This is a genomic window from Pseudomonas sp. KH_040 (assembly GCF_057839305.1).
In genome coordinates this window covers 3097161-3212503 of record NZ_CM174487.1, presented here as the reverse complement: position 1 = coordinate 3212503, position 115343 = coordinate 3097161, and the positions used below count along the sequence as shown (strand labels likewise).

Here is a 115343-nt window from a genome sequence, read left to right as displayed (position 1 = left end):
GCGCCGCCGCAGCCAGGTTTCCAGCCAGCCTCGATGGTCGCGATACAGTTCGTGCAGGTGCTGCGGCGATGGCGTCGCTGCTTCAGTCATCTCAAGAGTCCTGCGCGAAGTCAGTTTCAAATGAGAGTGATTCTATTTAACTTGCGCGCCGAGACAAAGCCTTTTTATCCAAGACGGCTTTCATGAGCGCTTCAAGGTCTCGCTCGGCAACTCCTTGAACAACGCCCGGTAACTGCTGGAAAACCTTCCCAAATGCCAGAACGACCACTGCATCGCCACCTCGGCAACCGTAGTTTCCGTGGGCCGACGCTTGAGCAATTCGCGGTGTGCACTGTTCAATCGGCGCAGGCGCAGCCAGTGACTTGGCGTCATGCCGGTGTAGGCCTTGAAGGCTTGTTGCAACTGGCGCAGTGGCACGCCCGCAACGTGCGACAGTTCGAGCAGATTGACGGTGTCTTCCGGCGAATCCGCCGCCCACTCTCCCACCCGTTTCATGATCATTCGCTCTTCGGTGCGCCGCTGTAACCCACCGCGATCAAGACTTGTATGAGCGTTGTCGAGGATGAACAGACAGTCTTCCAGCAGCTGCTGTGTCAGCGCGTCTTTATCAAGCGGATCAATAGCTTGCGACAACTTTGTGAGAATCGAGCTTAACCAGCGACTGAACAAGGCGTTCTGCCCGCAATTGAGTTGCGTCATGAACAAGCCTTCGAGTTTCGCCACATTCAGACCGTGCTGACGGACAAACTCCGGGCCGAACACGACGGCGATTTCCTGATAGTTCTCCGGGGTGATCCAGATGTTGCGGCTGTCTTCATTGAGCAGGTACAGCGCGTTGTCACTTCGATCAAAACAGAACGCCAAAGCACCCGATGGCGCACTGAAATTCTGCTCGACCCGGGTGTTCATCTGCTCTTCGTAGACCTCGACACCCTGCAGATCCAGATAGCGGATCTGCCCGGCGAAATGACCCGGCGACATCTGTTGGTAATGCTGGACCCAGCCCGGTGTGGCGCGGACTTGCTCAGCCACATCGGCGGTGTTGAATGCTTGAACCTGGAGCGGATTGCACGTTGTCATGGGGTGACCTTGCGCACTCTTTTGGTGCGCTTTGGTGCTGCTTAAAGTGGATAGATGGAACTGCAAGGCTCGCCCAAGATAGTCGTCAACGCGCCACAGGGGAAGGGGCGGAAGATGAAACCCGCCCTCCCCGGCGTCTATAAAACCAATAACGAGGTCTTTATGAATGCCCCTTTCGATCAGCTGTTCACGTGGCTGAAAGATCACAAGATTACCGAAGTCGAATGTGTGGTCAGCGACTTGACCGGCATTGCCCGCGGCAAGATCGCACCGACCAACAAGTTCCTGCATGAGCGAGGCATGCGTCTGCCGGAAAGTGTGCTGCTGCAAACGGTAACCGGGGATTTTGTCGACGACGACATCTACTACGACCTGCTCGATCCTGCCGATATCGATATGGTCTGCAAGCCCGTGGCTGACGCGGTCTACGTGATTCCATGGGCGATCGAGCCGACCGCCATCGTCATTCACGATACCTTCGACAAGTTCGGCAACCCGATCGAACTGTCGCCGCGCAACGTGCTGAAAAAAGTCCTGCAGCTGTACACCGATAAAGGCTGGAAGCCCATTGTTGCGCCGGAAATGGAGTTCTACCTGACCCAACGCTGCGAAGACCCGGACTTGCCGCTCAAGGCACCATTGGGCCGCTCGGGCCGTGCAGAAAGCGGTCGGCAGTCGTTCTCCATTGATGCTGCCAACGAATTCGATCCGTTGTTCGAAGACGTCTATGATTGGTGCGAACTGCAAGGACTGGATCTGGACACGCTGATCCACGAAGACGGCCCGGCGCAGATGGAAATCAACTTCCGTCACGGCGACGCCCTCGATCTGGCCGACCAGATCACCGTGTTCAAACGCACCATGCGAGAGGCCGCGCTCAAGCACAACGTCGCCGCGACCTTCATGGCCAAGCCGATCGGCGATGAGCCGGGCAGCGCCATGCACATCCACCAGAGCGTGGTGGACATCGCCACTGGCAAACCGATTTTCGCCAATGAAGACGGGCAGATGAGCGAGCTGTTCCTGCATTACATCGGCGGTTTGCAGAAATACATCCCGAAAGTGCTGCCGATGTTCGCGCCGAACGTCAACTCGTTCCGCCGCTTCCTGCCGGACACTTCTGCACCGGTCAACGTCGAATGGGGCGAAGAAAACCGCACCGTCGGTTTGCGTGTGCCGACCTCCAGTCCGGAAGCCATGCGCGTGGAAAACCGTCTGCCGGGCGCCGATGCCAACCCGTACCTGGCGATTGCCGCGAGCCTGCTCTGCGGTTACATCGGCATGGTCGAAGGCATCGCGCCGAGCGCTGCGGTCCAGGGCCGCGCTTACGAACGCCGTAATCTGCGCCTGCCGATCACCATCGAAGAAGCGCTGACGCAGATGGAAGAATGCGAAGCCGTAGCGCAATACCTTGGCGACAAGTTCGTCCGTGGCTATGTCGCGGTGAAACGTGCCGAGCATGAAAACTTCAAGCGCGTGATCAGCTCGTGGGAGCGTGAGTTCCTGATGCTCAGCGTTTAACCCAAACCAAAATATCCCCTGTGTCGATCGTTCCCACGCTCTGCGTGGGAATGCAGCCCGGGACGCTCCGCGTCCCATCCAAAGCCGAACGCGGAGCGTCCGTTGAGGCATTCCCACGCAGAGCGTGGGAACGATCATTATAAGAAGAGGTGTCGATATGCGTCTGTTGAAATCCGTACTCCCGGTCGCCCTGAGCGTGCTGTTCAGCGCTGTAGCTCACGCCCAACCGACGGTCAGCGTCTACAACTGGACCGACTACATCGGCGAAACCACCCTCGCCGACTTCCAGAGCCAAACCGGGATCAAGGTGATCTACGACGTTTTCGATTCCAACGAAACCCTCGAAGGCAAACTGCTCGCCGGTCGTACCGGTTACGACGTGGTCGTACCCTCCAACCACTTCCTCGCGCGTCAGGTAAAGGCCGGCGCATTTCTCAAACTTGATCGCTCGCAGTTGCCGAACTTCAAGAACCTCGACCCGAAACTGCTCGAACTGCTACAGAAAAACGACCCGGGCAACGAGCACTCGGTGCCGTACCTGTGGGGTACGAACGGCATCGGCTACAACGTCGACAAGGTCAAACAGGTGCTGGGCATCGACCACATCGATTCCTGGGCGGTGCTGTTCGAACCCGAGAACCTGAAGAAACTCACCCAGTGCGGCGTGTCGATGATGGATTCCGCAGACGAAGTCTTCCCTGCCGTGCTTAATTACATGGGCATGGACCCGCGCAGCGAAAACCCCGAAGACTATAAAAAGGCTGAAGCGAAACTGCTGAGCATCCGTCCGTACATCACCTATTTCCATTCCTCGAAATACGTATCGGATCTGGCCAACGGCGATATCTGCGTAGCCTTCGGTTATTCCGGCGACGTGTTTCAGGCCGCCAACCGCGCCAAGGAAGCCAAGAACGGCGTGAACATCGCCTATGCGATTCCAAAGGAAGGCGCCAACCTCTGGTTCGATCTGTTGGCGATTCCGGCCGATGCGAGCAACACCAAAGAAGCCCACGCCTTCATTAATTACCTGCTCGATCCGCAGGTGATTGCCAAGGTCAGTGCGTCCGTCGGTTACGCCAACCCGAACCCGTCGGCCAAGCAATACATGGATCCGGAGCTGGTCAACAATCCTGAGGTGTATCCACCTCAAGAAGTCCTCGACAAACTCTACATCTCTACCACCCCGCCTCAAGCGATCATGCGTCTGATGACCCGCTCCTGGAGCAAAGTGAAGTCGAACAAATGAATCAGTACACCCAAGAACACGCCCGTTCCTATTACGCAGCCTCCGCTCGGGCGACTACACCTTATCCGCAACTGGAAGGTGATCTGAGCGCCGATGTCTGCGTGATCGGCGGCGGGTTCACCGGGGTCAACACCGCGATCGAACTGGCCCAGCGCGGGCTGTCGGTGATCTTGATCGAAGCCCGGCGCATCGGCTGGGGCGCCAGCGGACGCAATGGCGGTCAGTTGATTCGCGGGATCGGTCATGAGGTCGAAGGCTTCGCCAAGTATGTCGGTCAGGAAGGCGTGCGTTATTTGCAACGCGCCGGCATCGATTCGGTGGAACTGGTGCGCCAGCGCATCGGCGACAACGGCATCGAATGTGATCTGCGCTGGGGCTTCTGCGACCTGGCCAACACCCCGGCGCAATTCGCTGCGTTCAAGGATGAGCTAGTCGATCTCACCGAACTCGGTTACGCCCACGAAACCCGACTGATCGGCCCGGAGCAGATCCGCCAGCAGGTGGTCAACTCCGACATTTATGCCGGTGGGCTGGTCGACATGGGTTCCGGGCACCTGCACCCGCTGGATCTGGTGCAAGGCGAAGCGCGGCTGGCAGCGTCGCTTGGCGTGCGGATTTTCGAGCAGAGTGAAGTGCTGGAAATCATCCACGGCCCAACCGTGCAGGTGCGTTGCGCAAACGGCACGGTGCGGGCTGGCAGTCTGGTGCTCGGCTGCAATGCGCATCTGGACGAACTCGAACAACAACTCAGTGGCAAGGTGCTGCCGGCCGGCAGTTACATCATCGCCACCGAACCATTGTCCGAGGCCCGCGCCGCGCAGCTGATTCCGCACAATCTGGCGGTGTGCGACCAGAAAGTCGGCCTCGATTACTACCGGCTCTCGGCTGATCGGCGCTTGCTGTTCGGCGGTGCCTGTCACTATTCCGGGCGCGATCCGGCGGACATCGCCGCTTATATGCGGCCGAAGATGCTCAAGGTCTTCCCGCAACTGGCCGACGTGCGCATCGATTACCAGTGGGGCGGCAAGATCGGCATCACCGCCAATCGTTTCCCACAGGTCGGCCGGCTCAAACAGCACCCGAACGTTTTCTATGCGCAGGGCTATTCCGGCCATGGTCTGAACGTCACCCACTGGTGCGCGAAACTGCTTGGCGAAGCCATTCATGCCGGCCACAGCCAAGGCATGGATGTGTTCAGCGGCGTGCCGCACATGACCTTCCCCGGCGGCCCGGCCCTGCGTTCGCCACTGCTGGCACTGGGGATGTTCTGGTATCGCCTGCGGGAAATGCTCGGCTGACAGCACAAGCAGCGCTGTCGCGATCTGATCGTTCCCACGCTCTGCGTGGGAACGCAGCCCGTGACGCTCCGCGTCACTGGACGCAGAGCGTCCCTTGAGGCATTCCCACGCAGAGCGTGGGAACGATCATCAAGCACAGGTGAGCTATACACATTTGCTCTATCGCCAAGCACTTCTATATTGATGAGGTGCTTTTGCGTTCCTGACGCTCAGTGCCCATTCAATCGAGGAGACATGGATGAAGTCGTCAGCCACCGACGAGCCGCGAGCGCCAGGCCAAGCCCCCGTCAAAACCCGCCGTTTCGGCATTTCACTCGTCTGGATTGTGCCGATTGTGGCGGTGCTCGTGGGCATTTCGCTGGTGGTGCACAACATCATGCAGGAAGGGCCGACCATCGTGGTCACCTTCAAGACCGGCAGTGGTCTGACGGCCAATAAGACCGAAGTCAAATACCGTAATGTGGTGATTGGCCAGGTCACTGATGTCGAGTTGAGCGACGACCAGAAAAGCGTCAACGCCACGATCAAACTGGCCAAACAGGCCGAAACCTTCACCCGTGAAGACTCACAGTTCTGGGTGGTACGCCCGCGAATCGGTGCCGGAGGCGTGTCGGGTATCGACACTCTGCTCTCCGGCGACTACATCGGTGCCGACATCGGCCAGTCCAACTCCCGAGCGAAAAACTTCAAAGGCCTTGAAAACCCGCCGCCGATCACCTACGGCGAACCGGGCAAGCGTTTCATGCTGCACACCCAGGATCTCGGTTCGCTGGACATCGGGTCGCCGGTGTATTACCGCAAGATCCCTGTCGGCCAGGTCGTCACCTACGCGCTGGCGCCTGACGGTAAAGGCGTGAACATCGAAGTATTCATTCACGCGCCCAACGATGCGTTCGTCACCGAAAACACCCGATTCTGGAACGCCAGTGGCATCGACGTCAGCGTCGGCGCCAACGGTTTTCAGGTGAAAACCGAATCCCTGTCCTCCATGCTGGTGGGCGGCATCGCTTTTCGCGCCCCGGATTACAGCCCCAACGACGTCGCCGCCGCCGATGACAAAGACTTCGAACTGTTCGCCGACCAGACCACCGCCCTCGCCCCGCCCAATGGCAAGGCGCAATACCTGAGTCTGCGTTTCGACCAATCCCTGCGCGGTTTGAAGGTCGGCGCACCGGTGGAATTCCTCGGCATGGAAATCGGTCGAGTGGTGGCGATCAATCTGGATTTCGACGCGAAAAAACGCAGCTTCCCGCTTAACGTCGGCATCGTTATTTACCCGCAACGTTTGGGCATGGCTTACGGAAAAATGCTCACCGCGTTCAAGCATGATCCCAACGATGAGGCCGCCGGTATTCGTCTGATGGGCACCTTCATCGACAATGGCCTGCGCGCCCAGGCCCGCAGTGGCAACCTGCTGACGGGGCAACTGTACGTGGCGCTGGACTTCTTCCCGAAAGCCGAAAAAGTTGCCTTTGACCCCACGGCGCGCCCGGTGGTGATTCCAACCGTGCCCGGCAGCCTCGAACAGTTGCAGGAAAAACTCGAAGCCGTGGTCGACAAGCTCAACAAGCTGCCGGTTGATCGCATCGCCAACAACCTCGACAGCAATCTGATCGAGTTGCGCAAAGGCCTGACCCAGTTCAACGCCAAGACCCTGCCGGGCGTGCAGAGCACTCTGGCCGACGTCAGCAAGACCTTGCAGTCCGCCAGCTCGACCCTGGCCGAAGATTCGCCGCAACGCGAGAAACTCACGGAAACCCTCGACGAACTCGGGCGTATGTCGCGCTCGCTGCGTGAGCTGTCGGATTACCTCGGCCGGCATCCGGAATCGTTGATCCGCGGTCGCCCCGATAACGCCGCGCCGCTGGATCTGAAAGGACCGCCGCGCAATTGAGCACAGGAGCTAACCCAATGGCTTTACCGCTGAAGATCACCGTGCTCGCTGCCTTCATGCTGCTGGGCGCGTGCCGCAGCGACCCGATCAGCTTTCACACCCTGACGCCGGTGCAGATCGCCAACACCCGGACCGGCGCGCAGATTCCGATTGAAGCGCTGAGCGTGCCGCCGCAGGTCGACCGTGCACAAATCGTTATCCGCCAGGGCAACAGCGGCCTGGCGATTCTGGAAACCGATTGGTGGGGGGCGACACTGGCGGATGAGTTGCGCGGGGCGTTGGCCGATCAATTGAGCAATAGCAGTGGCCAAGGCAATGTTTCGGTGCGCATCGAAGTGCAACGCTTCGACTCGATCCCCGGTCAGTACGGCCTGATCGACGCCAAATGGCGCTTGCGTCCCGTCGGCGCCACTGACAATGGCTCGCTGACATGCCGTTCGACCCTGCAAACACCGTCCGGCCCGACCATCGATGATCTGGTGGGTGCCCAGCAGCACAACGTCAAACGGCTGGCCGAGCAGATCAGTCGGGCGGCCACCGGCAACGCGCGCACCTGCCCTTCGCCGTCCTGACGGGGCCTACAGATCGAAACGATCGACCGCACGCCGCCGCTCGTTGTCATCACGCACATCGTAGTTGGCGGTGGTCTGGATGTTGCTGTGGTGCGCGAGCTTCTGCGCAATCGACAAATCATGCTCCTCGATCACCCGCGTGATAAACGAACGGCGGAAATCGTGCGGCATGATCTTCACCCCGACCTGCGTGCCACGCTGACGGGCGATGTAATAGATCGCGTGTTTGGTGATGCGCTCGCGGGTGATATGGCTGCCGCGACGGATGCGATTGAACAGAAAGGCGTCGTCAGTCTCGCCTTCCTTGAGTTCTGAACGGCGCAGTTCCAGCCATGCATCGAGTTTGGCGAACGCCCACGCCGGTGCGTACTTGATCAGTTGTTTGTTGCCCTTGCCGGTGACGGTCAGGCTGCGCTCGGTGAAGTCGACCTGATTCAAGTCCAGATCCACCGACTCCGATTTACGCATGCCGGTGCCGTACAACAACGCAATCACCGCCGCATCGCGCAGCCCTTGCGGGCGTGGATCGGCGGCGCACACTTCCATCAGTTCGTGGATCAAAGTGCGCTTCAAGTTGCGCCCCTGCGACAAGCGCGTGCCGGCAATGGCTTTGACCGAACGCATCTTCAACAAGTGATCCTGACTGATCAGGCTCATGCGCCAGGCTTCATTCATCACCCCGCGCACGGCATTCACATACAGCGACGAGGTATTCGGTGCATAGCCGTCGGCGCGCAACGCGGCGACCAGCGCCACGACGTCTTCCGGTTGCAGCCGGTGCCAGGGGATTTCTTCGATATCCACGTCTTCGAAACCGAGACGGTCAGCGGCGTCCTGCAAGACATAACGCATGGTCAGTTGGCTGGACGGCGCCAGGCGGGCCAGATAAAGCGTCAGCGGATTAGTGGTGGACGGGGTGGATTCAGTACTCGACAAGTCAATCAAACGAAACGGCCTTGAATAGAAAACAGTTCAACAAAACAACTTAAAAGTGCAAACAAACTTATATAAAGAGCGACTCTTCCGTAGGACTTTTCGATTAAAAGAGCCGATGAACGGAAGAAGTCTGAACGGTGGCTGTATGGCTTACAGATAGACGAATCGCCGACCGTTTTTTCATGTTCCTTTGACAAAAACGCGCATAACCTTAGTTACAACAGGTTGCCCCGAAAGGCCTGCAACCCTGCCGTCCGTGGACTTAAAAGTCAATCAGGCATTCCCCGGCCGGTATCTCAACCCTTTGAAATTCCGTGTTTTTCAGACAATCGGCTGAAGGATGGCTGTCGCCCCGAGGTTCTTATGAGTCAAGCGTTTCTGCCGTTTTCCCGGCCGAGTATCGGCGATGAAGAAATAGCCGCAGTTGAACAAGTACTGCGTTCGGGCTGGATTACTACAGGCCCTAAAAGCCAGGCACTGGAAGAACAGTTTGCCGACTATGTCGGCTGCAAGCATGCACTGGCACTTTCCTCGGCCACCGGCGGCATGCACATCACCTTGCTGGCCTTGGGCATTGGCCCGGGTGACGAAGTCATCACCCCGTCGCAGACCTGGGTGTCGACCGCCAACGTGATCTCGCTGCTCGGCGCCACACCGGTGTTCGTTGACGTTGATCGCGACACCTTGATGACCGACGCCGCGCGCATCGAAGCCGCCATTACCCCACGCACCAAAGCAATCATTCCCGTGCATTACGCCGGCGCCGCGTTTGATCTCGATCCGCTGTATGCGCTGGCCGACAAGCACGGCATCGCGGTGATCGAAGACGCCGCGCACGCTGCCGGCACCCGCTACAAGGGGCGTCACGTCGGCGCGCAGGGCACGGCGATTTTCTCCTTCCATGCGATCAAGAACATGACCTGTGCCGAAGGCGCGATGTTCGTCACCGACGACGAAGCCTTGGCCAGCCGCGTGCGCATGCTCAAATTCCACGGTCTGGGCGTCGACGCCTACGATCGCCTGACCGGTGGCCGCAAGCCGCAGGCGCAAGTGATGGAGCCGGGGTTCAAATACAACCTCGCCGACATCAACGCCGCGATTGCGCTGGTGCAACTGGAGCGTCTGGACGCAATCAACGCCCGCCGCACGGAACTGGCCGCCGCCTACCGGCAAAAACTCGAAGGCCTGCCGGTGCAACCGCTGGCCCTGCCCGCTTACGCACAAACCCACGCCTGGCACCTGTTCATCCTGCGCATCGACAGCGAGCGCTGCGGCATCGACCGCGAAGCCTTTATGAAAGGCTTGCAGGACCAGGGCATCGGCACCGGTATCCATTTCATCGCCACCCACCTGCACACCTGGTATCGCCAGCGTGATCCCGATCTGTATCTGCCCGACACCGAGTGGAACTCGGCGCGGCTGTGCTCGATTCCGTTGTTTCCCGACATGAGCGATCAAGACCTTGATCGCGTGGTCGGCGCCATCGCCACTCTTATGGACAAACGCCCGTGAAACCCTATCCGATCCGCTGTGTGTCGATCGTTATCCCGGTCTACAACGAACAGGACAGCCTGCCGGAACTGCTGCGCCGCACCGAGGCGGCCTGCCGGATGCTGCGTCACGATTACGAAATCGTCCTCGTTGACGATGGCAGCCGTGACGAGTCCGCCAACCTTCTGGAAGAAGCTGCGAGCCGTGAGGACAGCCCGTTCGTGGCGGTCATCCTCAACCGCAACTACGGCCAGCACGCAGCAATCATGGCCGGTTTCGAGCAGTGCAAAGGCGATGTGGTCATCACCCTCGACGCCGACTTGCAGAACCCGCCGGAAGAAATCCCCCGGCTGGTTGCCGAAGCGGAAAAGGGTTACGACGTGGTCGGCACAGTGCGCGGCAACCGTCAGGATTCGGCCCTGCGCCGCTATCCGTCGAAGCTGATCAACCTCGCCGTGCAGCGCTCTACGGGCGTCGCCATGAGCGACTACGGCTGCATGCTCCGCGCGTACCGGCGGACGATCATCGACGCGATGCTCGCCTGCCGTGAACGGAGCACCTTCATTCCGATTCTGGCCAACAGTTTCGCCCGCCACACCACCGAAATCGTCGTCGCCCACGCCGAGCGTGAGCACGGCGATTCGAAGTACAGCCCGATGCGTTTGATCAATCTGATGTTCGACTTGATCACCTGCATGACCACCACGCCTTTGCGCCTGCTGAGCATCGTCGGTTTCACCATGGCCGGGCTTGGATTGCTGTTTGCCTTCGCGTTGATCGTCATGCGCCTGGCGTTCGGTGCCGGCTGGGCCGGTGACGGCATGTTCGTACTGTTCGCCGTGCTGTTTGTGTTCACCGGTGGCCAGTTCATCGGCATGGGCCTGCTCGGTGAATACCTCGGGCGCATGTACAGCGACGTGCGCGCCCGCCCGCGTTTCTTCGTTGAAAAAGTCTTGCGCGGCCAACCCGCCATGCCGCCGCGCGCCATCACCGTCGACGGTCTCTCCTCCTCCAATGATCAGGTTCTCTCATGAGCGCAAAAACTGTTGTCTTCGCTTATCACGATATTGGCTGCGCCGGCATTCAAACGCTGCTCGACAGCGGCTATGACATTGCGGCGGTGTTCACTCACGCCGATGACCCGAAAGAGAACGCCTTCTACGGATCGGTTGCGCAACTTTGTGCCAACAAAGGCATCCCGGTGCACGCGCCGGAAGACGTCAACCATCCGTTGTGGATCGAACGGATTGCCAAACTCGCCCCTGAGTACATCTTCTCCTTCTACTACCGCAACCTGCTGAGCGAGTCGTTGCTGGCCGTGGCCAAAAAAGGCGCGTTCAACCTGCACGGCTCGCTGTTGCCGAGCTACCGCGGCCGCGCCCCGGCGAACTGGGTGCTGGTCAATGGCGAAAGCGAAACCGGCGCCACCTTGCACCGCATGGTCAAACGTGCCGATGCCGGCGCCATTGTTGCCCAACAGCGCGTGGCCATCGAACGCAGCGACACCGCTTTGAGCCTGCACGGCAAGTTGCGCATCGCCGCCACCGATCTGCTGCGCGACACGCTGCCGGCGATGCTGCAAGGCAAGACCAGCGAAACCGCGCAGGACGAATCCAAAGCCACGGTGTTTGGTCGTCGCACCGCAGCGGACGGCAAACTGGTCTGGGCGAAACCTGCCGAGCAATTGTTCAACCTGGTTCGCGCGGTGACCCAACCGTATCCGGGCGCGTTCTGCGCGGTCGGTGAGCACAAACTCATCGTCTGGAGCGCCGAAGTCGTCAAGGGCAACGACGGCCAGGCCCCCGGCCGCGTAATCAGCGTTGATCCGCTGCGCATTGCTTGTGGTGAAGATTCGCTGGTGATCCTCTCCGGCCAACGCAACGACAACGGCCTGTTCCTCAGTGGCCCGCAACTGGCCAACGAACTCGGTCTGGTCGACGGCTCGCTGTTGCGCGGAGCTGAATCCGGCCGCGCACCGCGTCGCACTCGCGTGCTGATCCTTGGCGTCAACGGCTTTATCGGCAATCACTTGTCCGAGCGCCTGCTGCGCGATGACCGCTATGAAGTCTACGGCCTGGACATCGGTTCCGACGCCATCGACCGTCTGCGCAGCCATCCGCACTTCCACTACGTCGAAGGCGACATCAGCATTCACTCCGAGTGGATCGAGTACCACATCAAGAAGTGCGACGTGGTCCTGCCGCTGGTGGCCATCGCCACGCCGATCGAATACACCCGCAACCCGCTGCGCGTGTTCGAACTCGACTTCGAAGAAAACCTGAAACTGGTGCGCTACTGCGTCAAGTACAACAAGCGCGTGATCTTCCCGTCGACCTCGGAAGTCTATGGCATGTGCCAGGACATGCACTTCGACGAAGACACCTCCAACCTGGTGGTCGGCCCGATCAACAAGCAGCGCTGGATCTATTCGGTGTCCAAACAACTGCTGGATCGGGTGATCTGGGCCTACGGCGCCAAGGGTCTGAATTTCACCCTGTTCCGCCCGTTCAACTGGATGGGCCCGCGTCTCGACCGCCTGGATTCGGCACGCATCGGCAGCTCCCGCGCCATCACTCAGTTGATCCTCAATCTGGTGGAAGGCACGCCAATTCGCCTGTTCGACGGCGGTGAGCAGAAACGCTGCTTCACCGACATCGCTGACGGCGTCGAAGCACTGGCGCGGATCATCGATAACGACAACGACGTCTGCAACGGCCAGATCATCAACATCGGTAACCCGGACAACGAAGCCAGCATCCGTCAGTTGGGCGAAGAGTTGCTGCGTCAGTTCGAAGCGCATCCGCTGCGCGACAACTTCCCGCCGTTCGCCGGTTTCCGCGACGTCGAGAGCAAGGCGTTCTACGGCGCCGGTTATCAGGACGTCGAACACCGCAAGCCCAGCATCGCCAACGCCAAGCGTCTGCTCGACTGGACGCCGACCGTGGAAATGCGCGAGACCATCGGCAATACGCTGGATTTCTTCTTGCGTGAAGCCATGCTCGAACAAGCGGACAAGCGTTGATGCAGGCCGGTCTACGCATCGACGTCGACACTTTTCGCGGCACCCGTGAAGGGGTGCCGCGCTTGCTGGAAATGCTCGACGAGGCGCAGATCAAGGCGACGTTTTTCTTCAGTGTCGGCCCCGACAACATGGGCCGGCATCTGTGGCGTCTGATCCGCCCGCAGTTCCTCTGGAAAATGCTCCGCTCCAATGCCGCCGGCCTGTACGGCTGGGACATTCTACTGGCCGGCACCGCGTGGCCGGGCAAACCGATTGGCCGTGACCTCGGGCACCTGATGCGTCAGGCCCGCGATGCCGGTCATGAAGTCGGTCTGCATGCCTGGGATCACCACGGCTGGCAGGCTAACGCCGGGCGCTGGAGCAATGCGCAACTGATCGAGCAGATCCGTCAGGGCGTCGACACCTTGAGCGACATTCTCGGCGAAAAAGTCGAGTGTTCGGCCGCCGCCGGTTGGCGTGCGGATGAACGCGTGATCGAAGCCAAGCAAGCCTTCGGCTTTCGCTACAACAGCGATTGCCGTGGGCAACGCCTGTTTCGCCCGTTGCTCGCCGACGGTACGCCGGGTACTCCACAGATTCCCGTGGACCTGCCGACCTTCGACGAAATCGTTGGCCCCATCGTCGCAGCGCGCGACTTCAACAGTTTCATTCTCGATCACTTCCGCCCGCAACAGCTCAACGTCTACACCATTCATGCCGAAGTGGAAGGGATTCTGATGGCTGAGGATTTTCGTCAATTGCTGGCCGCTGCACGTCAGCGCAACATCGAGTTCAAACCGCTGGGCGATTTGTTGCCCGAGTTCTTCAACACCTTGCCCGTGGGCCGTGTGCAACGCGGCGCCCTCGACGGCCGTGAAGGCTGGCTGGGAGTGCAAGGCGCATGACTAAACGCTGGACGCTGCCACTGTTGTTGCTGGTCATTTGCTTGCTGGCCTATCTGCTGCCGCTGAGCACGCATGGTTTGTGGATTCCCGACGAAACCCGTTACGCGCAGATCAGTCAGGACATGCTGCTGAGCGGCAACTGGGTGTCGCCGCACTTCATGAGCCTGCGCTATTTCGAGAAGCCGATTGCCGGTTACTGGATGATCGCGCTGGGGCAGGAATTGTTTGGGCAGAACCTGTTCGGCGTGCGCTTTGTGTCGGCGCTGAGCACCGGCCTGAGCGTGCTGCTGTGCTATCTGCTCGCCCGGCGTTTGTGGAACGAACCGCGCAAAAGCTTCGTCTGCGCCCTGCTCTACATGAGTTTCACCATCGTCGCCGGTCAGGCCGGTTACGCCAACCTCGATCCGCAGTTCACTTTTTGGGTCAACCTGAGTCTGCTGGCGCTGTGGTTTGCCCTCGACAGCCACACCAGCGGCAAGCGCATGGCGGCCTGGGCACTATTGGGCCTGGCCTGCGGCATGGGTTTCATGACCAAGGGATTCCTCGCCTGGCTACTGCCGGTGTTGATCGCCCTGCCATGGATGCTCTGGCAAAAACGCTGGCGTGAACTGCTGATGTTCGGCCCGGTGGCGATTGCCGTGGCGATCCTCGTCAGCCTGCCGTGGGTGCTTTCGGTGCATGCACAGGAGCCGGACTACTGGCGGTTCTTCTTCTGGCACGAACATATTCGTCGCTTTGCCGGTGATGACGCGCAACACGATGCGCCGTGGTGGTTCTATCTGCCGCTGCTGGTGGCGTTCAGTTTGCCGTGGGCGGGATTGCTACCGACGGCGTTCAAGCAAGCCTGGCAAAGCCGCGCTCAGCCCAACGTCGTGTTTTTGCTGCTGTGGCTGCTGATGCCGCTGCTGTTTTTCAGCCTGAGCAACGGCAAATTGCCGACCTACATCCTGCCGTGCCTGCTGCCGATGGCGTTGTTGCTGGGCAATGCGCTGGCCGACCGTTTGCGTCTGGAGCAAGGTCGCGCGCTGAGCATCAACGGTGTGCTGAATCTGTTGCTGGGCGTCGTCACGCTGATCGCGCTGGTCTATCTGCAACTGACCAAACCGGTCTACGACCACGAACTGCACAGCATGGTGCTGGTGTTTATCGCGCTGATCGGCTGGATCATCGCCAACCTGCTGCAAGCCTTTCTGCCGCTGCAATGCTGGGCAGCACCGGCGCTGGGCAGCCTGTTGCTGATCGCAGTGTTGCCGGCAGCGCTGCCGAAGTCGGTGGTCGCCAACAAGATGCCCGATCAGTTCATCAAGCACCACGTCAGCGAACTGGCGCAGACCGATCACCTGCTGAGTAACGACCTCGGCGCTGCGTCGGCGCTGGCCTGGCGCCTGAAAACCCCGCAAGTGGCGTTGTACAACACGATAGGCGAATTGAAATATGGCCTTGCCTATCCTGACGGCATCCAACAGCGGGTCGATCCCGAACACGTACAACAGTGGATGCGCGAGGCGCGCCGCAGCGGTTCAGTCGGCGTGGTGATGCGCGTCAAGGGGCAGGACGAACTGGACGAAATCGATAGATTGCCAAAGGACGGCGTCCGTTATGAGCAGGGCAACCTGGTGATCATGATCCTGCCCCGGGAGGCGTCATGAGCCTGTTGCTGCTGCTGGCTGCGTGCCTGCTGACTTGTCTGGGGCAGATTGCGCAGAAGTACGCCGTGGAGAGTTGGCGCGGGGGCGATTCTTCGCTGACCGCCAAACTGCGCTCGCCGTGGTTATGGCTGGCCCTGCTCGCCCTCGGCTCGGGCCTGTTGGTCTGGCTGCTGGTGTTGCAGCGGCTGGAAGTCGGCATTGCCTATCCGATGCTCAGCCTCAACTTCGTGCTGATCACTCTGATCGCGCGCTTCGTCTTTCGTGAGCCCATCGACCGCCAGCATTGGCTTGGCGTGGCGTTGGTGATCGGCGGCGTGGTTTTACTGGGGCAGCAGTCATGAACCCGCGCCGTGGCATCACCTTCGCGTTGGGCAGCGTGTTTCTCGTCAGCGCTGCGCAACTGGGCATGCGCTGGAGCATGACCCGCCTGCCCGTGCCGGAACAATGGCTGCACATCGACAGCCTTGATTGGCGGGCCTTGGCCGTAGTCATTACGGCGATTTTCGCCTACGCCCTGTCGATGCTCTGCTGGCTCGCCGCCCTGCGCGATCTGCCGCTGGGCCGCGCTTACTCGCTGCTGAGCATCAGCTATGCGCTGGTGTACCTGCTGGCGGCCAGTCTGCCGCTGTTCAACGAATCCTTCAGTTTCACTAAATCACTGGGCGTGGCGTTGGTCATGCTCGGGGTCATCACCATCAACACTCGTCCGGCTCGTGCGCCCGAATTCAGGAGTGCTCCATGAAAATCACAGTATTTGGCAGCGGTTACGTCGGTCTGGTGCAAGCGGCTGTGTTGGCCGAAGTCGGCCATGATGTCGTGTGCATGGATGTCGACCAGAAGAAGGTCGACCTGTTGCGCCAGGGTCACGTGAGCATTTTCGAACCGGGGCTGGCCAGCCTCGTTCGGGAAGGTCTGGATTCGAAACGCCTGCAATTCACCACCGATGAACAACTTGCCGTGCAGCACGCTCGGGTGGCGTTCATTGCCGTCGGTACGCCGTCGCGTGAGGACGGCTCGGCCGATCTGCGTTATGTGCTGTCGGTAGGTGATGCGATTGCCCGCCATCGTGAGCAGCCGTTGATCATCGTCGAGAAATCCACGGTGCCGGTGGGCACCGGCGATACGCTGCGCACGCACATCGAAAAGGCTTTGATCAAGGTCGGCCGCCTGCTGCAGTTCGATATCGTCTCCAACCCGGAATTTCTCAAGGAAGGCTCGGCGGTTGCCGACTGCCGACGCCCGGACCGTATCGTCATCGGCTGCGAAGGCGATGAAGTGCGCGACGTGATGCGCGATCTGTACTCGCCGTTCAACCGCAACCATGACCGCATCATGTTTATGGACCTGCGCAGCGCCGAGCTGACCAAGTACGCCGCCAACTGCATGCTGGCGACCAAGATCAGCTTCATCAACCAGATCGCCGAACTGGCCGAGCACTTGGGCGCCGACATCGAATCGGTACGCCAGGGCATCGGTGCCGACACGCGCATCGGTTACCACTTTATCTACCCGGGCTGCGGCTATGGCGGTTCGTGCTTTCCCAAAGACATGCGCGCGCTGATCCACAGTGCCGAAGAAGCGCATTGCTCCAGCGACTTGCTGCAAGCGGTCGAGGCGATCAATCAGCGCCAGAAACACAAACTGTTCGAGCGTATCAACGCGTTCTACCGCGGCGATCTGCGTGGCAAGACCTTTGCCCTGTGGGGGCTGGCATTCAAACCCAACACCGATGACATGCGCGACGCGCCGAGCCGGGTCCTGCTGGAAGAACTGTGGGCCGCCGGTGCCAGCGTGCGCGCCTTCGACCCGGAAGCCATGCAGGAAACCCAGAACCTTTACCCGGACGAGTCGAAATTGATGCTGATGGGCACGCCCGAATCGGTATTGCCCGGCGCCGATGCGTTGATCATCTGCACCGAGTGGCAGCAATTCAAGGCACCGGATTTCGACCTGATCAAACAGCGCCTTAACACCCCGGTGATTTTCGACGGGCGCAACCTGTACGACGCCGAGCGCCTGGCGCGCAATGGCTTCCAGTACTTCCCGATGGGCCGTGGCGAATCGCGTAAGTTGCCGATCCCGCTGCAACAGTGGCCGCACGCGTCCGACGTCGCTTGATTACGCTGTCGCCTGAGATTCGCCGGCAGTCGCTGATCGCAGGGCTGCTGGCGTTTTTATTGTTCATCGCCGGGGTCTTCGGGCAGGCCCCGATTGGTTTCGATTCGCGGTTTGTGTTGTTCGCGCAGGAAATGCTGCGCCATGGGCCGACGGTGTTTCCGACGACTTATGGTCAGCCGTACGCGGATTATTCAGCAGTTTCGACGCTGTTTATCTGGCTGCTGTCGTTGCCGTTCGGTGCGGTGAATGCGTTGACCGCGTGGGCGCCGAGTGCGATCGCCGGCGCACTGATCGTGACGCTGATGTACCGACTGTTGGCACCGTACTCGCGGCGCTGGGCGTTGATCAGTATTGCGTGGCTGATGCTCACCAGTGGCTTTGTCACCGAAGTGCGCGCGGTGTCGCAGGATTTGATGCTCGCGGCGGTGGCGTTCGCGGTGTTCTATCTGGGGTATGCCCATGATCATTTTGGCGGCAGGCGTCACTGGCCGCTGATCTTCGTTTTGCTGTTGCTCGGTTTCGGCATTCGCGGGCCGATTGGTCTGGTGGTGCCGACCGGCATGCTCTGCAGTTATTACCTGTTCAACCGGCAATGGTCGCGACTCTTGGTGTTCGGTGTGTTGGCTTCGCTGTTGCTGGCCGCGTGTGTCGGGTTGTTGTTATGGCTGGCGCAGGTCAGCGGTGGCCCGGTGTTCCTGCAGGACGTGATCCGCATGCAGTTTCTGGGGCGCATGGACGGCAGCGAAGGCGTCAGCGGTTCGCTGTATTACTTCACTAGCTCCTTTGGTAACTATGCCCTCGCCTACCCGTTGGCATTGCTGGTGTTGGCGGCGGCCTGGCTGAGCAAACCACAGCAGCGTGGCCCTGCGTTACGCCTGGTGCAGTATTGCGCAGCGGCGGGACTGATTGTGATGGTCGGCCTGTCGATTCCCCAGGCGAAGAAGGCGCGGTATTTGCTGCCGATGTTGCCCATGGCCGCGATCATTGCGGCGTATCCGTTTCAGGTCGCGCATGGTTGGGTATTTCGTTGGTTGCGCGGGTTGATGCTGGGTGTGTGGCTGGTCACGCCGGGCTTGTTGATGGTGGTGTTGCTGGTCGCGCGGCGGCGGTTTCCCGAGCAGTTGAGTGACGTGTCTGTTGTCTTGATCGTGCTGGGCGTGCTGCAACTGCTCGGGCTGTCACGCTTGTTGATCCGGCGTTGGCGCCCGGAAGTGCTCGCGCTGGGTGCGGTGTTGGCACTGTGGTCGGTTTATGCGGCCGTGTTCGAACCGGTGGAGCAGCGTCTGTACGACACGCAAACGTTCAGCCGCGAGGTCTTCGCTCAGATCCAGCATAACCCCGCACCGCTGGTGCTGCACGGCATGGGCAAGGACGCGAAGGCGATCAAGTTCATGGTCAATCTCCCGCAGGATCTGCAACCGCAGTTCAGTGACTCGATCCAGCAACTGGAGGCGATCAAAGGCCCAGCGTGGCTGATGATGGACCGCAGTGATCTGGCATCCCTCAAGGGCACGCCGCTGGAAAGCGCGCAGCCAGTGTTGAGTGGGCGTTTCGACAAAAACGACTATGTATTGCTGTGGCTGAAACCGTAACCTGTCCAGCTCTCGACCGGCAGGATGCGCCTCAACATGACCTTCGACGTACGCCGCGCCAGCCTTGCTGACGCGCAAGCCCTCCCCGCGATCGAGCATTCGGCAGCGCAATTGTTTCGTCTTGATCCGCCATTGGCGTGGCTGGCTGATGCCGAGGTGCCCGATGCTGGCCAACATCTGCTGGCCATCGAACAGGCGTACGTGTGGGTTGCTGAACATAGCGGTGGGCAACTGACTGGATTTGTTCGTGCTGTCGACATTGATCAGCACCTGCACATTGAGGAGCTATCCGTCAGTCAGGCTTTTCAAGGACAAGGCATCGGTCGCGCACTGGTTGCGGCAGTCATTGAACAAGCGCGCGCGATGCAGTTGAACTCAGTGACATTGACCACCTTTCGCGATCTGCCATGGAATGCACCGTTTTATCAGAGGATGGGGTTTGTCGAGTTGGCGAATGTAAAAGCCGAACGCCATTTACGCGATGCGCTGCAAGCCGAAATCGTCTGCGGATTTCCCCCAGAGCGGCGCTGCGCCATGCGCCTGCGCCTGATTTGAAAGCAATGAAGATCCTTGTGGGAGCGAGCCTGCTCGCGAAGGCGGAGTGTCAGTCAACATTGATGTATCTGGTACAACGGCTCCCACAGGAATTGTGGTGTGGCGGCTTGACCGGTGGTGACTGCCCGGTAAGGATGGCGTACGCCCGCCCAGCATTTGAAATAAGGACATTGACCCTTCGTGGCCACCTACTCGCGCCTCATCCGCCGGTTGATGATCAGTTCGCTGACCGTCGTTATCAGCCGCGCCCTGATCAGCCCGCTGCTGACCCTGTTCCTCAGCAACAAGCTCAAACTCAACCCGCAGGATGTCGGTCTGCTGTTGGGCATTGCGGTGTTCAGCGCCACGTTGCTGTCGCTGTATGGCGGCTACATCATCGATCGGCTGGACAAGCGCCGGTTGCTGATCCTGACCATGCTCTCCAGCGGCATCGGCCTTATCCTGCTGACCTTCGCGCAGAACCTGTATCTGGTCACCCTGGTGCTGATCATCAGCGAAACGGCGTCGGCGCTGTTCCTCATCTGCGCCAAAGCCATCCTCAGTGAAAACCTGCCGGTGGGCCAGCGGGTCAAGGCGTTTTCCCTCAACTACACATTGACCAATATCGGCTATGCGGTCGGCCCGATGATCGGCGTGGTGATTGCCGGGGTGCAGCCTTCGGCGCCCTTCATCGTTGCCGGTGCGATTGCCATCGGCAGCATATTTTTGCTGCTCGGCGCCGCCCGGGAAGCCAGCCCGATCGCTCCAGTCGCTGCGCCACCCAGCTTTCTGAAAACCCTGATCATCCTGAAAAACGACCGCACGATGATCCTGTTTACCCTGGGCTGCCTGCTCAGCACGCTGGTGCACGGGCGTTTCACCCTGTACCTGTCGCAATACCTGCTGGTCACCCACACCCAGCAACAGACGCTGGAGACCATGGCCGCCCTGCTCGCCTGCAATGCAATCACGGTGATCCTGTTGCAGTACCAGATCGGCCGCCTGCTCAGCCGAGAACACCTGCGTCACTGGATTGCCGGCGGCACTGCGTTGTTCATCGTCGGGCTGATCGGTTTCAGTCTGGCCGACAGTCTGCTCGGCTGGTGCGTGGCGATGTTTATCTTCACCTTGGGCGAGATGATCATTTACCCGGCCGACTTTTTGTTCGTCGACACCCTCGCCCCGGAAGAACTGCGCGGCAGCTACTACGGCGCGCAGAATCTGGCGGCGTTGGGTGGTGCGGCCAGTCCAGTCATGTGCGGATTTCTGCTGATGCACACACCGGCGCCGAGCATGTTTTATGCCTTGAGCGCACTGGCGGCTGTGGGCGGCTACTTGTGCTTCGTCAGTGGCCGTCGCGTCGCTTCAATTCAAAATTAATGCACTAAATCTTCATTAATATGAATTTGTCAGCATCGAGTTTGCCCGGCACACTGTGCACGTTCCTCCCCCAATGTTGGAACACTTCGAGGGCTTTCCGGATATGCCGGACAAGTCCTTTTTTTTGCCTCGAATCTGCTGCAAGGATCGGATTTACATGCTCGCTCGCTGGTTGCCCGCCACCATCAATACCCGTCCCACCGAATGGAGCCGCGCGGCCATCGGCATGGCGCTGGGCACATTGTTCAGTGTGTGGTTGTGCGCGCAGGTGTTTGGCCATGAAGTCGCCTATCACTTGATCGGCCCCCTGGGGGCATCGGCTGTGTTGTTGTTTGCCGTGTCCTCCGGTGCTCTCGCTCAGCCGTGGTCAATTCTCGGCGGGTATTTGTGTGCTGGTGTCGTCGCGTTGCTGGTGGCCCATGTGCTCGGGCGCACGCTCAGCAGCGCGTGCCTGGCGGCGGGCATGGCGCTGATTCTGATGTGTTGGCTGCGTTGCCTGCATCCACCGGCCGGGGCGTTGGCACTGACGCTGGTGCTGGCGGACCCCGCGACCATCGCCCTGGACTGGAAAGCCATGGAACCGGTGATGCTCGGCGCGGCGTGCATGCTGCTCAGTGCCTTGGCCTACAACAACCTGACCCGTATCCGTTACCCGAAACGCCCCGCTGAACCAGCGCCGATGGTTGCCCCGGTCGACAGTCAGGCAATCACCGCAGAAGACCTCAAACTCGCATTGGCCGATATGGAAGCCTTCATCGACATCACCCCCGAGGATCTCGAACAACTGATCCACGCCAGCGAACTGCACGCCAAGCGCCGCAGCATTACCCAAACCTTCCGCTGACTCCGTGTAGGAGCTGCCGCAGGCTGCGATCTTTTGATCTTGCTTTTTAACGGTCAACAGATCGCAGCCTGCGGCAGCTCCTACATGAGCGCGCACATTTTCGACCAAGGTAAAAACGCAAACTCCCCCTGCGAATATCCCGGTTGTACACGGCAAATTTGCACTGTTACGATCCGGTAATGCTCGCGCGCGAGCTTCTCGAATAAAGACAATAAAAGCAGGGAGTTACTGATGACAGCTCAGGCTTCATCCCAGCGGACACCGTCCATGGATGCCACGCAAAACGAAGTGCTGGCCGACGTTCGCAATCATATCGGTCACCTGACCCTCAATCGCCCCGCCGGCCTCAACGCCATTACCCTCGACATGGTGCGTTTGCTGCAACAGCAACTCGATGCCTGGGCGACTGACGCCGATGTTCACGCCGTGGTCCTGCGCGGTGCCGGTGAAAAAGCTTTCTGCGCCGGCGGCGACATTCGTTCCCTGTACGACAGTTTCAAAAGCGGCGACACGCTGCACGAAGATTTCTTCGTCGAGGAATACGCCCTCGACCTGACCATTCATCACTACCGCAAACCGGTGCTGGCGCTGATGGACGGATTTGTCCTCGGCGGCGGCATGGGCCTGGTGCAAGGCGCCGATCTGCGCGTGGTCACCGAGAAGAGTCGTCTGGCGATGCCGGAAGTGGCCATCGGTTATTTTCCCGATGTCGGTGGCAGCTATTTCCTGCCGCGCATTCCCGGTGAGCTGGGCATTTATCTGGGTGTCAGCGGCGTGCAGATCCGTGCGGCGGATGCGCTGTATTGCGGCCTCGCCGACTGGTACCTGGACAGCAGCAAACTGGCGCTGCTCGACGAAAAACTCGATCAGATGGAATGGCAGGACACGCCGCTCAAGGCGCTGCAAAATCTGCTGGCCAAACACGCCGTACAAACCCTGCCCGATGCGCCGCTTGAGTCTTTGCGCCCGGCGATCGACCATTTCTTCGCCCTGCCGGACGTACCGAGCATGGTCGAGCAGTTACGCGCGGTGACCGTCGCCGACAGCCACGAATGGGCGACCACTACGGCTGATCTACTGGAAACCCGTTCGCCGCTGGCCATGGCCGTGACCCTGGAAATGCTTCGTCGCGGCCGCCACTTGAGCCTGGAACAGTGCTTCGCACTGGAGTTGCATCTGGATCGCCAGTGGTTCGCCCGCGGCGACCTGATCGAAGGCGTCCGCGCCCTGCTGATCGATAAAGACAAGACACCTCGCTGGAACCCGCCGACCCTCGCTGCGCTGGACGCTGCGCATGTCGCGAGTTTCTTCCACGGTTTTCCTGAGAGCGGGAGCTGAACCATGCACGATCTCGAACTGACTGAAGAACAAGTGATGATCCGCGACATGGCCCGGGACTTCGCCCGTGGTGAAATCGCGCCGCACGCGCAGGCCTGGGAAAAGGCTGGCTGGATCGACGACGCGCTCGTTGCGAAGATGGGTGAGCTCGGTTTGCTTGGCATGGTGGTGCCTGAAGAATGGGGCGGCACTTACGTCGATTACGTCGCTTATGCATTGGCCGTGGAAGAGATTTCTGCCGGTGACGGCGCGACCGGCGCCTTCATGAGCATCCACAACTCGGTGGGCTGCGGCCCGGTACTCAATTACGGCAGCGAAGCACAGAAACAGACCTGGCTGGCGGATCTGGCCAGTGGGCAAACCATCGGCTGCTTCTGCCTGACCGAACCGCAGGCCGGTTCCGAAGCCCACAACCTGCGCACCCGCGCCGAACTGCGTGACGGTCAATGGGTGATCAACGGCGCCAAGCAATTTGTCAGCAACGGCAAACGGGCGAAGCTGGCGATCGTCTTTGCCGTGACCGATCCGGATCTGGGCAAGAAAGGCATTTCGGCGTTTCTGGTGCCGACCGATACTGCGGGTTTTATCGTTGATCGCACTGAACACAAGATGGGCATCCGCGCTTCTGATACCTGCGCGGTGACGCTGAACAACTGCTGCATTCCCGAGGCCAATCTGCTCGGCGAGCGCGGCAAAGGCCTGGCGATTGCCCTGTCCAATCTTGAAGGCGGACGCATCGGCATCGCCGCGCAGGCTCTGGGTATTGCTCGGGCGGCGTTTGAGGCGGCGTTGGTGTATTCGCGCGATCGCATCCAGTTCGGCAAACCGATCAACGAACATCAGAGCATCGCCAACCTGCTGGCCGACATGCACATGCAAATCAACGCTGCGCGCCTGATGATCCTGCATGCGGCACGTCTGCGTACGGCGGGTAAACCGTGTTTGTCAGAAGCGTCGCAGGCCAAGCTGTTTGCGTCGGAAATGGCCGAGAAGGTGTGTTCGTCGGCGATTCAGATTCATGGCGGGTATGGGTATCTGGAGGATTACCCGGTCGAGAAGTACTACCGTGATGCGCGGATTACCCAGATATATGAAGGCTCGAGCGAGATTCAGCGGATGGTGATTGCGCGGGAGTTGAAGAACTATCAGTTGTAACGGTGTTGGCCCCTTTCCCTCACCCCAGCCCTCTCCCAATGGGAGAGGGAGCCGACCGAGGTGTCTGGCGTCATACGTCGACCTGAAAGACCGAGTCGATTATAGATTCGGTAAGCCAGGTCAATCAGGGATTCGGTAAGACTCTTTCAGGTCGGCGTACCTTCCAAGCATCCCCCAATCAGTCCCTCTCCCTCTGGGAGAGGGAGCCGACCGAGGTGTCTGGCGTATACGTCGACCTGAAAGACTGAGTCGATTATCGATTCGGTAAGCCAGGTCAATCAGGGATTCGGTAAAACTCTTTCAGGTCGGCGTACCTTCCAAGCATGCCCCAATCAGTCCCTCTCCCTCTGGGAGAGGGAGCCGACCGAGGTGTCTGGCGTATACGTCGACCTGAAAGACTGAGTCGATTATCGATTCGGTAAGCCAGGTCAATCAGGGATTCGGTAAAACTCTTTCAGGTCGGCGTACCTTCCAAGCATGCCCCAATCAGTCCCTCTCACTCTGGGAGAGGGAGCCGACCGAGGTGTCTGGCGTCATACGTCGACCTGAAAGACCGAGTCGATTACGGATTCGGTGATGAGCACCCAGGTCGGCGTAAATCTGAAATATCCCCCAATCAGTCCCCTCTCCCTCCGGGAGAGGGTTAGGGTGAGGGGCTTTTCGCTTTAGTCGCGTTACTTGCCCTTGAAGTCGGCCTCACGCTTGGCAATAAACGCCGCCATCCCTTCCTTCTGATCCTGCGTGGCAAACGCTGCATGGAACACCCGACGTTCAAAGCGCACGCCCTCGGTCAGGTTCACTTCAAAGGCACGATTCACGCTCTCTTTGATCATCATCGCAATCGGCAGCGACTTGCTGGCAATCACCGCCGCCACTTTCAGCGCTTCGTCGAGCAACTCATCGCTCGGCACAATCCGCGCAACGATGCCGCAACGCTCAGCCTCCACTGCATCGATCAAACGTCCGCTCAGGCACATTTCCATGGCTTTCGCCTTGCCGACCGCGCGGGTCAGGCGCTGAGTGCCGCCCATGCCCGGCAACACGCCGAGGTTGATTTCCGGTTGACCGAATTTGGCGTTGTCGCCTGCCAGAATGAAATCGCACATCAGCGCCAGCTCACAGCCACCGCCGAGGGCGAAACCGTTGACCGCCGCGATGATCGGCTTACGGCGGTTGGCCACGCGATCGCTGTCGCTGAACAGGTCGTCCATGTAGATCTGCGGGTAGGTCAGCTCGGCCATTTCCTTGATATCGGCACCGGCGGCAAAGGCCTTTTTCGAGCCAGTGAGGACAATGCAACCGATGTTCGCATCGGCTTCCAGCGCATCAAGGGCTTGATTCACTTCGCTGACCAGTTGCGCATTCAGCGCGTTCAGCGCCTGCGGGCGGTTCAGGGTGATCAGGCCAACGCGGCCATGGGTTTCGAGCAGAATGGTTTCGTAAGTCATGATTAAAATTCCTTGTCAAAGATTGCGCGAAATGACCATGCGCTGAATATCGCTGGTGCCTTCGTAGATCTGGCAGACACGCACGTCGCGGTAGATGCGTTCCAGTGGGAAGTCGTTGAGGTAACCGTAACCACCGAGGGTTTGCAACGCCATCGAACAGACCTTCTCGGCCATTTCCGAAGCGAACAGTTTGGCCATCGACGCCTCGACCAGTGCCGGTTGACCGCTGTCGCGCAGGGCGGCGGCGTAATGCACCATTTGTCGGGCGACGGCGATCTGCGTGGCCATGTCGGCCAAGCGGAATGCCACGGCTTGATGCTCAATAATTGGTTTGCCGAAGGTGTCGCGCTCACGGGCGTAATCACGCGCCGCTTCAAACGCGGCGCGGGCCATGCCCACCGATTGCGAGGCGATGCCGACGCGGCCGCCTTCAAGGTTGGCCAGGGCGATTTTGTAGCCCTCGCCCTCCTCGCCCAAACGGTTGGCCACCGGCACTTTGACGTCTTCGAAGAGAATCTGGCAGGTGTCGGACGCGTGTTGACCGAGCTTGTCTTCGACGCGAGCGACTTTGTAGCCCGGCGAATCGGTCGGCACTATAAACGCAGTGATGCCGCGTTTGCCGGCACTCGGATCGGTCACCGCAAACACAATCACGATCCCGGCGTTCTGCCCGGAGGTGATGAACTGTTTGCAGCCGTTCAGCACGTAGTGATCGCCTTCCAGCCGTGCACGGGTTTTCAGGCTGCTGGCATCGGAACCGGCCTGCGGTTCGGTCAATGCAAAAGCGCCGAGCATGGCGCCGCTGGCCAACGGTTTGAGGAAGCGTTCACGCTGATCGTCGTTACCGAACTTGAGAATCGGCACGCAACCGACCGAGTTGTGTACGCTCATGATCGTCGAGCAGGCACCGTCGCCGGCGGCGATTTCTTCCAGGGCCATGGCGTAGGCCAGGTAGCCGGTGTCGCAACCGCCCCACTGCTCCGGCACGAGCATGCCGAAGAAGCCCAGCTCAGCCATTTGGCCGATGGCTTCCTTGGGGAAACGGTGCTCGCGATCCCACTCGGCGGCGAACGGTTTGAGGCGTTCCTCGGCAAACTGCCGGGCCATGTCGCGGATCTGGGTTTGGTCTTCGTTGGGAATCATGGTGAATCCTTAAATCCGGGTTACACACGTTCCCCTGTAGGAGCTGCCGTAGGCTGCGATCTTTTGCTCTTGATCTAAAAACAAGATCAAAAGATCGCAGCCTCGTTGCACTCGTCAGCTCCTACAGGATTAGTGCGTTTAGTAGACGCATTCCACGGCCATGGCCGTGGCTTCGCCGCCGCCGATGCAGATCGCCGCGATACCGCGTTTCTGCTTTCTCTGGCGCAGGGCCGACAGCAACGTCACCAGAATCCGCGCACCCGACGCGCCAATCGGATGGCCCAGCGCACAGGCACCGCCATGCACATTCAACTTGTCATGGGGGATTTCCAGGTGTGTCATCGCCGCCATGCCAACCACGGCAAACGCTTCGTTCACTTCGAACAGATCGACATCACCCAGCGACCAACCGGTTTTCTTGATCAGCTTCTTGATCGCACCAATCGGCGCCACCGGGAACAGGCCCGGGGTATCGGCGAACGCGGCGTGGCCATGGATCACCGCCAACGTTTTCAGTCCGAGTTTCTGCGCCTGCGACTGACGCATCAGCACCAGTGCCGCCGCACCGTCAGAAATCGAGCTGGAGTTCGCCGCCGTCACCGTGCCGCCTTCGCGGAACGCCGGTTTCAGCGAGGCAATCTTGTCCAGTTTGGCTTTTGGCGGTTGTTCGTCGTTGCTGATCAGCACCTGTTCTTTGCCGACGGTCACGGTCAGCGGGACGATTTCGTCCTTGAAGCTGCCGTCCTTGATCGCCTGCTGCGCGCGGGTGGTCGAGGCGATGGCAAAAGCGTCCTGCGCCTCACGGCTGAAACTATTGGTTTCGGCGCAATCCTCGGCGAAGGTGCCCATCAGGCGCCCTTTGTCGTAAGCGTCTTCAAGGCCATCGAGGAACATCGAATCGAGCACACGGCCATGGCCCATGCGATAACCGGCGCGCGCGCGATCCAGCAGATACGGCGAGTTGGACATGCTTTCCATGCCACCGGCAATCACCACATCGGCACTGCCAGCGACCAGCATGTCGTGGGCGAGAATGGTGGTTTCCATGCCCGAGCCGCACATCTTGTTGACGGTGGTGCAACGGGTCGATTTATCCAGGCCGGCGCCCAAAGCGGCCTGACGCGCAGGCGCCTGACCGAGGCCCGCAGGCAATACGCAACCAAACAGCACTTCATCGACTGCATCGCTGGCGACACCGGCGCGTTCAACCGCAGCCTTGATCGCCGCAGCACCGAGTTGCGGCGCGGTGAGGCTCTTCAGTTCGCCCTGAAACCCGCCCATTGGCGTGCGCACAGCGCTGACGATAACAATCGGATCGTTGGAAATAGTCATGACAAATCCTCCTTACTTGGCGGCCATGCGCAAGGCACCGTCGAGACGGATCACCTCGCCGTTGAGCATGCTGTTTTCGATGATATGCCGAACCAGCGCGGCGTACTCGGCAGGCTTGCCCAGACGCGGCGGGAACGGCACGCCGGCGGCCAGCGAATCGCGGACTTCCGGGGTCATGCCGGCCATCATCGGTGTTTCGAAAATGCCCGGGGCGATGGTCATCACGCGAATGCCGAAACGCGCCAGTTCGCGGGCGGCTGGCAGCGTCAGGCTGGCGATCGCGCCTTTGGAGGCCGAGTACGCCGCTTGGCCGATCTGACCGTCGAACGCCGCGACCGAGGCGGTGTTGATGATCACGCCGCGCTCGCCGTCTGCGTTTGCCTCGGATTCGGCAATTGCCGCAGCGGCCAGACGCAGCATATTGAAGCTGCCGATCAGGTTGACGTTGATCACTTGGGCGAAACTGCTCAACGCATGCGGGCCGTTCTTGCCGAGGATCTTCTCGCCACGGACGATGCCGGCGCAGTTGACCAGACCGTTGAGGCTGCCAAAGGCTTTTACCGTCGCCTGCACGGCAGCTTCAGCGGCGGCTTCGTTGCTGATGTCGGCGACAACGCTTTGTGCGCCCAGACGCTGAGCCTGAGCGGCCACGGCTTCGGCGTTCATGTCCACCAGCATCACTTTGGCGCCGGCACTGACCAACAATTCAGCAGTGGCCGCACCGAGGCCCGATGCGCCGCCGGTGACGATAAAAACCTTGTTCTCGATCTGCATGACTGTATTTCCTGATTCAAGCTGAAACGTTATGCGCCGCAGCCTCTTGAGCTTTGGCGATTTCCTGGTTGCGCAAGATAAAGCGCTGCAATTTGCCACTTGGGGTCTTGGGCAATTCGCTGACAAATTCGATTTCACGCGGGTACGAATGCGCGGCCAGACGCTTGCGCACATGTTGACGCAGCTCTTCGGCCAACTCCGGAGCCGCACGGTATTGCGCACTCAGCACCACGAAAGCTTTGACCAGTTCGGTGCGCTCCGGATCGGGTTTGCCGACCACCGCCGCCTCGACCACGGCCGGGTGTTCAATCAGTGCACTTTCCACGTCGAACGGGCCTACGCGGTAGCCGGAGGTGGTGATCACGTCGTCACTGCGGCCGACGAAGCTGATGCTGCCGTCCGGGTTCCATTCCACGGTGTCGCCGCTGAGGTAGTAATCGCCGACGAAGGCTTTGGTCGGCGCGCCTTCGTAGCCACCGAACCAGCACATCGGTGATTGCGGTCGGTCGATGGCAAGAATGCCCGGCTGGCCGACGCCGAGTTCGTTGTATTGGTCGTCGAGCACGACGATGCGGTGGCCCGGCGAAGCGAAACCGGCGGCGCCGACATGAACCGCGTGGTCGAGACCGTGGTGATTGCACAGGACCATGCCCAGTTCGGTCTGGCCGTAATGGTCGTGGATGATCACGTCGAGGTTGTCGGCGAACCAGCGGATCACTTCCGGGTTCAGCGGCTCACCGGCGCTGCTGACGATGCGTAATTTGCCTTTGATCGACTTGGCGAACTCGTCACCGCCGGCAATCAGCAAGCGATAAGCGGTTGGCGATCCGGTGAGGTTGGTGATGCCGTACTTGTTGATCACCCGGCAGGTGCTTTCAAGGGTGAACGGGCCATCGTAGAAGGTGATCGGGTGGCCCATCGACAACGGGCCGGTCACACCGAAGTAGATGCCGTAGGCCCAGCCCGGATCGGCGACGTTCCAGAACGAGTCTTCCGGACGCAGATCGACGGCATCGCGGGTGTAACTCTGGAAGGCGACGATGGCTTTGAGTGGCACCGACAGCGCTTTTGAAGGGCCGGTGGTGCCCGAGGTGAACATCAGCAGAAACGGGTCTTCGCCGCTCAGCAGCACCGGTTCGCAGACGCTGGAATAGTTGGCCAGTTCGGCCCAGAAACTGAAATCGCCACGAACGATGCCCTGGCCTTTCGCGCCGCCAACGGTGACGAGCGTCGGGCAATCGGCGACTTCAGCGAGTTTCGGCCGGTTGACCGCGTCAGTAACAACGACTTTGGCGCCGGAGCTGTTCAGGCGATGTTCGAGGGCTTTGGGGCCGAACGCGGTAAACAGCGGCTGATACACCGCGCCGATGCGCCAGGTGGCCAACACGGTGATGAGCAATTCGACGTTGCGCGGCAGCAGGCCGGCGACCTTGTCGCCCTTCTGCACGCCTTGGGCGAGAAGGAAATTGGCGAAACGCGCGGCTTTGTCCTGCAGATCGTTGAACGTGTACGTCGCACTGGCACCGTCGCGGCCTTCCCAGAACAAGGCAATGCGCCCAGGCAAGGCGTGGCGGTCGCAACATTCGACGCAGGCGTTGAGCGCCTCAAGCGTACCGCTGAGCGCGGCATCCACGGTGTGCTGATAGTTGAACTGTGCGGTGGCAGACAAGTAATCGCGCATTGCCAGAATCCCTCTGTTTTTTATTAGGCTGGGAAGCGTAAACAACAGGGAGATAGTCGCGCTGTGGGGCAGCGGCGGCAATGGTCAAAGCCATCAATGTGGCTGACTGGTTTGGCCAAGACTGCTAGCACACTGATCGTTCCCACGCTCTGCGTGGGAATGCAGCCTTGGACGCTCTGCGTCCGCTCCAGAGCTGGAACGCGGAGCGTCCCTTGAGGCATTCCCACGCAGCGCGTGGGGACGATCAAGCGGCGGGATGTGTTGGATCAGACAACCTCGTTCAGGATCAACGTGCGGTAATGGCCCGGATTCGAACCCGACCACTTGCGAAACGCCTTGTAAAACGAACTCGCATCAGCAAAGCCCAAGCGGCTGGCAATTTCGACAAAACTGATCGAAGGCTCCGCCAGCCAAATGATCGCCAACTCTTTGCGCACACTGTCCTTGAGGCCCTGATAGGTCTGCCCTTCTTCAGCCAGTCGCCGGCGCAACGTCGAGGCTGACATGCACAACTGTTGCGCCAGCGCCTCAGTCTCCGGCCATTGTTCAGCCGCCAGTTGCCGCAAATCCTGCTTGATCCTACTGGCAAGGCTTTCCGGGTCGCGGTACTTCACCAGAATATTGGCCGGAGCGTGGGCGAGAAAACGCTTCAACTCCTCGGCCGTGCGTTTGATCGGCAGGTCGAGGCAATCGGCAGAGAAAATCATCCGGGTTCGCGGCCGATCAAAACGCAGGTTTTCCGAAAACATCACCCGATAGTCATCGGTGAAATTCGGTTCGGGGCAGCGCAGTTCAATCGCCAGAATCGGAATCCGCCGCCCGGCCAGCCAGCAGGCCACACCGTGGACGATCATCCAATAAGTGAAATAGGTGAAGGCGCGGCGCGGTTCGGGCTCATCCTCCAGCAGAACGATTTCCGCGAGACTTTGCTGGTGCACCAGTTGCGCCGGCATGCGCTCAAGCATCAGCGACAGAAAGCTCAAACCCGTGCTCAAACCCGCTGCCAGCGTCGGTTGCGCCATCGCGCTGCGGCACAGGAACTCAAGACTGCCGGACTTGAGCTTGCGCGGGTCCATGCCAAAGAACTCGTCATCGCCACGGCGCGCCAATAACCGCCAGAGTTTCGCGTACTGCGAGGCCGGCACCCGGCCGTGCTCGGTTTGCAGCAGCAGCGGATCAATCCCGACCTTGTTCAAGACTTCTTCCATGGCCACGCCCGGGGCACAACTTTGCAGCAGCGCTTCACGCACCAGTTGAACGGCGATGGTGTCTTTTTCCGACATGGAGCGCGCTGAACCTTGTTGTTTTTGAATGGCAGGCATATTACCGCAGGACACGAATTCAACACGAATCCCCTGTAGGAGTGAGCCTGCTCGCGATGGCGTCGTGTCATTTAGCGCTGAATGTTCTGACACACCGCTATCGCGAGCAGGCTCACTCCTACAGGGATCAATGCGAGGCAAAAATTGAGGTCGTTCAGCAACTGTTCAGGTTTATGTCAATCAATGTCATGTGAGAATGACTTTCATTATGTTACAACTTGTAACCTCTAGAAATGACCTCTTGGATGCCGAATGCTCGTTCCCTTTCTGATCATGCTGCGCGAAGGCATTGAAGCCGCGCTGATCGTTGGCATTATCGCCAGCTACCTGCAACAGACTGGCCGTGGTCAATGGATGCCTGCCGTGTGGATCGGCGTGTTTCTCGCTGCCGCCCTCGCCCTGCTGGTCGGTGGTGGCCTGGAACTGGTCAGCGCTGAATTCCCGCAAAAACAGCAGGAACTGTTCGAAGGCATCGTCGGGCTGGTGGCCGTGGGCATTCTCAGTTCCATGGTGTTCTGGATGCGCAAGGTCGCGCGTTCAATCAAACATTCGCTGCAAGCCTCGCTCGATCACGCGCTGACATCTTCCAGACATCAAGTGATCGCGCTGATCGCCATGGTGTTTTTCGCGGTCGCCCGTGAAGGTCTGGAAACGGTGTTCTTCCTGCTCGCGGTTTTCCAGCAGAGCGAAGGCCCGGGCGCGCCGATCGGTGCCCTGCTCGGGCTGATTCTGGCGATCATCGTCGGGTTCCTGATCTACAGCGGCAGCATGCGCCTCAATCTTTCGGCGTTCTTCAAGTGGACCGGCCTGTTCATTCTGGTGGTCGCCGCCGGGATTCTCGCCAACTCGGTGCAGGCCCTGCATGAAGCCGGGCTGTGGAATCACCTGCAGACCGTGCTCTTCGACTTCAGCGCGACGCTGCCGATGGATGGCCCGTTGGGCTCGGTGCTGGCCGGCATGTTCGGTTATCAGGATGCGCCGACCGTCAGCACCCTCGGTGCCTATCTGCTTTATCTGCTGGTGGCGCTGGTGATGTTCTTCCTTCCCGCGCCCAAGCCCTCCACGCAATCGTCTTCCGTTTCCAGCCAATAAGGGCATCCATGTCAAAGCCTAATACTCCTCAGGCCTCCCCTCCTCGCGCCTTGCGTTGGGCGGTGGCCGGTTCAGTGGTGGTGATGATCGCCGCCGGTGGTCTGTTTTATTACGCCTCGAAAATGGCTGCGGCCAAGCGTCAGCACAACCACGATGAAGTGGTGGTGAACATTCATCCGGGCAGCTGCGAGCCGAATGCGCTGACGGTGCCGGCTGGCCGCGCCAGTTTCCGCATCGTCAACCGCTCCGACCGGGCGGTGGAATGGGAAATCCTTGACGGCGTACTCGTCGTTGAAGAACGCGAAAACATCGCGCCGGGCCTGAGCCAGGTGATCAACGCCAATCTGCAACCGGGCGATTACGCAATCACCTGCGGGTTGCTGAGTAATCCTCGCGGCACACTGCATGTGACGCCGACGGCTGCCTCCGATGCTGCGGCCAAAGCCAAACCGTCGATGGTCGCCTTCGTCGGGCCGCTGTCGGAATTCCGTGTGTACCTGGCCAGCCAGAGCAGCGCGCTGATCAAAGCCGTCACGGCGCTCAATGGAGCGATTGAAAGCGGTGATCTCAGCCAGGCCCAGGCGCTGTACCTGCCCGCGCGTGCGGCTTATCAACGTCTGGCCCCGGCCGCGCAACGCCTGGCCGAACTGGACAACAGCATCAACGCCCGCGCCGATTACTTCGAGAAACGCGAGCAGGATCCGGCCTTCGTTGGTTTCCACCGCCTCGAATACGCGCTGTTCCAGCAACGCAAACTCGACGAGCTGACACCCGTGGCCCAGCGCCTGCTCAGCGACGTCACCGCGCTCAAACAGCAATTGCTCGCGCAGTCGCTGCCACCGGAGCAACTGGTCAACATCATCGTGCGCAACCTCAACACCTTGGCCGACGTACGCGCCGCCAGTGGCGAAGAAGAACGCTACAGCCACAGCGACCTCAACGGTTTCGCCGCCAACGCACAGACCGCGCGCAAAGTCGTCGATCTGCTGCGGCCGATGCTGACCAAGTCTGCCGCCGACCTGCTGCCGAAAATCGACAAGGCACTGGCGGACTTCGACAGCGAACTCAACAGCTACAAGATCAAGGACGGCTACGCCAGCTACGACTCCGTCAGCGGCGCACAACGCAAGCAGATCGCCGACAAGGCCCAGGCTCTGGCCGACGCACTGGATGGCATCGATCCCGCCCTCGGCCTCTCCGGCCAGTAAGCAGAAGAAGAATTCCCGATGAAAGATTTAGAAACGCTCAACCTGCAACGCCGCCGTGTCTTGATGGGCATGGGCGCCGCCGGTGTCGCCCTCGCCGGGTCCGCCCTGAGCTGCCCGGCCATGGCCGCCGCGCCGGCGCAGGTCACCGAAGCACCGAGCAGCGACAAGACCGAAGACCGCCACGATTTCCACGGCGTGCACCAGACCGGCATCGTCACTCCGCGTCCGGCGTCGGGCATGCTGGTGTCATTCGATGTGTTGGCCAGTGATCGCGAAGATCTGGAGCGGCTGTTCCGCACGCTCAACGAGCGCATTGCCTTTCTGATGAAGGGCGGCCCGGTCGCACAGATCGATCCGAAACTGCCGCCGCCGGATTCTGGCATCCTCGGCCCGAACGTCACGCCGGACAACCTGACCATCACCGTGTCCGTCGGTGAATCGCTGTTCGACGAGCGCTTCGGTCTGGCCGACGCAAAACCCAAACGCCTGATGCGCATGGTCGGGTTTCCCAACGATGCGCTGGACGCCGATTGCTGCCATGGCGATCTGAGTTTGCAGTTCTGCTCGAACACCGCCGACACCAACATTCACGCCCTGCGCGACATCGTCAAAAACCTCCCCGACCTGCTGCTGGTGCGCTGGAAACAGGAAGGCAGCGTGCCGCCGCAAGCCCCGGCGAAACCGGGGTTGCCAGCGCAATCGGCGCGCAATTTCCTCGGTTTCCGTGATGGCTCGGCCAACCCCGACTCCAACGACAGCAAAGCCATGGATCGTCTGGTCTGGGTGCAACCGGGCAGCGATGAACCGGCCTGGGCTGCCCATGGCAGTTACCAAGCGGTGCGGATCATCCGCAACTTTGTCGAGCGCTGGGACCGTACGCCGTTGCAGGAACAGGAAAGCATCATCGGCCGGGTCAAGACCACCGGCGCGCCGATGGGTGCGCAGCATGAGACCGAAGTCCCGGATTACAGCAAAGACCCGGCCGGCAAGCTGACCAAGCTCGACGCGCACATTCGCCTGGCTAATCCGCGTACGGCTGAAACCCAGGCCAACCTGATCCTGCGCCGGCCGTTCAACTATTCGAATGGCGTGAACAAGAACGGCCAGCTCGACATGGGCCTGCTGTTCATCTGTTACCAGGCCGACCTGGAAAAAGGCTTCATCACCGTGCAGACCCGCCTCAACGGCGAGCCGCTGGAGGAATACCTCAAACCGGTCGGCGGCGGGTACTTTTTCACCCTGCCGGGTGTCACGGGCGACAAGGACTTCATCGGCCGCTCGCTGCTCAACGCCACACAACCGAAAACCGCTGCCTGAAACAACATCTCAACACTGGAGCCGCCCCCATGAAAAAGACGCCACTCGCGTTATTGCTGACCCTAGGTTTGCTCAACACCCCGCTGTCGGCGTTCGCCGCCACGGCACCGCTGGATCTGGTCGGGCCGGTTTCGGACTACAAGATTTACGTCACCGAGCAATTGGATGAACTGGGTAGCCACACCCAACAATTCACCGACGCCGTGAAGAAAGGCGACCTGGCCACCGCGCAAAAGCTCTACGCACCGACCCGCGTTTACTACGAGTCGATCGAGCCGATTGCCGAACTGTTCAGTGACCTCGATGCGTCCATCGACTCCCGCGTCGACGACCACGAGAAAGGCGTGAAAGCCGATGATTTCACCGGTTTTCACCGCATCGAATACACGCTGTTCTCGGAGAAAAGCACTCAGGGCCTGAACGAACTGGCGGACAAGCTCAACAGCGACGTCAAAGACCTGCAAACCCGCGTCGACGGCCTGACCTTCCCACCTGAGAAAGTCGTCGGCGGTGCCGCCGCGTTGCTGGAGGAAGTGGCCGCGACCAAGATCTCCGGCGAAGAAGACCGCTACAGCCACACGGACCTCTACGACTTCCAGGGCAACATCGACGGCGCGAAGAAAATCGTTGATCTGTTCCGTCCGCAGATCGAAAAGCAGGACAAGGCTTTCGTAGCGAAGGTCGACAAGAACTTTGCCACGGTCGACAAGATTCTGGCCAAGTACAAGACCAAGGACGGTGGTTTCGAGACTTATGACAAGGTAAAGGATAACGACCGTAAGGCGCTGGTCGGGCCGGTGAATACACTGGCGGAAGACCTGTCCACGTTGCGTGGCAAGTTGGGTCTGAATTGATTTTCTGTAGCGTCTAAGCGGGCCCCATCGCTGGCAATCCAGCTCCCACAGTGTTCTCGGTCATTCACAAATATTGTGTACACCATAGAACCTGTGGGAGCTGGCTTGCCAGCGATGGCATTTTCAGCAGCCTTACAAAATCCGGTAGAGCAACCGCTCAATCCGCACCCGACTCACGCGCTTGAGAAACTTGGCCACCCCGGCCGGGTATTCCGGCAGCGTCTCCAGACTCTGAAAGCTGTCGATCCGCGTGGTATGGCGGAAAATCTCCTCCAGTTCCTTCGCTCGCGGCTCCAGCCACTCGCCCTTCGGGTCATCAATCAACAACGCGTTCTCAAGATCCAGGCGGAACGCCCGTGGATTCAGGTTGTTACCGGTGAGCAGCGTATAACGCTGATCGATCCACATGCCCTTGAGGTGATAGGTGTTATCGCCGTCGCGCCACAGGTGCAGGTTCAACTGACCGCTGTCGATGTTGCGCTGATGGCGCTTGGCAAAGCGCCGCAGGCTGATCTCGTACAGATACGGCAACGCTGCGATCACCTTGAACGGCTCGCTCGGCGGGATGTAGAAGTCGTTGGCGGTTTTGTCGCCGACGACGATGTCGATTTTCACGCCGCGGGCCAATGCGCGGTTGATCTCGCGAATCACCCCCAGCGGCAGATTGAAGTATGGCGTGCAGATGGTCAGCTGTTTTTGCGCGCTGGCGATCAGTTCGAGAATCGCCCGGTTCAGCGGGTTGTTCTTGCCGACGCCGAGCAACGGGGTAACGGACAGACTGTCTCTGGCGGTGCTGCCGGTGGCCGTGTCGTACGTTGCATATTTGAGGCGGCTACGCAGATCACCGATGTCATTGCGCAAGCTACGCGTGGTCGGCAGGTTCGGCAGATCGAGGCGATGCACCGCTTTCGATTCGATCAGGCCGTGCTTGACCAAGTGATGCATCGAGTCCGCCAGCTCGTGGCTTTGCAGTACGTGGTAGCGGTCGAAACGGTATTTGTCGAACTTGTGCAGGTAAACGTTGTTCAGGCTCGCGCCGCTGTAGACCACGCAGTCGTCGATCACGAAGCCTTTCAAATGCAGTACACCAAACAACTCGCGGGTCTGCACCGGAACGCCATACACCGGCACTTCGCTCTGGTGCGTGCGGGTCATTTCCTGATACCACGCCGAATTGCCCGGCTGCTTGCCGGCGCCGATCAGCCCGCGCTGAGCGCGCAACCAGTCGACCACCACGGCGATTTCCAGCTCGGGACGCTTGAGCTTGGCGGCGTGGAGTGCATCGAGAATTTCCTGACCGGCTTCGTCTTGCTGCAGATACAGCGCAACGATGTAGATGCGCTGGGTCGCTGCAGCGATTTTCTCGAGCAGGCAACGACGAAATTCAGCGGCGCCGGACAGAATGGTCACGGCCTCGGCGGTCAGCGGGAAGCTGCGCAATTTGGGCAGCAAGGAGCGTTTGAAAAGCAACGGCATAGGGCTCGCAATGGGTCGAATCCGAAGAACCCGAGAGCTTACACCATCGCATCCTTCGGGTCTTGTTAGTGCCCGTAATGAGATCAAAAGATCGCAGCCTTCGGCAGCTCCTACACGGGCCAATGTAGGAACTGCCGAAGGCTGCGATCTTTTGATTTTAAAAAACCATTGCCAAAGGAGAACAATCGTTCTACTGTTCGCCACATGAACGAAATCACTAGCAACGACACACGCGACATCATCCTGGATGTCACCGAAAAGTTGATCTATAAAAGTGGCATCGCTGCCACCAGCATGGACCTTCTGGTGAAAACCGCCGGCGTCTCCAGAAAAAGCATCTACCGCTACTTTGCCGACAAAGACGCGCTGACCGTCGCCGCCTTGCAGCGTCGCGACGTGCGCTGGATGCACTGGTACCGCAGCGCTGTCGATCAGGCCGAAACCCCGGCCGATCGCCTGCTTAACCTGTTCACGGTGCTCAAGAGCTGGTTCGACTCGGAAGGTTTCCGTGGCTGCGCCTTCATCAACACCAGCGGCGAGACCGGCGATCCACAGGACCCGGTGCGCCTGGTCGCCAAAGAACACAAACAGAAGCTGCTCGACTACGTGTGCGAGCTGTGTACCGAACATGGCGCCGAGGACCCGCAACTGCTGGCCAAACAGTTGCTGATCCTGATTGACGGTGCCATTACCGTAGCGCTTGTGATGGGTGATCACAGTGCCGCCGATAATGCGCAATGCATGGCGCGAAAGTTATTGGACCTGTAACGCCTTAATAAGCCGGACTTGTTGTTCAATTATTAATTAGATTGGGAGACTGAACATGTCTACTGCAGCTCAGGTACGTCCGCCATTGCCGCCCTTCAACCGTGAATCGGCGATCGAGAAAGTTCGTCTGGCCGAGGATGGCTGGAACTCCCGCGACCCGGAACGGGTATCGCTGGCCTATACCCTCGACACCAAGTGGCGTAACCGCGCCGAGTTCGCCAACAACCGCGAAGAAGCCAAGGCTTTCCTCACCCGTAAATGGGCGAAAGAGCTGGATTACCGTTTGATCAAGGAACTCTGGGCTTACTCGGATACTCGCATCGCCGTGCGTTATGCCTACGAATGGCACGACGATTCGGGTAACTGGTTCCGCTCTTACGGCAATGAAAACTGGGAATTCGACGAGCAAGGCCTGATGTTCCAGCGCTACGCGTGCATCAACGACATGCCGATCAAGGAGAGCGAACGCAAGTTCCACTGGCCACTGGGCCGGCGCCCGGATGATCACCCGGGCCTGTCTGACCTCGACCTGTAAATCCGGGACCTGTGAGTCTGTTGAATCTGCCGACCGCAGGACAACTGTAGGAGCAGCCTTCACTGCCCCTACAGTTGTTGCCTCACCATCTTAAACACGAAAACCGTCCGGCCACTTGAGCGGCCACGCCAGAGGATAGAATCAAAACCTTCCCCTCTTTGGCGGAACATAATCAGGGTCCGGCTCGAGTTCGTATGTAACAGTTGCGGAATGCTTGGACGGGTTTAGCACCACGTCTGAGATCTTCACTAACGACCCCGGTTTTTTTAGCAACTTCACAGCCTTTGCTTTAGCGTCTTCTTTGGTTTCAGAAGTTCCGTGCAAATCAACGATGAATTCCATTGCTCATGCTCCTGCGTGACCTCCACCAAGTCGGAATAACCGGGCGTAGTGAAGTCTGCCATCGGATTCAAAATGGAAAACCTGTCAAACTTGACAGGTATCGAGCTTGATTTGGAATAGCTTTCAACAGTTTGATATCCAAATGTGTTGAATGCTCAGTCGGCTTTGCCGGTAGGCTGATTCCCACAGGTTCACATAGGGTTCAGGCAACAGCGGCAGTCTTTTCTGCCTCCAGTTCGCGAACCAGCGGCAACACCCGCCGGCCGAAATATTCGACTTCTTCCTGAAAGTGCAGAAACCCCGCCAGCACCAGATCCACCCCCACCGCTTTCAGCGCGACAATCCGCTCGGCAATCTGCAGCGGCGTACCAATCAGATTGGTTTTGAAGCCATCGTTGTACTGCACCAGATCCTCGAACGTCGATTTCGCCCAGTTGCCCTCACCTTCCGGCGACGCCCTGCCCGCCTGCTTCGCCGCGTCGCCAAAAGCATTCACTGCCTCTGGATCGGCCTGATCGATGATCTGCGCCAGTACGGCTCTGGCCTCTTCTTCGGTGTCACGGGCGATGACAAAGGCATTCACACCAACCTTCACCGAATGATTGTTCGCCGCTGCTTTGGCACGAATATCGTCAACCTGCGCCTTGATCCCCTCAACGCTGTTGCCGTTGGTGAAATACCAGTCCGAAACCCGCGCGGCCATGTCGCGCGCCGCACGGGAACTGCCGCCCTGGAAGATCTCCGGACGGCCCAGCGGTTTCGGCTTCAGGCTGTAATTGTCGAAGCGGTAGAAGTCGCCGCGAAAGCTGAAGTTGTCCTGACTCCACACGCCGCGCAATGAGCGAATGAACTCCTCGGAACGGCGATAACGCTCGTCATGCTCCAGCCAATGCTCGCCGATGGCCTGGAACTCGCCTTTGAACCAGCCACTGACGATATTCACCGCGATACGGCCATTGGTGAGTTGGTCGATGGTTGCCAGTTGCTTGGCCGCCAGCGCGGGTTGCCATGGGCCGGGCAGAATCGCGGCGATCACCTTGAGTTTGCTGGTGGCCGCGAGTAACGCGTGGCTGAACGCCACGGATTCATGCTGGAACTCCGCACCATACCCGGCGGTGAAACGGATCTGCGTCAGCGCGTATTCGAACCCGGCCGTCTCGGCGAGCTGCGCCAGTTTGCGGTTGTAGTCGATGCCCCAATCGGTGCGCTGTTCGATCTTGCTGACCACCAGCCCACCGCTGACGTTCGGCACCCAGTAGGCAAATTTTACGGCTTGCTGACTCATCGGCGTGTCCTCGGGACATTTGCGGAGATGGGAGTCATAGAGCAGCAAGCGTGCCAGCCTTGGAATGTCCGGTTTTGTTGGGTTTCGGGATGGAGTTGATGTTTTGTGGAAGGGGGATTTGTTGGCAGGTTGTTGTGTGGGCAACAGTTGGTTTATTTGTTGGCTCGACTGCCCTCATCGCTGGCAAGCCAGCTCCCACAAGGATCGGGGTGAACAATGATCTTCAGTGCAACGCAAAAACCTGTGGGAGCTGGCTTGCCAGCGATGGCGTCAGATGGGTCGCCGCAAAAGGTGGATACAGGTAACATGACCGCCCTCCCCGCAGCCCAATCTGCGCCCTGCCGAATAAGCCGATTCCATGCCTTTCGAACTCAGCGTTGACCTCACCACCCTCGCCATCCTGGCCCTTGTCGCTTTCATTGCCGGTTTCATCGACGCCATCGCCGGCGGTGGCGGTCTGCTGACCACGCCTGCGCTGTTGACCGCTGGCCTGCCGCCGCACTTGGTGCTGGGCACCAACAAGTTGAGTTCGACGTTCGGCTCGGCCACCGCCAGTTTCACCTTCTACAAACGCAAATTGTTCCACCCGCGACAGTGGACCCACGCCATCGTCGGCACACTGGTCGGCGCACTGACCGGAGCCGTCGTCGCCCATTACCTTCCGGCCGAATGGCTGAACAAGATGCTTCCGGTAATCGTCTTCGCTTGCGGTCTGTATCTGTTGTTCGGCGGCACGCCAAAAGCGCCACTGGACAGCGACGCCCCGATCAAAAAGAAATGGCAATCGACCCAAGGCTTCAGCCTCGGTTTCTACGACGGTGTGGCCGGCCCCGGTACCGGCGCATTCTGGACAGTAAGCAGCCTGCTGCTCTACCCAATCGATCTGGTCAAGGCCAGCGGCGTGGCGCGCAGCATGAACTTCGTCAGCAACATTGCGGCGCTGTCGGTGTTCGTGTTTTCCGGGCAGGTGGACTGGATCATCGGCCTGAGCATGGGCCTGTCGGTGATGGTCGGCGCGTTCTTTGGCGCGCGCACCGCAATCAGCGGCGGCGCCAAATTCATTCGCCCGGTGTTCATCACCGTGGTGCTGGGTTTGACCGTACGCCTAGCCTGGCAGCACTGGTTCAGCGTGGCCTAAACGCCGCGCCACGTAGACGTCGATCAGGTAACGGGCAATCGACTTGGACGCTGGCAACGGCGGCAAGTCGTGCACGTTGAACCACTGGGCGTCTTCGATCTCGTCTTCCTGACAGACAATTTCGCCAGCGGCGTATTCGGCATGGAAGCCGAGCATCATCGAATGCGGGAACGGCCAGCACTGACTGCCCATGTACTGAATGTTCTTCACCTCGATCTGCACTTCTTCGCGCACTTCCCGAATCAGGCAATCCTCGGCGGACTCGCCCGGCTCGGCGAACCCGGCCAGCGTGCTGTAAACCCCGGTGACGAAACGCGGTGAGCGCGCCAACAGGATTTCGTCGCCACGGGTGATCAGCACGATCATGCTCGGCGAAATCCGCGGATAACTGCGCAGGTCGCACGGCTGGCAATACATCGCCCGCTCGCGCGGCACCTGCGTCATGGCCTGCCCGCAGTTGCCGCAGAAACGGTGCTCACGGGCCCAGGTGCCGATCTGCGCGGCATACCCAAGCACCTTGTAGATGGTGTGATCGCCGTCGAGCATGAACGCCCGCAGGCCTTTCCAGTTGCAACCCGACACTTCGCTGGCACTGCGCAGTTCCAGCAAATACACCGGCTCGCCATCGAGATGGCCGATGCCATGCTCGGCGAGAACCGACAAGTCCTGACGCTTGAGCCATTCCCGAGGGAACAACGCGCCGTTGTCGTCGAACAAAAAGCCTTCCGGGCTGCGCGCCACGGCCCAGCCGCCCGGTTGATCGGTGTCCAGTACTGCAGTGGTCCAGCGAGATGTCATGGTTTCTCAGTCCAGGAATTCGGGTTTCTGTTTGCTCATATGGGCGGCCATGGCCACGCGCAAGTCGGTGGATTGCAGCATGGCGGCATTCCAGGTGGCAACGTATTCGAGGCCGTCGTCGATGCGATGGTCGCGCATGTAGCTGATCATTTCCTTGGTGCCGGTGACCGCGATCGGCGATTTCGAAGCGATCTCGCGGGCGATGTCCAGCACACCTTCGAGCAGCGCGTCCTTGTCGCTGTAGACGCGATTGACCAGACCGATGCTGCGCGCCTCTTCGGCGCCAAAAGTGCGACCGGTGTAAGCCAGTTCACGCAGCATGCCGTCACCGATGATCCGTGGCAACCGTTGCAAAGTGCCAACATCGGCGGCCATGCCGATATCGATTTCCTTGATCGAGAATTGTGCGTCTTCGGCGGCATAGCGCATGTCGCACGCGGCGATCAGATCGATGGCGCCGCCCAGGCAATAACCTTGAATGGCCGCAAGCACCGGTTTACGGCAGTTGTCGACGGCGTTGAACGAGGCTTGCAGGGTCAGAATTTTTTTACGCAGCAGGCGCGCGTTGCGGCCGACGTCCTTGCCCAGTTCATTGGCGACGCCGGCGAGCATCATCAGGTCGATGCCGGAGGAGAAATGTTTACCGTTGCCGCTGAGCACCACCACGCGCACTTCGTCGGTGTCGTCGACCCACTGGAAGATCTCGACGATCTCGCTCCAGAACGCCGCGTTCATCGAATTGATCTTTTCCGGGCGATTGATCTGCACATGGGCGATGTTGTCGGCCAGTTCGACGTTGAAGGCGGAGTATTGAGTCATGGCAGTGATCCTTTACCGGGCAGAAAATGAGGCCCGAACTATAACAAGGCATCACGGCGGCGGTTCGGCCAAATGCGGGACTGTCCTGAGTTTTACTTTGCCTGTGCCGGCCCCTTCGCGAGCAGGCTCGCTCCCACCCTGTTGAAATTCATTTTTCCCTGTGGGAGCGAGCCTGCTCGCGAAAGCGTCCGATCAGTCACTACAATTCATCTGGCCAAACGCCGCAACCCAAACATCATCCCCCCCGCCCCCAGCAACATCACCGCCAGAAACAGCGGATAAGAAATCCACCACGGCGTCCCCGCCGTCATCATGCTGAACTCCGACATGCCACCAATGCTCGCAATCAGGTTCAACGGCAGAAACACCACGTTGATCAACGTCAGCTTGCGCAGCAGGTTGTTCATGCTGTTGTTCATCAGATTGCCGCGGGCATCGATCAGTCCGGAAAACACCGTGGAGTAGATTTCCGCCTGCTTGTAGCACTGATTGTTCTCAATGATCAGATCGTCAATCAGGCCGAGCGCTTCACTGCCGAAATGCTGTTTCTCGGCATGATTGCGCAGGCGCGTGAGGACCGCGCCGTTGCTGTGCAGCGCGTTGATGTAATAGATCAGGCTTTCGCTGAGATTGAACATCTGCACCAGATGCTGGTTCTGCATCGAGTGGTTGAATTTCTGCTGCAGTTCGCGGGCGACCAGTTTGATCACCTTCAGGTGCCCGAGGTAGTGATGGATATTGCTGAACAGCAAATCAAGCAACACATCCAGCGGCGTGTTCAACGGCTGGCGAGTGCCGAGGCCGTGCAGCGGCGTGTCGTCGGTGGCGATCACCAGCAGTTGTCCGGGGGCAAACAGCAATCCGCAGGACGACACTTCAAATGCCAGGCTGCCGCCACCGGAGTAGTTTTCCGGGCGTTTCCAGATCAGAAACAAATGGTCGGGATGAAACTCGATGCGCGACACCTCATCCGGGTCCAGCGCTGACGCCAATGCGTGTTCATCGACCTTGAAATGACTGTGCAGCAAGTCGCGCTCGGCGGCATCGGGGTTGCTGAACAGCATCACCTCGGCGTCCAGTCGCTCGACCCGCTGCAGGGCGCCGTGGCTCAGTGCGAAGCTGTTGATCATCGGCGCCTCACCAGGCCTGGCCGCGACGCTTGAGTTCCAGGCGGCGCACGAACTCTTCCAGCACCAGTGAGTACAGATCGTCGTGCAAATAGGCGTCTTCGATGCCGGCGTCGAGGTTGGGGTTGTCGTTGACTTCGATCACCACCACTTTGTCGCCGGCCTGCTTCAGATCGACACCGTAGAGGCCGTCGCCAATCAGATTGGCGGTCTTCACTGCCAGCTCCACCACCGCACGCGGCGCCTCGTGGATCGCCATCGTGCGGCATTCGCCGTTGACGTCCTGACCTTTGGCCTTGTGGTTGTAGATTTGCCAGTGGCCCTTGGACATGAAGTATTGGCAGGCGAAGATCGGTTTGCGATTGAGCACGCCGATGCGCCAGTCGTACTCGGTGTAGAAAAACTCCTGAGCCAGCAGCAACACCGAGTGCTCAAACAATTCGGCGGTCGCCTCAAGCAGCGCTTGCTGACTTTCGACCTTGATCACGCCGCGGGAAAAACAGCCGTCGGGAATCTTCAGCACCAGCGGAAAGCCGAGGCGCTCGCCTACCCGCTCGAAGTCTTCGGGTCGCTCCTTGTAGAGGATTTCGGTGGCGGGCATGCCCAGTTGATGGCTGTTGAGCAGATCGGTCAGGTAAACCTTGTTGGTGCAGCGCAATATCGACGTTGGGTCATCCATGACCACCAGCCCTTCACTTTCGGCCTTCTTGGCGAAGCGATAAGTGTGGTTGTCGACGCTGGTGGTTTCACGGATCAGCAAACCGTCGTACTCGGCGAGACGTGCGTAATCCTTGCGTTCAATCAGTTCGACGTCGATGCCCATGGTTTTGCCGACCCGGACGAAGTTCGCCAGTGCCTTGGCGTTGGACGGCGGTAAAGCCTCCTGCGGATCGTGCAATATTGCCAGGTCGTAGCGCGCCACTTGCGGCGAGCGCGGCACACGCCAGACTTTACGACTGAAACCGTCCAGCGCATTGGCAAACTGATCTTCCTGATCGTCGCGCAACTTGTGCAAGGCACCGGACTTGATGCCTTCAATATGCCATCCGTTAGTTCGGCGAAACTCAACTAACAGAATCGGACAGGGAAACACTTCAAACAACTGCCGGGCCAGATCCTGTAATGGCTCGATATGGGTCCGGCCAAAATACAGGGTCAGAGTAAAGCCTTCGGTATCACTGTAGAGATGATGACTGAGGGCTTTCTCAAGGGTTTTATCGAGATCGTCCAATGCCAGACCGTACAGTGATTTTTTTGTCAGTTCGCTGATGGTTCGCACCGACGGAATCACCTTGTGCCCCCGCGCCTCGGCGAGCAACGAGCAGTAGTAACCGTGGCCAAGGTACTTGTAGCTGCGGCACAGATTGATCACCTGCACGCGCTTGCCCGGCTCGCTGTCACAGCTGTGCTCGAGGTATTCCTGCGCCGTCAGGATGTCTTCGCTGGGGAAATATGAGGCCCAGTCTTCCTTGCGCTCGACAATAATCAAAACCTGACTGGATGTTTTAATCGCTGATTTTAAATAAGTTGCCGCCGGCAAACTTTGCTCGGATACTTCGCGCCAATGACCCTGTACCGCTGACATAGAGATTGATCCGTTGGAGAACAAGACCTTTTCTATTAAGCACGAAGTTTTTTGAAAGTCTCGTTTCGTTACGCAACTTTTACGGTGGTCATATGAAGGCTGTTTTTCGTTTGGCGGTAGTTGAAGACTTGCCGGCGTTGCTGGCACTGGAAATGCAATGTTTCACCACGGACCGGCTCACCAGTCGCAGCTTTCAGTGGATGATCACCCGTGCTCACGGGCAGTTGCTGGTGGCGGAGTACGACGGTCAATTGTTGGGTTATGCGTTGGTGTTGTTTCATCGCGGCACTTCGCTCGCGCGGCTGTATTCCATCGCCATCGCCGTCGAGGCGCGCGGCACGGGCCTGGGCAAGGCATTGCTGCAGCGCATTGAAGCGATGGCCCTGGAACATGACTGCGCGTACCTGCGCCTGGAAGTGCGCCTCGACAACCCTGCGGCCATCGCGCTGTACGAGCGCAATGGCTACCGGCGTTTTGCCCTGATTCACGATTACTACGAAGACCACGCCGATGCGCTGCGTCTGGAGAAACGCATTCTCCAGCACCGTGATTCGCGCAGCATCAAGGTGCCTTACTACCCGCAAACCACCGATTTCACCTGTGGCCCGGCGTGTCTGTTGATGGCCATGGGCGCATTGCAATCGGAGCTTTTGCTGGAGCGTCGGGAAGAGTTGCAGGTCTGGCGGGAAGCAACGACGGTGTTCATGACCTCCGGCCATGGCGGTTGCAGCCCGCAGGGATTGGCACTGGCGGCGTGGCGTCGGGGGTTTCGCGTGCGTATGGCGCTGAGCATGAGTGGGCCGCTGTTCCTCGACGGTGTGCGTGACGCGCATAAAAAAGACGTCATGCGCCTGGTCCACGAAGAGTTTACGGCGCAATTGCAAGAGACCGATGTCGAGTGCGTGATCGGTGCATTGCTGGATCTGCCGCGACTGCTGGATGCCGGTGGACAGCCGTTGGTGTTGATCAGCAGCTATCGACTGACCCGCTCCAAATCGCCGCACTGGGTGATCGTGACCGATTGCGACGAAGACTTCGTTTACCTGCATGACCCGGATGTTGACCACAGCCAGCATCGACAGCCCATGGATTGCCAGCATGTGCCGGTGAGTCATGGGGAGTTCGAGAAAATGTGCCGGTTTGGCCGGGGTAAATTGCGTGCTGCAGTAGTGCTGTATTCCCGCGAAACGTAAACCTCCACATGCAGGAGCTGCCGCAGGCTGCGATCTTTTGATCTTGATCTTGAAAACAAGATCAAAAGATCGCAGCCTCGTTGCACTCGACAGCTCCTACAGGGGGAATCTTCTTTAAAGTTCGGGCTTCAGGCCGATTTTGTACAAAGAGCCCTTCTCTTCATCCGTCAGCACGTACAAGTAACCATCCGGCCCTTGCCGCACATCACGAATCCGCTGCTTGAGTTCGCCCAGTAAGCGCTCCTCGTGCACCACCTTGTCACCATCGAACTGCAAGCGGATCAGCTCCTGAGTCACCAGCGCGCCGATAAACGCATTGTGTTGCCACGGCTTGAAACGATCGGCATCGTAAAACGCCATACCGGTAACGCCCGGCGACTTCTCCCACACGTGGTGCGGTGCGACAGTGCCTTCGGCCGTTTTGCCCTGAGCTTCCGGGATCGGCTGCATCGAGTAATTGATGCCGTGGGTCGCCAGCGGCCAGCCGTAGTTTTTGCCGCGCTCGATGATGTTCACCTCATCGCCACCGCGCGGGCCGTGCTCGTTCTCCCACACCGTGCCGGTCCAGGGATTGAGCGCCGCCCCCTGCGGATTGCGTACGCCGTAGGCCCAGATCTCGGGGCGTACGCCGGACTGACCAACAAACGGGTTGTCATCCGGCACCTTGCCGTCCGGGTAGATGCGCACGACCTTGCCTTGCAGCTTGTCGAGATCCTGCGCGGTCGGCCGGTCGTTGTTCTCACCCAAGGTAATGAACAAATAACCGTCGCGATCAAACACCAGCCGTGAGCCGAAGTGATTGCCGACCGAAAGCTTCGGTTCCTGGCGGAAGATCACTTTGAAATCCTTCAGCGTCTTCAAGTCATCCGAGAGCCGTCCTCGCCCCACAGCGGTGCCGGCCTTGTCGCCGGCACCGCCACCTTCGGCATAGGACAGATAGACCAGACGATCCTGTTTGAAGTCCGGTGACAGCGCGACATCGAGTAACCCGCCCTGCCTCTTGGCCCAGACCTGCGGCACACCGGAGATCGGCGCCGACAGTTTGCCGTCGGCGGCCACCACGCGCAGATTACCCGGACGCTCGGTGACCAGCATGCCTTGGCGATCCGGTAAAAACGCCAGTGCCCAAGGATGCTCAAGGCCTGCGGTGATGGTCGTGACTTCGAGGGTGCCCTGCTCGCTTTGCAGCTCTTTGGGGGCGGCGGCAAAGGCCGCCGCGCTGATCAGCGCGCCGGCACACAGTGTGGCTAGAACGGTTTTACGCAACATGCACGATTCCTTTTGTTCGTTTGCAGGGCCGGCAGAACCTCAGTCCTGCCGCTCAACGGTTGCTGTCTCCGCTGCGCGAAGGTGGGTTGGGAATGAACGTGGGCGGCGTGCTCGGCACCGAGCGGATCGGCTGGCCATTACCAATGCCTCGGTTCTCGACCGTAGGCTGGCGCGGCGTCGGTACAGTGTTCGGTCCCCGAATGGGTGGAGCGCTGGGCTGAGTGCCCTGCATGCTGTTCGGATTGGCCCGGCGGATCGGACTGTTGTAGGGGTTATTGCTATTGCCGGTGGGGCTTTGCGCCAACAGGACGTCGGCATGAACCAGACCACCACTGAGGGTCAGGACGACGATGCCAAGCAGAATTCGGTTCATGACGCTGCCTCTCGATGGGCCGGGGATAGAGCCTTCGAGTCCACGCTACGCTCAGGGTTCGGATTTGTTAACCCGCAAGCCTTAAACAACATGTAACACGGCTTGACCGAGTCCCAGTAAACCCGCGCATTTCGGGGAAACTTTCAGTCACAGCCGCAGGTCATCCGATCATCACTCGGAGAACTCACCATGGCTCGGGCAATCTGGAAAGGCGCAATCAGTTTCGGACTGGTGCACATCCCTGTCGCATTGGTCTCGGCGACCTCGTCGCAGGGCGTCGATTTCGATTGGCTCGACAGCCGCAGCATGGATCCTGTCGGTTATAAACGGGTCAACAAGGTCACCGGCAAAGAAGTCACCAAGGAGCACATCGTCAAAGGTGTGGCCTATGAAAAGGGCCGCTATGTGGTGCTGAGCGAGGAAGAGATTCGCTCGGCGCATCCCGTATCGACGCAGACCATCGACATCTTTTCCTTTGTCGATGCCGAACAGATTCCCCTGCAGAACATCGACACGCCCTACTACCTGGCACCCGACAAACGCGGCGGCAAGGTTTACGCATTGCTGCGTGAAACCCTGAGCAAAACCAACAAGGTCGCCCTCGCCCGCGTGGTGCTGCATACGCGCCAGTACCTCGCGGCGTTGATGCCGCTGGATTCTGCCTTGGTGCTGGTGAAGTTACGCTGGCCGCAAGAGGTGCGCAGCCTCGATGAGCTGGAGCTGGGCAGCGAAGTGACCAAGCCGCAACTGGCCAAGGGTGAACTGGACATGGCCAAACGGTTGGTGCAGGACATGAGCGCGGACTGGAAGCCCGAGGATTACAAGGATGAGTTCGAAGACAAGATCATGGCTCTGGTCGAGAAAAAGGCCCATGAAGGCAAGATCGAGGATGTCGAAACGGTGGGCGGCGAGGAAGAGCGCAAGACAGCTGATGTTATCGATTTGACCGAGCTGCTTAAACGCAGTCTGGGTGGGAAAGCGGTGGCGAAGCCAAAAGCGAAAGCAGAGAAAACGGCGAAATCTGCGCCGGCGAAGAAGACCAAGAAGGCTTCCTGATAGTGATTGGTTGCCCTTGAGACCGTCATCGATAGCAGGCTCACTCCTACAGGGGAACGCATTTCAAATGTAGGAGTGAGCCTGCTCGCGATGGCGTCAGCAGCGTCTGCGTGGAACTCAGATCAGAATGAAGATCGCCAACAAACCACCGAAGATCGCCCACTTTTCCATGTAGTAACGCTTGCGATTGCGCTTTTTCAGTTCTTTGCCACGCAGACGAATCTTGTAGATCCGCGTAAACAAGCGGTTGATCCCGCCAGTACGGTCGCCTGCATCGTTCGGCGCGCCGGCAGCCGACATCACCGTACGGCTGAACCAAGCGTTGAACGCGGCGGCCCAGCGGTACTTCATCGGGCGCTCAATATCGCAGAACAGGATGATGCGGTTCTTGTCGGTGGTGTTTTCGGCGTAATGAATAAACGTCTCGTCGAACATCACCGCTTCGCCGTCACGCCAGTGGTAGCTCTCACCGTCGACGTTGATGTAGCAACCGGCGTCGTTCGGCGTGTCCAGGCCCAGGTGATAACGATACGAGCCGGCATACGGGTCACGGTGACGCACCAGTTTCGAGCCCGGTGGCAGCTCGGCGAACATCGCGGCCTTGATCGAACCAATGCTTTGCACCAGTTCGGTGGTGCGCGGACACAGCTTCATCGCCGACGGATGGCTTTCGCCGTACCACTTCAGGTAGAAACGCTTCCAGCCGCTTTTGAAGAACGAGTTGAACCCGACATCGTCGTACTGGTTAGAGCGCTTGATCTCGCCGGCACGCAGCAAATTCTGCCCTTCTTCGCGGATTTCCTCCCAGTGTGCCTGCAACGGGCTCAAGTCAGGAAACTCGCTCGGGTCCAGGTACGGCTGGTTCGGCTTCTTCGAAAACAGATAAAGAAAGCAGTTGATCGGCGCCAGAAACGTCGAGTGGTCGCTTAGTTGTCGACCGAGCTTGTGGCGCACACGCCCACGCAAATGAACGTATGCAATGGAAATGACATAAATAGCAGCAATGATGAGTTTCACGGAAATCGTCACACGTCAGAAGTGAACAAACTGCGCGCCTGGCGGCCTGAGGCTCAGCGTCTTATGCAGTGGTCTGATTACAAATGGCACGTCCTTGGCCCGCGCCGTTACCGGACGCTCGGTGAAAGGTGGCATTTTAGCCACAGTTTGTAACCGATAGTGAATCTTCAACTGTGAAAAACTGTCCCGCGATGACGCCAATCGGCAATCGTGGCGTGATCGCCCTATCGTTTAGAGAGCCAGACCAGTACAATCGCCGCCAAACTTTACGCGCCCCCCTTGGTTGATGACGGGACTCTCCCGCTTCAGCGCACTTCGACTCGGGCCAAGCGCTGCAGCCGCACCCTCGCTACTCAGAATGCTTCGCAGGAATAACTCTTGATCTCTACAGCTAACATCACGATGCAGTTCGGCGCCAAGCCGCTCTTCGAAAACGTTTCGGTCAAATTCGGCGCGGGCAACCGCTATGGCCTGATCGGCGCCAACGGTTGCGGCAAGTCGACCTTCATGAAAATCCTCGGCGGCGACCTCGACCCGTCCGGCGGTCAGGTCATGCTCGAGCCGAACGTGCGTCTGGGTAAATTGCGCCAGGACCAGTTCGCTTACGAAGAATTCACCGTGATCGACACTGTGATCATGGGTCACGAAGAGCTGTGGAAGGTCAAAGCCGAGCGCGATCGTATCTACTCGCTGCCGGAAATGAGCGAAGAAGACGGCATGGCCGTGGCCGAGCTGGAAACCGAATTCGCCGAGATGGACGGCTACACCGCCGAATCCCGCGCCGGTGAGCTGTTGCTGGGCCTGGGTATCGGCATCGAGCAGCACTTCGGCCCGATGAGCGAAGTCTCGCCAGGCTGGAAACTGCGCGTATTGCTGGCGCAGGCGTTGTTCTCCGATCCGGAAGTGCTGTTGCTCGACGAACCAACCAACCACCTGGACATCAACACCATTCGCTGGCTGGAAAACGTTCTGACCCAGCGTAACAGCCTGATGATCATCATCTCTCACGACCGTCACTTCCTGAATAGCGTGTGCACGCACATGGCTGACCTGGATTACGGCGAGCTGCGTCTGTTCCCGGGCAACTACGACGAGTACATGACCGTGGCGACCCAGTCCCGCGAGCAACTGCTGTCGGACAACGCCAAGAAGAAAGCTCAGATTTCCGAGCTGCAATCGTTCGTCAGCCGCTTCTCGGCCAACGCCTCGAAAGCCAAACAGGCTACTTCCCGCGCCAAGGCGATCGACAAGATCCAGCTGGCCGAGGTCAAGCCTTCGAGCCGCGTGAGCCCGTTCATCCGCTTCGATCAGAACAAGAAGCTGCACCGCCAGGCGGTCATCGTCGAAAAAATGGCCAAAGGCTTCGACGGCAAACCACTGTTCAAAGACTTCAGCTTCCAGGTTGAAGCCGGCGAGCGAGTAGCGATCATTGGCCCGAACGGTATCGGCAAAACCACCCTGCTGCGCACCCTGGTCAACGAACTGACCCCGGACGCCGGCAGCATCAAGTGGACCGACGCCGCCGAACTGGGCTACTACGCCCAGGATCACGCGCACGACTTCGAAGACGACGTCACCCTGTTCGACTGGATGGGTCAGTGGACTCAGGGCGAGCAGATGATTCGCGGTACTTTGGGCCGCATGCTGTTCTCCAACGACGAAATCCTCAAGTCGGTCAAAGTGATTTCCGGTGGTGAGCAAGGTCGCATGCTGTTCGGCAAGCTGATTCTGCAAAAGCCGAACGTGCTGATCATGGACGAACCCACCAACCACTTGGACATGGAATCGATCGAGGCGCTGAACCTGGCGCTGGAAAACTATCCGGGCACGCTGATCTTCGTCAGCCACGACCGTGAGTTCGTATCGTCCCTGGCCACGCGCATCATCGAGCTGAGCCCGGATGGCGTGACTGACTTCAGCGGCACTTACGATGACTACCTGCGTAGTCAGGGCGTCGTGTTCTAAACAGCTGCTGCAATCTAAAAAGCCCTGTCCATGTGACAGGGCTTTTTGCATTCAAGGCGCTGATCGCTCCCACGCTCTGCGTGGGAATGCATCTCGAGACGCTCCGCGTCACACGAGCGGGACGCGGAGCGTCCGTGGCGGCGTTACCACGCAGAGCGTGGGAACGATCAGTCTGGAAAGATAGTTAGCCTGCTTTCTTTTATCTGACACCCAAGCCATGATGCGAACTCTCCCACCGCCGCCCGCGAACGAGTCCTCATGTCTGCGCAGCAACTGCCACCGCAAAGCTCCATGGCGATCACCCTGCAGATCGTCTCCATCGTGTTCTATACCTTTATTGCGTTCCTCTGCATCGGTCTGCCGATTGCGGTGTTGCCGGGTTATGTGCATGAACAATTGGGTTTCAGCGCGGTGATTGCCGGTCTGGTGATTGGCTCGCAATACCTGGCCACCCTGCTCAGCCGGCCGATGGCCGGGCGCATGTCGGATACGCTCGGCACCAAACGGGCGATCATTTATGGCTTGTGGGGGATTGTCCTCAGCGGCTTGCTGACGTTGCTTTCCACACTGCTGCAGGACTTTGCGCTGGCGAGCCTGATCATCCTGATCATCGGCCGTTTGCTCCTCGGTATCGCGCAGGGCTTGATCGGCGTCGGCACGATCAGTTGGTGCATGGGCCAGGTGGGTGTCGAACACACGGCGAAATCCATTGGCTGGAACGGTATCGCGTCCTATGGCGCGATTGCCATTGGCGCGCCGCTGGGTGTGGTGATGGTCGCCGATTACGGCTTTACCAGCCTCGGCATCGCGCTGGCGGTACTGGCGGCAGGCGCGCTGCTACTGATCCGCAACAAACCCTCGGTGCCGGTGATTCGCGGCGAACGGCTGCCGTTCTGGGCGGTATTCGGACGGATTGCCCCGTATGGCGCCAGCCTGACCCTGGCCTCGATCGGCTACGGCACGCTGACCACCTTCATCACTTTGTATTACCTGAACCGTGGCTGGACCGGCGCAGCGTACTGCCTGACGGTGTTCGGCGTGTGCTTCATCCTGTCGCGCCTGATGTTTATCTCGGCGATCAGTCGCTTCGGCGGGTTCAGGTCCGCCATTGCTTGTATGACTATAGAAACCGTCGGGCTGGTGCTGTTGTGGCTGGCGCCGTCCAGCGCTTTTGCCTTGATCGGCGCGGGATTGGCCGGGTTTGGCTTGTCGCTGGTGTACCCGGCGTTGGGTGTAGAGGCGATAAAGCAAGTGCCCAGCTCCAGCCGTGGTTCCGGGCTGGGCGCTTACGCGGTGTTCTTCGATCTGGCGCTGGCGATTGCCGGGCCGTTGATGGGCGCGGTGGCGTTGAATCTGGGGTATTCGTGGATTTTCTTTAGTGCGGCGCTGTTATCTGTGATCGGGTTGGGGCTGACTTTGCTGCTCCAGCGCCGGGCAACGACCTGAAGTCCGACGCAGCCCCCTGTAGGAGTGAGCCTGCTCGCGATAGCGGTGTGTCAGTCGACATAATCTTTTCTGATGAACCGCTATCGCGAACAGGCTCACTCCTACAGGGGATTTGCGGGGTTATTGATCTGCGGTTTGCATGCCGGCCCGGGTTGGTCTGCCCAGCGTGTGCGAGAAGAACCGTCCAGCCTCGGAGATCAGGTTGCGATGGATATCCTCGCGATCCACGCCATCAGCATCGGTACACAACGCCGGCATCGCGCGAATCTGCTCTTCATTGCACGGCGCCATAAAGACGAAGTGCCCTGCCCCGGCGAGTAATTTGAAATCCGGCGCCGTCGGCAGTTTGCGCGCCAGCGCCGCCGCGTTCTTGTCGAAAGCCACCAGTTTGTCGCCATCACCGCTGTAGAGCAGCACCGGCACATGCACATCGGCCAAGGTGTGACGGCCGAACTTCAAGCTCAGCGGCGCCATCAGCAGCAAGGCATGAACGCGCGGATCCGCGACCGGTTGCAGGTCATCTCGATCAACGATCAATTCACCCTGCGTGTTGCAGGCATCACGATCATCTGGACGCTCCTGGCAATAACGACGCAGGCGATCAAGATCCGGTTGCGCCCCCGACAAGATCAACGCCGTTTCGCCGCCCGCCGAATAGCCAATCACCCCGACCTGATCGGCATTGACGTACGGCGCGAGCATGCGGTCGCCAAGCGTGGCGGTAATCGCTTCGGAAATCTGGATTGGCCGACCATAGAGATTGCTCAGGGTGCCCAATCGGCTGTGGTCTTTGGAGTTGTCGCCGGGGTGAATCACCGCGACCACGACAAAGCCTTTGCGTGCCAGTGAGGTCGCGAGGTCATGCAGCGCCAGCGGCGTGCCGGTGTTGCCATGGGAGAGCATCAGCATCGGGAAGCGGCCGATGGCGACTTTGGTGTCTTCGCCAGCCTCGACCGAATAACCCTCGAGCAGGCTCATGTGTTCGCGGTCGCTGGAGGGATAAAAGGCGATCGCGCGCATCGGTTGCAGATCCAGCGGATCCAGAAAGGTCATTTCGTGGTAGCCGACGCTCCACACCGGGTGTCGCCCAGGCGCAGCCTGCACTGAATTCAGGCCGCCGAGCAGGCAAATCAGTAACGCTGCACAAAGACGCATCATGGGATGCCCCACCCTGTTGTTACTCAATCGAAAGTTCCGTTGCGTTGCGGGCCAGAACCCCCGGGGATTAGGTGTTCCGGTACGACAATGCATTCAGACACTGATTGTGTGACTGCATAACCCGGGCCAGATTATGTAACAGTCAGAAACAAAAAACTCCGTATTCGCCCCTTGCGGAACCAGAATACAGAGTTTTTTGGAGGTTACCTGAACATCAGCTGTTCTTTACGCAAGCCTTACGCGGCGGCGAACAGTTGCTCGCTGATCTTCGCCTGAGCAGCGGTCATGGCGTTGTTGCGCACTTCTTCGCCATACGCCAGGCCTTCGGCACGGACGATTTCGATATCGGTGATGCCAAGGAAGCCCAGTACCAGCTTCAGATATTCTTCGTGAGCGATGCCGCTGGCTTGGCCGGCGTGGATGCCGCCGGCAGTGGAGACGATCACGACTTTCTTGCCGCCGCACAGGCCTTCAGGGCCGGCTTCGGTGTAACGGAAGGTCTGACCGGCGACTGCTACGCGATCGATCCACGCCTTGAGTTGGGTCGGTACGGTGAAGTTGTACATCGGAGCCGCGATAACAACGGCGTCGGCGGCGATGAACTCGGCCAGGGTCGAAGCGCTCAGTTCGGCTTCGTGCTGTTGTGCGGCGTTACGCAGCTCAGCAGTAGTGCCAGCGGCGACCAGGGTGGTCGACGAGAAGTGGCTGATAGCGTCGGCGGCCAGATCGCGGTAAGTCACGACTGCGCTTGGCTCGGCGGCCTGCCAGGCTTTGACGACTTCGCTGCTCAACTGACGGGAAGCCGAGTTGTCGCCCAGAATGCTCGAATCGATATGCAGCAGTTTCATGTGGAATCTCCTGGAAGGAATCGCCGGTGGCGACGGAATGGAGACAATCCTACGCAAGAAACCAATGGATGATTAGCCGCCTGAAATGCGATAGTTTGTCCCACTGATAGAACAGCTGGATTTCCCTATGCAAGACCTCAACGATCTCTACTATTTCGCCAAAGTCGTCGAGGCTGGCGGTTTTGCTGCGGCCGGGCGATTGCTCGGGATTCCAAAGTCACGGCTGTCGCGGCGTATTGCCGAACTGGAAGAACGCCTCGGTGCGCGTTTGCTGCAACGCACGACCCGGCAACTCAATCTCACCGCCGTTGGCGAACGTTATCTGCGTCACTGCCAGGCGATGTTGCTGGAAGCGGAAATGGCCGATGAGGCGGTGGCGAGCATGTCCAGTGAGCCGCGCGGTCGCCTGCGCGTTTCCTGCCCCACCGGTCTGGCCCGGGAAATGTTGCCGTGGGTCATCAGCGAATTCCTCGGCAAATTTCCTCAGGTGCAACTGGAAGTCGTCCTGCTCAATCGTCGGGTCGATCTGGTCGGCGAAGGTTTTGATGTCGCATTGCGCGTGCGTGAACACGGTGATGAGGATCCGCTGCTGGTGACCCGGCGTTTGCGTCAGGCACAAATGGTCGTGGTCGCCAGCCCGGCGTTTTTACAAGGCCAGACGATCAATCATCCGCAAGATCTGAAAAATCTGCCGGTGTTGGGGGCGCTGGAGGCCGATCGCATGGTGCATGTGCGTCTGCTCGATCAGCAGGGCCACAGTTTTGAACTGAACATGGAAGCGCGCCTGGGCATCGATGACTTTGTCGTACGCAAGACCTGCGTTCTGGCCGGTCAGGGGTTTACGCTGTTGCCGATGATGTATTGCGAGGCGGAGCTGGAAAACGGCACGCTGGTGCAGATGCTGCCAGAGTGGTCACTGCCCGGCGGCTGGCTGCAAGCGGTGTATCCGCATCGACGCGGCGTAATGCCGGCGGTGCGCGCATGGATCGATCATCTGGTCGAGTCGTTCAATGCCTGTGGGGAGCGGTTGTTATGAGCAAGGGAAAAATGAGCGAAGCCGACGTCGCGGCGTTCTGCCTGGCATTGCCGGGCGCTCGGGAAGATTACAAATGGGGTGGCGTGCGGGTGTTTTCGATTGCCGGCAACAAGATGTTTGCCTTGCAGGGGCTACGTGGCGATTCGTTGGCATTCAAGGTCGACAAGGATCTGTTTCTCGGTCATTGCGACCGCCCGGGGATTCATCCGGCGCCGTATCTGGCGCGGGCGCAGTGGATCATCATGCAACCGCCCTATCCGTTGGGTGTCGAGGAGTTGCAGGGGTTGTTACAGCGTTCGCACCAGTTGGTGGTGAGCAAATTGCCGAAAAAAACCAGAATCGGTTTGATTATTTGAGGGGCAACCAATTTTGAGTGGCGACGCGGCTCTATTGCATCGTTCTATAACACCAGAATGAGCCCGTTTTTTTTGGCGTGTGTCACTTTCACCCAAGGAAAATTCGATGCCAATAACGTTTCAATTGGCCCTACGGTCGCAGGATCACTGCAAACCCCGAAGATCACCTCATGAAGGTCGTCAGGTAGAAAAGCGACGGTATCGATATCCGAACGCCGAATAACTTCCTGACTATTTGCAGGCAAAATTACACGATATTCTCGTTCATACTCCCACTCCCTACGCTTCAGCAACAAATACTTAAAGAGCAGATTAAGTGTACGTCCCGAAAACATCGACGAAAGCTCATCTGAATCAATGCGGGCATCGCCTCGGACCAATGTTTGTACCAAGGAAGAAATTTCGGCATTCAGAAACACTGACAGGAGCTTGTCGCCATCTTCGTAGCGAACTTTTCTAGCCTCTTTGAAAATTGATGAATTAGCGTCAAACTTAAGAGCCACCCCTTTATGATAATCCGCATAGTGCGACCACATCAGTATATTATCGGGCGTTGTTGTCAATGAAAGCACTCTCAATTGAGGAAGCAGTTCATCCCATTCCGTAGAAAGCTCTGCGGTCATGTGAAGAACCTCTTCCGTCAACCGCTCCAAGGCGGGACGAAGCGACCGTACCAAGGCATTGAATTGAACATTATTAGCCAAACCGAACGGCTTACCAATCTCACGCTTGATGATGCCGAGCATATCGACTGAAGCTAAATCGAACAGCGGTACATTGCAATCAAACGGATCATTAAACGTTTGGGGATCGGTAATCTTTAGGCTCAACGCGCTGAGAATTTTATCGACCGACAGGATCGACGTATATTTGTATAGAAATTTAGGCCGCTCTCGACTTCCTTGACCTTTATCATCCCTGTTCCCTGGCATGACTCCCTCCAAAAAAACCTAGTAATCTTTGTAATGCGCACCTGGCAAACGCAATAACAACAACTTCAGAAAGGCAACGAATCATCAACCGTTGCCCCCTTGGACGCCACCGTCGCCTTGAATGCTTCGATTCCTGCCTGATAAACACATTTTTCTTTGATTTCCTTGCAGCTTTCTGCGAGCCAAGGCCGTGACCCGCAAATATCTGGCTGGCCGGAATCTTGTTCAACTTTACAGGCACCTCTGAAAGGGCAGGAAGTAGGCTTCAATGACTCCCGCGTTTCAAGTCTGTTTATCTTAAAATGTTGCTGCACATAATGAATACATGCTTGAAGCACGGCAAAAGCTTCATGCATATCTGAAGAATAACTCGCTACGCTACCGGGACGACCTATCCACTTTATTTCACTGGCAAAACCAGGCTTACCCTGAAAGATGACCCGTTCGAGTAAATTCAACGCTATTTTTTCAAAGCCTTCCTTATCCATTGTTTCGCGTAAAAAAGAGAGCTCAAGCAAAGGATGCTTAAGCCTCGAATTCAGCGCGGTGAGTATTAACTTCTCGTACACTTCCATCCCTTTAACCAATATGGGGGAGCCAGAAAAGATACTGTAAAACATTGGAATAATCGCCACGCGCACATATTCCGCATACTGGGCAAATCCTGAAATAATATTGCCAACCATTTGCTCAAGAATCTTGCCTTGTTTCGTGCCCTCACCAAACTTGTGCAGTTCACAGATATTAGTCATCGACGCAGATGGATTGGAAGTCAGCAGCGCCACGCTGCCTATGAAAACTCGTTCGTCAGAAGGAAGCTTCCGACCTGCAAGCTGGTCAACCAAGGGTGCAAAAGCCAAGTAAGGGTAGCTCGGCGTCATCAGATCAACTTCATATTCGGACGTGCCCGCACGCTTCCTTATGTCGCGCTCTATCTCATAGGCTATTCCCTCGGTAATAAAATCAAGACCGGGAACCAAACGAAATTTCAATATTCGCCCGTCAGTGAATGTCGCCGTCGTCTTGAATGCGATTGGTTGGTCGGGATCTTCTTCAGCACCGTTAGCAATATCAGTAAAGCTAATGCCTTCCTTGACAAAATCCCAACATTTTACTTTTCCCCACTTATAGTCTTCAGGTATGTCTTCCTCATATCCTTTTAACGACCTTATCTCGGTGAATGCCCGCAAGAGATGTTGTTCCAATTCCTCTTCTATTCGATTATCGGCCATCTGAGTGAGAAGCGGGTGCACTAATAAAAACGAACTGGTGAGACTGCTCAGCCCTACGATCGTCGTAAGGTTGTGAAGATAATGAATGTACTCATGAACATGCAGTGCGACGACTTGTGGAGGCGCCGACTCTCCCTCTGGGGACAAATCGGCCATGGACTCGATTTTTGTGATCAGCGAATGGGGTTTGAAGAACCCCAAGGTCCCTGAGCGAAGTACTTCTTCTTCATGAAATGTAGGCATTCGCACTCCTTTGCCACTATTGCCCGAACACTTTTGGTTCAGATGATTACGCCTTACCCGAGTAAAACTGGCGTTTTTTTCAAAGCCAATGAAAGTCGAAGGGCTTGAATCACAAAATGATAGCTCATCGCCACTAATACTCGCGAAGATTTTGCAGCAAAGATCCCGAATGTCTTTTCGCGTTCGCATTGCTCCAGAAACGCAAAGCCGTCCTCCTGCCTGCGTAAATTCGTTCTTTAGAACAGCGTCAACAAGTTCGAGCCAAGAAACAGCTGGTCGATCCAGAACACTTGATGCAGCAGCACAATCACCCAGAACAAAATCTGAAACGACACCTTCCGCGTCTTGTGCCGGAAAACCTGCTGAGCAATCAACGCGCCCGGCCAGCCGCCCGCCAGCTCTACCGCATGCAGGATGTTCTCCGGTGTGCGCCAGGCATCAGCGCGCGCCTTGCGCTTGTCCGCCCAATACATGAAGAACGCCAGCACGCTGACGATCCCGTAAGCGGCCAGCGGGATCAGCGAAATCCCGCGCAGCCACATCGACAACGAGCCGTACAGCGGCAACGCGCAGACGATCAGCAGAACGACCAGTTTCAGCTTCAGGTTCTGGATGTTGTTGCCGCCCGAAGGTCGTCCTTCGGGGCGGCGTGCGCGGGAGTCACTCATGGCTTGGCCGCCGCCCAATCGATCCAGCCAAACTGCCACGTCGCCAGAATCACCAGACCAAACACGATCCGATACCAGGCGAATGCCGCATAGCTGTGGCTGGCGATGAACTTGAGCAAACCGCGCACGGCGATCATGGCGAAGATGAATGCGGTGACAAAACCGATGGCGAACACCGGAAAATCAGCCGGGACAAACAGGTCGCGATACTTGTAGCCCGAGTAAACCGCCGCACCGACCATGGTCGGCATCGCAAGGAAGAACGAGAACTCGGTGGCAGTCTTGCGCGACAGGCCGAACAGCAAGCCGCCAATGATCGTCGAGCCGGAACGCGAGGTACCAGGGATCATGGCCAGGCACTGCGCAAAGCCGACCTTGAGGGCGTCTTTCCAGGTGATCTCGTCGACCGTTTCCGCATGCACTTCATGCTGACGCTTTTCCGCCCACAACATGATGATACCGCCCACCACCAGTGCGGTCGCGACGGTGATCGGATTGAACAGATATTCGTGGATCAGGTCGGCAAAGATCACGCCCAGCACCACGGCGGGCAGAAATGCGATCAGCAGGTTAGCGGTGAAACGACGGGCACTGGGCTGGGTCGGCAAACCGATGACCACATCGAAAATCTTGCGTCGAAACTCCCAGACCACCGCGAGGATCGCGCCGAGCTGGATGATGACATTGAACGCCATGGCCCGTTCGCCGCCGAACTCGAGCAAGTCGGCCACAATGATCTGGTGTCCGGTACTGGAAATGGGCAAAAACTCCGTCAGCCCCTCTACAACTCCTAGTATCAGTGCCTGCAAGGCCGTCCAAAGATCCATCAATCCCCCAAAGAGCGATGCGCGCTGGCATGCCCCGATAGTATTTTTTTACGTTCACTGCGATCAGCGTAGCTGGTTGTGGCTGTACCGATTCCGCACGCACAGGATCCACACGAAACGGTCAAAATTCCGTGAAATATCAATTTGGATTCAGGTTTTCACGCGCGGGGCCGAAATCCTAACAGACAAGCCTTAATAGCGCTGCCGCGTTATACGACTTGGGTCGCGTATGCCCGCTCACAAAATCGTGGTTGGATGCTGGCGGTCGTTTATTACAAGAAAAAGAATCCGGAGTGACAGCGTTATGAACAGCTTGCGCAGTGTGTCGATCAGCCGACGCTTGTGGCTCATCTTGATTGTGGCGGTGGTCATGTTGCTGACCTTGGGCGTATTGATGCTCAAGCAGATCCACGACGATCTCTATCACGCCAAGGCCCAGAAAACCCAGCACGTGGTGCAGACCGCCAGCGGCCTGCTGACCTATTACCACGACCTCGAAACTGCCGGCACCCTGAGCAAGGACGCCGCGCAGAAACAGGCGCTGACGGCAATTCGTGGTTTGCGCTATGACCAGAGCGATTACTTCTGGATCAACGACCTCACGCCCGTGATGGTCATGCACCCGACCAACCCGAAACTCGAAGGCCAGAACCTTTCGGCGATCCGCGATCCGGACGGCTTCGCGGTGTTCAACGAAATGGTCGCCATCGCCCGATCCAAAGGCGCCGGCATGGTCGACTACCGTTGGCCAAAACCGGGCGCCAGTGAGCCGGTGGCCAAGACTTCCTACGTCAAACTGTTCGAACCGTGGGGCTGGGTGCTTGGCTCCGGGGTTTACGTCGATGACGTACAGGCGGAGTTCCAGGGTCAGGTGATCAAAGCCACGGTCATCGGCCTGGCGATTGCGCTGATCATGGCGTTGCTGGTGATCCTGATCGCGCGCAGCATCGTCCGTCCGCTACAGGAAACCGTGAACGCCATGGCCAACATTGCCAGCGGTGAAAGCGACCTGACCCGCAGCCTCGATACCCATGGCAAGGATGAAGTCACCGAGCTTGCGCATCACTTCAATGCCTTTACCGCCAAACTGCGTCGCGTGATCGGTGATTTGCAGGTGTCGGCCAGCGCCTTGGGCCAGTCGTCCAGCGAACTGGGCAACGACGCTTCGCAGGCGCAACAGCGTAGCCAGCAGCAGTCGCAGCAGATGGAACTGGTGGCGACGGCGATCAACGAAGTGACCTACGGTGTGCAGGATGTGGCGAAGAACGCCGAGCACGCCGCCGCCGAAATGCGCGATGCCGAAGCACAGGCGCAACAGGGCCAGATCAACATCGATGGCAGCTTGCAGCAGATTGACAAGCTGTCCGGCACCATCGATCAAGCGGTTGAAGTGATTCGCACCCTCGCCGCCGAAAGCACACAGATCGGCAGTGTACTGGAGGTGATTCGCTCAATTGCCGAGCAAACCAACCTGCTCGCGCTCAACGCTGCAATCGAAGCGGCACGGGCCGGTGAGCAGGGTCGCGGGTTTGCCGTGGTCGCCGATGAAGTGCGCTTGTTGGCGCAGCGCACGCAGAAGTCGACAGCGGAAATCCAGTCGATGATCGAACGCTTGCAGAACCATTCCGAGGCGGCCGTGAAGGTGATCGGTGACAGCAGCAAGGCGTCGCAATTGACCATCGAGCAAGCCGGGCTGGCCGGCGCCAGTCTGAATGCCATTGGCCAGGCATTGCGCAATCTCAATGGTCTGAATGCGTCGATTGCCAGCGCCACGCTGCAACAGGCGCATGTGGTCGAGGACATCAATCAGAACGTCACGCAAGCGGCCGGCCTCTCGCACAGCACAGCGATCGCGGCTGAGCAGTCGAGTGCGGCCAGCCTGCGCCTCGGCCAATTGAGCGAACAACTCAACGCCCTGCTGCGCCAGTTCCGCGTCTGACCCGTGTAACTCTGGTGAGCCCCCCTCACCCCGGCCCTCTCCCCGAGGAGAGGGGGCCGACCGAGGTGTCTCAAGCTATACGTCGACCTGAAAAATCGAGTCGATTATGGATTCAACGCAGAAAGATCAGGTCCGCGTATCTCGGAACATCCAACTCGGTCAGTCCCCTCTCCTCTGGGAGAGGGTTAGGGTGAGGGGTTTGGCCCAATGCAGTACAATCCGCCCCCTCCTCAATTTCCCCCAAGGAACCGCCATGTCTGGGCTTGAACTGTTTGCCGCCGCCCTTGGCGTGATCGCCGTGTGGCTGACGGTCAAACAGAATCCGTGGTGCTGGCCGATCGGCCTGGTCATGGTCTTGCTCTACAGCTGGATCTTCTTTGAAGTGAAGCTGTACTCGGACATGTTGCTGCAAGTGATCTACGCCGCGTTGCAAGTCTATGGCTGGTGGCAATGGACCCGCGCCGGGACGATGCATGACGGTCGTGAGGTCACGCGCCTTGATCAACGTTCGATCCTGGTCGGCTTAGGCGTTGGCGCGATCGGCAGCCTGTTGCTCGGCGCGGCCATGGCCCATTGGACCGACGCCGCGCAACCGTGGCTCGATGCCGCGCTGACCGGTTTCAGCCTGGTGGCACAACTGTGGATGGCGCAGAAACGCCTGCAATGCTGGGCGCTGTGGTTTGTGCTCGATGTGATCTTTGTCGGCTTGTTCATCTATAAGGGGCTGTACCTGACCGCTGCGCTGTACGGGCTGTTCACCTTGCTGGCGATTCAAGGCTTTCGCGAATGGCGCGCCGACCCGGCGTTGCGCACATGAAGGTCGTGGTCCTGACCGGGCCCGAATCCACCGGCAAGAGCTGGCTGGCGGCGGGCCTGCAACAACGCTTTGGCGGCGTGCGGGTGGATGAGTACGTGCGCCGCTTTATCGAGCTCAATCCCCGTGATACCTGTCTGGCTGACATCCCGGAAATCGCTCAGGGCCAAATGCAATGGGAGGATCAGGCGCGAGCGCAGCAGCCTTCGTTGCTGATTCTGGACACTCACTTGTTGAGCAATATCCTTTGGAGCCAGACGCTGTTCGGTGACTGCCCGGACTGGCTGGAATCCGAGTTGCTGACACGGCATTACGATCTACACCTTCTTTTGTCCCCGGAACAGGTCGACTGGACTGATGACGGTCAGCGCTGCCAACCGGGTCTGCACGAGCGAATGGCGTTTTACCGTTCCACGCGAAACTGGCTGGAAAACCACCGCCAGCGTTTTCAGGTCATCCAGGGCAATTGGGCCGAACGCCAGACTCAGGCATTTGCCGCCGTCGAGCAATTGCTGAGGCAGTGACCCGGTCAAAGGGTCAACTGCCCCACGACTCCCCCCTGTTTTGGGGGCAAAGTGTCCGTTCCTGAAACACTCCGTGAGTTGCAAAGTGCCCGTTTCAGCACTGTTCACTGCTTTGTCATCCGAGTTGTTACGCAACTGATACACACCGCGGCAAACCCTTGTTCCAGAGCTTTGTTCAGCCAATGGACAGGTCGGCGCACCAGTGCGTGTATCAAGTCTGAAACAGCCTGTGTATCAGACGTGCGCGTTTATTTCCCAACCCTTTGAAATTACGACGCTTTTAAAAAGCGGCACAGCTTTCGCTCTCTCCTTCACAACGCTGACTAGGGCCAGCCCACTGAAGAAGGAATTGCAGCCGTGGGGAATATCCAAAAAGGTTTGACCTGCCTTCTGCTGATCGGATCAGCAGCCAGTACGTTGATCAGCTTCAACGTGCAGGCAGAAGGTAACGGCGTGATTGTTCTCGATCGCGATGTTCAGCCTATCCCGATCGGTCGCAACGGTGGCAAAGACCCCTACCCGACCACCGTCAATGCCAACCCGTCCGCACGCATCAATTCCACCATGAACAGCACCGAATTGAGCGATGGCGACTTCGCCGGCGTCGCCAGCGGCAGCGCGTTCCGCACCACCAACAATGTCCAGGCCGGCGCCAACATGCCAGGCCTCAATACCCTCACCAATCCCAACGGCATGCCCGGCATGAGTGCTGGCCACGGTGGCGGTTCCGGTGGCGCGATTTCCGGCACGATCAACCGCGCCATGAGTTCCGGCCTTGCGCCATTGACCCGCATGGCCGGAGGCCAATGAAATGAATCGTTCACTCCTTCTGCTCGCCTTGCTCGGTTGCACCACTGTCATGGCTGCCGATCCCGCTTCAGTGAACAACGCCAACATTCAGGATTCCGGGGTTCAGTACCGCGGCAACTTCAACGTCAATCAGGCGGCTGGCGATCAAATGCAACAGGCCAACGTCAAGGCTGTGGCGATCGGCACCGGATCCCATGCCAGCACCAGCGTCACGCAGAAAATCGATACGCCTGCCTCTCGCTCGATGGACGCCAGCGCAACCATCGGCGGCACCTCTTTCAGCAATGGCAACGGCATCCTTGGTGTGAACCAGGGTGCCGGGGCCAACAACCAGATGGCCAACGTCACGCGCGTCAGCATCAGTGCTGCCCCGCAGAGCGTTGACGACAGTGCCCTTTCACAACAGAACGTGGCGCTTTTACCGAGCTCAGGAGCAACTGGTACCTCATCCGGCAGTCGCCAGGTCACGACAAGTGATCAGGCCTTCACCGGCAGCCGCGGGGTAATCCAGGTGAACCAGAGTGCCGGGGTGGGGAACCGAATGGCTAACACCCTGAGCATCCGGGTCGCTGACTGACCCAAACAACAAAAAGCAGTGCAATTAGAAAGTACCAACACTTAACCAACTAATAAGCACGATGGAGAAACACCATGAAACCTACAATGGCTCTCAAACCACTGGTTTTCGCACTTGCAGCAGTGATGGCAATCGCAGCACAGGCAGGCGGTCGTGATGACAACAACGGTCATGGTAACGGGCATGGCAATGGACACGGCAACGGTCACGGCCAGCCACAAGGTCCAAATCTTGAACAACTGCTGCAGATCACCGCAGGCGCCGGCGCCGCTGTACTCGACGCGCAAAACAGCGACGGCAACGTGGTGAAAAACCAGGGCACTCTGAACAACGCCAATGCCAGCGACTCGCTCAATGGCTCTAACGGCAACATGGGCGCCAACGTTGCAGCCGGCGACGGCAACCAGCAGGACAACGCCGCCGCGCTGGCTACTGCCGATGAAAGCTTCATCTTCGGCAACGCTGTTGCTGCCTCGAGTGCAACTCAAGTCAACAACAACAACTATGTGAAAAACTCGTCCACCTTCAATAACGCTACGCTCAACAATGCAGGCAACAATGGTTCCGGCAACATCGGCATCAACGTGTCTGCAGGCAACTTCAACCAACAGAAAAACAACCTCGCAATCGCCGTATCCGGTGGCCGTGTAGCCACTGCCGCTGCTGCCGCCAACCAGTCTTCCACTGGCCTGGTTGTCGACAACAAAGGCGTGCAGACCTACAAAACCGATACCCTCACTGGCACCTACGCGGCCGCTGGCGTGTTTAAAGCCAAAGGCACTGCAACCATCGAAGATGATGACCACGGCGGTTATGGCAATCGTGGCGGCGGCCACGGTGGCAACGATGACCAGAAAGCCAAGTTCGAAGCCGTCGGTACTTTTGGCCTGGCTGGCGTAACCACCCAACAGGTGATGACCAAAGATGGCTGGAAAGCCCCTGTGGTCAACAATGCCAACATGACCAACTCGATGAACAACTTCTCCGGCAACGGCGGAGCCAACGTCTCGGCGGGTGTGGGCAACCAACAAAGCAACTCGCTGTCCATCGCTGCTGGCTGCAGAGCCTGCCTGTAATCGCGATCGAAACGAAAGCCCCGGCAACGGGGCTTTTCCTCAGTCCGCAAAGGCGTATCGATCATGCGTAAGACTGCCCTCCTCACTCTGCTTTTCGTCTGTGGCCTGACTCAGGCCGGTCAGATGCCCGTGGCTGCCCTGCCGGGTGGCACGCTCGTCTACAAAAACGTGCAGAGCATCCGCGAGCGCAAGTTTGCCGACATCGTCGAACAAAAAACCGATTTCAGCTGCGGCGCTGCTGCACTGGCCACGGTATTACGCCAGGCCTATTGGCTCGACGTCGATGAGGAGCACATCATCAAAGGCATGCTGGTCAACGCTGACCAGGACCTTGTTCGTACGCAAGGGTTCTCCATGCTGGACATGAAGCGCTACATAGAAAGCATCGGCATGCGCGCCAGGGGTTACAAGATTCCACCGGAAAAGCTCGAAGCGGTAACGATCCCGGTGGTGGTACTGATGGAAATTCGCGGCTACAAGCATTTCGTTGTGTTGCAGCGTTCGGACAAGGATTGGGTTTACATCGGAGACCCGGTTCTCGGCCATAAGCGTTACAAACATGACGACTTTGTCAAAGGTTGGAACGGCATTGTCTTTGCCATCGTCGGTCCCGGATATGACAAGGTCAACGCCTTGCGCAGCCCTCCGGTGCCCTTGACAGCCAAGAACAAGCTCGACGGTTTCAACCCTGTCAAAGATGCTGAATTGATGGATTTCGGGTTCATTCAGAGCGACTTCTTTTAATCGCCGATTATAGAAAATGGGACTGGATGTCCCGGGAGCAGCAGATGAAAACCTCATACTGGCTGGCCGCCGCCTGCCTGGCAGCGAGCGCATCGGGCTACGCCAATGCAGGATTCAAACCCATAGAAATCAAGGACCAGGAGCTCGCCGAGCTGCGTGGTCGGTATGTGATGCCGGGGCGGATTATCAGCTTCGGCATTGTCATGAGCAGTACCTGGCGCAACGCCAGTGGCGATCTGATCGGGGCGTCTGCATCCATGCAGGTGCAACAAACCACCATCAAACCGGAATTTTACGTGTCGACCATCAAGGAGATGGGCAACGGCAATACGCCGGAACTGGGCACGGGATCGATTATCGGTGGTGCCGGCCTTAACTCATCGTCGGGCGTGACGCAGAGCGTACGCGCGGCGGGTGACGGCAACACGGCGAACAACAACGTCGCCATTAACGTCAAGGAAGCCAATCAGGCGCCAGCACTCGCCCCCGTACAGGGCCAGGCCCTGATGGCCGGCCAGACTATTTCCGGCAGTAATGCCGCCGGCAATGTCGCAGTGTCGGCAACCGGTACGGGTGGCGTGCAAATGGCGATACAAGCCAGCGGCAATCAAGGCACGGCGCTGCAACAGGTCGCTTCGAGCGGTCTCTTGCAAAACACCCGTCTGCTCGGGAGTGCCAATGTGGTCAACAACCTGACTCAACTTAACGTCGTACTCAATAATAACGGCAGAAGTGCCGGCGCACTGGATTGCAACCTGACTCAACTCGGGGCCCTACGCAGTATTGGATATTGAACTACGCTGAGTCTCGATCATTGGGCTTAAAGGGACGGCTTATTCATGTATCGATCAGTATCACTGCGTGCCGCAGTGTGTTTGAGCACTCTTCTCCCTGCGGCGATGCTTCAAGCAGCACCGGACGCAGATGTAGAGGCCCTGAAACAGGAACTTCTGGAGCTGAAACAACGATACGAAGTACAACAAAAAGCCCTTGCGGTACTTGAACAACGAGTCCGCCAGGTTGAAGAGCAACCCGCCGCCCCACCGCCAAAACGGCTGGCCAAATCGCCATCGGACATGAAAGGCAATCGCGTCGCCACCGGCACCGGTGCGGCAGCAGCATCAGGAGGCGCCGCCGGGGGCAGTGGCGCTTCTTACGGGCAGTCGCTGGCGGACGATTCGCAACCGGCGCAGAGCGTTTCCAACCTGTACGACGAGGCCAGCGGCTTCTTCGGCGGCGGCAAGTTCAGCGTCGAAACCGGCATCACCTACTCGCGCTATGACACCCGTCAGCTGATTCTCAATGGCTTCCTCGCACTCGATTCGATCTTTCTCGGCAACATCAACCTCGACCGGATCAAGGCTGACACATGGACCCTCGACCTGACGGGCCGCTACAACTTCGATAACCGCTGGCAGTTCGACTTGAACGTGCCCGTGGTGTATCGCGAATCGACTTATCAGTCGGGCGGCGGCAATGAGGGCGCGGCGGGTGTCACCACAGAAGAAACCGTCACCAAGGATCCAACCATTGGCGACGTCAACTTCGGCATCGCTTACAAATTCCTCGACGAGTCGGTCAATACACCGGACGCGGTCGTCACCTTGCGGGTCAAGGCGCCAACCGGCAAGGATCCGTTCGGGATCAAACTGCGCCAGACCAATGCCAACTCCAATCTGTTTGTACCTGACACCCTGCCCACCGGCAACGGCGTCTGGTCGATCACGCCGGGCATCTCGCTGGTCAAGACGTTCGACCCGGCGGTGCTGTTCGGCAGCTTGTCCTACACCCACAACCTGGAGGAGTCGTTTGACGACATCAGTTCGACGGTCAACCAGAAAAACCCGGGCAAGGTAAAGATCGGCGACAGCTTCCAGATCGGCGCCGGTATTGCGTTTGCGCTGAACGAGAAGATGAGTATGTCGTTCTCGGTGTCTGATCTGGTGCAACGCAAGAGCAAGCTGAAACAGGATGGCGGGGATTGGGAATCGGTGGTGTCCAGCGACGCCAACGCCGGCTACTTCAACGTCGGCATGACCATTGCGGCCACCGACAACCTGACCATCGTACCCAACTTGTCCATCGGCATGACGGATGATGCCCCGGACTTTTCCTTCAGCCTGAAATTCCCGTACTACTTCTAAGCAAAAGTAAAAGATCGCAGCCTTCGCCAGCTCCTACAGGGATTACACAAATCCGAAGTAGGAACTGCCGAAGGCTGCGATCTTTTGGTCTTCAGCCAGCTAGCGGATCTGGTGCTTGTGAAGCAAACGATAAAACGTCGGCCGTGATACGCCGAGGACTTTAGCCGCCACACTGAGATTATCGCTGTGCCGATTCAACACATCGCACAGCGCCTGGCGCTCGGCGCGAGTCTTGTAGTCTTCCAGCGTGCCCATGGGCGTAGCGATCGAATGCTGGCTGATCAACCCCAGATCACGGGCCTCGATCTGCCGGCCTTCGGCCAATACCAGCCCACGCCGTACACGGTTGGCCAATTCACGGACATTGCCCGGCCAGTCATGCTTGCCCATGGCAATCAGCGCATCTTCGCTGAAACTGCGTGGGCGTCGGCCGGTTTCATGGCTGTAGAAGTGCGAAAAATGGTTGGCCAGCATTGAGAGGTCGCCGTGGCGTTCGCGCAAAGGCGCGGTGACCACTTGCAACACGTTGAGCCGGTAATACAGATCTTCGCGAAATCGCTTTTTCTCGATGGCCGCCTCTAGGTCGACGTGGGTCGCCGCCAGAACGCGCACATCCACCGGGATCGGCTGACTGCCTCCGACACGTTCGATGTGCCGTTCCTGCAGGAAGCGCAACAGATTGGCTTGCAGTTCCAGCGGCAGATCACCGATCTCATCCAAAAACAATGTGCCGCCATTGGCCGCTTCAATACGCCCGATCTTGCGCTGATGGGCGCCGGTAAACGCACCTTTCTCGTGGCCGAACAGCTCGGACTGAATCAGGTGCTCGGGAATTGCCCCGCAATTGATTGCCACAAACGGTTTGTTGTGACGCTGGGATTGCCGATGCAGCGTGCGTGCAACCAGTTCTTTACCCGTGCCGCTTTCACCGCGGATCAATACCGGCGATTCGGTCGGCGCCAGTTTGCTGAGCAATTTGCGCAGTTCGCGGATCGGTTTGCTGTCGCCAAGCAATTCGTGCTCGGGCTGATCCACATGAATCGTGCCCTGCCCGCGCAAACGCGCCATGCCGAATGCCCGGCCGAGGGTAACCTGCACCCGCGACACGTCGAACGGCAAGGTGTGAAAATCGAAAAACCATTCACAGACGAAGTCACCGACGTTTTGTAAACGCAGGACTTCCTGATTGAGCACGGCGATCCATTCGGTGCCGCTGCGACTGATCAGTTCCTTGACGGCTTCAGGTCGTTCGAGGTGAAACGGCTGCAATCGCAACAAGCCGACATCACAACTTCGATCGGCGGCATTTTCCAGAGTGCAGCTATCAACATCCCAACCTACGGCGCGTAATCCGGGCAATAAGCGGTGGCAATCGTCGCAGGGATCGACCACCAATAAACGTCGTAACGCTGGCGCTTCGCTCATGACTGTTCCTTGGCGCCAAATTATTAGAAATGATTGTAAAAACAGTCATTTGGCAGACCCGACTGTAACATTAGCAAGATTTTGACAGGGCCTTGTATCGATTGCTTATAGGTGTACAAGCAAACACGTTATAAGAACAGAAGTTGTTAGTCAGCTATCTACTAATTTCTGCCTTAACCTTTCAGTGAGCTTTCAAAAACCTGTCTGTAAAGCAACGCCATGAAAGAAAGTTGAAATTTCTTTGTTTCATGTGTGACCCGCCTGCGGGTTCGGTGCATCAGTACAAGTACCAGCCGAACGGTAAGCCCAACCGACGGCACATCACTTGATTGGGCACGACAGAGAGAAAAACCCATGACCGCCCCGCTCCGTATCAACGAAGCTCTTCTGATTGCCAACCACGCGTTCAAACCTTTCCAGTGCGTGGCCTGGGCGCCACAAGACGGCAATGGCGAACTGAGCCTGACCGTGATTGACCGGACCAATAACAGTATCGGTCGCAAACAGATCCCAAGCAGCGCCTACTCTGATCCGGCGCAACTCGAGCAACTGCTGCAGCAGGCGCGCGCTGAACTCAGCAAAGAAGGTCACTTGCTGCAATCCTGGTCGATGCCACACTAACAACCGGGTAATGCGGATGACGTTCAGGTCATCCGCCCTCTTCCCTTAGTTGCAGTCTTTTTAACCCTCCGTACTTTTGTACAACTATTTGCAACGTGTTCAGGCTTAACTGCTTGGGCGGCTTGCTATTGGTTCAAAAAGACACTGTTCTGGCACAGTGCGACCCTCCACCTGTTAGTTCTTACAGTTGTACTTCTCCCGGTTCAGGGATTGAATGTTTCGCTCATGCAGTTACCCATCCGGTTTCCGGTCCAGGTCAACTCGCAAGGAGATGCGTGCATGTCCACCCTGAACACTTTTGCGCTGCCGGCGGTATCGACGTCTTTATTGAGCCGAGCCGGTCAACTCGACAGAACATTTGCCGCCACCGGCGTCGCTCAAGTGTATTTCACTGGCAGCGTCTCCAGCCTGACCGAGGACATTGCCCTCGATGCGCAGGGGCGCGTTCTGGTCGCAGCAAAGGTCGGCGTCGCTACCGGCAGCCGATTCGGCCTGGCGCGGATGCTGGCCGATGGCTCGGCCGATCTGACCTTCGGTGATAACGGCAGCGTGATCGACACCTTTGCCCCGGGTTTTGAAGCCACGGCCGGCAAAGTTCAGACGCTACCCGACGGGCGCATCCTGCTGGCCGGGCTGCATTATGAAAACGCTTATCGCACCCTGCCCGCCCTCGCTATGTTCGATGCCCAGGGCAAACCGGATGTGCGCTTCGGTGACAACGGTCGCCAGGTGGTGCGCCTGCCGGGCGATTTGTCCATGGGCAGCCGTGACAGCTGGTTGCCGCCAGGTGTGCCGGGGGCCGAAGCCAGCGATTTCGTCGTTCAGGACGATGGCCATATCCTGCTCATCGCCAATCACCACTTCGAACTCGCCGACCATGCCGGCATGCTGATTCGCCTCAAACCCGACGGCCGCCTGGATGAAACCTTTAATGGCCGTGGCTTCGTGATGGTTCGCCACTTGCTGCTCAATACCTGGCTCAGCAGCCTGCTACTGCAAAGGGACGGGCGGATTGTGGTGGCAGGTTCCATCGATTTTCCGCAGGAAGGTCTGTTGGCGCGCTACCTGCCCGACGGCCGCCTCGACGAGCGTTTCGCCGTGGACGGCTTCATGGCCTTCAAGGCGCACGGTAAAAGTGCTCAGGTCAGTCAGGTGATCGAAACCTCAGAGGCACTGCACTGTTTCGGCAGCAGTCGCGACCCGATTCGCTGCCTGGCATTCAGCCCGCACACAAACGGTCGCCCTAACCTGCACAACCATGGCGGCCAGCCACAATTATTGGAGATCGGCCCCAGCGGCTGCCAATGGAGCGCCGCCCAACGCATGGCGGACGGCCGCATCATCGCGGTCGGCGCAACCATTGGTGGAATCGAAGCGGACTTTATCGTCGCCCGTTACTCGAGTGATGGCGGCCTGGATCACAGTTTTGGCGACGGCAAAGGCTGGCTGCGCACGCGCTTGGGGCGCAGCCTGGACACAGCCAATTCGCTGGCTGTGCAAGCGGATGACGCGATCCTTGTCGGCGGTTATTCGCTGGATGGCAACTATCGGGCGATGGTGGCGCGGTATCTAAATTCATAGGCGAGCCGTATTAACCGTTCGTCGGGAATGGCCTTGTACCTGTAATTTCTGACAGTAGACGTCAACTTTGATCGGGCATCAGATAGCAGGGCGCGCAGAACATTGCGTGCTCTACCCGAAAAAGGAATTTTGATATGAACGATCTAGTGACACCGTCCAAACATCGCACATCGGTTGAACTGTCCTCAGGAAGCACCGAGCTTGTAGCGCCGAGGATTCTCTCAATCACCAATGGTGACGATATCTCCATCCCACCTGACGGCACTACCACGAACGGCAATCTGTCTTTTTTCGGTTCGGCGGAGCCGAATCAGTTAGCAGTGATGCTGGACAATGGGATTCCCGCACACCACCTCGTGACTGTTGACGAACGTGGTGATTTCAGCGCCCTGCTGCTTGATCAGGCACGGGGTATTCACGCATACAGCGTGGCAACCTCCGATGGTCAAGTGTCAGCGACGTGGACTGTTGAAGTGGATGTCAGCGAAAAGGTCTCAATCGACTCGGTTTACGATGCTGCCGGTACGCCCGTCGGAAACGGTGAGACTACATTTCAAAATGAACTGAATTTTATTGGCAAGGCCGCGCCTGGCAAAGTAGTGGAGTTGGTGAATAACGGCACAGTGCTAAGCCTCCTGAATGTCGGAACAGACGGGCATTGGAGCGCCAACATCAAGGATCTCAAGACAGGCACCCAAAACTTCATCGCTCGGGAAACCAATGGGCAGCATTCCTCGTCATGGCGGGTCCTGATAAAGCAACCTGCACCGATCAGCATCCAATTTGTCTTGGGCAATGAAAGTTTCCAATTGATCGGCAATCAAGAAACCACAACCGATCGATCAGTGACATTGGTGGGTACGGCAACCCCCGGTGAAACAGGCTGGATTGTCGACTATCATCGTGACTTGGTGCCCTTCGCTGCAAATGAACACGGTGTTTACTCCGCAAAAATCAAAGACCTGAAAGAAAACTTGGTTCACACCTTCAGACTCCGATCCGACCTAGGGCGGCTCTCGGCGCCGTGGGCAATCAAGGTGATTTCGTCGAAATTGCGATAAACGCTTTCCTGCGACAGACAAGGGCCCGTCGAGTCGTGACTCGGTGGGCCTTTGTCATTCCAGGGTGAAACATGCCAGGCTTGCAAAAAAGACATCGGTCAAATCCGGTAACACCTTGAACTTGCCCGCCACATCCGGCAACTTGCGCGCTTCTAAAAGACAAGGAGCAACCGATGTCCGGTTCAATGGCCCAGGCGTTCGCGCACAATTTTCTCGGGCAATCGCCACGCTGGTACAAGGCGACCATCGTCGGTTTTCTGATCCTCAATGCGCTGGTGCTGTTCACGGTTGGCCCGGTAGCGGCCGGCTGGTTGCTGGTGATTGAATTCATCTTCACCCTGGCGATGGCGCTCAAGTGCTATCCGCTGATGCCCGGTGGCTTGCTGTTGATCGAAGCGTTGCTGCTGAAGATGACCACGCCGCAGGCGCTTTACGATGAGCTGGTGCACAACTTCCCGGTGATCCTGCTGCTGATGTTTATGGTGGCCGGCATCTATTTCATGAAGGATCTATTGCTGTTTCTGTTCTCGCGGCTGCTGTTGGGCGTGCGGTCAAAAGCGGCACTGGCCTTGATGTTCTGCTTTCTTTCGGCGTTTCTCTCGGCGTTTCTCGATGCTCTGACGGTGACCGCGGTAATCATCAGTGCGGCGGTCGGTTTCTATTCCGTCTATCACCGCGTCGCCTCCGGCAACGATCCGCGTCAGGACAGTGCGTTTGCTGACGACCAGAACCTGCCGAAATTGCACCACGACGATCTGGAGCAATTCCGCGCCTTCCTGCGCAGCCTGCTGATGCACGGTGCGGTCGGTACGGCATTGGGCGGCGTCTGCACGCTGGTGGGCGAACCGCAGAACCTGCTGATCGGCCACGAAATGGGTTGGCACTTCGGTGAGTTCTTCCAGAAGGTCGCACCGGTTTCGCTGCCAGTGCTGGCGGCGGGTCTGGTCACCTGCGTGCTGCTGGAGAAACTGCGCTGGTTCGGTTACGGCACACTGCTGCCAGACAACGTTCGCACGGTGCTGGCCAACTACGCCGCCGAAGACAATGCCGAACGCACAGCTCGCCAACGCGCTGCGCTGCTGGTGCAAGGTGCAGCCGCACTGATCCTGATCGGTTGCCTGGCCTTTCACATCGCAGAAGTCGGCTTGATCGGGTTGATGGTGATTGTGTTGATCACCGCGTTTACCGGTATCACCGACGAGCATCGTCTGGGCAGCGCATTCAAGGACGCCATGCCATTCACGGCGTTGCTGGTGGTGTTTTTTGCGGTGGTGGCGGTCATTCACGATCAACAGTTGTTTGCGCCGCTGATTCAGTGGGTGCTGGCGCTGCCGGTCGAACAACAACCGGGCATGTTGTTTATCGCCAACGGCCTGTTGTCGGCGATCAGTGACAACGTGTTTGTCGCGACGATCTACATCACCGAAGTGAAACAGGCGTTCCTCGCCGGGCACATGAGCCGCGAGCATTTCGAGACATTGGCGATCGCGATCAATACCGGTACCAATCTGCCGAGCGTGGCGACGCCAAATGGTCAGGCTGCATTCCTGTTTCTGCTGACCTCGGCGATTGCGCCGCTGGTGCGTTTGTCGTACGGGCGGATGGTGTGGATGGCGTTGCCGTACACGTTCGTCATGGGCCTGTTGGGCTGGTACGCGGTGAGCTACTGGCTCTGATCAACACCGCGTAAAAACTGTAGGAGTGAGCCTGCTCGCGATAGCGGTGTGTCAGCCCAGGAAATGGTGACTGATGCATTGCTATCGCGAGCAGGCTCACTCCTACATTTGGTTTTGCGTGCTTTCAGTGAGGGAGGATGTATTTCTCGATGGCCTGGGCGACGCCGTCTTCGGTGTTCGGCGCGGTGACCACGTCAGCCTGACGCTTTACCGCCTCCTCCGCCTGCCCCATGGCAATCGACAATCCCGCGCAATGAAACATCGCCGGGTCGTTGCCGCCATCACCGATGGCCGCTGTCTGTTCCAGTGGAATCCCGAGATGCGCGGCCAGGGTCGCCAGTGCGGTGCCTTTGTTGGCCTCCAGTGCCGTGACATCGAGATACACCGGTTGCGAGCGTGACACTTGTGCCACGCCATTGACTTTGGGCAACAGGCGCGCCTCCAGTTCAATCAACAGTTCAGTGTTGTTACTGGTCGCGACAATCTTGTCGATACGCTCCAGATAGGGCTCGAAACTCTCCACCACCACCGGCGGATAACCGAGGCCATGCTGTTCGCGCGGCACCATCGGCCCGTGCGGATCCTTGAGCAGCCAGTCACCGCCGCTGAACACCCAAATTTCCACATCAGGCTGATCGGCGAACGTTGCCAGGGCAATCAGCGCCGTCGTCGCCGGCAGGTAATGCGCAACCAGCAAACTGCCATCCGGATTGACGATGGTTCCACCGTTGAACGCCGCTGTCGGCAGATCAACGCCCAGGGCTTCGATCTGCTGCAACATGGCCTTCGGTGGTCTGCCCGTGGCGAGGCTGAACAACACGCCGGACTCGCGCAGCGAGCGCACCGCGTCAATGGTGCGCTGACTCAAACTGTGATCGGGCAGCAACAGTGTGCCGTCCATGTCGCTGAGCAGAAAACGGACAGGTTGTTTCGGCAATTCACTCATCCCAGGCCATGCCAGACGCGACCATCGCGAGTCAGCAGATCTTCGGCAGCCTGCGGGCCGTCTTCACCGGCGGCGTAGGTCTGCACACTTGCATCCTGCTGCCAGGCATCAAGGAACGGTTGCACCGCACGCCAGCCATTCTCGATGTTGTCAGCACGCTGGAACAGCGTCTGATCGCCGGTCAGGCAGTCGTAGATCAGCGTTTCGTAACCGGTCGACGGCTGCATCTCGAAAAAGTCCTTGTAGGCAAAACCCAGTTCGATGTTGGCCATGTTCAACGCCGGCCCCGGCCGTTTGGCCAGCAGGTCGAACCACATGCCTTCGTTCGGCTGGATCTGAATACGCAGGTAGGTCGGCTGTAATTCGTCGACTTCGGTGTCACGGAATTGCGCATACGGGGCCGGTTTGAAGCAGATGACGATCTCGGTGTCGCGCACGCTCATGCGTTTGCCGGTGCGCAGGTAGAACGGCACGCCGACCCAGCGCCAGTTGTCGATCATCACCTTGAGTGCGACGTAGGTTTCTGTGTTGCTGTCAGGCGAAACGTTGGCCTCCTGGCGATAGCCGTTCAGCGACTTGCCATCGACTTCGCCGGCGCTGTACTGGCCACGAACCGAGTTGGCCCGTGCCTCTTCAGTTGTCCAGGGACGAATCGCGCCAACCACTTTGGCCTTCTCACCGCGAACCGCGTCGGCGCCGAATGCCGCCGGCGGCTCCATGGCTACCATGGCGAGCAACTGGAACAGGTGATTGGGCACCATGTCACGCAGGGCGCCGGTGTGCTCGTAAAAGCTGCCACGGGTTTCGACACCGACGGTTTCAGCTGCAGTGATCTGCACGTGGTCGATGTAGTGATTGTTCCAGAACGCTTCGAAGAGGCTGTTGGAGAACCGGCTGACCAGAATGTTCTGCACGGTTTCCTTGCCCAGATAATGGTCGATCCGATAGATCTGCTTCTCGGACATCACCTTGAGCAAACAGGCGTTCAACGCTTCGGCAGTTTGCAGATCGGAGCCGAAGGGCTTCTCGATTACCACTCTTCTGAACGCTTCGGGGGTTTCTTCGAGCAGTTTCGCGGCGCCCAGTCGGCGCACTACTTCACTGAAGAAACGCGGCGCGGTGGCCAGGTAGAACACCGCATTGCCGGTGCCACTGTCGGCGATTTTCGCCGCCAGCGCGGAATAAGTGCTGTCGTCCAGGAAATCGCCCTGGACGTAGCTGATACCTTTGGCGAGCTTGGCCCACAAGGCCGGATCCAGCATCTGATCGCCCTTGCCGACTTTTGCCGCCACTTCGGTACGGATGAAGTCTTCGAGCTTCTGCGCGAAGGCCTCATCGGTAATGGCGTTGTGGTCAACGCCAACGATCCGCAGATTTTCGTCAAGCAAGCCGTCGCGACTGAGGTTGTACAGCGCCGGCATCAGCAAGCGCTTGACCAGGTCGCCGTGGGCACCGAACAGAAACAGCGTGGTCGGTGGTGCGGGTTCTGCCTTGGATTTTCTGCGGATCGTATGGGTCATTTCTTCGGTGTCTCCACGTGGCCGCCGAAGCCGAAGCGCTGGGCCGAAAGAATCTTGTCGCCAAAGGTGCCCTGGCCGCGCGAGCGGTAGCGCGAGAACAGCGAGTTCGACAGCACCGGTACCGGCACCGCTTGTTCCATGGCCGCTTCGATGGTCCATTGACCTTCGCCGCTGTCGGCAACAGAGCCGGAGAAGCCGTCGAGTTTCGGATCGCTGGCCAGTGCATCAGCGGTCAGGTCGAGCAACCATGAGGACACCACGCTGCCACGACGCCAGACCTCGGCGATGTCAGCCACGTTCAGATCAAAACGCTGATCTTCCGGCAGGCGCTCGCTGGACTTGGTCTTGAGGATGTCGAAGCCCTCGGCGAACGCGGCCATCATGCCGTACTCGATACCGTTGTGAATCATCTTCACAAAGTGCCCGGCACCGGCGGGACCGGCGTGAATGTAGCCATGTTCGGCGCGGTGGTCGTCGGACTTGCGATCCTTGGTGCGCGGGATGTCACCCATGCCCGGCGCCAGTGCGGCGAACAACGGGTCGAGGCGCTGCACGGTTTCAGCGTCGCCGCCGATCATCATGCAATAGCCGCGCTCCAGACCCCAGACGCCGCCGGAAGTACCGACGTCGATGTAGTGCAGGCCCTTCTCGGCCAGGGTCTTGGCCCGGCGAATGTCATCCTTATAGTTGGTGTTGCCACCGTCGATGATGGTATCGCCGGCTTCGAGCAAAGTGCTCAGGGTGTTGATGGTGTCTTCGGTTGGCGCGCCGGCCGGCAGCATGACCCAGACCGCACGCGGTTTGGCCAGGCCGGCAACCAGTGCCGGCAAGTCGGCGACGCCGGTGGAGCCCTCGGCGACCAGGTTATCGATGAAAGCGGTATTGCGGTCGTAAACAACGGTGGTGTGACCGTTGAGCATCAGACGTCGCGCAATATTGCCGCCCATGCGGCCCAGTCCAATAATCCCGAGTTGCATGTGCTGATGCTCCTTACTACAAATAAATGTGTGTCATTGGTTATAGCCCAACGCGACTGATGGAGGTTAGTCCAGAGCGTTGCGATGAAGTTTCCGGGCATTGTGCCCGAATCAGACTGATAACGCCCCGAAACGTGGTGAAGACACACCGACCATGAAAAATAAAAAAGTTCCATTCACGGGCAAAAGAAATCAAAATCGGCGCCGATAGTAGATCAGTACCCCAAATGGGGACGACCTACAGTTGATGCACGCCATTTGCGAGGTGAGCAATGGGCACAGTACACACAGCAATGCCGCCACAAACCCTGTACGTGACAATCCGTCGCGATGAATTGCGTCAGTTGAAAGACGAACGCGACCAGTTGAAGCAGGAGCTGGCGCAGCTGCGCCTGTTGACCCAAGGTGTGCAACCGCAACCTTTGCCGGTCGTTCAGCGTCATCCCCACGCTTGATTCCCCGCCTGATTCGGGAACGGCCGCCGCTGTTCCCGACATGATGCATCGCTGCCCGCTTCTCTATAGATCAAAGGCAGCAACTCACAAACTTTTCACATTCTCTTCGTAATACTCCGCCCCATTCTGGCCGTACCTGCGCGTACGGCTTCCGTTCGTCGGCTTCATGGATGTTCCGGCGGTGGTTGTAACGAGTGAGCTGGAGCGCCGAATGGCATTGTTCAAACGCAGCAAAACGACTGCGACAGGTTTCGACTGGGCCGGTTTTCTCTGGCTGTTTGTATTCTTCTGGTACTTCTCGGGTATCACCCAACTGCTGATTCAACTGACTGGCACTTCGGGCTTTACCGGGTTCCGTCAGGCGTTCGTCATGAGCGCGATCTGGCTGGCACCGATGTTGCTGTTCCCCAAACGCACCAAACTGCTCGCCGCGATCATTGGCGTGGTGCTGTGGGCCTGCTCGATGGCCAGCCTGGGCTACTTCTTCATCTATGAGCAGGAATTCTCCCAGAGCGTCATCTTCATCATGTTCGAGTCGAACATCTCTGAAGCTGGCGAGTACATGACCCAGTACTTTGCCTGGTGGATGGTGCCGGCGTTCCTCGCCCATACCGCGTTCGCCTATTTCCTGTGGACACGCCTGCGCCCGGTGTACATGCCCCGAGGTCGTGCGCTGGTGGCGGCAACCGCGATCGTGATCGCTGTAGTCGGTTACCCGCTGGTCAAACAGACCCTGCGCATGGGCACCTTCGCCCAAGGCTTCGAAAAATTCGAAACCCGCATCGAGCCTGCAGTGCCTTGGCAAATGGTTGTCGCTTATCACCGTTATCAGGAAACCCTCGCCGACATGCAGGGCATGCTGCACAACGTGAGCAAGATCCCGCCACTGAAAAACCTTCAGGACGCCTCGGCCGATCAGCCGAAGACTCTGGTACTGGTCATCGGTGAATCGACCAACCGTCAGCGCATGAGCCTCTACGGCTATCAGCGCAACACCACGCCGGAACTGGACAAGCTCAAGGATCAACTGGCGGTGTTCGACAACGTCGTCACCCCGCGCCCGTACACCATCGAAGCGTTGCAGCAGGTGCTGACCTTCGCTGACGAAGAGCATCCGGATCTGTACCTGTCGACGCCGTCGCTGGTCAGCATGATGAAACAGGCCGGTTACAAGACCTTCTGGATCACCAATCAGCAGACCATGACCAAGCGCAACACCATGCTCACGACCTTCTCCGAGCAGGCCGACGAGCAGGTGTACCTGAACAACAACCGCAACCAGAACGCCGCGCAATACGATGGCGACGTGATCGAGCCGTTCAACAAGGCGCTGGCTGACGCGGCACCGCGCAAGCTGATCGTCGTGCATTTGCTCGGCACACACATGAGCTACCAGTACCGCTATCCGCCAACGTTCGACAAGTTTCAGGATCGCAACGGCGTGCCACCGGGTGTGCGTGACGACCAGGTACCGACCTACAACAGCTACGACAACGCCGTGCTGTACAACGACTTTGTCGTTTCGAGTCTGATCAAGGATTACGCCAAATCCGATCCGAACGGTTTCCTGTTGTACCTCTCCGACCACGGTGAAGACGTGTTCGACTCGGTGGGCCACAAGACCTTGGGCCGCAACGAAAACAAACCGACCGCGCCGATGTACACCATCCCGTTCATGGCCTGGGCTTCGCCGAAGTGGAAAGCCAGCCACGACTGGAACTTTGCCGGTGATCTGGATCGCCCGTACAGCAGCTCGCACCTCATCCATACCTGGGCCGACCTGGCCGGTTTGAGCTTCGATGAACTCGACCGCAGCAAGAGCCTGGTCAGCGACAGCTTCAAGGCGCGGCCATTGCTGATCGGCGACCCGTACCAGACCGAGCAGCGCGCGCTGATCGACTTCAGCCTGATGAAGCCGAAGAAACCCGATAACGCCGTCGTCGACGCGGCGGAGCAGTAACACCGAAGGGGCCTTGAACGGCCCCTTTTTCATGTCCACTGCTAGCGAAGGACTGATCGCCATAAACCAAAGGTGCCGATGTGCAGCAACTGGCCCACACGGCGGTGATGTGGTTGAGCGATGGCTGGATGTAGTTGCCATTTAAACTCCGGTGTTTAAAAGACACCTCCAGACACGCCTTCGAGGCTACACATCCTTGCGCCATTGCCTACAGCTACGCCAGAATCCGCCGGCTTGTGCGCTTTGGGGGCGGGTTCTATCGTGGTGCGGTCGCTGACGAATCAGCGATCGGGTTTAGCAGCTCGGCAATTTTCAAGGCACGCGAGTTTCGCCAGTACGTTATGGCGGCTATGCGTGGGGCACTTCGGTGCGCCGGGATCCTTGAGCCTGGTCTGCTAACCCGCGTACAGCCGCCACCCTATCCGTTTAGCAGCGATGGATGACGGCTCCATATCTCAAGGAGCTTTACCGATGATCAAACCAACACCAAACCCACCCGAAACCGACCCCACCTCCCCCTACGAATCCCTCGACTCCAAAAAACTCAACGACGCCGCCGAACGTGCGCTTGATCACTATCTCTGTCCACCCGGCTCGACCCCACCGCCACGCAAAACCCGCCGGATGTACGCCGTCACTGCGGACTTCAAAAACGAGGAACTGCTGGCCGATGCCAGCGAAACACTCGCCTCAGCCAGAACCATCGCTCATGACTTCGCCCACCTCATACCCGCGTCACAGCGCAGGACGCTGCTGGGTATCGCGCAACTGATCATGCTCGGTGAACTGGCGGTGAATCGAGTGATGGATAATCTGCAGTTGCCGCAGTAGCGGCCCTCGATGATCGTTCCCACGCTCTGCGTGGGAATGCAGCCCGGGACGCTCCGCGTCCCTTCCGAAGCCGAACGCGGAGCGTCCGTTGAGGCATTCCCACGCGGAGCGTGGGAACGATCACGCTTTCGCGAGCAGGCTCGCTCCCACACTGGATCGGGGAGGTTTGGAGGAAAAAGTGGCGGAAGGCAGCCGGAGTCGAACCTGCCCGGGAACGGATGCCGTCCCCAACCGGGTTTGAAGCCCGGCCGCGCCACCGGGCGCGATTGCCTTCCTTGAACTCATTGTGCGTTGGCGTGGGCCAGCGCGTTGTCGGGGCGGATCTGGCGGGATTCGCCTATGCGTCGGGTCAGGCCGACGCGGTCGAAATATTCCAGATACTGAATGCAGCGTTTGCGACCCAAGCCTAGCGCATCACGGAAGGTTGTCACCTGGATCTGCGGATTTTCCCTGGCCAGTTGGAGCAGCACGTTGGCCATTTGGCGCAGTTGCACGTCACTCAAGAACAGGTCGCGTACCACTTGATGCATCAGACCGAGCCGCGCCAGTTTGCGCAGCAGCAGGCGCACGACGGCGTCGTCCTGACCGAGCATTTTCGCGATGTCGCGCAGCCATGGCGGGTCGAAACCGGCCTGTTCGAACAACGGCTGCATTCCTAGCCAGAGGTTTTCGTCCTCGGCATTCAGGCGCACCTGATGATCCGGCAAATGCAGCCACGGTCCGCTTGCCTGAATCGATCCGGCGGTGAGCAATTCATCCAGCAAACTGACAAACGTCGAGCGTTCCAATGCCAAGCCGCTGAAGCGGCGCAGGCGATCGCGATCCGGGCCCATCTGGTCGGGCTCCAGTTCATGGAACTGCGCGAGTTGTTCCAGCAGAGTGAACTTCAACTGTGCCCAGCGCTGCACGTTAAACAGCACCTGGCCTTGGCGCGTGTCGATCAGGCGTACGTTTTCCGCTAACGCCCACGTTGAGCGCGGACGATTGAACTGACGTTCGAGCCTCAGCGGGTCGAGACCGCCCGCACTGTAGTTGAGCAACACGGGCAGGACCTGTTCGAACTCGTCGCCCGAGACCAAGGAGCGCAATTGCGCTTGACGTTCCGGGCTACGACGCTGTCGCGCCGGGGCGAACGGGTCGAGGACCTGGCCGCCGCCCAAGGTGCGTTGTGCGCTCTGGTCGCGCAGGATCAGCCGATCACCTTTCACCGCGTGCACCGGCGCATTGATCAGCAGTTGCGCGAACATGTGTTCGCCGGGACTGAGGCGCGGGCCTTCGAGCAACGCCACCCGTGCAATCACATCCTGCGTGCCGAGGTGCACGTGCACCGGGTGGAAGTGTTCGAAGGTGCGTTCACCGGGTAACAGTTGAAAGTCGATGTCGACCCGCTGCGTCGGCGCGTGCAGCCACTCGCTGAGTAACCACTGGCCGCGATGGATCTGCGCCAGTTCAAGGCGTTCGCCGCTGAGGTTCAACGCCACTCGCTGGCCGGCAAAGGCCTGTTCGGCGGGTTGATTTTGGGCGTGCAAACCTCGCACCCGCACCGATTTCCCCGAAGGCCCGAGGATGAGCTTGTCGCCGATGGCAACCGTGCCCGACAACGCCGTCCCGGTCACCACAATGCCGGCACCGGTAACGCTGAACGCGCGGTCGATGGCCAAGCGAAAAGCGCCTTCACGACTGCGTTCGTGCACTTCGTTTTGCGTCTGCACCAGCAGCTCGCGCAAGGCCTCAACGCCCTGTCCGCTCAGGCTCGACACTGTCAGGATCGGCGCCTCGGCAAACGGCCCCGGAGCGAGCAGGTCCAGCACCTGCCGCTGCACCTCTTCCACCCTGCCCGCCTCGGCCCGGTCGCATTTGGTGATCGCCACCAAAGCGCGCGGGATGCCGAGCAATTCGACAATCGCCAGATGCTCGCGGGTCTGCGGCATCACGCCGTCATCGGCGGCAACTACCAGCAACACCAAGTCGATGCCTTGCGCGCCGGCGAGCATGTTGTGGGTGAATTTCTCGTGGCCGGGGACGTCGATAAACCCGGTCAGGCCGGCGCCGGGTGCGAGTTCGGCATAGAGATAGCCAAGGTCGATGGTCATCCCCCGCTCGCGCTCCTGCGGGCGGCGATCGCCGGTTTGTCCGGTCAGGGCTTGCAGCAACGAGGTCTTGCCGTGGTCGATGTGCCCCGCCGTGCCGACAATCACGAATCGACCTGCAACTGCGGCAATTGCCCGAGCCACGCCGGCTCATCGTCGAGTTGGCGCAGATCCAGCCACAGTGCATCGTCGTCGATACGCCCGAGCACCGGGATCGGCAAGGCGCGCAACGCCGCTTCCAGATTCAACAGGCAACGCCCGCGCAAGCGCTTGGAGACTTGCGGGCGACAACACAACGCTGCACTCGGCAGACGCGCCACCGGTTGGCTGCCGCTGCCGATCATGCCCAAGGCCTCGACTGCACTGACCTGCCAGATCTCACCCAACCGTTCAGCCATCAAGGGCTGCAAGCGCAAAGCCTGGGCGAAGATCTCAGCCTGCGGGCGAGTCAACAGACGCAAACTCGGCAGACGTTCAGCGAGGCGATCGGGATCACGATACAACCCGAGCACCGCTTCCAGCGCCGCCAAAGTCAACTTGTCCACCCGCAGCGCGCGTTTCAACGGGTTCTTCTTGATCTTCGCGATCAGCTCTTTACGCCCGACGATCAACCCGGCCTGCGGGCCACCGAGCAATTTGTCGCCGCTGAAGGTGACGATATCCGCGCCATCCAGCAGCGCCTGACGCACTGTCGGTTCGGCCGGTAACCCCCAACGGGTCAGATCCAGCAGGCTGCCGCTGCCCAGGTCTTCCAGCAACGGCAAACCGTGTCGATGGGCCAGCTCGGCCAGTTCAGCAGTCGGCACCCGCGCGGTAAAACCTTCGATGCTGTAGTTGCTCGCATGCACACGCATGATCAAACCGCTGCGTGGGCTGATCGCCGCTTCGTAGTCGCGAGCGTGGGTGCGATTGGTCGTGCCGACTTCGTGCAGACGCACACCGGCACGGGCCATGATGTCGGGGATGCGGAAGGCGCCGCCGATTTCGATCAGCTCGCCACGGGAAATGATGCCTTCCTTGCGCGCGCCCAGACTGTTGAGCGTCAGCAGCACGGCGGCGGCATTGTTGTTGACCACGGTAACGGCTTCGGCGCCGGTCAGTTCGCGGATCAGGCCTTCGATCAGGTCATCGCGATCGCCGCGTTTGCCGCTGGCCAGATCGAATTCCAGATTGAGCGGATAACGTGCGGCCATTTGCACGGCGTCGATGGCTTCGTCCGGCAACAAGGCGCGGCCCAGATTGGTGTGCAGGACGGTGCCGGTGAGGTTGAACACGCGGCGTACGTTGCTGCGCTGTTGCTGGGTCAGGCGTTCACCGACGCGGCCGGCAAGTACTTCGGGGCTGATTTCGACGGCTGACAATTGCCCGTTCAACACGCCGGAACGTAGCTCATCGAGCAACTGACGCAAACTCGCCAGCAGCGACTCACGGCCGTGACGCTCAAGTAAAGGCCCACACGCAGGATGACGCAACAGACCATCAATGGAAGGTAACCGCAGGGACATCAGCCACTCCTGGAGACAGATCACTGCGCCAGAGTGTAGACGCTCAGCTCATTCGTCTCCCGGTGCCAGCAACAGATTCGGTGCCAGCCGCTGATAACCGTCCTGCGCCAGGCGCATGTCCAGCAACAAACTGGTGAGATCCGCCGACAACGCCTCGGCATCTGCATCGTTTTCCAGATACACCAGTTTCAAATAGCTGTTACAACCCGGACAGACCTCCGCCCGCAGCGGTGCCTGATTTGCAGCGTGGCGATCGTCCTCGAGGCTCAGATAATCAAGCCCTTTGCTCGACTCGCAATACACGCACTTGACCCGCACCACATGCCATTCGCAGGCACACAGCGAACACACCAGATAACGCAAACCATTGTGCTTGCCGCGATGGCGAATGACCCCGGCCATCGCCGGTGAACCGCACGCCGGGCATTGACTGAGGCTGTCACCGGGTTTGAGTTGCAGATTCGGCGCGCTTAGCAGCCAGTGACTCCAGGCCACTTGCAGCGCCGCACCGAGAAACGGCACCAGTTGCGCGGGCACCATTGTGTATTGGCCACTGACCAGCGCCACCGCCCACGCGCGTAACTGGCCCGAACTGGCGACCCGCAACGTCGTCACCGCATCAATGACGGCAGGTTGCTCAGCAGGTTCATAACGCTGCAGCAAAGCTTCAAGGTAAGCCTGCCAGCCCTCTTCGCGCACCAACGTATCGGCGGCAAACGGCGGCAAACCATGCTGCTGACAGGCTTCAATCCGTTGTTGATCGAACGGCGCCGTCAACGGCGGATCGTCGAAGACCTGCTGCTGCACCCGGCACAATCCGGCAATCAGTCGCAGGTATTCAGCCAGCGCATGCCCCTCGGCCAGTTGCTCCAGTCGATCAGCCCGCAGCGCAAACAGGTTCGAAGGCGGCAGATGCAGAAACGGCGGCGAACTCGCCGCCGCTTCAATTTCCCCAGGTTCCAGAATGGTTGGCAAGAGTCAGCCCTTTTTGGTGATCGGTCGTTCCGGCACATCCGGTTGGCGTTCGTCGCGGGTGATGTCGCGATACCAGAGTTCATGGTGTTTCCTGGCCCAGGCGCGGCTGACCCAGCCGTGCATCATTGCGTCCACCGAACCCTTGATCCACAGCCCGGCGTAGATGTGAATGATGATGCTCAGCACCAGAATAAACCCGGCCAGCGCATGCAGGAGCATCGCCCAGCGAATCACGGTGATGCCGAAATACGCACTGAACCAGGCGCGCCAGATCACCAGCCCGGTAAACAGCAAACCGAGCATGCACAGCAGTAAAGTCCAGAACAGCAGCTTCTGCCCGGCGTTGTATTTGCCCACCGGCGGCACGCTTTCTTCATCGTTGACCAGCACCCGGTCAATGCGGCGCATCCACTTGCCGTCGTTGCTGATGAAGAAGTTGGCACGCCAGAAACTCAGTACCAGACCGAGGAAAAACACGAACATGGCGATGCCCATGTACGGATGCAGAATCCGCGTCCACGGCCCGCCGCCGAACAGGTTGCTCAGCCAGAACAGCGACGGGTGAAACAACGCCAGCCCGGACAGCCCGGCCATGAAAAACAGGATTGCCACCAGCCAGTGATTGGTGCGCTGGTTGGCGGTGTAACGCAGGATCGTCTTGTTGCTCATGGCCGGTCCTCCCCGCGTGGATCGAAGGTGTGCACTGCCGGATCGACAACGTGCACCGAGGTGTCGGGTGGTGTCGGGTGTTCATCCTCTTCCACCCGATTCGGGCCGATACGCACGTAATGGAAGAACCCGGCCAGCACCGCGGCGCCCATGGCCAACAGGCCCAAGGGTTTGCTGATGCCTTTCCACAGGCCCACCAACGGGCTGATCGCCGGATCCTGCGGCAGATTGGCGTAGATCGTTGGTGTGTCAGCGTGGTGCAACACGTACATAACATGCGTGCCGCCGACACCTGCCGGGTCATACAGACCGGCATTCTCAAAGCCACGGCTTTTCAGGTCGACGATGCGTTCGGCAGCGTGTTCCTTCATGTCTTCCTTGGTGCCGAACACAATGGCCCCGGTCGGGCAGGTTTTCACGCAGGCCGGTTCCAGCCCTACCGCCACGCGATCGGAACACAAGGTGCACTTGTAGGCTTTGTGATCCTTTTGCGAAATGCGCGGAATGTTGAACGGGCAACCGGTGATGCAATAACCGCAACCGATGCAGTGATCCTGATCGAAATCGACGATGCCGTTGGCGTGTTTGATGATCGCGCCGGGGCTTGGGCACGCCGCCAGACAACCGGGCTCGGCGCAGTGCATGCAGCCGTCCTTGCGGATCAGCCACTCGAGGTTGCCGGCGTCGGTTTCGTGCTCGGTGAAGCGCATCAACGTCCAGGTTTCTGCGCTCAAGTCTTGCGGGTTGTCGTAGGTGCCGTGGTTGTGGCCGACCTCGTCGCGCAGCTCGTTCCATTCCGAGCAGGCGACCTGACAGGCCTTGCAGCCGATGCATTTGGTGGTGTCGATCAGCTTGGCCACCGCCTCCTGATTCCTCACCGATGGCGGCACGGTGGTAGTGGCCGAGCGGGCAATGATGTCTTGGCTGGCCATTTAAAGATTCTCCATTAGAGCTTCTCCACGTTGACCAGGAATGACTTGGATTCCGGGGTCTGTGTGTTGCCATCGCCGAGGAACGGCACCAAGGTGTTGGTCAGATAACCGTGACGCGTCAAACCGGTGAACCCCCAGTGCAGCGGGATGCCGATCTGATGCACGACCTGGCCGTTGACCTGCAACGGCCGGATCCTTTTCGTCACCACCGCCACCGCTTCGATAAAGCCGCGCTTGCAACTGACGCGTACGCGATCACCGGCAGCAATGCCCTTCTCTTTCGCCAGCACTTCGCCGATTTCGACGAACTGCTCCGGTTGAGCAATTGCGTTCAACTTGCAGTGCTTGCTCCAGAAGTGGAAATGCTCGGTCAACCGGTAACTGGTGCCGGCGTACGGGAAGTCCTTGGCCTCGCCGAGGGTTTCCCAGACCGAATCGAAGATCCGCGCCGCCGGGTTGCTGGTGGCTTTCTTGTTTTGCGGGTGCAGCGGGTTGATGCCGATCGGCGTTTCGAACGGCTCGTAGTGCTCGGGGAATGGTCCTTCGTTCATCTTGTCGACGGCGAAGAATCGCGCCACGCCTTCGGGGTTCATGATGAACGGGTTCATCCCGGCTTCCGGTGGTACGTCGGCCTTATAGTCCGGCACGTCGGTGCCGCCCCAGGCTTTGCCGTTCCACCACACCAGACGTTTTTTCGGATCCCACGGTTTGCCGGCGACATCTGCCGAAGCGCGGTTATAGAGAATCCGCCGATTGGCCGGCCAGGCCCATGCCCAGCCCAAATGCTGATGCATGCCGAACGGATCGGCGTTGTCGCGGCGGGCCATCTGGTTGCCGGCCTCGGTCCAACTGCCGGCGAAGATCCAGCAGCCAGACGCGGTGCTGCCGTCATCTTTGAGCAAGCCGAATCCGGCCAGTTGCGAGCCGGCCTTGACCGCCACACCCGTGGCGTCGGTGAAATCAGCCACGGCGCTACCGTTGATTTCCTTGGCCAGCTCTTCCGGCGAAGGTTCGTCGGGGATCTTGTACGGCCACGTCAGTTTCAACAGCGGATCGGGGAATTTGCCGCCCTCGGCCTGATAACGCTTGCGCAGGCGCAGAAACAATTCGCTCATGATGCGGATGTCGGTCTGCGCCTCGCCCGGGCCATCGGCACCTTTCCAGTGCCATTGCAGCCAGCGACTGCTGTTGACCAGCGAGCCGTCCTCTTCGGCAAAACAAGTGGTCGGCAGGCGAATGACTTCGGTCTGGATCTCGGCGCTTTTCACGTCGTTGTACGGCCCGACGTTGTGCCAGAACTCCGAAGTTTCGGTAGCCAGCGGGTCCATCACCACCAGCCATTTCAGCTTGGCCAGTGCGCCCATCACGCGGTTCTTGTCCGGTAGTGCCGCGATCGGATTGAAGCCTTGGCAGAAGTAGCCGTTGACCTTGCCCTGGCTCATCAGGTCGAACATCTTCAGGACGTCGTAGTTGGGGATGTCGAGTTTCGGCAAATGGTCGTAGCACCAATTGTTCTCGACGGTGGCGTTGGCGCCGTACCACGACTTCATCAGGCTGACGTGGAACTTGCTGTAGTTCTGCCAGTAGGAAAGCTGTCCGGGTCTAAGCGGAACCTGCGTGCGTTTGTGGATGAACTGGGCGTAATCCTGCTCCATGTCGCTGCCCAGGGTCAGGTAGCCCGGCAGTGCGTTGGAGAGTAAGCCAAGGTCGGTCAGTCCCTGAATGTTCGAGTGACCGCGCAAGGCATTGACGCCACCGCCTGGCATGCCGACGTTGCCCAGCAGCAGTTGTACCATTGCCGCGCTGCGGATGATCTGCGCGCCGATCGAGTGCTGCGTCCAGCCGAGGGCGTAGAGAATCGTCATGGTCTTGCCCGGGATCGAGCAGGTGGCGATCTCTTCCCAGATTTTCTGCATGGCGTCGACCGGCATGCCACAGATCTGGCTGGCGAGGTCGATGTTGTAGCGGCTGTAATGCTGCTTCATCAATTGATAGACGCAACGCGGATCCTGCAGAGTCGGGTCGACTCTGACGAAACCGTCCTCGCCCAGTTCGTAACCCCAGCCGGACTTGTCGGTGTAGCTGCGTTTGGCCACGTCGTACCCGCTGAAGATGCCGTCTTCGAAGCCATAGCCTGCTTTGACGATGAACGACACGTCGGTGTAGTTGCGCACGTATTCGTGCTGAATCTTGTCCTCGGTCAGCAGGTAATTGATCAAACCGCCCATGAAGGCGATGTCGGTGCCAGTGCGGATCGGCGCGTAATAGTCGGCCACCGAAGCGGTCCGGGTAAAACGCGGATCAACCACGATCAGCCGCGCAGCGTTGTGCGCCTTGGCCTCGGTTACCCATTTGAAGCCGCACGGATGCGCTTCTGCGGCGTTGCCCCCCATCACCAGGATCAGATTCGCGTTGGCGATATCGGTCCAGGTATTGGTCATGGCACCACGGCCGTACGTCGGGGCAAGACTTGCCACCGTCGGGCCGTGTCAGACACGCGCCTGGTTATCGAACCCCAGCATGCCGAGACTGCGAATCACCTTCTGGGTGATGTAACCGGCTTCGTTGGACGCCGCCGACGCGGCGAGGAACCCGGTGCTCAGCCAGCGATTCACCGTTTGCCCGTTGGCATTTTTTTCGATGAAGTTGGCGTCGCGATCGGTCTTCATCAGGTCGGCGATGCGGTCAAGCGCTTCGTCCCAACTGATCCGCGTCCATTCACTGCTGCCCGGCTTGCGGGTTTGCGGGTAGAGCAAACGGCCGGGGCTGTGAATGAAGTCGAGCAGGCCTGCGCCTTTCGGGCAGAGGGTGCCGCGGTTGACCGGGTGGTCGGCGTCGCCCTCGATGTGAATGATGCTTTGCGCTACGTTCTTCGCGGTGTCGCCCTGGCTGTACATGATCAAACCGCAGCCGACCGAGCAATACGGGCAGGTGTTGCGGGTTTCATGGGTGTGGGCAAGCTTGAAGTGGCGCACCTGCTCGGCGAAGGCTGGCGTCGGGGCCATGCCCAACGCGCCCAGGCTCGAGCCTGCAAGGCCGATACCGGCGACCTTGAAGAACTGACGACGGCTGAGATCCATCGTGCACTCCTGATCAGGTGGAACCCGGTACTGCTGCCGGGTTTTATCTGGACAATCACGGTTGCGGCAACCGTCTGCCGACCTTTTCACTGTAGACAATGACCACACGATCTGTGTGAAAACCGACCGTCGGCCGTTTGTCGGCACTCCTGCTAACAACCGCAAACCCTGTGGGAGCTGGCTTGCCAGCGATGACGTCGGCTCCTCCAACAATGATGGTGACTGACCCACCGCTATCGCTGGCAAGCCAGCTCCCACAGGGTTTGAGTGTGTTTCCAAAGAGACATGGGTTTATCATGCCCGCAGGACCAATCCCGCCTTCACGAGACCGCGCATGACTTTCGATTTTGATCAGGTATTCGACCGCCACAACACCGGCAGCACCAAGTGGAGCCGCTATTCGGCCGATGTGTTGCCGATGTGGGTCGCTGATATGGATTTCGCCGCGCCACCGGTGGTGATCGAGGCATTGCAGCAACGTTTGCTGCACCCGCTGGTGGGTTACAGCGTGGCGCAGGACAACTTGCGTGAAGCCATCGTCGCCGACCTCTGGGCAAAGTTCGCCTGGAAGGTCAAACCGCAAGAGCTGATCTTCCTGCCGGGAGTCGAGTCGGGCTTCAACATGGCTTTGAAGGCGCTGGTGCAGCCGCAGCAGAACGTTGTGGTGCAAGTGCCAAACTACCCGCCGCTGCGCCACGCGCCGGGGCATTGGGGGTTGAACAAGGTTGAGCTGGAGTTCGTCGCACAGGCTGACGGTACTTACTCAACGCCGCTGGACGTACTGCGTGAATCGCTGAACGGTGGCGGCGCGCTGCTTCTGAGCAATCCGCACAACCCGATCGGCAAGGTGTTTGGCCGTGAAGAGCTGCAAGCGGTGGCGGATATCTGCGCGGCGCAGGACGCCTGGATCATCTCCGACGAAATCCACGCCGAACTGTGCTTCGACGGTCGCGTGCACATTCCGACCGCGTCGCTGAGCACGGAGATCGCCGAGCGCACCATCACCCTGATGTCGGCGAGCAAGGCGTACAACATTGCCGGCCTGAAGACCTCGTTCATGATCATCCAGAACACCGCCCTGCGCGAACGCGTCAACCACGCCCGTTGCGGCATGGTCGACAGCGTCAATCCGCTGGGCATGGAAGCCACGCGCGTGGCTTACAGCGAAGGTGGACCGTGGCTGGCCGAGCTGAAAACCTACCTGCAAGCCAATCGCGACTGGCTGGTTGAAGCGGTGCGCAGCCGCTTGCCTGGCGTGACCATCAATGTACCGCAGGGCACCTATCTGGCCTGGCTGGATTGCTCGGCGCTGGACCTGGACAACCCGCAGCAGTTCTTCCTCGAGCAGGGCAAAGTGGGGCTGAGCCCGGGTCTGGACTTCGGCGATCAACACCAGCAGTTCGTACGCCTGAACTTCGGCTGCCCGCGCTCGCTGCTGGAAGAAGGCATCGCCCGCATGGAGCGCGCCCTGACTCAGCGCAACACCTGGGAACACCACTAAACCCTGTGGGAGCTGGCTTGCCAGCGATAGCGGTCTGACATTCAACATTAATGTCGACTGATACATTGCTATCGCTGGCAAGCCAGCTCCCACAGGTTCTTTATTCAGTCTGAAGACCTGCGTAAATCCGATCGAACTCACGGCAAACACACCGGGTCAACCGCCCATACCTGCCCTGAGACCTCGGAGACCCGCGATGACCGACTATCCAAAACCACCCTTCCCCGCACAAGCCCAAGCCGTGCCCGGCGCGCAAGGCAAAATGCAGCCCTACCCCGACTGCGGCGAGCAAAGCTACGTCGGCTCCGGGCGGCTGGCCGGCAAGATCGCCCTGATCACCGGCGCCGACAGCGGCATCGGCCGCGCCGTGGCAATCGCCTTCGCCCGTGAAGGCGCCGATGTTGCCGTCGCCTACTTGAATGAACATGAAGACGCCAAAGAAACCGCGCGCTGGGTCGAACAGGCCGGGCGCCAATGCCTGCTGTTGCCGGGCGACATCGCGCAAAAAGCCCATTGCCAGGCCTTGGTCGACAAGACCGTTGAACGCTTCGGCCGCATCGATGTGCTGGTCAACAACGCCGCGTTCCAGATGACCCACGAAACCTTCGAAGAAATCCCCGACGAGGAATGGGTGATGACCTTCGACGTCAACATCACCGCGATCTTCCGCTTGTGTCAGGCCGCGATCAAACATATGCGCGCCGGCGCGTCGATCATCAACACCAGTTCGATCAACTCGGACATGCCCAAACCCACCCTGCTCGCCTACGCCACCACCAAAGGCGCGATTGCCAACTTCACCGGCGGTCTGGCGCAGATGCTCGGGCCGAAAGAGATTCGCGTGAACTGCGTGGCACCGGGGCCGATCTGGACGCCGTTGATTGTCTCGACCATGCCCGATGAAGAAGTGCAGAACTTCGGCGGCAACACCCCGCTCGGCCGCCCGGGGCAACCGGTTGAAGTGGCGCCGATCTATGTGCTGCTAGCCTCGGACGAAGCCAGTTACATCACCGGCCAGCGCTATGGCGTGACCGGTGGTAAACCGATGTTGTGAGTAAACGCACTGTAGGAGCTGCCGAAGGCTGCGATCTTTTGATTAGGATGTTAAAAACAAGGTCAAAGGATCGCAGCCTGCGGCAGCTCCTACAGGGGCGGCGTCAGAAGCTAAAGGGTCTCTGCGGGCGGCCGTCATTAATCACTGAGGGCGGCAGATCATGAGTTTTATCGTGTGGGTCGCCGTACTCGGCGCCGTCCTGCTGACCCTGGCACTGACCTCGTCGTATCTGCGCTGGATGCCGGTGACCACGTCAGCAGTTTGCTTGTTGCTGGGGATAGGCATCGGCCCCAGTGGCCTCGATCTGCTGAAGTTATCCCTGGAAGACGCCTCGCTGTGGATGGAGCACCTGACGGAAGTCGCGGTGCTCTTCTCCCTGTTCGTCTGCGGCCTGAAGCTGCGCCTGCCGCTGAGTGACAAACGTTGGCGAATCGCCTTTGGCCTCGCCGGGCCAGTGATGGTGCTGACCATTGCCGGGGTTTGTCTGCTGCTGCACTTTGCGTTGAGCTTGCCCTGGGGGCCGTCGCTGTTGATCGGCGCGATTCTGGCACCGACCGATCCGGTGCTGGCGGCGCTGGTTCAGGTCAACGATGCGCGGGATGTCGACAGCGTGCGTTTCGGCCTGTCGGGCGAGGCCGGGCTGAATGACGGGGTGGCCTTTCCGTTTGTGATTCTCGGTTTGTTGTTGATCCACGGTGACGGCTCTGCCGCCGAGTGGCAGGGCTGGGTTCTGCGCAATTTATTGTGGGCGGTGCCCGCAGGATTGCTCACCGGTTACTGGATGGGGCGCGGTATCGGTCGGGTGACGCTTTCGCTACGTATCCGCAATGACGACAGCACGCTCAGTCCGAATGACTATCTGGCGTTGTCACTGATCGCCTTGGCCTATGTCGTCGCCGAGGCGATTGGCGGCTATGGCTTTCTGTCGGTGTTTGCTGCCGGGCTGGGCCTGCGTCAGGTCGAAGTGAAATCCACCGGCGCAGGGCAGCCACCCGCCGAGCATCTGGTGCAACCAGTGGTCGGCCACCAGAACGTCGAGCCGCAGCACGCGGTGCACGGCGACACGGAACGGCTGGAGAGTGACCAGGTCGCCGCCGGCATCATGATGGGCGACATGCTGTCATTCGGCGGTCTGGTCGAGCGCGCCATGGAAGTGTTTCTGGTAACCCTGCTCGGCGTGGTGCTAGTGGCGCATTGGGATTGGCGGGCGTTGCTGGTGGGCGGCGTGTTGTTCTGCCTGATCCGCCCGGCCTGCGTTGCGTTGATGCCTTGGGGCGCATTGCTGGAGGGACGCCAACGGCTGTTGATTGGTTGGTTCGGCATTCGCGGGATCGGTAGCCTGTTCTATCTGTTTTACGGCTTGAATCACGGGCTGACCGATAGCGTCGCCACCTTGTGTACCGACCTGACCTTGTCGGTGGTGGCACTGAGCATTTTGCTGCATGGCATCAGCACGCAACCGATCCTCGCTCGCTATGAGCAGCACAAGAAACAAAAATCCTGATTTTTAATCCCGAGTTTTATCGACTAATTGATCGAACATTTTTCTGTAAAAAAATGGATCCCTGCTTAATCACCGGCAGTCACAAGCATAACCCCTCGCCGGATACGTCCGGCGAGGCCCGGCAGGTTCGGTTCCCCTGCGGCGCTACGCCTATGAAACGGAATCCTTGAAGAAAAAGGTCACGGTCATGAAAGAATGCTCGACTCCTGCGCAAATCAAGGCTTGCAGAGCACTGGCCCTGGAACGCAATCGTCAATTGTTCGATAACGCCCACACCCTCAATCGAGCGGCCAATGCGCTGCTTGACGTGGCCGATCTGGACATTGAGCAGTTTGAGCGCTACCGCGCACTGCGCAAGAAAGCCGACTCGATGTTTGAAGACGCCATCGACCATTTGTGCGTCCTGAACGAGGACTTCCCACCGATCCCGATGTCCTCGCAAAACTCAATGGCGCTGCGTCGAGAGCTTGAAACTGTGGAGTGAGGCAGAAAAGCCCCTCACCCTAGCCCTCTCCCAGAGGGAGAGGGAACTGACCGCGGTGAATGGTCGGGATACGCCGACTTGAGATACCGAGTCGAACGCGGATTTTTGAATACGACGAGGACCGGCTCACTACGGTGCGAACCTTGACAGCCCCTCACCCTAGCCCTCTCCCAGAGGAAGAGGGAACTGACCGAGGTGGATGGTTGAGGTACGCCGACCTGAGATTCCGAGTTGAACGCGGACTTTGGCCTGAGGTACCTAGCCGAACGCAGATTTTGAACAGCACAAAAATCTGCTCCCTTCCCCCTCGCCCCCTTGGGGGAGAGGGCTGGGGTGAGGGGGATCGATCTGAATGGCAACACAAAATCCAAGCGAATGAAAAAGCCCGGCCACATAGGCCGGGCTCTTCTAGAGCTGCCCATCACCCCCCAGGATTGGTCACCTGAATAAACACCGCATAACTCCCCAGCAACACCCAAAACGTCGCAAAGATCCACGGCGTGCGCACCGAAAACAGCAGCGACTTGCGATAACCCTTGTGGCTCGATTCCATCTCGCTGAACAGCGGCGACTCGTCATACGCCAGGCCCATCAGCGGTTCGCTGTGGAGCAAGTGGCTCTGCTTGAAATGCCAGTGATCGATGATGTCGTACGCCGCGCGAATCCCCGGCCAGGCGTTCAGCGAGCTAAGCAACCCGAGGAGTGCCAGAAACGGTGGCACCACCAGCGTGAACAACTTGCCCCACTCCGGGTTGAGGTTGGCCATGCAGGACGCAAAGGCGATCACCAGAAACGATTGCGCCGCCAGATAGGCGTCGGTGCGGTTGGCGAGGATGCTGGTTTCGTACTGGATCTCCCGCCGATAGAAATCCAGCCGTTCCTTGGGTGAGCCGAACATTTTGGCGTTATGTTCGGTCAGGGTTTCTTCAGCAGTGGGCTCGGTCAGTATGCGAGACAAAAAGTGCATGCTCCGGGGTGGGGAAAACCTTTAGAAGTCCCCGTTGGCGCGCAAGTTCAGACGGATTGACCGACGTTTTTTTTCATCGACTGAGCAATGATTGCCACCAGATTCATTTGCGTGAACGGCTTGGGCAGCCGTGGCAGTTGCGCGGCAAAACCTTCCAGACGCTCGGCGTAACCGGTGGCCAGGATGATCGGCAGGTCCGGTTTGAGCACGCGCACGGCATGTGCCAGTTGTGCGCCGCTCATCTGCGGCATGGCCATGTCGGTGATCATCAGGTCGATGACCTCGCCCTGATCGAACAACGCCAGCGCCTGCGCACCGGACGTCGCACTGATCACCCGATGGCCAAGGTCTTCGAGCAGCAGACTGGTGCTGGTCAACACCAGCGAATCGTCATCCACGACCAGCACGCTCAGTCTCGGCACCACCACCGGCTCGGCGTGAGGCAGCGGCGGCTTGTTGGCCATGCCCGCAACGGCCACCGGAATCCACAGTTCCGCCGTAGTGCCCTGGGCCTTTGCACTCTTGAGGATGAAACGGCCACCGAGTTGCTCCATGAAGCCGTGGACCATCGACAGGCCCAGTCCGGTGCCCTTGCCCAGCCCTTTGGTGGTGAAGAACGGATCTCTGGCCGACGCCAGCGTGTGCTCATCCATGCCCTCCCCGCTGTCGATTACGCTGAGGCAGACATAACGCCCCGCTGGCAGGTCCGAATGCCCCAGCTCAAGCACCACTTGCGGTTCGGCAGTGATGCTCACCGTACCTCCATCGGGCATGGCGTCGCGGGCGTTGGTTGCCAGGTTAAGCAACGCCAACTCCAACTGATTGGTATCCGCCAGCACCGGCTCGATATCTTCGGGAAACCGCGTATCGATACGAATGCCCGGCCCGAGGGAGCTACGCAGCAACCCGGTGATGCCCTGAACCAATTGCGCAATATCCACCGACTCGGTCTTCAGTTCCTGACGGCGAGCGAACGCCAGCATGCGCTGGGTCAGCGACACGCCGCGCAAAGCGCCTTGAGTGGCGTTCTCCAGCAGGCGGCTGATTTTCGGATCGTCGCCCACGCGTTTGTGCACGATCTCGAGGTTACCGAGAATCACCGTCAGCAAATTATTGAAGTCATGGGCGACGCCGCCGCTGAGTTGGCCGATGGCCTGCATCTTCTGCGCCTGGAACAGCGCTTCACGGGTTTTCTCCAGCGCTTGCTGCGCCAGGTGGGCCTCGGTGATGTCGCGGGTGATTTTGGCGAAACCGAGCAACGTGCCGGTGTCACCACGAATCGCATCGACCACCACATGAGCGAGAAACCGCGTGCCGTCCTTGCGCATGCGCCAGCTCTTGTTTTCAAAGCGGCCTTCGCGGGTGGCGATTTCCAGCGCCCGTTGCGGCTCGCCGAGTTCGCGATCTTCAGGGGTATAAAAGATCGAAAAATGCTGGCCGATGATTTCTTCCGGCAGATAGCCCTTGATTCGCTGCGCGCCCTGGTTCCAGTTGCTGACCCGGCCTTCGGGACTGAGCATGTAGATCGCATAATCAGTGACGCCCTGCACCAGCAAACGGAACTGCTGTTCGCTTTGCTTGAGGGTTTCCTCGGCCATCTTGCGGTCGGTCAGGTCGCGGGTGATCTTGGCGAAGCCGAGCAGCTTGCCGTCGGGATCAATGATCGGATCGATCACCACGTGCGACCAGAAGTTGGTGCCATCCTTGCGCACCCGCCAGCCCTCGCCTTCGAAACGTCCTTCACGGATCGCCGTATCGAGCGCCCGTTGCGGCAGACCCGCGGCGCGATCCTCAGCGGTATAAAAGCGGGAGAAATGTTCGCCGAGGATTTCCGCCTCTTCATAACCCTTGAAGCGTTTGGCGCCGGAATTCCAACTGGTGATGATGCCGTCGGGATCGATCATGTAGATCGCATAGTCGACCACCGCATCGATCAATAGACGAAAACGCATCTCTTCGATCGCCGCGGTCTTGTTTTTCTCGCTCATCACACTCACCAGCCATTGTCATGATCGGAAGTATGCGGCAATCCAGCGAATTGGGAAGCGGCCGTCTCATGATTGATCGCCCACCAGCGCGGCAGCAGTTGTTTGATCCGGCTCTCGGCAAAGCGGTCGTCAATCAGCATCACCACGCCGCGATCCTCGCGGGTACGGATGACTCGTCCGGCGGCCTGCACCACTTTCTGCACGCCGGGGTACAGGTAGGTGTAGTCATAACCGGCGCCGAAGATCGCCGCCATGCGGTATTTGAGTTGTTCGTTGACCGGATTGAACTGCGCCAGCCCCAGCGTGGCAATGAACGCGCCGATCAGCCGCGCACCGGGCAAATCGATGCCTTCGCCAAACGCACCGCCCAACACAGCAAAGCCGATGCCCTGGCTGTGTGCGGTGAACTGGTCGAGAAAGGCCTGCCGCGCGCCTTCGAGCATCCCCCGCGATTGCTGCCAGAGGGTGATGTGCGGATAACGCTCCGCCAGCAACGACGCCACTTGTTGCAGATAATCGAAGCTGCTGAAAAACGCCAGATAGTTGCCGGGGCGCTCGCTGAACTGCCGCGCGATCAGCTCGACAATCGGTTCCAGCGAGGCCTGACGATGGTTGAAACGCGTCGAGATGCGGCTGACGATTTGCACCTGTAACTGCTCGGCGCAAAACGGCGACTCAACGTCGATCCACACGGTGTCGGCGGGCGTGCCGAGCAAGTCAGCGTAATAATGGCGCGGACTGAGGGTCGCGGAAAACAGCACGCTGCTGCGCGCAGCTTTCAGGCGCGGGCCAATGAACGCGGCCGGCACCACATTGCGCAGGCACAATTGCGACAGCGGCTTTTTGCGCTCGAGGTCGCGCTTGCTGATATCGAACAGGTAATGCTCGTCGTACAGCTCGGCCACCCGGGCGAATTGCAGCAGGTCGAAGTAGAAGTTCTGCAAGGCGCTGTCGAGACCCTGCGGGTGGTCATTGAGGTAATCGCCAATGGCCGCGCAACACAGCGAGATGGCGTGCAGGAGTTTTTCCGGCGCCTTGTCGTACGCCTGATACGCCGCCAATTGCGGCGCATGCAGCGCGTTCCATTCACGGTTGGCCCGTTGCAACGCGTTCTTCAGCGCCGCCGGCGCGGTTTTGCGCACGCTGCCGAGGGTGAACTGATCAAGACTGGCGCTGTACATCTGCCGGCCACGTTCGACGAGGTTATGCGCCTCGTCCGCCAGCACCGCGACTTTCCACTGATTGAGCTGGGCGAGACCGAACAGCATCGCGCTGAAGTCGAAGTAATAGTTGTAGTCGGCGATCACCACGTCCACCCAACGGGCCATCTCCTGACTCAGGTAATACGGGCACACCGCGTGCTGCGCGGCGACCTCGCGCATGGCCGCTTGATCGAGCAGGCGGATTCGACTTGCTGCCTCACGCGCGGCTGGCAGGCGATCATAAAAACCTTGGGCCAACGGGCAGGATTCGCCGTGACAGGCTTTGTCCGGGTGTTCACAGGCTTTGTCGCGGGCGACCATTTCCAGCACCCGCAAAGGCAAGGCTGGTGACTGATCGAACAACACCTGACTGGCATCCAGCGCCAATTTTCGCCCCGGTGTTTTGGCAGTGAGGAAAAACACCTTGTCCAGTTGCTGCGGCGCCAGAGCCTTGATCATCGGGAACAGCGTGCCGAGGGTTTTGCCGATACCGGTCGGGGCTTGGGCCATCAGGCAGCGTCCGGTGCTGACGGCCTTGAACACCGACTCGGCCAGATGCCGCTGACCGGGACGAAAATCGGCATGGGGAAACGCCAATTGTTGTGCGGCGAGATTGCGCGCCTCGCGATGAGCCATTTCTTGTTCAGCCCATTGCAGGAACAGCGTGCATTGCTGCTCGAAAAAGGCTTTCAACGCATCTGCACTGAACGCCTCGACCAGACAGGTTTCCTTCTCGCTGACGATATCGAAATACACCAGCGCCAGATTGATCTGTTCGAGTTCGAGCTTGCGGCACATCAACCAGCCGTAGATCTTCGCCTGCGCCCAGTGCAACTGGCGGTGATTGGCCGGTTGCTTGCTCAGGTCGCCACGGTAGGTTTTGACTTCTTCCAGGCAGTTTTGCGCCGGGTCGTAACCGTCCGCCCTGCCCTTGACCTTCAATTGCCGGAACTCGCCTTCCAGCGCCACTTCACTTTGATATTTTTCGCTGCGCCGCGAGGCCACGGTGCGGTGGCCGGCGATGCCTTCCAGCGCCGTGGGGGATGGAGTGAAGCGCAGGTCGAGGTCGCCGGTCTTGGCGGTGAACTCACACAGTGCGCGCACGGCAATGCTGTAGCTCAAGCGCTCTGCTCCGCCCATTGCACGTAACACACGGCCACCGGCATCTGGTGTTGATGACAGAATTCGAGCCAGCGCAATTGGTTGTCCTGCAGGCGATCGCCGGGGCCTTTCACTTCAATCATCCGGTAGGTTTTGTGCTGCGGCCAGAACTGGATCAGGTCGGGCATGCCGGCGCGGTTGGCCTTGATGTCGAGCAGCAAACGGTTGAACCAGTGCTTGAGATGTTCGGCGGGCAGACAGGCCAACGCCTGTTCCAACAGTTGTTCATTCACCGCGCCCCAGAACACGAACGGCGACTGGATGCCCCATTTGTCGACAAAGCGCTGGCGAATGGTCGCGACATAGCGACCGTCGTCGAGTTCGCTCAGGCACGCCTGAAACAGCTCGGCGCGGCGTTGCTGGAAGTCTTCATTGAGCAGGTCCACCGGGCCACGCTGGAACGGGTGAAAAAACGCCCCGGGCAACGGCGCAAAGATCGCCGGCCAGCACAACAAGCCGAAGAGCGAATTGATCAAGCTGTTTTCCACGTAATGCACCGGGCCGTCATCATCGTGCAAGTGCGCCTGCACGTAATACTCCACGGACAACCCAGGATCGCTGCGCGGCAATTGCAGGTCCAGCCGCTCGACCGGTCTGGCCGCTGTGCGCTTGAGTGGCGGGCCACCAAGTTTGCGCCGCAGCCTTGGCAGAATCCGTTGCAGGCCCTGCTGCTCGGCGGCATTTTCCGGTGCCTGTTCTGCCAGTGTGGCGAGTTCCAGCGCCGACGGGTATTCGCCGCTGCGCTCGAGCACGCGGATCATGCGCAAACGGGCACCGGGATAGGCGCAGTCGCGGTAAATGCTCAGGGCCAGGGCAAATTCGCTGATGCGCTCGCAATACTGACCGATCTGGAACAACACCTTGCCACGCCGGCGTTGCAGCCACGGGTTGTCGAAGTGCAAGGCACTGACCTGCTCGACGATGGTTGCCAGCGGCTCACCGGCCTCGAAACGCAATTGGCAGTTGTGCAGGAACAGGCAGGCGTCGACGTCTGCGCGACTGCGCAGGCCCCGCGAGTCGGCGCAGAATTCGACGTTTTCATAGGTGAAGATGCCAAGGTCGGCGAGAACGAATTCCGACCAGTCTTGATACAGGTTGCCGAAGAACATCAGCCGCAAGCGGTCGCACAAGTCCATGATGGTCAGGCTGAACAAACGATCATCAAGCAGCGGCGCCCAGTCGCGCAGGCTGCGAGTGTCAGCAAACTGCTCGGCCAGTACCGGCAGCCAATCGTCCTTGCGACCCTTGGGCTGCTCGATGAAGGCTGCAAAGGCTTGCAGGATCTCGGCCTTGAGCAACACGTCGAACAACTCGGCGAGGGCCAGCGGCGCGTGTTCGTCGATCCAGCCGTGCCCCAGCAACGGCTGCGCGGCCTCGGCGATGTCACCGATTTCAACGTAATTGAGTTTGCCGGCACGAAAATGCACGCCCTTGCGCATGACCATCCGCACCAGCAAACCCTGCGACGCTCGGGGCAAGGCCTTGAAGTCGCGAATGAACGTGTGTTCCGTTTCACTCATCACATCGGCATAGCGAAGCTCAAGCCAATCAAGCACTTGCCGGAAGTTGTTGAGGTAATAGAACGGGTCGTCGAGGGGATTGGCAGTCACGGGAATTCTGGGCCATGGCGAACGAGTACTGGTTATGCGTACAGATACCAGCTGTGCCCTGCCCGGCGCAAACGGAAAATGATCAATGGCATTTTTTCGCCGGGCCATCGAACTTTTCCCTCGGGGATGGCACCAACCGCGTTAGAGGGCCGACAATGCTCGGCATCACATCGAATGAGGATTTAGAGGTGGGTATGAAAATCAAATCACTGGGCATCCCTTTCGCCATCGCTGCGGCGCTGACACTGGCCGGTTGCTCGACCCCGACGGTGGTCACTCTGCAGAACGGCACCCAGTATCTGACCAAGGACATGCCGAAGACCAAAACCAAGGATGGCTTCTATGAGTTCGAGGATATTTCCGGAGCCAAGGTGAAGGTCCGTGCTGATGAGGTCGCGACCGTGCGCGAAGAAGACTAGGTTTCGCTCGTGTCGATCGTTCCCACGCTCTGCGTGGGAATGCCTCAACGGACGCTCCGGGTTCGCCTCTGGATGGGACGCGGAGCGTCCCGGGCTGCATTCCTTTGCTGCGCGTGGGAACGATCATATCAGGGCAGCTTTGTGTTATTCGAAGGTCGGCATGCCTGGAATGCTGCCGTCGCAAGGCATGTACGTGCCACCCCGCTTGACCACTTCCCCCTGCAAGCGCCGGCAGCGTTCCAGATCCTGCTGCGCCATACGATCGATGCTCAGATTGCCGGTGGTCTGCGGCTGTTTACCGTCACCCAGGCGCAGGGTCACGAACGGTTGTTCGGGCTGGATCTGAAAGCGGCTCTTCTCTTCGACCGATTCGACCGCCTCGGTTTTCGGCGGGCTCGGCAGTTGGTCGGTGGTAACGCCGTAACGGCTCAGAATCGAGCTTTGAGGCAGATCGGCGCAGGCATTGGCCGAACCCAGCGCCAGTGCAACGAACCCGACATACCCCTTGAAACCTTTCACGTTTGAATCTCCTGTACTCAATGGCGGCTAGCTGTAGAACGTGTGCGCACGTGCTGGCTTTAGGCCGCACTTGCTGTTTTCGCAGGGATTTGAGTCAGGTCGTGGCCATCGAGTCACTTTTGAAACCGAGTTATCGCTCTTCGCGAGCAGCCTCGCTCCCACAGGGGATTTGCAAACGACACAGATCCAGTGTGGGAGCGAGCCTGCTCGCGAAAGGGCCCTTACCAGCACCCCATCAACCTCAGGCGATCACAACACCGTCAGCACTCAGGCTATTAAGCGACACCCCGACCAGCGTCACCGAATCGTTGCCAAACGTCAGCACCGTGTCCTGCCCAACAGTGGCGGCATGGGCACGGAAGTCCTCCGCCGGCAACACACCCTGCACACCGAGAAACACCAGTTTATCGTTGGACGTGTAACCCACCACCCGGTCCTGCCCGAACACGCCGTTGAACAGGAACGTATCCGCCCCGCCCCCCGACTCCATCAGGTCATTGCCAGCGCCGCCGACAAACACGTCATTGCCGATACCACCGATCAGGTGATCGTTGCCATCCAGGCCGAACAACCAGTCGCCACCGGCATGTGCCTTCAGCGTGTCGGCGCCAGCGGTGCCTTTGACGCTGGACTCGTACGCGGTGACGTTACTGCCGACCTTCAAGCCGCTGGCCGTGACGCTGTGGGTCACATCGTCCTTGAACAGGCCCCAGAGAAACCCCGGCTCTTTGGTAATGATGCTACCGATGTCGCGGGTAATGCTGATCCCGCCGTTGGCATCGCGCACGTACAGATTGCCGGCGCCGTCGTTGGCGAAGTCGAAGTTCTTCACCGCGCTTTGCAGATCGAGGGTGTTGCTGCCCTGCCCGCCAAGAATGACGTTGTAGCCGCCACTGTCGCGGAAAGTGTCATTGCCGGCGCGGCCTTCCAGGTAATCGTTGCCGCTGCCGCCCTGGATCAAGTCGTTGGCGTCGCTGCCGATGATGAACGTGCTGCCCTTGTGGGTTTCGGCGTTACGGTTGAGGTCCTGCACCCAGGTGTTGGCCCGTGCCGGGTCCGAGAGGTTGGCGACGATGATCGTCGAGTCGCGACTGGTCAGGTCGTAGAATTTTGAGTCGATCACCCGGTTCATGCCGTCGCCATACGCGGTCGGCAAGTGCGAGATCCAGGTGGGAATGTTGAGGATCGAGTACGGCAGCAGATTCCACGCGGTTGAGGCGTAGTGATCGTTGAAGCTGACGATGTTGTCGGTGGCCGATACTTTGGGCGCATCGTGCACGCCGACGGAGGCGCCGGTGAAGGTCGAACCGTCGAGGGCGCGGAACACCGGGTCGTTTTCGTAGCCGACGTTGAGCACTTTGTCGGTACTGCTTTGCGTTGGCGAGGCGTAGGCGATGTAGTTGGAGTCGGCAAAGAAACCGCCCCACTTGCCGCCGCTCAAGTCGGCCATGCTGTTGACCGCTAGGCCGCCGAGGCTGTGACCACTGACCAGCACGTCCTTGCCGCTGAGGCCGTTGGCCTTGGCAAACGCCACCACATCATTGAGCAGATTGCCGAACGCTTCGCCGACATAATTCTTGGCGTAATCCTTGGGACCGAAGGCGGCGAGCAGGTCGTTGATCACGTCGCCGATGGAGTCGAGGATCAGGTTCTCACGTGGGCCGCTGGTGCCACGAAAGGCAATGCCAAGCTCGGTGAGATGGCCCTGAGCGTCGTACTTGCCGAGGATTTCCACTTGCGCGGTGGTGTAACCGGCCTTCTCGCCGAAGAAAGTTCCCCGCGCGTCGGTCTTGCCGTCGTAGCCTAACTGCGAGGCGGTGATGGGCGTCCAGCCGGCCTTTTTCACCGCGTCGAGGGCGAGTTTTTCCGAGTCGGGGTTCCACGGAATGCCGGGAATCACCCCTTGCGAATCGGTGCCGCCGAGCAGCGCCGTGACCAGCGTGGCGGGCAGGCCAAGGCCGAAACCGTTGTGCTGATAACCGGCGGCAAAGCCGTTATCGAGGTTGTGGTAGGAATACAGCGTGATTGCCATGGCATCACTGAACAACGCCTTGGAATCGGCTGTGCCGAAGTTCTTGTAGTCATACACACCCATTGCTATTGCCTCTCTCTTGTTGGAATTGTTAGAGATAGCTCACAGCCAGGGCGCCCCACGGGGACGCCCCGGAGCATTTCGATACAACACTTCTTTAACGCGACCTTTGTAGGAGCTGCCGAAGGCTGCGATCTTTTGACTTGCTCCTAAAAGCAAGATCAAAAGATCGCAGCCTCGTTTCACTCGACAGCTCCTACAGGATTACTGTTTAGGCGAAAACGAACGCCGAGTCCGACAGGTTAGCCACTCCCACCCCGATCAGGGTCACGGCATAGTCGCCAATCTTCAGCACGGTATCGTTGCCGGTCTGCGCCGCGTGTTGCTTGTAGTCGTAGCCCTGCCCCGCGCCTTCAACGCCCATGAACACCAGTTTGTCGCTGCCCTGATAACCGTTGATGGCATCGAAACCGAACGCGCCGCTGAACAGGAAGGTGTTGTTGCCACCCACGGCAGTCATCACGTCGTTACCGGCGCCACCGACGAAGGTCACATAGCCTTTGTCGCTGATCAGCTTGTCATCGCCGCCAAGGCCAAACAGCCAGTCACCGTCAGCCGTGGCGTGCAGCGCATTACCGTAGCCGTCGCCACTGAGCGAGTGGTTGTACTGGGTCAGCTCGCTGCCATTGGTCAAACCTGTGGCTGTGACGCCCCAAGTGATTTCCTTGCTGCCCCACCACGAACCCGATTCCTTGCTCACCAGCGCGCCGATGTCGCGGGTCATGCTGATACCGCCGTAGGCATCGCGCACGTAAAGCGTGCCGTCACCGTCGTTGGCGAAGCTGAAGTTCTGCAACGGTTTCTGCAGCTCGAAGGTGTTGTGGCCCTGGCCACCGAGCAGGATGTTATAGCCGCCGTCATCACGAAAACGGTCATCGCCGCCCAGGCCTTCGAGGAAGTCGTTGCCCGCGCCGCCCTTGAGCCAGTCGTTGCTCTGAGTGCCGATAATGAAGGTGCTGCCGGTGTGAGGCTCACCGCTGCGCCCCAGATCCTCGACCCAGGTTTTGCCCCGGGACGCTTCTTCCAGATTGGAGACGATGATCGTCGAGTCTTTATGCGTCAGGTTGTAGAACTTCGAATCGATGACCCGATTCAAGCCATCGGCATAGCCCAGCGAGCTATGGGCCGACCAGTTCAGCGGATTGACGATGCTGAACGGCACCAGGTTCTGCGCGGTGGACGCGTAGTTGTCGTTGAAGTTGACGATGTTGTCGGTGGTCGAATCGTGGGGTTTGTCGTGCTTGCCCATCGAGGCTGTGCTGAACGTGGTGCCATCGAGCACGCGGAATACCGGATCGTTCTCGAAACCGATATTCAGCACGTTATTGCCGGTGCTGCTCTGGGTTGGCGAGGCGAAGGTGATGTAGTTGGCGTCCTTGTAGAAGCCGCCCCAGTTGCTCGCGCTCAATTCGGCAACGCTGTTGACGCCGAGCCCGCCGAGGCTGTGACCGCTGAGCAACACATCCTTGGCGGCGATGCCGTTGGCAATGGCGAATGCCGCGACAGCCTTGAGCAAATTGTCGAAGGCGTTTTTCGCGTAATTGCTCGCGTAATCCGAAGGCCCGATGGCGGCCAGCAGGTTGTTTTTCAGGTCGCCGAAGGTATCGCTGTAACCGAGCCCGCCGGTGCCACGAAAGGCCACGCCGATGCCGATCAGTTTGCCGGCGGCGTCGTATTTGCCGAGCACTTCCGCCTCGGCGCTGGTGAAGCCGTCCTTCTCGCCGAAGAACGTGCCCTGCGGCCCGACTTTGCCCTGATAGCCCAGCGCCGTCGCCGTGAGCGGCGTCCAGGCGGTGGCCGGCAGCGGCTTGCCGGTCGGCGTGTAGGCATATAGCGTCAGCGCGATGGCGTCGCTGTACAACGCTTTGCCATCGGCATTTTTATAATCGAACAGTCCCATGTTGTGCTCTCTCTTCCTTCAGAAACCGGCAGCTCTGTGCAGAGCTGCCGGTACGCTTTAGAACTGCCAGTCGAGGGTCAGACCCACACCGTGGTCCTTCTCGTTCGAGCCGATCAGGCCGTTGTAATCCAGGTTCACCCGCACATCGCGGTTGAGCGCCAGACCTGCCCGCACGCCGACCACCGCGGCGTCGCGATCCATCGACACGCCCTGCACGGTGAACGCGCTGTTGCCGTTGGCAAAGGCCAGATGGCTGTCAGCATCGACGTTGTTCAGGTTGTGCTGCCAGCCGAGGCTCGCGCCCAGTTCCAGCTGATGCTGATCCGACAAAGCGAACGAACGCTTGGCGCGCACGCCGAGGGTCGACAGCACCACATCGCGATTGTCCTCACCGCCCTTCAGCGCGGCGGCGTCACCCTTCTCGGTGAAGCTTTCGGTATTGAGGTGCACGTAGGACAGGTTGGCGAACGGTTCCAGATTCATCGGTTGCAGGCCCAGATCATAAGCGGCCTCGGTGAACACTTGAGTGGTGGCGGCATCGTGCTTGGTCTTTTGTTTACTGCTGACGTCCCCGAACTGCAGGTCACGTTTGACGTCGACACGGTGCCAGCTGTAGGCGCCGCCGACGGTCAGACGCAGCGCATCGATCTGATGCCCCAGGTACGCACCCAAGTGGTAGCTGTCGACCGACGCCGACGAATGCGTGCCGCTGCCCATGCTCAACGAGCTGTCGCTATAACCGGTAACGAAACCCAGACGGGTATCTTCAGCGATCAAGCCATCAACACCGGCCAGCAGGCCGCCAATAGAGCTGTTGGAGTCGGCATTGTCATGCCCGCCATCGCTCTTGCCCCACGACCCCAACACTTTGACCCAGGCGTTGCTGCGATCGTCAGTCGGTGCGCTGGCATTGAACAGATCACGCTCACGCAGACGCTCGCCAACGGCTTCACGCAGGTAACGGCTGTCGTTGATCAGCATCGTGCCAATGGCCGGATGGATTTCGCCAGACAGTTGCTGGAACGCTTGCTGCGCCGACGCCGCATTCGGCGACAGCAACAGGGTTTCGAACAGCGCATTGCCGGCGCCCAGCCGTTCCGCCGCAGCGCCCACCGCGCGCTGGTTTGGCGTCAGACCGATGCTGGCGAACGAAGCCTCGTTACGCCCGACGGCCAACTGGATGCCATCGGCCGAGTACGCCAGCGTGCCACCGAGGAAGGCGTAATCCGGCAACACCTGACCGAAGCGCCCTTCAATGCCGCCGGCCGCTTGCAGGATGTTGTAGCGCGTGCCGAGCAGGCTTTGCACCTCGTTGGTGGTCAGCAGTGTCGGGCTGTTTTCCAGCGACATGCTCACCGTGGCGCCTTCGATGACCGCTTTACCCGTGGCGATGATCTGATCGCTGCTGGTCGGCGACAGCTCTACGGCGTAGGTCGAACCCGGTGCAAAGGTCACGTCACCGGCCACGTTCATTGTGCCGATGGAGTTACCCGGCGCCACCGTACCGCCGCTGTTCACCGACAGCGCGCCGATGTGGCCGTTGCCGCCGAGGATACCGCCGTCATTCACCGTCACCGCCGATTGCAGCGAACCGTTGATGGCCAGACGTCCCTGATTGACCAGGGTCGGGCCGCTGTAAGTGTTGTTGCCGGTCAGCACCAGCGTACCGATACCTTGCTTGGTCAAACCGCCGTGGCCGGAAATGTCGTTGCGCCAGGTGTCGAGGCCGCAGGTGATGTCGGTGCACACGCGTTCGGTCGGTTTGCCCTGATCGATGATCGCGCCGATGCCCGGTAGATCGGCGACAAACTGGCCGGAACCGTACGCGCCGTCGATGCGGAATTCCGCCGGTATGTCTTGCTCAGTGACGAACATCGACGGGCCATCGATGCCCTTGCGCAGGTTGATCATGCCCCAGCCGTACAAGGCGTCGATGCCCGGTGCGCCGAGGTCGGTGGCGGTGGTGCGCAAGACCGTGGCGACTTGATCGCCGGTCATGTACGGGAAGCGTTCCATCAGCACCGCCATGGAGCCGGCGACGTGCGGCGCGGCCATCGAGGTGCCGTTGTAGTTTTTGTAGCCGGTGGTCAGGTTGTCGGCGTTGGTGCCTTCGATGATCGAGCTGAAGATCTTCGTGCCTGGCGCCGAGACGCAGAAACTCGCGGTGTAACCGCAGCGCGAGGAGAACGTGCTCATGATGTACGGGTTGGCGCTGGCCAGGTCCGGGTTCTTCTGCAACGCGGCGACGGTGATCCAGTTCGGCGCGATGTCCGGAACGAAATAGCCGAGGCCGGCGATGGCGTCCGGGTTGTTGAGGTTGTAGTCGTTGCCGGCGGCGAAGATCGTCACGATGCCGCTGCGCGCGGCGGCAATCGCGCCATCGTAGGCGCCACCAGGCTTGGTGCCGAGCAGCGTGCGGATCTCGTTGAACTGCAACTGCGCGTCATTGACGGTGAAATGCGGGTACGCCGGATCGCGGCCGCCGAGGTCGAAACGGTCAGTGATACCGATGCCCCAACTGTTGTTGATGATCCGCGCGCCGCTGGCGATCAGCGCATCCCAACCGGCCTTGTACACCGCGCCGTCGTTGCCGCGAACGATGCCGTCTTCCGGACCCGGGTCACCGTTGTCGGCGCTGATGATCTGCGCACCGAACGCCACACCGTGCATCGGTCCGCCGTCGCGACTGCCGGCGGCGATACCGCCGACGTGGGTGCCGTGGGCGCCGAGTTTGCCGTCGGAGCCGACCGAGGGCGAACCGTCATAGCGGAACGCATCGCCGGCTTTGACCGGGATGTACGGGTCGGTGTATTCACGGATCCCGCTGGTGACCAGGGTGACGACTTTATTGCTGCCGGAAAACTCCGGGTGCGCGGCGTACACCGGCTGGTCGAAGATCCCCAGTTTCACGCCTTTACCGGTATAGCCGGCGGCGTAAGCATGATCGGCACCGATCGCGCCCAGACCCCAATCGGCCTGAAACTCGGCACTGCGCCAACTCGACGGATCGCCCGTGCGACCGCTCTCCACGTACGGCGCAGCGTGTGCCGTGCCGATTGCACAGAGTACCGCGAGCGTGAGGGATTTCAGGGCAAAGCGGCCACCCGTTTGCGCGGGGGTTTTATTGTTATTCATCCAGCGACCTTCCTTAGTGTTGTTGCGAAAAATCCGTCTCTTCAGCTCTGATCGTTCCCACGCTCCGCGTGGGAACGATCAGCGTGGGTTAGAACTGCCAGTTCAGGCTCAGGCCGACGCCATGGCTTTTCTCGCGATTGGCCAGTTGTCCGTTGTAATCAAGGTTGACGCGCACGTCCTTGCTCAACGCCAGGCTGGCCTGTACGCCAACCAGCGCAGCATCACGCACCAGCGCTGAACTCTCCACCGCGTACGGCGTGCCGCCGCTGGCAAAGCGCAGGTGCTGTTCGGAATCGATGTCGCTGAGGCTGTGCTGCCAGCCGAGGTGGCCGCTCACGTCCAATGATTGTTGAGGAGAAAGATTGAAAGTCTTGATCGCCCGCACGCCGAGGGTGCTCAGCACCGCGTCACGTTGATCACCCGAACTTTTCAGCGCCGCGGCGTCGCCCTTCTCGGTGAAACCTTCAGTGTCCAGATGCACGTAAGCCAGGTTGGCGAACGGCTCCAGCGCCAGTGGTTGCAGGTGCAGGCGATAAGCCGCTTCGCCGAATACTTGCGTGGTGGTGGCATCGACCTTGGTTTTCTGTTTGGCACTGAGGTCGCTGTATTGCAGATCGCGTTTCACATCGGCGCGATGCCAACTGTATGCCGCGCCGGTGCTCAAGCGCCACGCGCCGATTTCACGGCCGGCGTACGCGCCTAAGTGATAGCTGTCGACCTTGGCCGACGAATGCGTGCCCGAGCCCATGCTCAGCGAACTGTCGCTATAACCGGTAACCAGACCGATGCGCGTCTGCTCATCCAGCGCGCCATCGACACCGGCCAGCAATCCGCCAATCGACGTGCTATAGCCCGCTGTGTCGTGGCTCGAATCGGTCGTGCCCCAAGCGCCGAGGGCTTTGATCCAGCCATTGCTTTGCGCAGCATTGTTATCGCGCAAACGCTCGCCCACTGCATCACGCAACTGGCGGCTGTCGTTGATCAGCATCGTGCCCAGCGCTGGATGGATTTCGCCGCTCAGTTGCTGGAACGCCTGTTGCGCAGACGCGGCATTTTCCGAGAGCAGCAGGCTTTCATACACCGAGTTGCCTGCGCCCAGACTTTCCGCAGCCGTCGCCACCGCGCGCTGATTCGGGGTCAGGCCAACACTGGCAAAAGAGGTCGCGTTGCGCTCGATACTCAGTTCAATGGTGGTGACGCCGTAATCGAGGACGCCGCCGATGAACAGATAGTTCGGTTGAACACTGCCAAACTGGCCCCATATTCCGCTCTTCGCCTCCAGGATGACGTAACGATTACCGAGCAGGCTTCTCGCTTCGACGGCACTGAGCAGGGTTGGACTGTTTTCCAGCGACACGCTGACCGCACCCAGACCGGGGGCAGCCATGCCTTCGGCAACGATTCGGTCGCTGCTCGTTGGCGACACCTCAACCTCGTAAGTCGAAAGATCCCCCATAAGGACGTCACGCATCACGCTGAGCGTGCCGATGGAGTGGCCGGGCGCAACGCGGCCGGTGCGGTTGAGGATCAATCCGCCGACCACACCAGTACCACTAAGAGTACCGCCGTCATTGACTGTCACCGTCGAAGTCAATGTACCGTCGACGCTCAGCAGACCGCCGTTGACCATGGTCTCGCCACTGAACGTATTGTTCCCGGTGAGATACAGACTCCCTGCCCCGGACTTGATCAGGCGACCCTGAAGTATCTTGTTCTCCCATGCGGCGTCGCGGGCCATGCCCACCGCATAATCCGTCTTGTCCTGCTGGCTGGCATTCTCCGGAAGCCCGTTGTACCAAGCCTTGTTGAAGAATGTTTTCTCCCACGCATAGTGCTCGGCGAGTGCTTCATCTTCGCGGGCTTTGCCTGCCTTGTCGGAAATGTCATTGCTCCAGACGTCACTCTGTCCGGCCGCCAGATTGGCATTGAACACCCCCATCAACTGCCCCGGCCCCCGCATCGCCCGGTCCAGGTTGATGACACCCCAGCCGACTTGTTCATTCGGCACTTGCGTCACCGAACCATCCAGTTGCGTGGCGGTGGTCAGCAGCACTTGCAGGGCTTGCTGATTGGTCATGTACGGGAAACGCTCCATGACCAGCGCCAATGCGCCGGTCGCATGGGGTGCCGCCATCGAGGTACCGGACTTGATCCCGTAGCCGCCGCCGGGAACGGTGCTGTCGATCTTCGCGCCCGGCGTGGTGATGCACCAGTATTTGGCGATGCCGCACTGGTTGTACTTCTGCTGATTGTTCTGATCGAGCCCGGAGACCGCCAGCCAGTGGCCTTCGAGATCCGGCTGAAAATACGGCAGTGCCGCACGCACGCTGGCATTCGGGTAGCCGCTGTTGCCGGCGCTGAACACGTTGATCACCCCGCGCCGCGAGACATCGGCCGCCGCGTCAAGCCAGGTGCCCTGGTTGTAGTGCTGGGCGTAGGCCTTCTGCACATCCGCGAGGGTGCGGTAACTGACATCTGGCGGCTGGCTACCCCAACTGTTGTTGATCGCGCGCACGCCGGCATCGGCCAGCGCGTCGTACACCGCTTTGAAATACCGCGGATCGGGATTGGGGCCGAACAGGAAGCTGTCGTTCTTGTTGGTGTTGCCGACGTAGATCTGCGCGTTGTACGCAACGCCATGCATGCCGCTGCCATCGC

The 115343-nt window shown here is 59.3% G+C and carries 97 protein-coding genes and 1 tRNA gene (2 of these 98 cut by a window edge); 53 read left to right on the top strand and 45 right to left on the bottom strand.

Annotation, left to right across the window (positions count from 1 at the left end; translation table 11 throughout):
* Positions 1-90: the start of a sigma-70 family RNA polymerase sigma factor gene (locus AC3IUF_RS14385; protein WP_489281429.1), read on the bottom strand. It extends 420 nt beyond the left edge of the window; 90 of the gene's 510 nt are visible here — the first part of the coding sequence; its start codon is at positions 88-90; its stop codon lies beyond the left edge, outside the window.
* Positions 91-180: 90 nt separating this feature from the next.
* Positions 181-1080, bottom strand: a complete 900-nt coding sequence (locus AC3IUF_RS14380; protein WP_007910202.1) for a helix-turn-helix domain-containing protein — start codon at positions 1078-1080, stop codon at positions 181-183.
* A gap of 162 nt (positions 1081-1242) precedes the next feature.
* Here AC3IUF_RS14380 and AC3IUF_RS14375 point away from each other — a divergent pair, with 162 nt between their 5' ends.
* The 5 genes from AC3IUF_RS14375 (at position 1243) to AC3IUF_RS14355 (ending at position 7611) form a co-directional block, all read left to right on the top strand.
* Positions 1243-2601 (top strand): glutamine synthetase family protein, encoded by a 1359-nt coding sequence (locus AC3IUF_RS14375; protein ID WP_042704900.1) that lies wholly within the window; start codon positions 1243-1245, stop codon positions 2599-2601.
* A gap of 157 nt (positions 2602-2758) precedes the next feature.
* Positions 2759-3847 (top strand): polyamine ABC transporter substrate-binding protein, encoded by a 1089-nt coding sequence (locus AC3IUF_RS14370; protein WP_007910200.1) that lies wholly within the window; start codon positions 2759-2761, stop codon positions 3845-3847.
* A complete protein-coding gene (locus AC3IUF_RS14365; RefSeq protein WP_489281426.1) occupies positions 3844-5145 on the top strand; it encodes an NAD(P)/FAD-dependent oxidoreductase in 1302 nt (433 codons plus the stop codon). The genes AC3IUF_RS14370 and AC3IUF_RS14365 overlap by 4 nt, the downstream gene beginning before the upstream one ends.
* Positions 5146-5383: 238 nt before the next feature.
* Complete coding sequence (locus AC3IUF_RS14360) at positions 5384-7039, top strand: PqiB family protein (RefSeq protein WP_489281424.1); 1656 nt, start codon at positions 5384-5386, stop codon at positions 7037-7039.
* A gap of 17 nt (positions 7040-7056) precedes the next feature.
* Positions 7057-7611: a PqiC family protein gene (locus AC3IUF_RS14355; RefSeq protein WP_489281422.1), complete on the top strand. Its 555-nt coding sequence runs from the start codon at positions 7057-7059 to the stop codon at positions 7609-7611.
* 6 nt (positions 7612-7617) lie between these two features.
* Here the strand turns inward: AC3IUF_RS14355 and AC3IUF_RS14350 are convergent, their stop codons facing one another.
* The gene (locus tag AC3IUF_RS14350; RefSeq protein WP_489281645.1) at positions 7618-8463 is read right to left on the bottom strand and encodes a site-specific integrase; all 846 of its coding nucleotides are present in this window, start codon (positions 8461-8463) and stop codon (positions 7618-7620) included.
* Positions 8464-8910: 447 nt separating this feature from the next.
* On the opposite strand from AC3IUF_RS14350, the gene arnB reads away from it, so the two are divergent.
* From arnB to AC3IUF_RS14280, 14 genes are all read left to right on the top strand, one after another.
* A complete protein-coding gene (arnB, locus tag AC3IUF_RS14345) occupies positions 8911-10059 on the top strand; it encodes a UDP-4-amino-4-deoxy-L-arabinose aminotransferase (protein WP_489281420.1) in 1149 nt (382 codons plus the stop codon).
* Positions 10056-11072 carry an undecaprenyl-phosphate 4-deoxy-4-formamido-L-arabinose transferase gene (gene arnC / locus AC3IUF_RS14340; protein WP_489281418.1) on the top strand — a complete coding sequence of 339 codons (1017 nt, stop codon included), beginning with the start codon at positions 10056-10058 and terminating at the stop codon, positions 11070-11072. The genes arnB and arnC overlap by 4 nt, the downstream gene beginning before the upstream one ends.
* Positions 11069-13060, top strand: coding sequence for a bifunctional UDP-4-amino-4-deoxy-L-arabinose formyltransferase/UDP-glucuronic acid oxidase ArnA (gene arnA / locus AC3IUF_RS14335; RefSeq protein WP_489281416.1), 1992 nt, complete (start codon positions 11069-11071; stop codon positions 13058-13060). The genes arnC and arnA overlap by 4 nt, the downstream gene beginning before the upstream one ends.
* Positions 13060-13944 carry a 4-deoxy-4-formamido-L-arabinose-phosphoundecaprenol deformylase gene (gene arnD, locus AC3IUF_RS14330; protein ID WP_414894189.1) on the top strand — a complete coding sequence of 295 codons (885 nt, stop codon included), beginning with the start codon at positions 13060-13062 and terminating at the stop codon, positions 13942-13944. The genes arnA and arnD overlap by 1 nt, the downstream gene beginning before the upstream one ends.
* On the top strand, positions 13941-15593 hold the full coding sequence (gene arnT, locus AC3IUF_RS14325) for a lipid IV(A) 4-amino-4-deoxy-L-arabinosyltransferase (protein ID WP_489281414.1): 1653 nt from the start codon (positions 13941-13943) through the stop codon (positions 15591-15593). Before arnD ends, arnT begins: the two co-directional genes overlap by 4 nt.
* Complete coding sequence (arnE, locus tag AC3IUF_RS14320) at positions 15590-15934, top strand: 4-amino-4-deoxy-L-arabinose-phosphoundecaprenol flippase subunit ArnE (protein ID WP_134175317.1); 345 nt, start codon at positions 15590-15592, stop codon at positions 15932-15934. Before arnT ends, arnE begins: the two co-directional genes overlap by 4 nt.
* Positions 15931-16335 carry a 4-amino-4-deoxy-L-arabinose-phosphoundecaprenol flippase subunit ArnF gene (gene arnF, locus AC3IUF_RS14315; protein WP_489281412.1) on the top strand — a complete coding sequence of 135 codons (405 nt, stop codon included), beginning with the start codon at positions 15931-15933 and terminating at the stop codon, positions 16333-16335. Before arnE ends, arnF begins: the two co-directional genes overlap by 4 nt.
* Positions 16332-17711: a UDP-glucose dehydrogenase family protein gene (locus AC3IUF_RS14310; RefSeq protein ID WP_414917100.1), complete on the top strand. Its 1380-nt coding sequence runs from the start codon at positions 16332-16334 to the stop codon at positions 17709-17711. Before arnF ends, AC3IUF_RS14310 begins: the two co-directional genes overlap by 4 nt.
* Positions 17708-19303 carry an ArnT family glycosyltransferase gene (locus AC3IUF_RS14305; RefSeq protein WP_489281410.1) on the top strand — a complete coding sequence of 532 codons (1596 nt, stop codon included), beginning with the start codon at positions 17708-17710 and terminating at the stop codon, positions 19301-19303. Before AC3IUF_RS14310 ends, AC3IUF_RS14305 begins: the two co-directional genes overlap by 4 nt.
* A gap of 36 nt (positions 19304-19339) precedes the next feature.
* Complete coding sequence (locus AC3IUF_RS14300; RefSeq protein ID WP_007910174.1) at positions 19340-19858, top strand: GNAT family N-acetyltransferase; 519 nt, start codon at positions 19340-19342, stop codon at positions 19856-19858.
* Between the two features lie 180 nt (positions 19859-20038).
* Positions 20039-21217, top strand: a complete 1179-nt coding sequence (locus AC3IUF_RS14295) for an MFS transporter (RefSeq protein ID WP_489281408.1) — start codon at positions 20039-20041, stop codon at positions 21215-21217.
* A 157-nt stretch (positions 21218-21374) separates the two neighbouring features.
* Complete coding sequence (locus AC3IUF_RS14290) at positions 21375-22061, top strand: HPP family protein (RefSeq protein ID WP_489281406.1); 687 nt, start codon at positions 21375-21377, stop codon at positions 22059-22061.
* Positions 22062-22292: 231 nt separating this feature from the next.
* Positions 22293-23399: an enoyl-CoA hydratase/isomerase family protein gene (locus AC3IUF_RS14285; RefSeq protein WP_489281404.1), complete on the top strand. Its 1107-nt coding sequence runs from the start codon at positions 22293-22295 to the stop codon at positions 23397-23399.
* A 3-nt stretch (positions 23400-23402) separates the two neighbouring features.
* A complete protein-coding gene (locus tag AC3IUF_RS14280) occupies positions 23403-24554 on the top strand; it encodes an acyl-CoA dehydrogenase family protein (protein ID WP_095112190.1) in 1152 nt (383 codons plus the stop codon).
* A 674-nt stretch (positions 24555-25228) separates the two neighbouring features.
* On the opposite strand, the gene AC3IUF_RS14275 is transcribed toward AC3IUF_RS14280, so the two are convergent.
* The 6 genes from AC3IUF_RS14275 to AC3IUF_RS14250 all read right to left on the bottom strand — a co-directional run bounded on the left by AC3IUF_RS14275 (position 25229) and on the right by AC3IUF_RS14250 (position 32215).
* The gene (locus tag AC3IUF_RS14275) at positions 25229-26002 is read right to left on the bottom strand and encodes an enoyl-CoA hydratase (protein WP_007918876.1); all 774 of its coding nucleotides are present in this window, start codon (positions 26000-26002) and stop codon (positions 25229-25231) included.
* A 15-nt stretch (positions 26003-26017) separates the two neighbouring features.
* Complete coding sequence (locus tag AC3IUF_RS14270; RefSeq protein ID WP_123375190.1) at positions 26018-27145, bottom strand: acyl-CoA dehydrogenase; 1128 nt, start codon at positions 27143-27145, stop codon at positions 26018-26020.
* A gap of 138 nt (positions 27146-27283) precedes the next feature.
* On the bottom strand, positions 27284-28477 hold the full coding sequence (locus AC3IUF_RS14265; RefSeq protein WP_095113249.1) for an acetyl-CoA C-acyltransferase: 1194 nt from the start codon (positions 28475-28477) through the stop codon (positions 27284-27286).
* A 12-nt stretch (positions 28478-28489) separates the two neighbouring features.
* A complete protein-coding gene (locus tag AC3IUF_RS14260) occupies positions 28490-29251 on the bottom strand; it encodes an SDR family NAD(P)-dependent oxidoreductase (protein WP_007918867.1) in 762 nt (253 codons plus the stop codon).
* Between the two features lie 16 nt (positions 29252-29267).
* Positions 29268-30932: an AMP-binding protein gene (locus AC3IUF_RS14255; protein ID WP_489281401.1), complete on the bottom strand. Its 1665-nt coding sequence runs from the start codon at positions 30930-30932 to the stop codon at positions 29268-29270.
* Positions 30933-31198: 266 nt separating this feature from the next.
* Entirely contained in the window at positions 31199-32215 is a 1017-nt protein-coding gene (locus tag AC3IUF_RS14250; protein ID WP_489281399.1) for an AraC family transcriptional regulator, read from the bottom strand.
* Positions 32216-32506: 291 nt separating this feature from the next.
* Here AC3IUF_RS14250 and efeU point away from each other — a divergent pair, with 291 nt between their 5' ends.
* The 4 genes from efeU to efeO (AC3IUF_RS14230) are packed head-to-tail and all read left to right on the top strand — an operon-like array spanning position 32507 to position 36725.
* Positions 32507-33346, top strand: coding sequence for an iron uptake transporter permease EfeU (gene efeU / locus AC3IUF_RS14245; RefSeq protein ID WP_007918853.1), 840 nt, complete (start codon positions 32507-32509; stop codon positions 33344-33346).
* Positions 33347-33354: 8 nt separating this feature from the next.
* Positions 33355-34554, top strand: coding sequence for an iron uptake system protein EfeO (efeO, locus tag AC3IUF_RS14240; RefSeq protein WP_489281397.1), 1200 nt, complete (start codon positions 33355-33357; stop codon positions 34552-34554).
* 18 nt (positions 34555-34572) lie between these two features.
* Positions 34573-35871, top strand: a complete 1299-nt coding sequence (gene efeB / locus AC3IUF_RS14235) for an iron uptake transporter deferrochelatase/peroxidase subunit (protein WP_007918848.1) — start codon at positions 34573-34575, stop codon at positions 35869-35871.
* Between the two features lie 29 nt (positions 35872-35900).
* Positions 35901-36725, top strand: coding sequence for an iron uptake system protein EfeO (gene efeO, locus AC3IUF_RS14230; protein WP_489281395.1), 825 nt, complete (start codon positions 35901-35903; stop codon positions 36723-36725).
* A gap of 132 nt (positions 36726-36857) precedes the next feature.
* Here efeO (AC3IUF_RS14230) and pssA read toward each other — a convergent pair whose 3' ends face one another.
* Complete coding sequence (gene pssA, locus AC3IUF_RS14225) at positions 36858-38201, bottom strand: CDP-diacylglycerol--serine O-phosphatidyltransferase (protein ID WP_007949921.1); 1344 nt, start codon at positions 38199-38201, stop codon at positions 36858-36860.
* A 204-nt stretch (positions 38202-38405) separates the two neighbouring features.
* Here pssA and AC3IUF_RS14220 point away from each other — a divergent pair, with 204 nt between their 5' ends.
* Together AC3IUF_RS14220 and AC3IUF_RS14215 are read left to right on the top strand one after the other, a co-directional pair.
* Entirely contained in the window at positions 38406-38969 is a 564-nt protein-coding gene (locus AC3IUF_RS14220; protein WP_489281393.1) for a TetR/AcrR family transcriptional regulator, read from the top strand.
* Between the two features lie 55 nt (positions 38970-39024).
* Complete coding sequence (locus AC3IUF_RS14215; RefSeq protein WP_007914738.1) at positions 39025-39504, top strand: nuclear transport factor 2 family protein; 480 nt, start codon at positions 39025-39027, stop codon at positions 39502-39504.
* 141 nt (positions 39505-39645) lie between these two features.
* Here AC3IUF_RS14215 and AC3IUF_RS14210 read toward each other — a convergent pair whose 3' ends face one another.
* Positions 39646-39846, bottom strand: a complete 201-nt coding sequence (locus AC3IUF_RS14210; RefSeq protein WP_007914739.1) for a hypothetical protein — start codon at positions 39844-39846, stop codon at positions 39646-39648.
* A gap of 202 nt (positions 39847-40048) precedes the next feature.
* On the bottom strand, positions 40049-41131 hold the full coding sequence (gene sfnG / locus AC3IUF_RS14205; RefSeq protein ID WP_007914750.1) for a dimethylsulfone monooxygenase SfnG: 1083 nt from the start codon (positions 41129-41131) through the stop codon (positions 40049-40051).
* 358 nt (positions 41132-41489) lie between these two features.
* On the opposite strand from sfnG, the gene AC3IUF_RS14200 reads away from it, so the two are divergent.
* Positions 41490-42269, top strand: a complete 780-nt coding sequence (locus tag AC3IUF_RS14200) for a TSUP family transporter (RefSeq protein ID WP_007914752.1) — start codon at positions 41490-41492, stop codon at positions 42267-42269.
* On the opposite strand, the gene nudC is transcribed toward AC3IUF_RS14200, so the two are convergent.
* The 4 genes from nudC to AC3IUF_RS14180 all read right to left on the bottom strand — a co-directional run bounded on the left by nudC (position 42237) and on the right by AC3IUF_RS14180 (position 46598).
* Positions 42237-43067, bottom strand: coding sequence for an NAD(+) diphosphatase (gene nudC, locus AC3IUF_RS14195; protein WP_447785382.1), 831 nt, complete (start codon positions 43065-43067; stop codon positions 42237-42239). The genes AC3IUF_RS14200 and nudC overlap by 33 nt on opposite strands.
* A 6-nt stretch (positions 43068-43073) precedes the next feature.
* The gene (locus AC3IUF_RS14190) at positions 43074-43886 is read right to left on the bottom strand and encodes a crotonase/enoyl-CoA hydratase family protein (protein WP_007914761.1); all 813 of its coding nucleotides are present in this window, start codon (positions 43884-43886) and stop codon (positions 43074-43076) included.
* A gap of 206 nt (positions 43887-44092) precedes the next feature.
* A complete protein-coding gene (locus AC3IUF_RS14185; protein WP_007914763.1) occupies positions 44093-45016 on the bottom strand; it encodes a magnesium transporter CorA family protein in 924 nt (307 codons plus the stop codon).
* A 7-nt stretch (positions 45017-45023) separates the two neighbouring features.
* Positions 45024-46598, bottom strand: coding sequence for a RimK family ATP-grasp domain-containing protein (locus tag AC3IUF_RS14180; protein WP_007914765.1), 1575 nt, complete (start codon positions 46596-46598; stop codon positions 45024-45026).
* A gap of 92 nt (positions 46599-46690) precedes the next feature.
* On the opposite strand from AC3IUF_RS14180, the gene AC3IUF_RS14175 reads away from it, so the two are divergent.
* Entirely contained in the window at positions 46691-47791 is a 1101-nt protein-coding gene (locus AC3IUF_RS14175; protein WP_489281389.1) for a peptidase C39 family protein, read from the top strand.
* Between the two features lie 114 nt (positions 47792-47905).
* Here AC3IUF_RS14175 and AC3IUF_RS14170 read toward each other — a convergent pair whose 3' ends face one another.
* The gene (locus AC3IUF_RS14170) at positions 47906-49060 is read right to left on the bottom strand and encodes a PQQ-dependent sugar dehydrogenase (RefSeq protein ID WP_489281387.1); all 1155 of its coding nucleotides are present in this window, start codon (positions 49058-49060) and stop codon (positions 47906-47908) included.
* Between the two features lie 52 nt (positions 49061-49112).
* Positions 49113-49433, bottom strand: a complete 321-nt coding sequence (locus AC3IUF_RS14165; protein ID WP_007914772.1) for a hypothetical protein — start codon at positions 49431-49433, stop codon at positions 49113-49115.
* Positions 49434-49622: 189 nt separating this feature from the next.
* Here AC3IUF_RS14165 and ku point away from each other — a divergent pair, with 189 nt between their 5' ends.
* Positions 49623-50489 carry a non-homologous end joining protein Ku gene (gene ku, locus AC3IUF_RS14160; RefSeq protein WP_007914774.1) on the top strand — a complete coding sequence of 289 codons (867 nt, stop codon included), beginning with the start codon at positions 49623-49625 and terminating at the stop codon, positions 50487-50489.
* Positions 50490-50606: 117 nt separating this feature from the next.
* Here the strand turns inward: ku and lpxO are convergent, their stop codons facing one another.
* Positions 50607-51506, bottom strand: a complete 900-nt coding sequence (lpxO, locus tag AC3IUF_RS14155; RefSeq protein WP_007914777.1) for a lipid A hydroxylase LpxO — start codon at positions 51504-51506, stop codon at positions 50607-50609.
* A gap of 378 nt (positions 51507-51884) precedes the next feature.
* Here lpxO and AC3IUF_RS14150 point away from each other — a divergent pair, with 378 nt between their 5' ends.
* Together AC3IUF_RS14150 and AC3IUF_RS14145 are read left to right on the top strand one after the other, a co-directional pair.
* Positions 51885-53471, top strand: coding sequence for an ABC-F family ATPase (locus AC3IUF_RS14150; RefSeq protein ID WP_007914779.1), 1587 nt, complete (start codon positions 51885-51887; stop codon positions 53469-53471).
* A 258-nt stretch (positions 53472-53729) separates the two neighbouring features.
* The gene (locus AC3IUF_RS14145) at positions 53730-54917 is read left to right on the top strand and encodes an MFS transporter (protein ID WP_489281384.1); all 1188 of its coding nucleotides are present in this window, start codon (positions 53730-53732) and stop codon (positions 54915-54917) included.
* 120 nt (positions 54918-55037) lie between these two features.
* On the opposite strand, the gene AC3IUF_RS14140 is transcribed toward AC3IUF_RS14145, so the two are convergent.
* Both AC3IUF_RS14140 and AC3IUF_RS14135 read right to left on the bottom strand, forming a co-directional pair.
* Entirely contained in the window at positions 55038-56075 is a 1038-nt protein-coding gene (locus AC3IUF_RS14140) for an alpha/beta hydrolase family protein (RefSeq protein ID WP_095113262.1), read from the bottom strand.
* A gap of 236 nt (positions 56076-56311) precedes the next feature.
* Complete coding sequence (locus tag AC3IUF_RS14135) at positions 56312-56923, bottom strand: FMN-dependent NADH-azoreductase (protein ID WP_007914786.1); 612 nt, start codon at positions 56921-56923, stop codon at positions 56312-56314.
* A gap of 127 nt (positions 56924-57050) precedes the next feature.
* On the opposite strand from AC3IUF_RS14135, the gene AC3IUF_RS14130 reads away from it, so the two are divergent.
* Both AC3IUF_RS14130 and AC3IUF_RS14125 read left to right on the top strand, forming a co-directional pair.
* Positions 57051-57959, top strand: coding sequence for a LysR substrate-binding domain-containing protein (locus AC3IUF_RS14130; protein ID WP_007914788.1), 909 nt, complete (start codon positions 57051-57053; stop codon positions 57957-57959).
* The gene (locus AC3IUF_RS14125; RefSeq protein ID WP_489281381.1) at positions 57956-58315 is read left to right on the top strand and encodes an MmcQ/YjbR family DNA-binding protein; all 360 of its coding nucleotides are present in this window, start codon (positions 57956-57958) and stop codon (positions 58313-58315) included. Before AC3IUF_RS14130 ends, AC3IUF_RS14125 begins: the two co-directional genes overlap by 4 nt.
* Before the next feature lie 44 nt (positions 58316-58359).
* On the opposite strand, the gene AC3IUF_RS14120 is transcribed toward AC3IUF_RS14125, so the two are convergent.
* The 4 genes from AC3IUF_RS14120 to AC3IUF_RS14105 all read right to left on the bottom strand — a co-directional run bounded on the left by AC3IUF_RS14120 (position 58360) and on the right by AC3IUF_RS14105 (position 62217).
* A complete protein-coding gene (locus AC3IUF_RS14120; RefSeq protein ID WP_489281379.1) occupies positions 58360-59247 on the bottom strand; it encodes a DUF2971 domain-containing protein in 888 nt (295 codons plus the stop codon).
* 65 nt (positions 59248-59312) lie between these two features.
* A complete protein-coding gene (locus AC3IUF_RS14115; RefSeq protein WP_489281378.1) occupies positions 59313-60722 on the bottom strand; it encodes a hypothetical protein in 1410 nt (469 codons plus the stop codon).
* A gap of 236 nt (positions 60723-60958) precedes the next feature.
* On the bottom strand, positions 60959-61390 hold the full coding sequence (locus tag AC3IUF_RS14110) for a DUF1294 domain-containing protein (RefSeq protein ID WP_489281376.1): 432 nt from the start codon (positions 61388-61390) through the stop codon (positions 60959-60961).
* Positions 61387-62217, bottom strand: coding sequence for an undecaprenyl-diphosphate phosphatase (locus tag AC3IUF_RS14105; RefSeq protein ID WP_489281374.1), 831 nt, complete (start codon positions 62215-62217; stop codon positions 61387-61389). The genes AC3IUF_RS14110 and AC3IUF_RS14105 overlap by 4 nt, the downstream gene beginning before the upstream one ends.
* Positions 62218-62521: 304 nt before the next feature.
* Between AC3IUF_RS14105 and AC3IUF_RS14100 the strand changes: the two genes are divergently transcribed.
* From AC3IUF_RS14100 to fapF, 9 genes are all read left to right on the top strand, one after another.
* Positions 62522-64156, top strand: coding sequence for a methyl-accepting chemotaxis protein (locus AC3IUF_RS14100; protein ID WP_007914796.1), 1635 nt, complete (start codon positions 62522-62524; stop codon positions 64154-64156).
* A gap of 253 nt (positions 64157-64409) precedes the next feature.
* Positions 64410-64973, top strand: coding sequence for a nicotinamide riboside transporter PnuC (gene pnuC, locus AC3IUF_RS14095; RefSeq protein WP_007914804.1), 564 nt, complete (start codon positions 64410-64412; stop codon positions 64971-64973).
* Positions 64970-65494 carry an AAA family ATPase gene (locus tag AC3IUF_RS14090; RefSeq protein WP_489281371.1) on the top strand — a complete coding sequence of 175 codons (525 nt, stop codon included), beginning with the start codon at positions 64970-64972 and terminating at the stop codon, positions 65492-65494. Before pnuC ends, AC3IUF_RS14090 begins: the two co-directional genes overlap by 4 nt.
* A 357-nt stretch (positions 65495-65851) precedes the next feature.
* Positions 65852-66304: a hypothetical protein gene (gene fapA / locus AC3IUF_RS14085; RefSeq protein WP_007914809.1), complete on the top strand. Its 453-nt coding sequence runs from the start codon at positions 65852-65854 to the stop codon at positions 66302-66304.
* Position 66305: 1 nt separating this feature from the next.
* A complete protein-coding gene (fapB, locus tag AC3IUF_RS14080; protein ID WP_489281369.1) occupies positions 66306-66881 on the top strand; it encodes a fibril amyloid subunit FapB in 576 nt (191 codons plus the stop codon).
* A 74-nt stretch (positions 66882-66955) separates the two neighbouring features.
* The gene (locus AC3IUF_RS14075) at positions 66956-67957 is read left to right on the top strand and encodes a hypothetical protein (RefSeq protein ID WP_007914813.1); all 1002 of its coding nucleotides are present in this window, start codon (positions 66956-66958) and stop codon (positions 67955-67957) included.
* Between the two features lie 63 nt (positions 67958-68020).
* Complete coding sequence (locus AC3IUF_RS14070; protein ID WP_007914815.1) at positions 68021-68701, top strand: C39 family peptidase; 681 nt, start codon at positions 68021-68023, stop codon at positions 68699-68701.
* 44 nt (positions 68702-68745) lie between these two features.
* A complete protein-coding gene (gene fapE / locus AC3IUF_RS14065; RefSeq protein ID WP_007914817.1) occupies positions 68746-69495 on the top strand; it encodes a fibril amyloid subunit FapE in 750 nt (249 codons plus the stop codon).
* A gap of 45 nt (positions 69496-69540) precedes the next feature.
* On the top strand, positions 69541-70845 hold the full coding sequence (gene fapF / locus AC3IUF_RS14060; protein WP_123375174.1) for a fibril amyloid transporter FapF: 1305 nt from the start codon (positions 69541-69543) through the stop codon (positions 70843-70845).
* A gap of 99 nt (positions 70846-70944) precedes the next feature.
* On the opposite strand, the gene AC3IUF_RS14055 is transcribed toward fapF, so the two are convergent.
* Complete coding sequence (locus AC3IUF_RS14055; RefSeq protein ID WP_007914820.1) at positions 70945-72270, bottom strand: sigma-54 dependent transcriptional regulator; 1326 nt, start codon at positions 72268-72270, stop codon at positions 70945-70947.
* A 354-nt stretch (positions 72271-72624) separates the two neighbouring features.
* On the opposite strand from AC3IUF_RS14055, the gene AC3IUF_RS14050 reads away from it, so the two are divergent.
* The 4 genes from AC3IUF_RS14050 (at position 72625) to nhaB (ending at position 77209) form a co-directional block, all read left to right on the top strand.
* Positions 72625-72891 (top strand): hypothetical protein, encoded by a 267-nt coding sequence (locus AC3IUF_RS14050; RefSeq protein ID WP_007914821.1) that lies wholly within the window; start codon positions 72625-72627, stop codon positions 72889-72891.
* A 279-nt stretch (positions 72892-73170) separates the two neighbouring features.
* Positions 73171-74472 carry an NHL repeat-containing protein gene (locus tag AC3IUF_RS14045; RefSeq protein WP_007914822.1) on the top strand — a complete coding sequence of 434 codons (1302 nt, stop codon included), beginning with the start codon at positions 73171-73173 and terminating at the stop codon, positions 74470-74472.
* A gap of 134 nt (positions 74473-74606) precedes the next feature.
* Complete coding sequence (locus AC3IUF_RS14040) at positions 74607-75533, top strand: hypothetical protein (protein ID WP_489281366.1); 927 nt, start codon at positions 74607-74609, stop codon at positions 75531-75533.
* Between the two features lie 173 nt (positions 75534-75706).
* Positions 75707-77209, top strand: coding sequence for a sodium/proton antiporter NhaB (gene nhaB, locus AC3IUF_RS14035; RefSeq protein ID WP_489281364.1), 1503 nt, complete (start codon positions 75707-75709; stop codon positions 77207-77209).
* A 124-nt stretch (positions 77210-77333) separates the two neighbouring features.
* Here the strand turns inward: nhaB and AC3IUF_RS14030 are convergent, their stop codons facing one another.
* The 3 genes from AC3IUF_RS14030 to gnd are packed head-to-tail and all read right to left on the bottom strand — an operon-like array spanning position 77334 to position 80652.
* A complete protein-coding gene (locus AC3IUF_RS14030; RefSeq protein WP_489281362.1) occupies positions 77334-78155 on the bottom strand; it encodes an HAD family hydrolase in 822 nt (273 codons plus the stop codon).
* Positions 78152-79675: a glucose-6-phosphate dehydrogenase gene (gene zwf / locus AC3IUF_RS14025; RefSeq protein WP_095113272.1), complete on the bottom strand. Its 1524-nt coding sequence runs from the start codon at positions 79673-79675 to the stop codon at positions 78152-78154. The genes AC3IUF_RS14030 and zwf overlap by 4 nt, the downstream gene beginning before the upstream one ends.
* Positions 79672-80652 (bottom strand): phosphogluconate dehydrogenase (NAD(+)-dependent, decarboxylating), encoded by a 981-nt coding sequence (gnd, locus tag AC3IUF_RS14020; RefSeq protein WP_007914838.1) that lies wholly within the window; start codon positions 80650-80652, stop codon positions 79672-79674. The genes zwf and gnd overlap by 4 nt, the downstream gene beginning before the upstream one ends.
* A gap of 272 nt (positions 80653-80924) precedes the next feature.
* On the opposite strand from gnd, the gene AC3IUF_RS14015 reads away from it, so the two are divergent.
* The 3 genes from AC3IUF_RS14015 (at position 80925) to AC3IUF_RS14005 (ending at position 83898) form a co-directional block, all read left to right on the top strand.
* Positions 80925-81107, top strand: a complete 183-nt coding sequence (locus AC3IUF_RS14015; RefSeq protein WP_007914840.1) for a DUF6026 family protein — start codon at positions 80925-80927, stop codon at positions 81105-81107.
* A gap of 211 nt (positions 81108-81318) precedes the next feature.
* Positions 81319-83067 (top strand): phosphoethanolamine transferase CptA, encoded by a 1749-nt coding sequence (locus AC3IUF_RS14010; RefSeq protein ID WP_489281359.1) that lies wholly within the window; start codon positions 81319-81321, stop codon positions 83065-83067.
* Positions 83068-83538: 471 nt separating this feature from the next.
* Entirely contained in the window at positions 83539-83898 is a 360-nt protein-coding gene (locus AC3IUF_RS14005) for a DUF6124 family protein (RefSeq protein WP_123375169.1), read from the top strand.
* 179 nt (positions 83899-84077) lie between these two features.
* Here the strand turns inward: AC3IUF_RS14005 and AC3IUF_RS14000 are convergent.
* The 7 genes from AC3IUF_RS14000 to fdnG form a co-directional block, all read right to left on the bottom strand.
* Positions 84078-84173: transfer RNA gene (locus tag AC3IUF_RS14000), tRNA-Sec, on the bottom strand.
* A 6-nt stretch (positions 84174-84179) separates the two neighbouring features.
* Complete coding sequence (gene selB / locus AC3IUF_RS13995; protein WP_489281643.1) at positions 84180-86096, bottom strand: selenocysteine-specific translation elongation factor; 1917 nt, start codon at positions 86094-86096, stop codon at positions 84180-84182.
* Positions 86093-87496, bottom strand: a complete 1404-nt coding sequence (selA, locus tag AC3IUF_RS13990) for an L-seryl-tRNA(Sec) selenium transferase (RefSeq protein WP_489281641.1) — start codon at positions 87494-87496, stop codon at positions 86093-86095. The genes selB and selA overlap by 4 nt, the downstream gene beginning before the upstream one ends.
* Before the next feature lie 45 nt (positions 87497-87541).
* Positions 87542-88468, bottom strand: coding sequence for a formate dehydrogenase accessory protein FdhE (gene fdhE / locus AC3IUF_RS13985; protein WP_463543002.1), 927 nt, complete (start codon positions 88466-88468; stop codon positions 87542-87544).
* Between the two features lie 3 nt (positions 88469-88471).
* The gene (locus tag AC3IUF_RS13980; RefSeq protein ID WP_007914853.1) at positions 88472-89137 is read right to left on the bottom strand and encodes a formate dehydrogenase subunit gamma; all 666 of its coding nucleotides are present in this window, start codon (positions 89135-89137) and stop codon (positions 88472-88474) included.
* Positions 89134-90069 carry a formate dehydrogenase subunit beta gene (gene fdxH, locus AC3IUF_RS13975; RefSeq protein WP_008082738.1) on the bottom strand — a complete coding sequence of 312 codons (936 nt, stop codon included), beginning with the start codon at positions 90067-90069 and terminating at the stop codon, positions 89134-89136. The genes AC3IUF_RS13980 and fdxH overlap by 4 nt, the downstream gene beginning before the upstream one ends.
* A gap of 14 nt (positions 90070-90083) precedes the next feature.
* Entirely contained in the window at positions 90084-93149 is a 3066-nt protein-coding gene (gene fdnG / locus AC3IUF_RS13970) for a formate dehydrogenase-N subunit alpha (protein WP_414915122.1), read from the bottom strand.
* A gap of 334 nt (positions 93150-93483) precedes the next feature.
* Between fdnG and AC3IUF_RS13965 the strand changes: the two genes are divergently transcribed.
* The 4 genes from AC3IUF_RS13965 (at position 93484) to AC3IUF_RS13950 (ending at position 97692) form a co-directional block, all read left to right on the top strand.
* Positions 93484-94650 (top strand): MalY/PatB family protein, encoded by a 1167-nt coding sequence (locus AC3IUF_RS13965; RefSeq protein ID WP_489281356.1) that lies wholly within the window; start codon positions 93484-93486, stop codon positions 94648-94650.
* A gap of 196 nt (positions 94651-94846) precedes the next feature.
* Positions 94847-95704 carry a glucose 1-dehydrogenase gene (locus AC3IUF_RS13960; RefSeq protein WP_447785338.1) on the top strand — a complete coding sequence of 286 codons (858 nt, stop codon included), beginning with the start codon at positions 94847-94849 and terminating at the stop codon, positions 95702-95704.
* A 160-nt stretch (positions 95705-95864) separates the two neighbouring features.
* On the top strand, positions 95865-97208 hold the full coding sequence (locus AC3IUF_RS13955) for a cation:proton antiporter (protein WP_489281354.1): 1344 nt from the start codon (positions 95865-95867) through the stop codon (positions 97206-97208).
* Between the two features lie 187 nt (positions 97209-97395).
* The gene (locus AC3IUF_RS13950) at positions 97396-97692 is read left to right on the top strand and encodes a hypothetical protein (protein WP_007914865.1); all 297 of its coding nucleotides are present in this window, start codon (positions 97396-97398) and stop codon (positions 97690-97692) included.
* Between the two features lie 421 nt (positions 97693-98113).
* Here the strand turns inward: AC3IUF_RS13950 and AC3IUF_RS13945 are convergent, their stop codons facing one another.
* From AC3IUF_RS13945 to AC3IUF_RS13930, 4 genes are read right to left on the bottom strand one after another with little or no spacing between them, the layout of a single operon-like run.
* The gene (locus tag AC3IUF_RS13945; RefSeq protein WP_007914867.1) at positions 98114-98650 is read right to left on the bottom strand and encodes a hypothetical protein; all 537 of its coding nucleotides are present in this window, start codon (positions 98648-98650) and stop codon (positions 98114-98116) included.
* Between the two features lie 56 nt (positions 98651-98706).
* A complete protein-coding gene (locus AC3IUF_RS13940; RefSeq protein WP_007914869.1) occupies positions 98707-100647 on the bottom strand; it encodes a hybrid sensor histidine kinase/response regulator in 1941 nt (646 codons plus the stop codon).
* Between the two features lie 5 nt (positions 100648-100652).
* Complete coding sequence (locus tag AC3IUF_RS13935; protein ID WP_489281352.1) at positions 100653-102971, bottom strand: ATP-dependent DNA helicase; 2319 nt, start codon at positions 102969-102971, stop codon at positions 100653-100655.
* A complete protein-coding gene (locus tag AC3IUF_RS13930) occupies positions 102968-104620 on the bottom strand; it encodes a VRR-NUC domain-containing protein (protein WP_489281350.1) in 1653 nt (550 codons plus the stop codon). The genes AC3IUF_RS13935 and AC3IUF_RS13930 overlap by 4 nt, the downstream gene beginning before the upstream one ends.
* 194 nt (positions 104621-104814) lie before the next feature.
* Between AC3IUF_RS13930 and AC3IUF_RS13925 the strand changes: the two genes are divergently transcribed.
* Positions 104815-105039, top strand: coding sequence for a YgdI/YgdR family lipoprotein (locus tag AC3IUF_RS13925; protein ID WP_042705060.1), 225 nt, complete (start codon positions 104815-104817; stop codon positions 105037-105039).
* Positions 105040-105183: 144 nt separating this feature from the next.
* Here AC3IUF_RS13925 and AC3IUF_RS13920 read toward each other — a convergent pair whose 3' ends face one another.
* From AC3IUF_RS13920 to eprS, 5 genes are all read right to left on the bottom strand, one after another.
* Positions 105184-105558 carry a hypothetical protein gene (locus tag AC3IUF_RS13920; protein ID WP_489281348.1) on the bottom strand — a complete coding sequence of 125 codons (375 nt, stop codon included), beginning with the start codon at positions 105556-105558 and terminating at the stop codon, positions 105184-105186.
* 241 nt (positions 105559-105799) lie between these two features.
* Complete coding sequence (locus AC3IUF_RS13915; RefSeq protein ID WP_489281346.1) at positions 105800-107653, bottom strand: polyurethane esterase; 1854 nt, start codon at positions 107651-107653, stop codon at positions 105800-105802.
* A 208-nt stretch (positions 107654-107861) separates the two neighbouring features.
* Entirely contained in the window at positions 107862-109550 is a 1689-nt protein-coding gene (locus AC3IUF_RS13910; protein WP_489281344.1) for a polyurethane esterase, read from the bottom strand.
* Positions 109551-109607: 57 nt separating this feature from the next.
* Positions 109608-112685 carry an autotransporter domain-containing protein gene (locus AC3IUF_RS13905; protein WP_489281342.1) on the bottom strand — a complete coding sequence of 1026 codons (3078 nt, stop codon included), beginning with the start codon at positions 112683-112685 and terminating at the stop codon, positions 109608-109610.
* A gap of 88 nt (positions 112686-112773) precedes the next feature.
* A protein-coding gene (gene eprS, locus AC3IUF_RS13900) for an autotransporter serine peptidase EprS (RefSeq protein WP_489281341.1) crosses the window boundary here: on the bottom strand, positions 112774-115343 show its 3' portion. The gene runs 391 nt beyond the window's last position; the window shows 2570 of its 2961 coding nt (coding positions 392-2961); its start codon lies off the right edge, out of view; it ends in the stop codon at positions 112774-112776.

Bases quoted from the DNA above. Each gene is read 5' to 3' on its own strand.
- AC3IUF_RS14380 (WP_007910202.1), bottom strand. From the start codon at position 1,080: ATGACAACGTGCAATCCGCTCCAGGTTCAAGCATTCAACACCGCCGAT.
- AC3IUF_RS14375 (WP_042704900.1), top strand. From the start codon at position 1,243: ATGAATGCCCCTTTCGATCAGCTGTTCACGTGGCTGAAAGATCACAAG.
- AC3IUF_RS14370 (WP_007910200.1), top strand. From the start codon at position 2,759: ATGCGTCTGTTGAAATCCGTACTCCCGGTCGCCCTGAGCGTGCTGTTC.
- AC3IUF_RS14365 (WP_489281426.1), top strand. From the start codon at position 3,844: ATGAATCAGTACACCCAAGAACACGCCCGTTCCTATTACGCAGCCTCC.
- AC3IUF_RS14360 (WP_489281424.1), top strand. From the start codon at position 5,384: ATGAAGTCGTCAGCCACCGACGAGCCGCGAGCGCCAGGCCAAGCCCCC.
- AC3IUF_RS14355 (WP_489281422.1), top strand. From the start codon at position 7,057: ATGGCTTTACCGCTGAAGATCACCGTGCTCGCTGCCTTCATGCTGCTG.
- AC3IUF_RS14350 (WP_489281645.1), bottom strand. From the start codon at position 8,463: ATGCGTTATGTCTTGCAGGACGCCGCTGACCGTCTCGGTTTCGAAGAC.
- arnB (WP_489281420.1), top strand. From the start codon at position 8,911: ATGAGTCAAGCGTTTCTGCCGTTTTCCCGGCCGAGTATCGGCGATGAA.
- arnA (WP_489281416.1), top strand. From the start codon at position 11,069: ATGAGCGCAAAAACTGTTGTCTTCGCTTATCACGATATTGGCTGCGCC.
- arnD (WP_414894189.1), top strand. From the start codon at position 13,060: ATGCAGGCCGGTCTACGCATCGACGTCGACACTTTTCGCGGCACCCGT.
- arnT (WP_489281414.1), top strand. From the start codon at position 13,941: ATGACTAAACGCTGGACGCTGCCACTGTTGTTGCTGGTCATTTGCTTG.
- arnE (WP_134175317.1), top strand. From the start codon at position 15,590: ATGAGCCTGTTGCTGCTGCTGGCTGCGTGCCTGCTGACTTGTCTGGGG.
- arnF (WP_489281412.1), top strand. From the start codon at position 15,931: ATGAACCCGCGCCGTGGCATCACCTTCGCGTTGGGCAGCGTGTTTCTC.
- AC3IUF_RS14310 (WP_414917100.1), top strand. From the start codon at position 16,332: ATGAAAATCACAGTATTTGGCAGCGGTTACGTCGGTCTGGTGCAAGCG.
- AC3IUF_RS14300 (WP_007910174.1), top strand. From the start codon at position 19,340: ATGACCTTCGACGTACGCCGCGCCAGCCTTGCTGACGCGCAAGCCCTC.
- AC3IUF_RS14290 (WP_489281406.1), top strand. From the start codon at position 21,375: ATGCTCGCTCGCTGGTTGCCCGCCACCATCAATACCCGTCCCACCGAA.
- AC3IUF_RS14285 (WP_489281404.1), top strand. From the start codon at position 22,293: ATGACAGCTCAGGCTTCATCCCAGCGGACACCGTCCATGGATGCCACG.
- AC3IUF_RS14280 (WP_095112190.1), top strand. From the start codon at position 23,403: ATGCACGATCTCGAACTGACTGAAGAACAAGTGATGATCCGCGACATG.
- AC3IUF_RS14275 (WP_007918876.1), bottom strand. From the start codon at position 26,002: ATGACTTACGAAACCATTCTGCTCGAAACCCATGGCCGCGTTGGCCTG.
- AC3IUF_RS14270 (WP_123375190.1), bottom strand. From the start codon at position 27,145: ATGATTCCCAACGAAGACCAAACCCAGATCCGCGACATGGCCCGGCAG.
- AC3IUF_RS14265 (WP_095113249.1), bottom strand. From the start codon at position 28,477: ATGACTATTTCCAACGATCCGATTGTTATCGTCAGCGCTGTGCGCACG.
- AC3IUF_RS14260 (WP_007918867.1), bottom strand. From the start codon at position 29,251: ATGCAGATCGAGAACAAGGTTTTTATCGTCACCGGCGGCGCATCGGGC.
- AC3IUF_RS14255 (WP_489281401.1), bottom strand. From the start codon at position 30,932: ATGCGCGATTACTTGTCTGCCACCGCACAGTTCAACTATCAGCACACC.
- AC3IUF_RS14250 (WP_489281399.1), bottom strand. From the start codon at position 32,215: ATGTCGGAAAAAGACACCATCGCCGTTCAACTGGTGCGTGAAGCGCTG.
- efeU (WP_007918853.1), top strand. From the start codon at position 32,507: ATGCTCGTTCCCTTTCTGATCATGCTGCGCGAAGGCATTGAAGCCGCG.
- efeO (WP_489281397.1), top strand. From the start codon at position 33,355: ATGTCAAAGCCTAATACTCCTCAGGCCTCCCCTCCTCGCGCCTTGCGT.
- efeB (WP_007918848.1), top strand. From the start codon at position 34,573: ATGAAAGATTTAGAAACGCTCAACCTGCAACGCCGCCGTGTCTTGATG.
- efeO (WP_489281395.1), top strand. From the start codon at position 35,901: ATGAAAAAGACGCCACTCGCGTTATTGCTGACCCTAGGTTTGCTCAAC.
- pssA (WP_007949921.1), bottom strand. From the start codon at position 38,201: ATGCCGTTGCTTTTCAAACGCTCCTTGCTGCCCAAATTGCGCAGCTTC.
- AC3IUF_RS14220 (WP_489281393.1), top strand. From the start codon at position 38,406: ATGAACGAAATCACTAGCAACGACACACGCGACATCATCCTGGATGTC.
- AC3IUF_RS14215 (WP_007914738.1), top strand. From the start codon at position 39,025: ATGTCTACTGCAGCTCAGGTACGTCCGCCATTGCCGCCCTTCAACCGT.
- AC3IUF_RS14210 (WP_007914739.1), bottom strand. From the start codon at position 39,846: ATGGAATTCATCGTTGATTTGCACGGAACTTCTGAAACCAAAGAAGAC.
- sfnG (WP_007914750.1), bottom strand. From the start codon at position 41,131: ATGAGTCAGCAAGCCGTAAAATTTGCCTACTGGGTGCCGAACGTCAGC.
- AC3IUF_RS14200 (WP_007914752.1), top strand. From the start codon at position 41,490: ATGCCTTTCGAACTCAGCGTTGACCTCACCACCCTCGCCATCCTGGCC.
- nudC (WP_447785382.1), bottom strand. From the start codon at position 43,067: ATGACATCTCGCTGGACCACTGCAGTACTGGACACCGATCAACCGGGC.
- AC3IUF_RS14190 (WP_007914761.1), bottom strand. From the start codon at position 43,886: ATGACTCAATACTCCGCCTTCAACGTCGAACTGGCCGACAACATCGCC.
- AC3IUF_RS14185 (WP_007914763.1), bottom strand. From the start codon at position 45,016: ATGATCAACAGCTTCGCACTGAGCCACGGCGCCCTGCAGCGGGTCGAG.
- AC3IUF_RS14180 (WP_007914765.1), bottom strand. From the start codon at position 46,598: ATGTCAGCGGTACAGGGTCATTGGCGCGAAGTATCCGAGCAAAGTTTG.
- AC3IUF_RS14175 (WP_489281389.1), top strand. From the start codon at position 46,691: ATGAAGGCTGTTTTTCGTTTGGCGGTAGTTGAAGACTTGCCGGCGTTG.
- AC3IUF_RS14170 (WP_489281387.1), bottom strand. From the start codon at position 49,060: ATGTTGCGTAAAACCGTTCTAGCCACACTGTGTGCCGGCGCGCTGATC.
- AC3IUF_RS14165 (WP_007914772.1), bottom strand. From the start codon at position 49,433: ATGAACCGAATTCTGCTTGGCATCGTCGTCCTGACCCTCAGTGGTGGT.
- ku (WP_007914774.1), top strand. From the start codon at position 49,623: ATGGCTCGGGCAATCTGGAAAGGCGCAATCAGTTTCGGACTGGTGCAC.
- AC3IUF_RS14145 (WP_489281384.1), top strand. From the start codon at position 53,730: ATGTCTGCGCAGCAACTGCCACCGCAAAGCTCCATGGCGATCACCCTG.
- AC3IUF_RS14140 (WP_095113262.1), bottom strand. From the start codon at position 56,075: ATGATGCGTCTTTGTGCAGCGTTACTGATTTGCCTGCTCGGCGGCCTG.
- AC3IUF_RS14135 (WP_007914786.1), bottom strand. From the start codon at position 56,923: ATGAAACTGCTGCATATCGATTCGAGCATTCTGGGCGACAACTCGGCT.
- AC3IUF_RS14130 (WP_007914788.1), top strand. From the start codon at position 57,051: ATGCAAGACCTCAACGATCTCTACTATTTCGCCAAAGTCGTCGAGGCT.
- AC3IUF_RS14125 (WP_489281381.1), top strand. From the start codon at position 57,956: ATGAGCAAGGGAAAAATGAGCGAAGCCGACGTCGCGGCGTTCTGCCTG.
- AC3IUF_RS14120 (WP_489281379.1), bottom strand. From the start codon at position 59,247: ATGCCAGGGAACAGGGATGATAAAGGTCAAGGAAGTCGAGAGCGGCCT.
- AC3IUF_RS14115 (WP_489281378.1), bottom strand. From the start codon at position 60,722: ATGCCTACATTTCATGAAGAAGAAGTACTTCGCTCAGGGACCTTGGGG.
- AC3IUF_RS14110 (WP_489281376.1), bottom strand. From the start codon at position 61,390: ATGAGTGACTCCCGCGCACGCCGCCCCGAAGGACGACCTTCGGGCGGC.
- AC3IUF_RS14105 (WP_489281374.1), bottom strand. From the start codon at position 62,217: ATGGATCTTTGGACGGCCTTGCAGGCACTGATACTAGGAGTTGTAGAG.
- AC3IUF_RS14100 (WP_007914796.1), top strand. From the start codon at position 62,522: ATGAACAGCTTGCGCAGTGTGTCGATCAGCCGACGCTTGTGGCTCATC.
- pnuC (WP_007914804.1), top strand. From the start codon at position 64,410: ATGTCTGGGCTTGAACTGTTTGCCGCCGCCCTTGGCGTGATCGCCGTG.
- AC3IUF_RS14090 (WP_489281371.1), top strand. From the start codon at position 64,970: ATGAAGGTCGTGGTCCTGACCGGGCCCGAATCCACCGGCAAGAGCTGG.
- fapB (WP_489281369.1), top strand. From the start codon at position 66,306: ATGAATCGTTCACTCCTTCTGCTCGCCTTGCTCGGTTGCACCACTGTC.
- AC3IUF_RS14075 (WP_007914813.1), top strand. From the start codon at position 66,956: ATGAAACCTACAATGGCTCTCAAACCACTGGTTTTCGCACTTGCAGCA.
- AC3IUF_RS14070 (WP_007914815.1), top strand. From the start codon at position 68,021: ATGCGTAAGACTGCCCTCCTCACTCTGCTTTTCGTCTGTGGCCTGACT.
- fapE (WP_007914817.1), top strand. From the start codon at position 68,746: ATGAAAACCTCATACTGGCTGGCCGCCGCCTGCCTGGCAGCGAGCGCA.
- fapF (WP_123375174.1), top strand. From the start codon at position 69,541: ATGTATCGATCAGTATCACTGCGTGCCGCAGTGTGTTTGAGCACTCTT.
- AC3IUF_RS14055 (WP_007914820.1), bottom strand. From the start codon at position 72,270: ATGAGCGAAGCGCCAGCGTTACGACGTTTATTGGTGGTCGATCCCTGC.
- AC3IUF_RS14050 (WP_007914821.1), top strand. From the start codon at position 72,625: ATGACCGCCCCGCTCCGTATCAACGAAGCTCTTCTGATTGCCAACCAC.
- AC3IUF_RS14045 (WP_007914822.1), top strand. From the start codon at position 73,171: ATGTCCACCCTGAACACTTTTGCGCTGCCGGCGGTATCGACGTCTTTA.
- AC3IUF_RS14040 (WP_489281366.1), top strand. From the start codon at position 74,607: ATGAACGATCTAGTGACACCGTCCAAACATCGCACATCGGTTGAACTG.
- nhaB (WP_489281364.1), top strand. From the start codon at position 75,707: ATGTCCGGTTCAATGGCCCAGGCGTTCGCGCACAATTTTCTCGGGCAA.
- AC3IUF_RS14030 (WP_489281362.1), bottom strand. From the start codon at position 78,155: ATGAGTGAATTGCCGAAACAACCTGTCCGTTTTCTGCTCAGCGACATG.
- zwf (WP_095113272.1), bottom strand. From the start codon at position 79,675: ATGACCCATACGATCCGCAGAAAATCCAAGGCAGAACCCGCACCACCG.
- gnd (WP_007914838.1), bottom strand. From the start codon at position 80,652: ATGCAACTCGGGATTATTGGACTGGGCCGCATGGGCGGCAATATTGCG.
- AC3IUF_RS14015 (WP_007914840.1), top strand. From the start codon at position 80,925: ATGGGCACAGTACACACAGCAATGCCGCCACAAACCCTGTACGTGACA.
- AC3IUF_RS14010 (WP_489281359.1), top strand. From the start codon at position 81,319: ATGGCATTGTTCAAACGCAGCAAAACGACTGCGACAGGTTTCGACTGG.
- AC3IUF_RS14005 (WP_123375169.1), top strand. From the start codon at position 83,539: ATGATCAAACCAACACCAAACCCACCCGAAACCGACCCCACCTCCCCC.
- AC3IUF_RS13980 (WP_007914853.1), bottom strand. From the start codon at position 89,137: ATGAGCAACAAGACGATCCTGCGTTACACCGCCAACCAGCGCACCAAT.
- fdxH (WP_008082738.1), bottom strand. From the start codon at position 90,069: ATGGCCAGCCAAGACATCATTGCCCGCTCGGCCACTACCACCGTGCCG.
- AC3IUF_RS13965 (WP_489281356.1), top strand. From the start codon at position 93,484: ATGACTTTCGATTTTGATCAGGTATTCGACCGCCACAACACCGGCAGC.
- AC3IUF_RS13960 (WP_447785338.1), top strand. From the start codon at position 94,847: ATGACCGACTATCCAAAACCACCCTTCCCCGCACAAGCCCAAGCCGTG.
- AC3IUF_RS13955 (WP_489281354.1), top strand. From the start codon at position 95,865: ATGAGTTTTATCGTGTGGGTCGCCGTACTCGGCGCCGTCCTGCTGACC.
- AC3IUF_RS13950 (WP_007914865.1), top strand. From the start codon at position 97,396: ATGAAAGAATGCTCGACTCCTGCGCAAATCAAGGCTTGCAGAGCACTG.
- AC3IUF_RS13940 (WP_007914869.1), bottom strand. From the start codon at position 100,647: ATGAGCGAGAAAAACAAGACCGCGGCGATCGAAGAGATGCGTTTTCGT.
- AC3IUF_RS13925 (WP_042705060.1), top strand. From the start codon at position 104,815: ATGAAAATCAAATCACTGGGCATCCCTTTCGCCATCGCTGCGGCGCTG.
- AC3IUF_RS13915 (WP_489281346.1), bottom strand. From the start codon at position 107,653: ATGGGTGTGTATGACTACAAGAACTTCGGCACAGCCGATTCCAAGGCG.
- AC3IUF_RS13910 (WP_489281344.1), bottom strand. From the start codon at position 109,550: ATGGGACTGTTCGATTATAAAAATGCCGATGGCAAAGCGTTGTACAGC.
- AC3IUF_RS13905 (WP_489281342.1), bottom strand. From the start codon at position 112,685: ATGAATAACAATAAAACCCCCGCGCAAACGGGTGGCCGCTTTGCCCTG.